This window comes from Brachybacterium zhongshanense, from assembly GCF_055385755.1.
Map to the genome: position 1 here is coordinate 1,354,079 of NZ_AP043790.1, position 113,647 is coordinate 1,467,725.

A 113,647-nucleotide genomic window follows, 5' to 3' on the forward strand; every position below is an offset into this window, starting at 1 on the left:
CACGACCCCGAGCTCGAGGAGGTCGAGGAGTACGACGATGCCGGAGGATACCGCGCGATGCGGCGCATCCTGCATCGCGGAGGCGAGGTCACCGCCGTCGTCTGCTCGGGAGACTCGATGGCCGCGGGCGCGATCAGCGCGCTGCACCAGGCCGGACTGCGGGTGCCGGAGGACGTCTCCGTGATCGGCTACGACGACACCTTCGTCTCGCAGATGACGGTCCCTCACCTGACCACGATCGATCAGCACGTCTCGACGATCGGCGTGAAGGTGGGCGAGAGCCTCATCCGCATGATCGAGGACCCGCAGGCGAGCCCGCCGCAGGAGACGATCGGCGTCGAGCTGGTAACCCGCGACAGCACGGGCATCGCTCCGCAGATCGGCTGACACCTCAGCGAAGCACGGCGTCGTTCAGAGCCGTGTGCGACAGGAGGATGCCCCGGTGCGGACGAACCAGGGAGTCGCCGTCCCCTTGCACATACCCACGGCCTCTGTGGGCGGACGCAGAAGAGTCCGCACGATCCGCCGTCAGGGACGTTCTCGCGGATCGTGCGGACATTCTGCGGACATCAGAGCAGTGAACTAGCTGTTCACCTGCATAAACGGCTCAGATATCGTAGTAGAGCTCGAACTCGTGCGGGTGAGGACGGAAGCGGAACGGATCGATCTCCGTGCTGCGCTTGAGCTCGATCCAGGTCGAGATCAGGTCCTCGGGGAACACGTCGCCCTCGGTGAGGTAGTCGTGGTCCGCCTCGAGCGCGTCGAGCGCTGCACCGAGGGAGTCGGGCAGCTGCTTGATGAGCGCATGCTCCTCCGGGGGGAGCTCGTAGAGGTCCTTGTCGATCGGCTCCGGCGGCTCGATGCGGTTGCGGATGCCGTCGATGCCGGCCATGAGCTGAGCGGCGAAGGACAGGTACGGGTTCGCCGACGGGTCAGGGGCGCGGAACTCGATGCGCTTCGCCTTGGGGGAGGAGCCGGTCACCGGGATGCGGATGGCCGCGGAGCGGTTGCGAGCCGAGTAGACCATGTTCACCGGGGCCTCGAAGCCCGGCACGAGACGCTTGAACGAGTTCACCGTGGGGTTGGTGAACGCCGTGAGCGAGGGAGCATGCTCGATCAGGCCGCCGATGTACCAGCGGGCGATGTCCGAGAGGCCGCCGTAGCCGCGCTCGTCGAAGAACAGCGGCTCGCCGTCCTTCCACAGCGACTGGTGGGTGTGCATGCCCGAGCCGTTGTCGCCGAACAGGGGCTTGGGCATGAAGGTCGCGGTCTTGCCGGCGTCCCACACGGTGTTCTTGACGACGTACTTGAACTTCATGACGTCGTCGGCCGCCTGCAGGAGCGTGTTGAAGCGGTAGTTGATCTCCTGCTGGCCCGCGGTGCCGACCTCGTGATGCGCACGCTCGACCTCGAGGCCGGTGGCCCCGAGGATCGCGCAGATCTCGTCGCGCAGGTCCGCCATCTGGTCATTCGGCGGGACGGGGAAGTAGCCGCCCTTGACCCGGGTCTTGTAGCCCTGGTTGCCGCCGAACTCGGACTCGTCGCGATCCGTGTTCCAGGATGCCTCGTCCGAATCGATCGCGTAGAAGCCGGAGTTGATGCCGGTCTTGAAGCGGACGTCGTCGAAGATGTAGAACTCCGCCTCCGCCGCGAAGAACGCGGTGTCGGCGATGCCCGTGGAGGTCAGGTACTCCTGGGCCTTCGCGGCCACGGTGCGCGGATCGCGCGAGTAGGGCTCGTCCGTGAACGGATCCACGATCGAGAAGTTGATGATGAGCGTCTTGCGCTCACGGAAGGGGTCGATGTAGGCGGTGTCGAGGTCCGCCACGAGCTTCATGTCGGACTCGTGGATCGCCTGGAAGCCACGGATGGACGAGCCGTCGAACAGCTGGCCGGTCGCGATCGCCTCCTCGTCGAACGAGCTGGCAGGCACGTTGAAGTGCTGCATGACGCCGGGCAGATCGCAGAAGCGGATGTCGATGAACTCGACGCCCTCCTCCTCGATGTACTTCACGACCTCGCTGGGATTGCTGAACACATCTCCTCCATCCGCACCGTGCGGTGCGCCTCGTGCTGTCGTACCCCGTGGGGCCATCGGTCCTCCCGCATCGTCCGGGAGTCGGGCACGGAGTGCCGGTGCGGACAAGCTTAGGGGGCCCGCGGATGACCCCCGTCCGATCGATGCCCGGCGCCGAGCGGACCGTGAAGCCCGCTCGCGCCGTCCCTGCGGGCCCTCCACGGGTGAGGTCCAGCACCGGGAGGCATGCGTCCCGGATCGCTCTCGGGGCCGACGGATAGGCTTCAGCCGTGATCGATCGCAAGGACCTGGGCTCGTGGCTGGAGGGCACCCCCGGCGACCCGGAGTACATCCGGGGCGCTGATCTCGGGCTGCCCGCCGAAGGCAGCGGCTCGGTGGCCGGCTTCGGCCGCAGACTCGTCGGCCTGGCCGTCGACTGGGGCCTCGCGGTGGCGGCTTCGATGTTCTTCTTCTCGTACGACTCCGTGGCCACGCTGTCGATCTTCGCGGCACTGAACCTGCTGTTCCAGACGCTTTTCGGGGCGACACCGGGACAGCTCGCCCTGGGGCTGCGAGTGACGCCCGTCCGGGGTCGCGCACCGATGCTGCTGCGCACCGTCATCCGCACCGCGCTCATGCTCCTGGTGATCCCCGCCGTGGTGTGGAACCGCGACCGCCAGCCCCTGCACGACGTCGCCGCGGGCACGGCCGTCGTCCGCGTCTGACGGGCCCGTCGCGCTCCCAGCACGCGACGGGGGACCGTCGCGGCGCGCTCACCTGACGCCAGGCATCAGCACTCCGCCCTGCGCTCCGGCTCGGCGTCCTCCCTCGCTCCGGATCGGCTCTCCTCGGAGCTGGAACAGTGCTTCAGCTCCCTCCAGATGAGCCCTCCACCATCACTCTGACCTGCGAATCCATTTTTTATCACGGTTTGGTAACGCAGATAACGGAATGATAACGCTCCGGGGCGGCAGGTCGATCCGTCCGAAAGCGCGGACCCCCGGGCGATCGTCGTCGCCCGGGGGTCCGGAAGATGCGCTCGGGGTGAGCGCCTCGATCGGCGGAAGCTCAGCGCCCCCGCATTGCGCGCCGGTTGGGACGCGCGCGCATCGGATCGATCCCCTTGGGCACCGACTGCCGGATCGAGCGCTGCAGAGCAGCAAGACGCTTGGTGACCTGAGAGGCCTCCGCCTGCGTCAGGACCTTCTTCATCCGCATCATGTGGGAGGGGAGCTTGTGGAGGGGCACCTCGCCGTCACCATCGCCGACGACGATCTGGTGCACCGGCACGCTCTCCTGCTGAAGCACGCGACGGATCGATCGGCGCTCCTTCTCCAGCAGCTTCATCGAGATGCTGGAGGAGTCCTCGGCGACCACGACGATCCCGGCACGGCCCGAGGCTCGGAAGAGCATCTTCTGGCTGCGGGGATCGACCTGCACGGGCTCCTCGGAGACGTTCCAGCCGCGACGGATCGACTGCATCGCCGCCAGCGGGGCCCCGGGCTGGCCCTTGATGCGGCTGAACGCCGCACGCTCGGCCTTGCGGGCGAGGATCAGCATCGCCACGAGGATGCCGACCAGGATGCCCATGAAGATGCCGTACCAGGGGCTGGAGAAGATCAGCCAGCTGAGCAGGATGCACACAACGATCGACGCGGCGATCGCACCGAGCATCCGCGGCCCTGTGCTGCGGTCGACCTCCTGGGTGTACTTGAAGACATCGATCATCTGCCGGATGCGACCGGTCTTCTTCGGCGCCGCACCTTCCGTGGTGCTCTTGTCGCGATTGCGGGCCATGGGGTGGATGGTTCCTCTCAGGGAATGGCGGTCAGCGGCTCGGGGATGCTCCGCGGCGGGCGACGACAGCGGCCGCCTCCTGCCGCGCGGGCTGATCCTGGTCGAGGTGCCGCAGGTTCTCGGGGATCTCGCGTCCGAGCTTCCGCATCGCCTGCGCCCAGAGCTTGCCGGCGCGATAGGACGAGCGGACCATCGGCCCAGCCATGACGGCCAGGAAGCCGAGCTCCTCGGCCGCGCGGGAGAGCTCGACGAACTCCTCGGGCTTGACCCATCGGTCGATGGGATGGTGGAGCTTGGACGGACGCAGGTACTGGGTGATCGTGATGATGTCGCAGCCGGAGGCCCTCAGACGCTCGAGGGAGTCGAGGATCTCGTCCGTCGTCTCGCCCATGCCGAGGATGAGGTTCGACTTCGTGATCATGCCCTGCGACTTCGCGAGGGCGATGACATCGAGCGACCGCTCGTAGCGGAAGGCCGGACGGATCTGCTTGAAGATGCGCGGCACAGTCTCCAGGTTGTGCGCGAAGACCTCAGGGCGAGCGTCGAACACCTGCTGGAGAGCCTCGCCGTCGCCCTTGACGTCGTCGATGAGGAGCTCGACCCCGGTGCCCGGGTTCATGGAGTGGATCTGCTCGCAGGTTCGCGCGAACAGGCCCGCAGCACCGTCGGGCAGGTCGTCCCGAGCGACGCCGGTGATGGTGGAGTAGCGCAGTCCCATCTCCTTGACGGACTGCGCGACCTTGAACGGCTCCAGAGGGTCGACGGGCAGCGGCTTGCCAGTGGCGATGTCACAGAAGTCGCAGCGACGGGTGCAGCGGTCGCCGCCGATGAGGAAGGTCGCCTCACGATCCTCCCAGCACTCGAAGATGTTGGGACAGCCCGCCTCCTCGCAGACGGTGTGCAGGCCACGGCCGTGCACCCGCTGCTTCATCGCGGAGTATTCAGAGCCCATCACCGCCCGGGTCTTGATCCAATCGGGCTTGCGCTCGATCGGGACCTCGGCATTGCGTGCTTCCACGCGCAGCATGCGCCGACCTTCGGGAGCGATCGTCACGCTCATGCCTCCTAGCAATCGACTGTCCGGGCAGTCTATCCAGCCAGGCCTCAGGCGCGGGACCTCAGAGCACGCGCTCGGAGGTGCGCTGCGCCACGAGCGCGTCGAGCGCCTCCTCGACCGGTGCGAGCACCTCTGCGACGGGGACCCGGCGCCCGAGCTCGCGGCTGAGGCTGGTGACACCGGCGTCGTCGATGCCGCACGGGATCACGTTGTCCGCCCAGGAGAGATCGTTCGCGCAGTTGAGCGCGAAGCCGTGCATCGTCGTGCGCTTCGACACACGCAGGCCGATGGCGCAGACCTTGCGCTCCTGGCCGGCCTCCCCGACGCCTGGGACGACCCAGACCCCGCTGCGCCCCTCGACGGGGACCGTCGCGACGCCGAGCCCGGTGCACACCTCGATGATCGAGCGCTCCAGCGCTCGCACGAAGCCGACCACGTCGATGGGGGCCGGCAGCCTCACGATCGGGTAGCCCACCAGCTGCTGCGGTCCGTGCCAGGTGATCTTCCCTCCCCGATCGATGTCCACGACCGGGGCGCCGTCGCGCGGGCGCTCGTGATCCTCGGTGAGCCTCCCGGCGGTGTACACAGGACGATGCTCGAGGAGCAGAAGGGTGTCGGGTCGCTCGCCGGCGACGACCTCCGCATGTATGCGTCGCTGGATGTCCCAGGCCGCGTGGTACTCCACAGGGCCCGGAGGGAGGTCGAACTCCTCGTGGCGGTCACCGCCGGGGAGGGGGTCGCTGAAGCCGAGGCGAATCACGTCGAGCACTCCTCCACAGTACGCCGACCTCGCGGTCAGGACCGCTGGTCCTCACGTTGTGGATACTGATGGCGCAGTGCGCCGCAGTGGTGTTCACTGCCTCCATGGACGGGATGGACCGGGAAGGCTTCGAGCTGAGCATGCCGCTTCGCGGCACCCCGCTCCGAGGGCGGCGCTCGGGGGCGACCCGGGAGCGCATCGTGCGGCATGATGCCCGCCGCGAGGAGCGCGAGGTCATCAGCGGCGCCGAGCGCATCCTCCGCGTGCGCGCGCTCTCGGACCAGGGGCTGGAGGAGATCCGTGAGGAGATGCAGCTCCTCGCGGCGCTGGAGATCGATGGTGTGCTCGCCGCACCCACGGTGCTCTCCGTGGAGCAGGACGGCTACGACCGGGAGTCCGCGCCGCCCTTCGAAGCGCTCGGTATGGGGGCCTCGGGCGGACGTCGACGGGCCCTGGGTGCTTCGCCGGGGACGCTGGAGCGCAAGGCGCTGGCCGGGTTCCGGCAGCAGATCGAGGAGTTCCTGGACTCGCTCCACGAGAGGGGCTGGGTGCTCGGTGCACCCAACGGCTCGGGTCTCGGGGTGCGGCGCGACGGCGGAGTCGTCGTCATCGACCTCTCGGGACTGACGCCGTCGACGTCCGCCATAGAGGCGCACGCCGATCATCGATGGACGGACTCCGTCCTGCATGACTCGGACCGCACGCTGCGACGGCGGATGATCGCTCCCGCAGCCCCTCCATCGGCCGCGTCGTCCGGGCCGCCCGCGGGATCCGACGCTGTCGCCGCCGAGGAGCGACCCGTCGTCGGCGCTCCGCCGACGGCCTCCGCCATGCCCATCGTGATGACGGAGGACCCGCCGGCGATGATCTCGCCGCATCCGGATGCGGCCGCGCGCCTGGACCCATGGCTGTCGCCGCCCGAGGCGGAGGATGCGACGAATCCTGCGACGGCTTCGCCGTCCGCACAGACCTCGACGGAGAAGCACACGGTGCCCGGCACCGCGCCGGAGCCAGCCGCCTCGGCGATCGTCGCGCGGATGCCTGGCCCCGCACCAGCGGCGCTGCCCCGAGCCGATACGCGGGCGCAGGGGACGTCGACGAGCTCCGCGCGCCCTGCCGCGTCCCGGATCCAGTCCTCTCCGACGGCACGCACGCCGACGTTCCGCTCGATCGCAGGAGAGGGGGACGAGATGCTCAAGCGGGCAGCTGCTCTGGACCGGCTCGGCGCACGGGAAGGGCTCGGCCGCTCCAAGCGTCGTCGCCGAGCCAGGCTGTTCGGGCTGTGGGCGACAGCGGTCCTCTTCACCGGCGGAACCTTCGGCCTCGGCACCTGGTATGCGACGAGCTCGACGGGGGCTGAGGCGGAGGCCCCGGCGGCGACGGGCTCCTCACGCCCTGACGAGTCCCGGACCGGAGCCGTGGATGATGCCGCTGAGCAGCGCGCTGAGGAGAGTGCCGTCGCGGCCGCTCCTGATCGGGTGGAGGACCCCGTGGCACTCGCGACCCAGCTGGTCGCAGCCCGTTACGACTACATCACCGGCACATCCGACGAGCCTGTCAGCGATGAGGGATCGGCCAGCCGGGACGAGGACGACGCCATCCGCGACGCCTACGCCGACCTCGAGGTGATCGGAGGGATGCCCGTCGTGCACGAGGCGGAGGTGGTCGAGGGTCCGGAGGATGGCGCTCTCCTCCTTCATGTGGTCACCTCGACGCCCGCGCATGAGGTGGTCCTCCAGGACGGTGACGTCCAGCATGTCGAGGCGACCGGTCCCGTCGGCATCGACATCCAGCTTGCCTGGACCGGCACCGACTGGGCCATCGTGCGGACGGATCCCGCCGACCCCGACGACGGCTGAGAGCCGCAGCCGAGCATCGGAGCGTCCGGCCCGATGCGGTGGAGCACAGCAGGAGCCCGGCACCGAGACGGTGCCGGGCTCCGCGATGCTGATCGGCGGGACGTTCAGAGGGTCATGAGCTCACGCGGTCACAGACCGAGCTCTGCCTCGAACGCACCCTCCTCGAGCCGCTTCTTCATGAAGGTGAGGAAGCGGGCGGCGTCACCGCCGTCGACGAGACGGTGATCGTAGGAGAGGAAAAGGTACATCATCGAGCGGATGGCGATGACATCGTCGCCCTCGGCGTTCTGGATGACCGCCGGGCGCTTGACGATGGTGCCGCAGCCGAGGATGCCGACCTGCGGGCTCGGGACGATGGGGGTGTCCCAGAGAGCCCCGCCGGAGCCCGTGTTCGTGATGGTGAACGTCGCCCCCTGCAGATCGTCCGGGGTGAGCTTGTTGCCCTTGGCGCGGCTCCCCAGGTCACCGATCTGACGTGCCAGGCCCGCCAGGTTCAGATCGCCGGCGTTCTTGATCACGGGGACGACGAGCCCGCGCTCGGTGTCCGCGGCCATGCCGATGTTCTCGCTGGCCGCGTACTTGATGATGTCGCCGTCGATGGACGCGTTGATCTTCGGGTAGGTCTTCAGACCCTCCACGGCGGCCTGCATGATGAACGGGAGGAAGGTCAGCTTCGCACCCTCCCGCTGGGCGAAGGCGTCCTTCGCCCTCCCGCGCAGCTTCGCAACGCGCGTCATGTCGACCTCGACGGCGGTGGTGAGCTGAGCCTGCGAGTGCAGGGACTCCATCATGCGCTGAGCCGTGACCTTGCGGATCCGGGTCATCTTCTCCTCGGTACCGCGCAGAGGCGAGACCTCGACAGCAGCAGGTGCCTTCGACGCGGACGGCGCAGGAGCAGATGCTGCAGCGGCAGGGGCCGGAGCCTCGGCAGCGGCCTTCTGCGCGTCGATGACCTGCTGGACGTCCTGCTTGCGGATGCGGCCGCCCAGGCCGGTTCCCTTGACGGAGGACAGATCCACGCCGGACTCTGCAGCGAGCTTGCGGACGAGCGGTGTCACATAGCCGGAGGACTCGGCGCCGGAGACGGAGTCGTCCGCCTTCGGTGCCGGTGCGGCAGCGGAGGCCGATGCTGACGGCGCGGCGGCCTCCGCCTTCGGAGCCTCCTCCTTCGGAGCTTCAGCCTTCGGAGCCTCAGCCTTGGGCGCCTCCTCCTTCGGGGCGGCAGACGGAGCCGGTGCCGACGGCGCCTCGGCTGAGGAGGGAGCCGCATCGCCGGAGCCGATGACGGCGAGGACCGAACCGACCTCGGCATCCTCGTCCTCCTGGACGCGGATCTCCAGGAGGGTTCCGGCGGCGGGCGAGGGGATCTCGGTGTCGACCTTGTCGGTCGAGACCTCGAGCAGCGGCTCGTCGACCTCGACGGTGTCGCCCACGGCCTTCAGCCATCGCGTGATGGTGCCCTCGGTGACGGACTCACCCAGCGCGGGCATGGTGATCTCCTCGCCGGAGGCGGCGCCCGAGGCAGATGCTGCCTCAGCAGCGGGAGCCTCATCGGAGGAAGCGGAGGACTCCTCCTGAGCGGGCTCGGGCGCGGGGGCCTCCTCCTCGGCGGGCTCTGCACCGGAGTCATCGGAGTCGGAGCCGTCGGAGCCGGACCCGTCGCCGATGATCACGAGATCGGCGCCGACCTCGGCGTCCTCGTCCTCCTCGACCAGGATCCTCTCGATCGTGCCGGCCACGGGGGAGGGGATCTCGGTGTCGACCTTGTCGGTCGAGACCTCGAGCAGCGGCTCGTCGACCTCGACGGTGTCGCCCACGGACTTCAGCCACCGGGTGACGGTGCCCTCGGTGACGGACTCACCCAGAGCGGGCATCTTCACGGTTTCGGACATGGGGTTCTCTCCTCCTGGATCAGGCGTGGGCGTGCAGCGGCTTGCCGGCGAGAGCGAGAGCCGCCTCGCCCATGGCCTCATGCTGCGAGGGGTGGCCGTGGATCAGCGAGGCGACATCCTCCGGGTACGCCTCCCAGTTGACGATGAGCTGCGCTTCGCCCATGAGCTCGGAGACGCGCGCACCGATCATGTGCACCCCGACGATCGGACCGTTCTTCTCTCGCACCATCTTGATGAAGCCGGTGGTGCCCAGGATCTGGGACTTGGCATTGCCACCGAGGTTGTACTCGTAGGCCTCCACACCGTCATCGCCGAACTGCTCCTTGGCCTGCTTCTCGGTCAGGCCGACGGAGCCGAGCTGCGGATCGCAGTAGGTGATGCGCGGGATCCCGGACTCGATGATCGGTGCGGGCTTCTGCCCCGCGATCCGCTCAGCGACGAAGATGCCCTGCTGGAAGCCACGGTGGGCGAGCTGGAGGCCGGGGACGATGTCGCCGACGGCGTACACGCCGGGCACGTTCGTCTCGAGGGTCTCCTTGTCCGCGAGCACGAAGCCGCGGTCCATCTCGATGCCCTGCTCCTCGAAGCCGAGACCCTGGGTCACCGGTCCTCGGCCGACGGCGACCAGCAGGTAGTCACCCTCGTAGACCGTGCCGTCGGCGAGGGTGACGGTCACGCCGGAGTCGCTCTGGACGGCCTTCTCGAAGAAGGTCCCGAGGGAGAAGGCGATGCCGCGCTTCCGGTATGCGCGCTCGAGGGCCTTGGACAGGGCCTCGTCCTCGTTGGCAGCGAGGTGCGGCAGGCCCTCGACGATCGTCACGGACTCCGCACCCAGGGACTTCCACACCGAGGCGAACTCGACGCCGATGACTCCGCCGCCGAGGATGATCGGGTTCTTCGGGAGCTCGGGAAGCTGCAGAGCGGCCTCGGAGTCGATGATGCGGTCCCCGAGCTCGAGCCCGGGGAGCGTCTTGGAGAAGGAGCCGGTCGCGAGGATGATGCTCCGGCCCTGGAGCTCGCGGACGCCATCTGATGTCTCCACGCTGATGGTGTTCGGGCCGGTGAGACGGCCGAAGCCCTCGACGTACTCCACCTTGCGGGACTTGACCAGTCCCTGGACGCCCTTGTGGAGGCGCGAGATGATCTTGTCCTTGAACGCGAGCACCTTGGTGGCGTCCACGGAGTTCAGCGAGATGTCCAGGCCGAGCTCGGAGCCCTCGGAGGGCGCGTCGGCGACCTCACCCACGTGGAGCAGGGCCTTGGTGGGGACGCAGCCGCGGTGCAGGCAGGTGCCACCGAGCTTGTCCTTCTCGACGAGGGCGATCTTCTGTCCGAGCTGGGCTCCGCGCAGCGCGGCCGCGTAGCCGCCGCTGCCACCGCCCAGGATCACGACGTCGTACTGGTCAGTGGTTGTATCCGCCACCTGTGTGCTCCTCGGTGAGTGCGATTGGTCGTGCAGCGCGCGCGACCGGAGCCGCGGGCACCACCTGCGCGCCCCATGCTAGGCCACGCACGGGCCCCGACGTCGTCCAGACCCCGGAAGACGCCTCCCGGACGCCGCGCACATCACGCCGGAGGGCGGTGCGGCCCGGGATCCCCGGGGCGCACCGCCCTCCGCACGCCATCCCAGGAGGTCCTCTCTGCGACCTCCTGCGCAGGTGTCTGCACGACCGGAGACGTCAGCCCGCTCGGTTCTCCAGCACCTGGAGGACGGTGCGCACGCTCATCCCGGTCGCCCCCCTGCCCATGTATCCGAGGGGGGAGTCCGTGAAGGCAGGGCCCGCGATGTCCAGGTGCGCCCACTCGGCGTCGCCGACGAACTCGCGCAGGAAGATCCCCGCGGTGAGGGCTCCGCCCCAGCGGCCGGAGCCGATGTTGCGGAGGTCGGCCACACGACCGGTGATGTCCGCCCGCAGCTCGGCGGGGAAGGGGAGCGGCCAGAAGGGCTCCCCAGCCTGCTCGGCGGCCTCCAGGACGATCTCGCGCGCCGACTCTGTGCCCAGGACGGCGGCGGTTCGCTTGCCCAGCGCCACCATCGCGGCGCCGGTGAGGGTCGCTACGTCGAGCACCAGGTCCGGCTCCCCGGCGACCGCATCGACGAGAGCATCGGCCATGACCATGCGCCCCTCCGCGTCGGTGTTGAGCACCTCGACGGTCTTCCCGTCGCGCATGGTCACCACATCGCCGGGGCGCTGGGCCCCGCCGCCGGGCATGTTCTCGGCGATCGCGAGGTAGGCGGTCACGCGGAGCTCGAGGCCGAGTCGCGCAGCTCCGAGGGTCGCCGAGAGGACGGTGGCCGCACCTGTCATGTCGGAGGTCATCTCGTCCATGCCCGCACCGGGCTTGAGGGAGATGCCGCCGGTGTCGAAGGTGATGCCCTTGCCGACGAGAGCCACGGAAGCGGTCGCACCCTCGGGTGCGTACTCGACGCGGACCAGGCGCGGCGGCCGGGAGGAGCCCTGGCCGACGCCGACGATCCCGCCGTACCCGCCGTCGGCGAGGTCCTTCTCGTCGAGCACGGTGACGGTCACCGGGAGCCCCTCGGCGGCCTCCTCGGCTCGGCGCGCGAACTCAGCCGGGTACAGCAGGTTCGGCGGGGTGTTGACGAGGTCGCGGGTGAGGTTCACGACGTCGGCGAGGATCCCCGCGCGCTCGACGGCGGCGGAGACATCGGCATCGGTCAGGACGGTGAGCGTCTCGACGACGACGTCCGGCTCGGACTTCAGCCCGGAGTAGGCGTAGGCGCCGAGGGCCGCGCCCTCTACCGCGGCGGCGAGCTGCTCGGGGGTGCCGCCGGGAAGGGCCACGGCGGCCGAGCGGACCTTCAGCGAGCGGGTCGCGGCGCCGAACGCCAGGCGCAGGTCCTCGTCGGAGATCTCGGAGAGCTCCGTCCCGCCGAGGCCGACCAGGGCCACGGAGCCCGCGGAGGTCAGGTCCCCGGAGGGAAGTCGCAGGAGCTCGCCGCGGCCGGCCGACAGGTCGAGACCGGCGAGCGAGGCGCTGAGGTCAGCCTGTCCGGGCACGGCCGCGGGGGCGTCGTCGGCGCCGGACAGGAGAGGAAGGATGAGGACGTCGGTCGAGACATCGCTCACGGGTGCATCGGAAACGGTGATCAGGGGCATGGTTCTATCGTAGGCACCGGCCGGGAGGACATCCGACGGCCGCGCTCGCCCCTGCCGTCGGGGCCGGCGAGAACCCGGGACCGACGGCTCCGGAGGTCGGATCCTACGATGCTGGTGCTGAGCATCCTGGTCTACGCGGTGAGCTCCCTCGCCGCCGCACTGGCGATCTACTACACGCTCAGGGACTACAGCGCGGATCTGGTGCTGCTGGGCGCCTGCGCGCTGGTCGTCCTGGTCTGGCTGGTGCAGGGCCTCGTCCTGATGGCGAAGGACCTCGGCGGGGGAGTCGTCGACGATCCCGTCACGCTGTACGGCTATCTGCTCACCGCGCTCCTGATGCCTGTCGCCGCCGGCTGGGTGTCCCTGTGGGAGCGCACACGATGGGGGAGCCTGACCATCGCCGTGGCGACGCTCACCTCGCTGGTGCTGCAGATGCGCATCCATGAGATCTGGCCCGGCGGGTTCGCATGATCGACGGACCCCATCATCACCACCACGAGGAGGACTCCGCCGTGACGGACACCATGACCGATGAGAGCAGGCGCAGAGGCGGGGGGAGAGCCTCACGGGGGTTCACCGCCGTCCTGCTCATGGTCTACGGCCTCTTCGCCCTCGCGTCCACGGCGCGCAGCGCGGTGCAGATCCTGCGGGACTTCGACAGGGCGCCGGTGGCGTATCTGCTCTCGCTGGTCTCCGCGATCACCTACATCGCCGTCACGGTCGTCCTCGCACGTCGGGGCCGTGACTCCGTCGCCGCCCTCGTGCTCGTGATCGTGGAGCTGGCGGGAGTGCTCGTCGTGGGGACGCTGACGATCGTCGATCCGCAGCTGTTCCCCGAGGCGACGGTCTGGTCGCAGTTCGGCAGCGGCTACGGCTACGTCCCGCTCGCCCTGCCCGTGATCGCCCTCACCTACATCCTGCTGGGCCGCCGCCGCTCCGTCGTCTGATGCTCGTCCGCTCCCGTGAGGGGAGGCTCGGCCGCCCCTCACGCCCGGTCCGAGCTCCCGACCACATGGACGCCGGTCCCGGCGGAACGCCGCTGCGACCGCGTACGGTAGGCGCGTGAGCACGAACGACACCCCCTCGAGCCGGCTGTACGCGGCACTGTTCCACCACGTCCTGCGGCGTACGGACCCGGAGGTCGCGCATCGTCTGACGGTGCGCGCCCTCGGTGCCGCCCACCGCCTGCCCGGCGGGCCTGCTCTCCTGCGCACCATGTTCGGCGTCCCGCACCCCATGGGCTCCGGTCCGGCGACGTTCTCCGCTCTCGGGCATCAGCACCGCAGCCCGCTGGGGCTCGCAGCAGGCTTCGACAAGGACGGAGAGGTGCCGCTGGCCCTCCTCGACCTCGGCTTCGGGCATGTCGAGGTCGGCACCGTCACCGCACGGCCGCAGCCGGGCAATCCCAAGCCGCGCAGCTTCCGTCTGGTCGAGGACCGGGCTCTCATCAACCGCATGGGCTTCAACAACCATGGTGCCGCGGCCCTCGCGAAGTCGCTCGCGGCCGCCCGCCGCACTGAGCGCGGACAGCGGGCCGTGATCGGTGTCAACATCGGCAAGACGAAGGCGACCGCCCTCGAGGATGCCGCCGACGACTACCGCTTCTCCGCGCAGCTGCTCGCTCCCTATGCGAGCTACCTCGCGATCAACGTCTCGAGCCCCAACACCCCCGGACTCCGCGACCTGCAGTCCACGGAGTCGCTGCGACCCGTGCTCGAGGCGGTGATGGAGGAGGCGGCATCCGCCGAGCGTCGTCTGCGTCGGGACGTCCCGGTGCTCGTCAAGATCGCCCCCGACCTCCATGACGAGGACGTGGTCGAGATCGCGCACCTGGCTGCGGAGGTCGGGCTGGCGGGAGTGATCGCGACGAACACCACGATCGCGCGGCCGTCGTCACTGCGCACGGACCGTTCTCGCATCGAGCAGATCGGTGCCGGAGGGCTCTCGGGCCCGGTCCTCGCCGACCGCTCCCTCGAGGTGCTGAGGCTGCTGCGCGCCGAGCTGCCCGCGGGCTCGGTGATCATCAGCTGCGGCGGTGTGACCACGGCCGAGGACGTGCGTGAGCGCATCGCCGCCGGTGCGGATCTGGTCCAGGGATTCACGGCCATGATCTATGAGGGCCCGTCATGGCCGGGCCGGATCGCGCGAGAGCTCGCGCGCGGCTGACCCGTCGCTCGCCCCGCCGCAGATCTGGGCTGGGGCTGCGGCGGGGCGATCCGTGCTGTCGTGCCCGCCCTCCGTCGCGGCGCCTACCCTGGATGCATGGACGAGGACCTCTTCTCGCTGGGCGGCGATGCGCCCGCCCCGCGCACGCTCAGCGAGGGCAACCGGGACCACCGGGCCCCGCTCGCGGTGCGGATGCGCCCGCGCGGGCTCGAGGAGGTCGTCGGCCAGCATGCGGCGCTCGAGCCCGGAAGCCCGCTGCGGCGTCTGGTCTCGGCCGACGACTCCCGGACCGCACCGGCCTCGGTGATCATGTGGGGCCCGCCCGGGACGGGGAAGACCACCCTCGCCTACGTGGTCGCGCAGTCGGGGGACCGCGAGTTCGTCGAGGTGTCGGCCGTGCTCGCCGGGGTGAAGGACATCCGCGACGTGGTCGATCGGGCACGCTCGCGCCTGCGCACCACAGGTCGTGAGACCGTGCTGTTCGTCGACGAGGTCCACCGCTTCTCGAAGTCGCAGCAGGACGCCCTCCTGCCGAGCGTCGAGAACCGCTGGGTGACGCTGATCGCCGCCACCACCGAGAACCCGCACTTCTCGGTGATCTCCCCGCTGCTGTCGCGATCGATCGTGCTGACCCTGGAGCCGCTCTCGCGCCGCGATCTGGACACGCTCGTGGACAGGGCGCTCACCTCCGAGGTCGGACTCGCAGGGGCTGTCTCCCTGGCGGACGACGCCCGCGAGGCCCTGCTGCGGCTGGGCGGCGGCGACGCCCGGAAGATCCTCACCTCCCTGGAGGCCGCGGCTGCCGCCGCGCTCATGAAGGGCTCCCAGGAGATCGATGCCGCGACCCTCGCCCAGGCGGTCAACCGAGCCGCGATCCGCTACGACCGTGCCGGGGACCAGCACTACGACGTCACCAGCGCCTTCATCAAGTCCATGCGAGGCAGCGACGTCGATGCCGCGCTGCACTACCTCGCACGCATGATCGAGGCGGGGGAGGATCCGCGCTTCATCGCACGCAGAGTCGTCATCGCGGCGAGCGAGGAGGTCGGCATGGCGGATCCGTCCGCTCTGCAGGTCGCCGTGGCCGCGATGCAGGCGGTGCAGATGCTCGGCATGCCCGAGGGGCGGATCCCGCTCGCGCAGGCGGTCGTCCACATCGCGACCGCGCCCAAGTCGAACGCCTCCTACAGGGCGCTCGATGCCGCGATCGCCGATGTGCGGGCGGGGCGCGGACAGGGGGTGCCCGCGCATCTGCGCGATGCGCACTACTCGGGGGCGGAGTCCCTCGGGCATGGCGCCGACTACGTCTATGCGCACGACGCGCCGCACGGGGTCGCCGCCCAGCAGTACCCTCCCGATGATCTCGTCGGCGTCGACTACTACCGCCCGGGCCAGCACGGTGCGGAGGCTGAGACCTCACGTCGGGTGGAGGCCCTGCGCCGCATCGTGCGCTCGCACCCGCGCGACGACGACGGTGCCCGCGGCGGGACGGACCGCTCCTGACCCGGCGCGCGATCTACGGCGTGGGGACCCGCATCGCTGGTGATCGCCCCGGACCGGGGTGAGCGACTCCACAGGACATCCGCGACGACCTGCGCTGTCGGGCGTTGAGCGGGATGGGTGGCTGCGGTAGAGTCGGACGCTGAATCCGCGGCTGCTTCATTGGATTCACACCCCCGTCGAAACACAGAGGTAGACCTCGTGACCAACGTCACCCGTGCGCGCCGTCAGGCGCGACTCTCCCGAGCCCTCGGGCTCCCGCTGACCCCGAAGTCGGTCAAGTACTTCGAGAAGCGTCCGTACCCCCCGGGCGAGCACGGCCGCGCCCGCCGCCGGACCGAGTCGGACTACGCCGTCCGTCTGCGCGAGAAGCAGCGCCTGCGCGCCCAGTACGCGCTGCGCGAGAAGCAGCTGCACCGCATCTACCTGGATGCCCGCAAGGAGTCCGGCCTGACCGGCGAGAGCATGGTCGAGCTGCTGGAGATGCGCCTGGACGCGCTCGTCCTGCGCTCCGGCTTCGCCCGCACGATCCTGCAGGCCCGCCAGGCTGTCGTGCACCGTCACGTCCTGGTCGACGGCAAGCTTGTGGACCGTCCCTCCTTCCGCGTGAAGCCGGGCCAGACCATCCAGATCAAGCCCAAGTCCCAGGCCATGGAGCCCTTCCAGGTCGCAGCCGAGGGCGGCAACGCCGATGTGCTCGCTGCCACCCCCGGCTACCTGTCGGTCGAGCTGTCCGATCTGAAGGCCAAGCTCGTCTCGCGCCCGAAGCGCGCCGAGGTCCCCGTGACCTGCGACGTCCAGATGGTCGTCGAGTACTACGCGCGCTGAGCCTCCTGCTCACGACGCTCGAAGGCCCCGGCAGGAGTACTCCGGTACTCTGACCGGGGCCTTCGCGTCCCCACACCTCCGCACGCGGCGCGACCGCGCCGCCCGCGCCCCAGGAAGGACCCTCCCGACCATGCGCACCTCCGAGATCCATCGCCGCTGGCTCGACTACTTCGGTTCGAAGCAGCACGAGATCGTGCCCAGCGCCTCGCTGGTCTCCTCCGACCCGTCGATCCTCTTCACGGTCGCCGGCATGGTCCCCTTCATCCCGTACATCGTGGGGACCGAGAAGGCTCCGTATCCGCGTGCGGCCAGCGTGCAGAAGTGCATCCGCACCAATGACATCGAGAACGTCGGTCGCACCACCCGCCATGGCACGTTCTTCCAGATGGCCGGGAACTTCTCCTTCGGCGACTACTTCAAGGAGGGGGCGATCGACCTCGCGTGGGAGCTGATCACCTCCTCGCAGGACCAGGGCGGCTTCGGCCTCGAGGGCGACCGGCTGTGGGTCACGCTCTGGGAGGAGGACGCGGAGTCCTTCGACGTGCTCACCCGCAAGATCGGGATGGACCCGAAGCACATCGTCCGTCTGCCCAAGGAGGAGAACTTCTGGTCCACCGGCCAGCCCGGGCCGGCCGGGCCCTGTGCCGAGTGGCACTACGACCGCGGGCCCGAGTTCGGGCCCGAGGCGGTCGGTGGGAACGTCGATCCCGGCGGAGATCGCTACCTCGAGTTCTGGAACCTCGTGTTCGACCAGTTCCTGCGGGGCGAGAGCGACAACGGCGACTACCCGCTGCTGGGCGAGCTCGATCAGAAGGCGATCGACACCGGACTGGGCGTGGAGCGCGTCGCCTACCTGCTGCAGGGCAAGGCGAACATGTACGAGACGGACCAGGTCTTCCCTGTCATCGAACGGGCCCAGGAGCTCACCGGACGCGTATACGGGGCGGACGAGGAGGACGACGTCCGTCTTCGCGTCATCGCCGACCATGTGCGCAGCGCCATGATGCTCGTGGGCGACGGCGTGCGGCCGGGCAACGAGGGGCGAGGCTATGTCCTGCGCCGGCTGATCCGTCGCGCGGTGCGCTCCGTCCGGCTCCTGGGGTACGACAAGCCGGCCATGCCGGAGCTGCTGCCGGTCTCTCAGTCGGTCATGAAGGAGTCCTACGCGAATCTCGAGAGCGACTTCGAGCGCATCAGCGACGTCGTCTACTCCGAGGAGGACGCGTTCCGGCGCACCCTCGTCACCGGAACGGCGATCTTCGACCAGGTCGTCGGCGAGGTGAAGAAGCAGGGCGGTGCGAAGCTCGCCGGAGGAGACGCCTTCCGCCTCCACGACACCTACGGCTTCCCGATCGACCTGACCCTCGAGATGGCGCAGGAGGTGGGCCTGTCCGTCGACGAGGAGGGCTTCCGCACCGCCATGTCCGAGCAGCGAGAGCGCGCCCGGGCCGACGCCGCCTCCAAGAAGACCGGTCACACCGACACCGCGCTGTACAACCGCCTCCTGGGCGAGCGCGGCGAGGCGGTTCCGTTCCTCGGATACACCGACTCCACTGCGGCGACCACCGTCGAGTCCGTGCTCGTGGACGGGCAGCTGGTCGACTCCGTGCAGGCCCCGGCCGACGTCGAGGTCATCCTGTCCTCGACGCCCTTCTACGCGGAGATGGGCGGCCAGCTGGCGGATCAGGGCCGCATCGCCCTCGCCAGCGGCGGCATCATCGAGGTCGACGATGTCCAGGCCCCGGTCAAGGGTCTGCCCGTCCACCGCGGTCGCCTCGTCGAGGGCGAGCTCCGGCCCGGCTCCGCCGCGGTCGCCACGATCGACGTCGAGCGCCGAGGTGCGATCGCCCGCGCCCACACCGCCACCCACATGGTCCACCAGGCGCTGCACGAGGAGCTGGGGGAGAACGCCACCCAGGCAGGATCGGAGAACTCTCCCGGCCGGATGCGCTTCGACTTCCGCTATGGCCAGGCCGTCCCGCGCTCGGCGCTCGAGCAGATCGAAGGTCGCGTGAACTCGATGCTCCAGCAGGAGCTCGAGGTGACCGATCGTCAGATGCCGATCGACGAGGCCCGGGCGATGGGCGCGATGGCGCTGTTCGGCGAGAAGTACGGCGACATCGTCCGAGTCGTCTCCATCGGCGGCGACTGGTCGAGGGAGCTGTGCGCCGGCACCCATGTGGCCTCGACGGGTGCCATCGGTTCCGTCCAGCTCATGGGGGAGTCCTCCATCGGCTCGGGTGTGCGCCGCGTGGATGCGCTGGTGGGCTTGTCCGCCTACCGGCACCAGGCCAAGGAGCGGGCCCTGGTCTCGCAGCTGACCGATCTGCTCAAGGTGGGATCCACCGAGGAGATCCCGGAGCGGGTCAGGGCGATGGCCCAGCGCCTGAAGGACATGGAGAAGCAGCTGGCGTCCCTGCGGGGCCAGCAGCTGCAGGCTCAGGCAGGCCGCCTGGTCGAGCAGACCGACGACATCTCGGGCGTCCGTGTGCTGACGCATGACGCAGGGGAGGGGATCTCCGCGGGCGATCTCCGCACGCTGGTCCAGGACCTGCGCGCCCGCCTCGGCGAGGATGTGCCCGCAGTGGTCGCTGTCGCCGGGCACGATGGCGGACGCGCGGCGCTCGTCGTCGCCACCAACGGCTCCGCCCGTGATCGGGGCCTCGCCGCCGGCGCCCTGCTGCGCACCGGCGCCGAGGTCATGGGCGGCCGCGGCGGCGGCAAGGACGACATGGCGCAGGGCGGAGGCGGGGAGCCCGCCCGCATCGGGGAGGCTCTCGCAGCCGTCCGCAGCTCGGTCGAGGCGATCGTCCCGGCATGAGCGATGGCGAGATGGGTCTGCCTCGTGGCGTCAGGCTCGGCGTGGATGTCGGCGACGTCCGCGTCGGCCTGGCGCGAAGCGACATGGACGGTCTGATCGCCACACCGGTCGAGACCGTCCCACGGGACGGGGCCGTGGCCCGCATCGCCGGCGAGGTCCGCGAGAGCGGAGCCGCGGTCGTGATGGTGGGCCTGCCCCGGTCCCTCAGCGGGGTCGAGGGACCTGCGGCGGCGAAGGCTCGCGACGTCGCCGAGCAGCTCGCCGCAGCGCTCGCCTCCGACGCGGAGCCCGCAGAGGTCCGTATGATCGACGAGCGGCTGACGACCGTGTCCGCCCACAAGGCCCTGCACAGCTCGGGCCGCAAAGGCCGGAAGCATCGCCAGGTCGTCGACCAGGTCGCCGCCGTCATGATCCTCCAGCAGGCGCTGGACATGGAACGTGCCACCGGGCGTCGCGCCGGAGAGCTCGTCGAGTCCTCCGACCTCGTGCCCGACGCCGACGACGCCGCAGAACCGCAGGAGAACTGTTGAACGACGAGGACGTCAGCTTCGAGGAGATCGCAGCGGACCAGACCGACGCGAAGGGCGAGGGGCGGGGCCCCCGCTCCGTCGGCGACCGTCGGCATGGTCGGCGCCGCTCCACGCGCCGCCGATCGCCGCTGAGGGGACTGCTCCCGATCCTGCTCGTCCTCCTCGTCGTCGGAGGTCTCGGCGTCGGCGGCGTCTACGGCTACCAGTGGCTCACCTCCAACGTGAGCGTCGAGGCCGAGGAGAGGGACTATCCGGGCCCCGGCAGCGGCGAGGTCGTGGTGGAGGTCTCCTCCGGCGACACCGGCACCGACATCGCCGCCACGCTCGTCGAGTCCGGAGTCATCAAGTCGCCCGGCCCGTTCATCACCGCGTTCTCCAACTCGCCCGACGCCTCCGGGATCGAACCCGGGCTCTACCGGCTCAAGAAGGAGATGAAGTCCAGCGACGCCCTCTCGCTCCTGCTCGACCCCTCCAGCCTCGCCGCCCATCGCGTGATCGTCCCCGAAGGGCTGCGTGCCTCGCAGATCTGGACCGTGCTGTCGGAGGCCACCGGAGTCCCTGAGGAGGACTTCGAGGCCGCGGCGGAGGACTACACCGCACTCGGGATCCCCGAGAACCCGGCGGAGAGCCTCGAGGGATACCTGTGGCCGGGCCGCTACGACTTCGCGGAGGACGCCACCGCATCCGACATGATCACCCAGATGTGGGAGCGCATGGAGGGACAGCTCCAGGACCTGGGAGTCGAACCGGATGACTACCACGAGGTCCTCACGATCGCCTCGATCGTCGAGAAGGAGGCGAGCAGCTCCGAGGACTACGGCAAGGTCGCCCGGGTGATCGAGAACCGTCTCGCCGGCGTCGGGGAGGCCGACGGAACCCCGATGAAGCTCCAGCTCGACTCGACGATCACCTACTTCACCGGCAGCGAGACCGTCTCCACCACCGATGAGGAGCGGGCCACGGACAGCCCGTACAACACCTATCTTCACCAGGGCCTGCCGATCGGGCCGATCTCCAATCCGGGCCTGGCCACCCTCCAGGCCGCCCTCGATCCTCCGGAGGGCGACTGGCTGTACTGGGTGACCGTCAACACGGAGACCGGCGAGACGAAGTTCGCGACCACCTACGCGGAGCATCAGGAGTACGTCAAGGAGTGGCAGGACTGGGCTGCGGCCAGGGACGAGGAGGGATGATCCGATGAGCGCTCCGTCCGAGTCCGAGGACCAGCGATCGGTGCGGCGCCGCTTCGCGGTCGTCGGGTCTCCCATCGCCCATTCCCTGTCCCCGCTCCTGCACGCCACGGCCTACCGCGCGCTGGGAGTCGAGGACGCCGAGTACGAGCGCTACGAGGTGCCCGCCGGAGAGCTCGCCTCGTTCCTGGCCGACGGACCCGGTGCAGCGCTCGACGGTCTCAGCGTGACCATGCCCGGCAAGCGCGAGGCCTTCGAGGTCGCCTCGCTGCGGGATGCGACGGCACAGCGCCTCGGCATCGCGAACACGCTCGTCCGGCTGCCCGACGGCACCTGGCGCGCCGAGAACCACGACGTCCACGGCATCGCAGCCGCACTGCGCGATCACGGCGCGGAAGGCGTCCGCCGCACAGGGGTCCTCGGCTCCGGTGCCACGGCGATGAGCGCCGTCGCCGCACTCGCCGAGCTCGGTGCGGAGGAGGTGCTCCTGAGCGCGCGGAGCACCGAGAAGCTCGATCCCTTGGCCGAGCTCGCGCGCTCCTGCGGTCTTCAGCCCCGAGCGGTCGACTGGGAGCGATCGGAGGAGCTCCTCGGGACGGAGGTGCTCGTGAGCGCCCTCGCCCTTCCCGGCGCCGGCGCCCTTGCCGAGGACTGGCGAACCCGGCGTCTCGCCGAGCATCCGCAGACGTTCCTGGACGTCCTCTACCACCCCTGGCCGGCTCCGCTCGCCGAGGTCGTCGGGCAGCTCGGGTCCGAGGTCGCCGATGGGCTGGAGATGCTTGCCCACCAAGCGGATATGCAGGTCAGATCGATGCTCGGAGTGCCCAGCGCCCCTGTCGGGACGATGCTCTCAGCCGCGAGGTCCCATCTCGAGAGGCATGGCTGACAACCGTCCGGAAGTCCTTGTCGTCGTCGGTAAAGCGGATGTAAAGTCGCTTCAGGCGCGGACGCCTCCGCGCTCAGCTGCGACCACGAGGACGTGACCCATGGATCTGGATCGAGCGCACGAGTCGAAGCCCTTAGGCATCGTCGGCCGCCGACCCGACCATCCGCTGCTCTCCGCTCCCGGCCTGTCCGCACCGCCCGGCACCGATGCCGGGCCCCTGGTGCCCGAGACCACCACACCGCTGCTGCGCCGCTGCACGGCACTCGCGGCCAAGGCCCGGGTCGAGCTGCTCTCGCACTCCCGCCACGCCGCTGCGGACGAGCTCGTCGAGGTGCTCGAGCAGATCGGAGACTGGTCGCCCGAGCGGCTCGTCGATCCCGATCCGACGATGCTCGTGCTGTGCGCAGCATCGCTCCAGGACCTCGCCGAGCGGCTGCCGGGCGCCGTCACCGCCTCGCTCGGGGAGCAGGTCGGGACGGTCCTGGATCTCCTGCATCGGGTGATGGCAGGGGAGCGCGCTCGCGCCTCGGCGTGATCGTCCCCACTTCCGGCCCATTCCCCCCGATTCCGGTTGGGACCAGCGCTGATGCCGTGCTACTGTTCTTTCTGTCGCCGCGAGCGATCACCTGTCCGGGTGGCGGAATTGGTAGACGCGCTAGCTTGAGGTGCTAGTGGCCGTATTAGGTCGTGGGGGTTCAAGTCCCCCCTCGGACACCATGGGACGAGGCCGGATCCCTCCTTCGGGAGGGACCCGGCCTCTTCTGTTTCCCCGTCATTCCTTCTCCTCCCTGCCGCGCTCTCCCCGTCACGTTCGCCCTGCCGCGAGGGGGTCCGGCCTGGCAGCATCGGAGGCCATCGTCGCGGAGCAGTGTCCGTCTACCGCCGTTCAAAGGGCGTTCAAGCGGCGGTAGACGGACACTTCTCGTTGGCGGGGCTGGCGGGGCTGGCGGCTGCCGCCTGTGAGCTGAGCAGGGATACCATCAGTCAGGCCCCGGTGCGTGACTGAGCACAGCCGCGCACGGCGCGTGTCGTCGTCACTAGGGGCGAAGTCGCAGCGGGGCACCGAGCAGGGCCCCAGAGCAGGGCCCCAGAGCATGTTCGCGGCCACATCACCCCAGCTCAGAGCCTGAAATCATGCGCCTCAGCACACACTGTCCCGCCTGGAGCCCATGGCGCTGGGCGTCATGCCATGATCAGCCGTATGGTCCATGTCTTCTTCCACGAGCCGGCGATCGCCGGCAACACGGGCAACGCGATCCGGCTCGCAGCCGTCACCGGGGCCCGCCTCCATCTCATCGAGCCGCTCGGCTTCGACTTCGAGGATGCCAAGCTGCGGCGCGCCGGCCTCGACTACCACGACCTGGCGGACCTCAGCATCCACCCCGACCTGGAGCACGGCTTCGCCGCGGTGCCGTCGTCGCGGGTGTTCGCGTTCACCGCACACACCGATGTGACCTTCGAGAGCATCGACTACCGCGAGGATGACGTGCTGCTGTTCGGCACGGAGCCGACGGGGCTGCCGGAGGACGTCATGGGCCATCCCCGGATCACCGAGAGGGTGCGGATCCCGATGCTTCCCGCGCGTCGCTCCCTGAACCTCGCCAACGCCGCATCGATCGCGGTGTACGAGGCGTGGCGCCAGCTCGGCTATGCCGGTGCGGGGGAGGGATCTCCGGAATGAGTCGCCTGCCCACCCGGATCGATCGCCGCAACGCCCGCTTCCAGCAGTGGGAGGCCCTGCTGCGCAGCCGCACCAAGCGCACCCGCAGCGGCGAGATGATCATCCAGGGGGTCCGACCGATCACGCAGGCCGTGGCGCATGGCATCGACATCCGCACGTTCCTGGTCGACCGGCGAGAGAAGCGCTCCCGGTGGGCGGAGGAACTGCTCTCCTCAGCGTCCGTCCCTGTGGTCGAGCTCGCAGCAGAGCTCATGGCGGAGCTCGGCGAGCGGGAGGAAGGAGCCCCGGAGCTCCTCGCGGTCGCAGGCATCCCGTCGGACGGGCTGGAACGGCTGCCGACAGCTCAGGGGACCGTGATCGTCGCCTTCGACCGGCCTTCGAGCCCCGGCAACATCGGGTCCCTCGTCCGCACGGCCGACGCCTTGGGCGCCGATGCTCTCGTGACCACCGGTCACAGCGCCGACGTGTGGGATCCCGCGGCGATCCGGGCCAGCACCGGCTCGATCTTCTCGCTTCCGGTGCTGCGCCTGCCCTCGCATCGTGAGCTGGTCGAGCACATCGACGGACTGCGCGCGTCCGGTCAGCAGTGGAGCATCATCGGCCTGGACGAGGCCGGTGGGCGCCTCCTCTCGAGCAGCGATCTCACGGGATCGGTCGTGATCGTCGTGGGCAACGAGACTGTCGGGATGAGCGCGGGATGGCGGGAGTCCTGCGACGAGGTCGCGGAGATCCCGATGGGCGGCAGCGCAAGCTCCCTGAACGCATCCGTCGCCGGCTCCATCGCGCTGTACGAGATGCGTCGGCAGCGCGGAGTCTGATCTCCGCTTCCGCCGATGCTGCCGGAGACCGCGGGGGCCTTCGGGGGCCTTCGGGGGCCTTCGGGGGCGAGAGGCTCATGTCCCGAGGGCGGTCGAGACGAGAGGCGCACCGAGGAGGCCCAGGAACGGACCTGCCAGCAGGATCGGTCCCACGGCGAAGCGGGTCGTGGCACTTCGGCTGAGCGCCATCACGACGGTGCCGACGAGTCCGGCCAGCAGCGCCATGCCCAGCGCGGCCGCGATCAGCGCCGGACCCCCGAGCGCCGCGGAGGCCAGGACGACGACCGGCACGGTCTTCGCATCGCCCATTCCCAGGAGCCGAGGCGCGGCGAGCGCGATCAGGACCGCCCCGGTCCCCGCGACGACCGCGAGCACCAGCGCGGAGCGCAGGCCGGGTCGTGCGGCGGGCTGCACGAGGGCGATGATGCCGAGCCCCAGGCAGGTCGAGGCGGTGAGTGCGAGCACCCAGCGGTTGGGCAGGCGGTGCTCGAGCACATCGGTGCGGGAGAGCACCACCGCGGGCGGGAGGTATGCGAGAGCCAGGACGGTGAGGAGCTGGAGGTCGTTGTCGGGCACGGGCTCATCTGAGCAGAGTCGGGAGCCTCTCCGCTGGGGGAGGAGCACGATTGTGGATGACCGCGCCGTCGGCCTCCGCGCCCCCGACCTCCCCGGGGTCACGCGTCGGGCATGCCGACCTGCCCGAGCGTGGAGCGGACGCGGATGATGCGACGACGCATCCACACCTTCTTGCCTCCGCCGATGTACTTGCGGGTGCGCGCAAGCTCCCAGCGGCCGTACTCCGCCTCATCGGTCAGGGACGCGCGCACCGCCGAGAGCGAGGTCCGGGGTGGGACGGTGATGATCTGGAACTCGTAGTCCTCAGGACGTCGGCCCGACTCGAGCGGCAGGTCGGGGATCCCCCGCGGATCGCGCACGTGGACGATGCGACCGATGGGCGGACGGACTCCGGGGCGTCGGGCTGCTGGCACGGGATGGGCCCTCCTCCTGGCATCCATCGCTCCGGATCGGTCTCCGCTGGGACGATGGCATCGAACCTTGCTCCTGCGCTGTCCATTGTGCCCATTCAGGTAGTACCGTCCAAGCATGAACACGGATCCTCGCTCAGCTCTCGCTGCGCTGATCGCTGCCCTGGAACGTCACTACGAGGCCGCCTCCGCTTCGCGAGGGGACGACGATCCCGCCCTGGAAGCCGCGACCGAGCAGCTCACCACGGCCTTCGACACCTACGACGACGCCCTCTTCGATGCCTACGACGTGGCCACCCCGCTGATCGTCTTCGACGGGGACGACGAAGACGACGACTTCGACGATCTGGACGACCTCGACGACTTCGACGACGAGGACGAGGACGACGACTTCGACGACTTCGACGATGAGGAGGGCGAGGAGAGCGAGGACGACCGCTGAGGCGGAGCGCCCCGGCGCGCTGTCCTCACCGGATCTTCACCATCATCACCCACGCGGCGTCGGGCCAGGAGCCCGGCGCCGCGTACTCTGTCTGAGGCCGCAGAGCCCTGCGACCTGCATGACGGCGCGTCCGCCCGCCGTCTCTCGTCCCGCCCGCCGCCGGTTCCGAGCACCCGGCGCCGACAAGGAGTGCCTGTGTCCTTCCTCGACGCGATCATCCTGGGCATCGTCCAGGGTCTGACCGAGTTCCTGCCGATCTCCTCGAGCGCCCATCTGCGGGTCGTCGGCGAGCTCCTCGAGCCCGGCAGCGATCCGGGTGCGGCGTTCACCGCGATCGTCCAGCTCGGCACGGAGACCGCGGTGCTGATCTACTTCTGGAAGGACATCACACGCATCATCGGTCGATGGTTCCGCGCGATCGCCGGGAAGCTCCCTCATTCGGACCCCGACGTCAGGATGGGCTGGCTGGTGATCATCGGATCGATCCCGATCGGTGTGCTCGGCCTGCTGTTCGAGGACCAGATCGACTTCACCCTGCGGAACCTCTACATCACCGCGACGATGCTCATCGTCTTCGGCGTGCTGCTGGGGCTGGCCGATCGGTTCGCGCCCCAGTACAAGGAGCTCGACGAGCTCAGCGTCAAGGACGGCATCACCTTCGGCTTCGCACAGGCGCTGGCGCTGATCCCCGGCGTCTCCCGCTCCGGCGGCACCATCACAGCCGGCCTCCTGATGGGGTACACCCGCAAGGCGGCGGCACGGTACGCCTTCCTCCTGGCCGTGCCGGCGGTGTTCGCCTCAGGATTGTACAAGGCCGTCCAGGAGGTGCCTCCGCTGTTCACCGCCGAGGGCAGCGCCGCCGCAGCCGCTGCGGGCGCGCCGAGCCTCGCGGCGATCATCGTCGCGACTCTGGTCTCCTTCGGGGTGGGCTATGCGGTGATCGTCTGGTTCATGCGCCTGATCGAGACCCGCTCCTACATGCCTTTCGTGATCTATCGCATCGTCGCGGGCGTCGTCCTGCTGGGTCTGCTGGTCAGCGGCGTGGTCGATCCCCTGGGTGGTGCCTGAGAGCAGCCCGTCGGCGCCCGTGGCCAGACCGTATGATCGTCGGGTGCGCTCCTGGACCTCCCCTTCTCTGACTCCGCTTCCCCCGTCGTCGCACCCGCTGCGGCTGCACGACACGAGGACGGGCCGCATCACCCCGGTGCTCCCCATCACTCCCGGGACCGCACGTCTGTACGTCTGCGGCATCACCCCGTACGACTCGACGCACCTGGGCCATGCCGCGACCTACCATGCCGCTGATCTGATGCGCCGAGTGCTGATCGACACCGGACTCGAGGTCGAGACCGCGCAGAACGTCACCGATGTCGACGATCCCCTCCTCGAGCGCGCCGAGCGCGACGGCGTCGACTGGCGCGATCTCGCCGCCGAGCAGACGGATCTGTTCTCCGAGGACATGGAGGCTCTGCGCATCCTCGCGCCGAGCACCTATCTCTCGGTCAGCGAGGCGATGGATCGCATCATCGCGACCGTGGACGCGCTGCGACGGCGCGGCCGCGCCTACCAGGTGCCCACGCCTGATGCCCAGGGCGAGGACTGGTACCTCGATCTCGCGATCGACGGCGCCCTGGGCGACGTCTCCGGCTGGACGCCGGAGCAGATGCTCGAGGTGTTCGCCGAGCGCGGGGGAGACCCCGACCGATCCGGGAAGCGGGGCCGCTTCGATCCGCTCCTGTGGCGAGCCGAGCGCGCTGGGGAGCCCGCCTGGGATGCCGGTGAGCTCGGTCGCGGTCGGCCGGGCTGGCATGTCGAGTGCGTCTGCATCGCCTCCGACGGTCTGGGGCTGCCCTTCGACATCCAGACCGGTGGGAGCGATCTGATCTTCCCCCATCACGATCTGAGCGCCGCCCACGCGGTCGCGCTGGGTCGAGGCTTCGCGAGCGTCTACCCGCATGTGGGCATGGTCGCGCACGAGGGGGAGAAGATGAGCAAGTCGCTGGGGAACCTCGTGTTCGTCCACCGGCTCGTGCGCCAGGGCGTGGACCCCGCAGCGATCCGTCTGGTGCTCGCCGCCCACCACTACCGCACGGACTGGGAGTGGTCGGACGCCGAGCTCGATCGGGCAGTGGAGCGTCTGGCCGCCTACCGGGCCGCCGCGGCTCGCGGCGGCTCCAGCCCGGCCGTCGTCTCGGCGGTGCGATCGGCGCTTCGCGAGGACCTCGACACACCGACGGCGCTCGAGGTGCTGGACGCCTGGGCCGACGGGCGGGAGCTCCGCCCGGAGGAGGCCGGGCTCCGCTCGGAGGCCGACGACGCGCAGGGCTTCGATGATGTGCCTCGCACGGTGGACGCCCTGCTGGGCATCGATCTGACCGCCTGACCGCCTGCTGGCTCGCACGCCCGAGCCGCTGGGCGCCAGCACGCCCGACGAGCCGAGCACGTGCGCCCAGAGCTCGCTCTCAGCCCTCCTCGCGACGGCGGCGCAGGAACTTCTCGAACTCCCGGGCGATCGCGTCGCCGCTCGCCTCGGGAAGATCTGCGGCGTCCTGGGCACGCTCGAGGCGACGCACGTAGTCGGCGATGTCCTCGTCGGTCCGGGCGAGGTCGTCCACGCCGCGCTCCCATGCCTCGGCGTCCTCGGTCAGCTCCTCGAGCGGGATCCGTGCGCTGACCGAGTCCTGCACCTCGCGCAGCAGCGCGAGAACGGCCTTCGGGGAGGCGTTCTGCGAGACGTAGTGGGGCACCTGCACCCAGATGCTGATGGTGCGCATCCCGGCGCTCGTGGTGCGCCGGGCCAGGATCGTGGGAACCCCGATCGGGCCCTCGTACAGCGAAGCGTCCAGCACGACCTCCGCCGCGCCCGGTTCGACCTGCGCGGTCACCGGCAGCGGGCGCGTGTGCGGGGCGTCGGCGAGCAGCGCGCCGAGCGAGATGACGGCATGGACGTCCAGCAGCTGGAGCTGCTCGAGGACCTCGTCGCAGAAGCGCTTCCAGTGGAGCGACGGCTCCGGTCCCAGGACGACGACTAGCTCGGGCCCCTGCGGTGGAGTGACGATGCGCAGCTCGGTGTCCGGCCAGTCGACCACCCGCAGCCCCTCGTCCGTGGTGCGGATCTCGGGGCGATTGACCTGGAAGTCGATGAAGTCCTCAGCATCGACCGCACCGGCGGGGCGGGACGGCCACACCTCCAGCAGGTGCTCGACGGCCCCGGTCGCGGCCTCTCCCGCGTCGTTCCATCCGCCGAAGGCGGTGATGGCGATGCGACTCATGCATCGATCATAGGTCCGATGGATGCTCGGGGGTGCTCCGCCGAGGGCAGGCAGGCGCTCGGCGGAGTGGTCCGCAGGCGAGGTGCAGGCTCGGCGGCTATCCTCCCCGGGACCCCGCGCGCACCGGACGGTGCGCGCCCATGCACATCACAGGGCATGCCGCCCGCGTGCCACGACGCATCGATCGGGCGCCGCTCCGGGCCGCCCCGGGAGGAGCCAGCGGATGAAGAGCCCCGAGCTGAGGCTGGGCGGCCTGCCCCCGGTGCGGATCAGTCCCGGAACGGTGCTGACCGTGCTGGTGCTCGCGCTGGTCGTCCATCCGGTGCTCGCACGATCCGGTGTCGGTGCGGGCACGGCGGTTCTGCTGTCCCTGGGCATCGCTCTGTTCATGATCCTGTCCGTCCTCCTCCATGAGCTCGCCCATGCGCTCGCGGCCCGTGCCTTCGGAGGGACCGTCGACCACATAGCGCTGACCCTCTGGGGAGGTCACACGCAGTACCGCGGGGATCGGGTCGGGGCAGCCGGCTCCGTGGCGATCTCCCTCGCCGGGCCGTTCGCGAACCTCCTCCTGGCGGGGGCATCGGCTCTCGCCGCCCAGCTCTCGCACGCCGAGGGTGGGGGAGCAGCCCTCCTGTTCTGGACCTTCTGCGCCTATCTGAACACCGCCCTGGCCGCCTTCAACCTCCTCCCGGGCCTGCCGATGGACGGCGGTCGAGCGGTCGAGTCGCTGCTCGGCGCCGTGCTGCGGAACCGTCCTCTGGGCACGCGCATCACCGCCTGGGCGGGTCGCGGGATCGCCGCGCTGGTGATCCTCGTGCCGCTGTGGCAGATCGCCCGCTCCGACTCCATCGGCAGCACGGGGATGCTCACCGTCGTCTGGGCGGCCGTGATCGCGATGATGCTGTGGCAGGGCGCCACCCAGGCGCTGCACGGTGCCGCTGTCGCGCAGCGCGTGGCCGGACTGGATGCGCGGGCCCTCGCACGACGTCCGCCCCTGCTGGACGCTCGCCAACCGGTCTCGACGATCGTCGGATTTCCCGACGCCGAGCAGACCCTCGTGATCCTGCCCCCCGCCGGTGCCGGTCAGCCCTCGATCGCGCAGAGCGTGGACGGCCCGGCCCTCGCCGCGGTGCCGGCGCCCGAGCGCGAGCACACCCCTCTGAGCGCCGTCTCCAGGCCGCTGGGGCCGGTCGGGGAGCTCTCCGCGGACCTTCGGGGGGATGCTCTGATCAGCGCCATGCTGGACGCTCCGCGGGCCGTGTACCTCGTGCGCGAGGAGAACGGCGCCATCACCGGTGTGATCCTGTCCTCGCAGGTGAACTCGCTGCTGCGCGGACGGTGAACCGCCCGGTCATGGCACCCGCGATCCGCCTATGCTGGCGGGCATGACCGACGCGCCCGAGCACACCGACGTCCCTGCCCCCGGGCAGGATCCTGCCCCGCGCGCCCCGCGCCGCGGGCTGGATCGCACCGGCCCCTTCGAGCTGGGCGACAAGGTGCAGCTGGCGGACTCCAAGAACCGGCTGCACACCATCACGCTCAAGCCGGGCGGCGAGTTCCACACCCACCGGGGCGTGCTGCGCCACGACTCCCTGATCGGCTCCGAGGACGGGACCGTCGTGGAGGACTCGGCGGGCAACCGCTATCAGGCGCTGCGTCCGCTCTACGCGGACTACATGCTCTCGATGCCGCGCGGCGCCGCGATCATCTATCCCAAGGACTCCGCCCAGATCCTCATGTGGGGCGACATCTTCCCGGGCGCCCGCGTGCTCGAGGCGGGGGTGGGGTCCGGTGGACTGACCACTGCTCTGCTGCGCGCCGTCGGCCCTGAGGGCTCCGTGCACTCGATCGAGCGGCGCGAGGACTTCGCCGGAGTCGCCCGCGAGAACGTGGAGACCTACTTCGGCGGCCCGCATCCGGCATGGCAGCTCTCCGTCGGCGACTTCCAGGACGTCGCTCCGACCCTCGCCCCCGAGGGGCCGGCCGTCGACCGCGTCGTGCTGGACATGCTCGCTCCCTGGGAGTGCGTGGACGCCGCCGCCGAGGTGCTCGTCTCCGGCGGGGTGTTCCTGGCCTACGTGGCCACCGTCACCCAGCTGTCGCGCACGGCGGAGGCACTGCGCGATCACGGACAGTTCACCGAGCCCTACGCCTGGGAGTCCTTCGTGCGGCCGTGGCACCTGGAGGGCCTGGCCGTGCGGCCGGAGCACAGGATGAACGCCCACACCGGCTTCCTGCTCACCGCGCGCCGGACCGCGCACGGCACCGCGGCCCTGCGTCGCGTGACCCGCCCCGCCCCGGGATCCCGCGACGAGGCCGAGCTGAACCACCCGGACAACGACGGCTTCGGGGGCAGCGAGAGCGAGTGGAGCGCCCAGGACCTCGGGGAGCGGGGCGTCGCTCCGCGCAAGATCAAGCGCGCCCTGCGGGACATCCGCCAGGGCCGCGACCGCTGAGGACGGTCCCAGGGCGGACGCCCGACCCGTCGGCGGCCCGGACGGCCGCCGCACCGTGCAGGAGGAGGACAGGCGCGATCATGAAGACCTACGCCGAGATGAGCGCCGAGCTCGAGCGCTTCGCCGCGCAGAACGACCGGCTGACTGCGAGCCTGCGCTCCGCCCGTGCCCAGATCGTCGAGCTCAAGGCAGATCTGGAGCGTGTGGGCGAGCCGCCGAACTCGTACGCCACCTTCCTGCGGCGCGCCGAGGGTACCACCGTCGACGTCCTGCACAACGGGCGGCGGCTGCGGGTGGCGACAGCCGCGTCCCTGGACCTGGACGCGCTGGCACCCGGGACCGAGCTGCGGCTGAACGAGTCGCTGGCCGCCGTCGAGGCGGTCCCTCCGGCGGATGCGGGCAACGTGGTCACGGTCCTCGAGGCGCTCCCGGACTCCCGCGTGCTCGTCGCCGTCGCCCCCGACGACAACCGGGTCCTGCGCCGCTCCGGCGCTCTGGGCGATACGGTCCTGCATCATGGCGACCACGTGCTCGTGGACCTCAAGGCGCAGCTGGTGATCGAGCAGATCGACCGCGCCGAGATCACCGATCTCGTCCTCGAGCAGGTCCCCGACGTCTCCTTCGACCAGATCGGCGGCCTGTCCGAGCAGATCGAGACCATCCGCGACGCCGTCGAGCTGCCGTTCCTCCAGCAGGATCTCTACCGCACCTACGGTCTGCGCCCGCCCAAGGGAGTGCTGCTCTACGGCCCGCCCGGCTGCGGCAAGACGATGATCGCCAAGGCCGTCGCCCATGAGCTCGTGCTGCGCAGCGCCGAGGTGCGCGGGGTGTCCGTCGCCGAGGCGCTCGCGAACTCGGCCTTCCTGAACGTGAAGGGACCGGAGCTGCTGAACAAGTACGTCGGCGAGACGGAGCGCTCCATCCGCCTGGTCTTCGAACGGGCACGGGAGAAGGCGGCGGCCGATCATCCCGTCGTCGTCTTCTTCGACGAGATGGAGGCGCTGTTCCGGACCCGCGGCAGCGGTCTGTCCAGCGATGTGGAGACCACGATCGTGCCTCAGCTGCTTGCGGAGATCGACGGGGTGGAGGGCCTGGACAACGTCATCGTCATCGGTGCGTCCAACCGTGAGGACATGATCGATCCCGCGATCCTGCGGCCGGGCCGGCTGGACGTCAAGATCCGGGTGCGCCGGCCCGACGAGCGATCCGGCCGCGAGATCCTCGGGCTGTACCTGGGCGGGGACGTCCCCCTGAGGGACGACCGCGAGACGCTGCTGGATGCCGCCGTCAACCGCATCTACGACTCCGGCCCCGCCTCGGCGTTCGTGCGGGTCGAGTACGCCGACGGAGGCGCGGAGACCCTGCACTTCCGCGATCTCGTGTCCGGGGCGACGCTGCGCAACATCGTCGACCGGGCCAAGAAGAACGCCGTCAAGCAGCAGATCTCGAGCGGCGAGGTCGGCATCTCCCTCGACCATCTGCGCGAGGCGATCACGACCGAGTTCGCGGAGAACGAGGACATGCCGTCGGCCGAGAACCCCGACCAGTGGTCGCGGGTCTCCGGCCGCCGGGGGCGGAAGGTCGAGGCGATCATCCCGCTGCGCCGTCACGAGGAGGACAGAGCATGACGAGCAGGAGAGCACGGCTCACCACCGAGCGCCCGATGGGCATCGAGACCGAGTTCGGCGTCCTGCACGCCGATCTCGACGACCGCGCGAAGGCGGGGGCCGGCAGCGCCATCCTCCTCTCCCATCTGGTCGTCGGCGCCTACGCCCTGCTCGCCGAGGAGGAGGGGGAGCGGGGCCGACGCGTGCGCTGGGACTACGGCGACGAGTCCCCGCTCCGGGATGCCCGCGGCTTCGAGATCGAGCGCGCTGCCGCGCACCCCACCCAGCTGACCGACGAGGTGCACGACGCGCACCTGCCGTCGGTCGAGCTCGACGGGCCCGTCCTCGGCTCCGACGTCGCTCCGGAAGGGCCCGACGACGAGGTGCTCTCCTGGGCCGTGCACCGCTCCGTCGGCAACGCGGTGCTGGTCAACGGCGCTCGCTGGTACGTGGACCACGCCCATCCGGAGTACTCCGCACCCGAGGTGATGCGCGCCCGGGAGGCGGTGGTCGCGGACCGCGCCGGCGAGCTCGTCGCCCGCCGCGCGATGGAGATCCTCCAGGGCGCCGACGGCATCCCCGACGTGGCCCTGTACAAGAACAACACCGACGGCAAGGGCGCCTCCTACGGCACCCACGAGAACTATCTGCTGGACCGCTCCGTCCCCTTCGAGGAGGTCTGCGCCGCGCTCCTGCCCTTCCTCGCCACACGCCAGGTGCTGGTGGGAGCCGGCCGCGTGGGTCTCGGCACCCGCGGGACCGAGCCGGGCTTCCAGATCTCCTCCCGGGCCGACTTCATGGAGGCCGAGATCGGCCTCGAGACCACGCTGAACCGGCCGATCGTGAACACCCGCGACGAGCCGCATGCGGACGCCTCCCGGTTTCGCCGGCTGCACGTGATCATCGGCGACGCGAACCTCCTGGAGGAGTCCACCTTCCTCAAGCTCGGCATCACCTCCCTCGTGCTCGCCGCGCTGGAGGCCGGTCACCGGGAGGGCGATCCGATCCTGCCGGACCTGACGCTCGCCGATCCGGTCTCCGCGGTGCATGCGATCAGCCACGATCCGAGCCTGCGCACGAGCGTGCCTCTGAAGGACGGCCGCGAGATGACCGCCCTCCAGATCCAGCGCGCGCACCTCGAGGCCGTCGCCGCCCGCGCCGACCTCTCCGATCCGGAGACCGCTCAGGTCGTCACGGCGTGGCAGGAGATCCTCGACCTGCTGGAGCGGGACCCGATGCTCGCCTCCTCCCGCGTCGAATGGGTCGCCAAGCTCCAGCTGCTCGAGCGCTATCGCGCCCGCCACGGGCTGGACTGGTCGGATCCTCGCCTGCACGCGATCGACCTGCAGTACTCGGATCTCCGCCCTGCCCACGGGCTCTTCGGCAAGCTGCGGGCCGCCGGCGCCGTGCCCTCGCTGGTCGACGAGCAGGAGGTCCTCTCCGCCGTCACGACCCCGCCCGCCTCGACGCGCGCCCATCTGCGCGGCCGGCTCATCGGTGCCCACCGCGAGTCCGTGCCGTCGGCCGGCTGGGACGTCATCACCCTGGCCGGTTCCGAGGGCGGGATGAGACTGCGGCTCGCAGATCCGCGTCTGGGATCCGCCCGCTGGTGCGAGGACAATGGCATCGACCCCGCGGCCGACGTCGAGACCCTCGCCGCCGCCCTGCGCGGGGCCGTGAACCGCACCTGACGCCGCCACCCCGGCGACAGCAGACCGACCGCCAGACAGCCAGACGACCGACGACGAACGGAGCATCATGTCCCAGCAGTCCCTGAACGCACCCGGAGCCGGTGACGGCGACGAGACCCTCGACGACGCCCTGACCGGCGGGCAGACCTTCACCTCCGCCCAGGCCGCCGAGGACGTCCTCGACGAGATCGACGCCGTCCTCGAGTCCAATGCCGAGTCCTTCGTCCGTTCCTTCGTCCAGAAGGGCGGCCAGTGACCACGGCGCCCGCGGCCATCGGGCTCTCCGGGGGCGCCGGGGCCGTCGACACCGCGCGGACGCGCACCGTGGACGCGGGAGTCCGCTGATGCGGCGCCGCGTCGGTGGTCTGGAGACCGAGTACGGGCTCGTCTGCGTGGGCTCGGACGGCACCCGCGCCCTGGAGCCGGAGGCGGCCGCCCGCGAGCTGTTCCGTCCGGTGGTGGCGCTGGGCCGCTCCTCCAACGTGTTCCTCCGCAACGCTGCGCGCCTCTACCTCGACGTCGGCTCGCATCCGGAGTACGCGACCGCGGAGTGCGACGACTGGTGGGACCTGGTCGCGCAGGACCGCGCCGGCGAGCGCATCCTCGCGGACCTCGCCGCGGGTGCCAACGCCCGCCTCGCCGAGGCCGGCGAGGACGCCACGATCCACCTGCTGAAGAACAACGTCGACTCCGCGGGGAACGCCTTCGGATCGCATGAGAACTATCTGGTGGACCGGCGCGGGGAGTTCACGCGCCTGCCGGCGTTCCTGCTGCCGTTCCTGGTGACCCGCCAGATCGTCACGGGCGCGGGCGGCGTGGTGCGGGAGGCCGACGGCACGGGGACCTTCGTGTTCTCGCGCCGGAGCGACCACATGTGGGAGGCCGTGTCCTCGGCGACCACCCGCACCCGCCCGATCATCAACACCCGTGACGAGCCGCACGGCGATCCGACCCGCTTCCGGCGGCTGCACGTGATCGTCGGCGACTCGACCATGAGCGAGGTGTCCACCCGCCTGCGCTTCGCCACCACGGATCTGGTGCTGCGGCTGATCGAGTCCGGCAGGACCCTGCCGGACCTCGCACTGGCCGACGACATCTCCGCGATCCGCAGCGTGGCGCGGGACCTGACCGGCTCGGCACCGCTCCCCACCGCGGCCGGCGGCACCGTCACCGCCCTGGAGATCCAGCAGCGATGGCTCGACCTCGCCGCGACCGTCGCCGAGGAGGCTGAGGCGCCGGTGCTCGAGGACTGGCAGCGGGCGCTGGACGCAGTGCGCACAGGAGATCGCTCCTGGGCGGAGCGCACCCTGGACTGGGCGATCAAGGAGAAGCTGATCGGCCAGGTTCGCGAGCGCCGCGGCGTGGACCTGGCCGATGCGTCGATCGAGCGCCTGGATCTCGCCTACCACGACATCTCTCCTGACCAGAGCGTCTTCCAGGCGCTTCAGCGGCGCGGACTCGCACCTCGCGTGCTCGACGACGCGCGGATCGAGAGGGCTCGCACCGTCGCACCGGCCACCACTCGTGCGCATCTGCGGGGGCAGGTCGTCACGCTCGCGCAGGAGCTCGGCGTCGACCACGTCGTCGATTGGACGACGCTGCGGATGACGAGGCCGGGCGCCATGCCGGTGCAGGTGCTGGATCCCTTCGCCACGAGCGCGCCGGAGGTGGATGCCCTGCTCGCGGAGATCCGCGAGGCGGGGAGGGCGCGCGCCGACGGAGCACCCCCTGCATGATGCCGGCGGCAGCACGCCTGCGAGCTCATCGGGCCGCTCGATCCTCGCGGGCCATCGTGCCCTCCCAGCTGGGCCCGAGGCTGCTCACGGCTCCAGCCCGTACCCTTGACCCCGCCTCCCCGCCCGGGACCCCCTGATCCGAAAGGCTCGCCCTTGATCCGCCGCCGCACCCTGCTGACCACCGCCCTCGCCGCCACCGCCGCCATCGGGCTCGCCGCCTGCAGCGACGACACCGACGGCACCGGGTCCACCGCCTCCGACGGGGGCACCGGCCTCACCGGCACCTCGCTGGACGGCGTCACCGTCAGCGATGACCTCGGGGCCGAGCCGACGGTGGAGTTCACCCCGCCGCTGACCGTCGACGCGGCCGACGCGGCAGTGATCGTCGCGGGCGACGGGGCGGCCCTCGCCGCGGGCGACGTGGCGGTCCTGCGCAGCATGTACGTCGACGCCTCCACCGGGGAGACCCTGCAGTCGTGGTGGCAGGGCGCCTCGGCGAACACGCTCACGATGAACGCCGACTCGATCGGCGACTCCGCGCTGGAGTTCTTCCAGACGGTGACGGTGGGCTCGCGCTTCGCCATGGCGGGCTGGCAGACGGACACCTCCGGCACCACCTACTCGCTGGTCCAGGTGGCGGACGTCGACCACGTCATCCCGTCCCTGCGCGCGGAGGGGGAAGCGCAGGAGGTCTCCGGCGACTTCCCGACCGTGACCCTCGCGGAGGACGGCGCGCCGTCGCTGGACTCGACGCCGACCGGCGACGCCCCGACCGAGACCGTCCGCGAGGTCCTCATCCAGGGCACCGGCGACATGACCCAGGCCGGCGACTACCTGACGATGGCGTACACCGGCTGGCAGTGGTCCGACGGCTCCCAGTTCGACTCCTCGTGGGACGCCGGCACCACCTTCTCGTTCACGCAGGGTCTCGGCCAGGTCATCCCCGGCTGGGACGATCACCTGCTGGACCTCTCCGTCGGCAGCCAGGTCATGCTCGTGATCCCGCCGGCCGACGCCTACGGCACCACGGAGGAGGGCAGCACCAGCGCACTCGCCGACCAGACCCTCATCTTCGTGATCGACGTCCTCGACGCCACGCGCCCCTACAGCGCGTGACACGGAGCCGGCGCCTCCCGGCGCCGACTCCATCGGCCGCACAGGCCCCGCTGATCCGTCCGCTCCCATCCCGACCCCAGGAGGACACATGACCCGCAGCAAGCCCGAGATCGACTTCCCCGAGGGCGAGGCGCCCACCGAGCTGATCGTCACCGACGAGATCGTCGGCGAGGGCGAGGAGGCCGGACGCGGCGATGTCGTGGACGTCCACTACGTCGGCGTCTCCCACTCCAGCGGCGAGCAGTTCGACGCGTCGTGGGACCGCGGTGAGCCGCTGCGCTTCCAGCTCGGCGTCGGCCAGGTCATCAGCGGCTGGGACCAGGGCGTCCAGGGCATGAGGGTCGGTGGCCGTCGGCGCCTGGACATCCCTGCTCACCTGGCCTACGGCGAGCACGGCGCCCCGCCGGTCATCGGTGCGAACGAGACCCTGATCTTCGTGTGCGACCTGGTGGCGGTGCACAAGCGCTGAACGCCCAGACCACCGGCGCGGCGGGGGAGCAGGAGGGACTCTTCGAGGCCCCCGCCCCCGCCGCGGTCGTCCCCGATGCTCCCGACCCGGCTCGCACCGATGCGAGCCGGGCCGTCGGGCTGCGCACCACGGCGGGCTTCGAGGTCGTCGACGAGCTGCCGGTCGCCAGCGTGCGACTGATCGGGGTGCTGCCCCACCTCGACAGGCCCTTCGAGTACGCGGTCACTCCCGCGACGGCCGACGCCGGCCCCGGGATGCGGGTGCGCGTCCGCTTCTCGGGGCGCGACACCGAGGGGATCGTCCTGGAGCGGCGCGAGCATCCCACGACGGACCGTCCGCTCGCGGCGCTGGGCCGTCTGGTGTCCGACGACGTGGTGATGCCGCCTTCGCTGATGCGAGTCTGCGAGGAGGTCGCCGATAGCTGTGCCGGCTCTGTCGGCGATGTGCTGCGCCTCGCGCTGCCACCGCGCCATGCGCGCGCCGAGCGAGCGGACCGCGCCGCCGCCGAGAAGGAGGCGGCGGAGGGGGCCGCGTCAGTGGGACCGGAGGAGACGGAGGGACCGGAGGAGACGGAGGCGGGCGCTCCGCGCGCGCCCCGCCCCGGGGACCGCTACACGGGCCTCTCGGCGCTCGTCGCCCGTGCGGGCGGAGCCGAGGGGCCCGTGCCGCGCGCCGCTCTGACCCTGGACGCCGCCGACCCCTGGACGACGGTGGTCGCCGACGCGATCGCCGATGTAGCTCCGGGTGTCGGCGTCCTCGTCGTCGCCCCCGATCAGCGCGACGTCTCCCGGCTCTCCCGAGAGCTCGACGAACGGGCACTCCACCATGAGGTCCTCGCCGGCACGGAGGGGCCGGAGAAGCGCTATCGGACCTACCGACGGATCCTGCGCGGCGCGACGCGGATCGTGCTGGGCAACCGCTCGGCCGCGTTCGCCCCCGTGCAGGATCTCGGGCTGATCGTCTGCCTGGACGAGTCCGACGACCTCCTGATCGAGCCGCGCGCCCCGTACCCGCGCACGCGCATGATCCTGCAGCGGCGCTCGCACGAGGAGCGTGCGGCGCTGCTGCTGGTCTCGAGCTCCGAGTCGGTGGCCGTGCGTTCGCTGGTGGATGCCGGGCACCTGGTGGACCTTCGACCGGTGCCCGCTCCCATGCCTCTGGTGCGTCCGAGGATCGTCGCCATGGACCGCTATCTGCGTGACCGTGAGGGCCCGGGAGGTCGCACGCGCCTGCCCGGAGAGGCGCTGCGGGTGATCCGACGAGGCATGACGAGGGGTCCCGTCCTGGTCCAGGTGCCGCGCTCCGGATACGCTCCGGCGATCGCGTGCACCTTCTGCGGCACAAGGGCCCGCTGCCCCGAGTGCTCGGCACCGCTGTCGATGCGCGGCCGCTCCGGCCCCCTGCACTGCGGAGTGTGCGGTCGGCGGGAGGACGCGTACCGATGCCCGGAGTGCGACCGCACCGGCATGCGCGCGATGGTCGTCGGCTCCGCCCGCACCGCCGAGGAGCTGGGACGCACCTTCCCCGATGCCGTCCTCCAGATCGCCGGGGGAGCGCACGGCCCCCTCGAGGACGATGCCGTCGAGGACGGCGCGATCGTCGTGTCCACCCCCGGCGCGGAGCCGGCCCCACCCGGACGCTATGCGGCCGCCGTGCTGCTGGACGCCGACGCCATGCTGGGCCGGGCGGCCTACGACGCCGACGTCGAGGCTGTCAGGCGCTGGCGCAGCGCCATCGCGCTCGTCAGGCCCGGTGCCGAGGACGGCGAGGTGCTCGTGGTGGGCACCGAGACCCTCCCAGCCATCCGCGATCTGGTCGCCCACCGCTCCGCGCTGTTCCTGGACCGGGTGCTCGAGGACCGCCGAGAGCTCGACCTGCCACCGTTCTCCCGGGTCGCTGAGATCGTCGGCGACCGTGAGGCCTGTCGGCTCTTCCTCGAGACCGTCGATCTCCCCGACGGCGTCTCCGTGTTCGGCCCCGTCGGCCTCGAGGACGGGGACGACCGCGGGCGCGCCCGCGCTGTTCTGCGCATCGACCCGCGACGTTCCCAGGAGCTCGCCGATGCGCTGCGCGCCGGCGTCGCCGCGCGCTCCGCCCGCAAGCAGCGCGGATCCCTGCGGGTGCGGATGGACCCGTCGGACGTCTTCTGACCTGGCCCTGGCCCGTAGACTGAGGGCATCATGCGTCTGCTCTTCGCCGGCACCCCCGAGGCCGCCCTCCCGTCCCTGCGCGCGCTGCTGGACTCCGACCACGAGGTGGTCGGGGTGCTCACCCGCGCCGATGCCCCTTCCGGCCGCGGCCGGAAGCTCCGACCCAGCCCCGTGCGCTCCCTCGCCGACGAGGCGGGAGTGCCGGTGCTGACACCGCGCACCCTGCGCGACGCCGATGTCCAGCGGACCCTGCGCGATCTCGCCCCGGATGCCGCGCCCGTGGTCGCCTACGGGAACCTGATCCCCTGGCCTGCGCTCGACATCCCCGCCCATGGCTGGATCAATCTGCACTTCTCCCTCCTGCCTGCATGGCGAGGCGCCGCGCCCGCCCAGCGGGCCGTGCTCTCCGGAGCCGACGCGACCGGCCTCAGCATCTTCCGGATCGAGGAGGGGCTGGACACCGGCGACGTCCTCGCCACCGCCCCCACTCCGATCGGTGCGCTCGAGACGGCGGGCGAGCTTCTCGAGAGGATGGCGGACCAGGGAGCACATCTGCTGCTGGAGACGCTCGATGCGATCGACGCCGGCACCGCGGTCGCCGTACCGCAGGATCACGCGCTCGCCACCCACGCCGCCAAGCTCACACCTGCTGAGGCCCGCATCGACTGGACGCTGCCTGCGGAACAGGTCAGCGCCCATATCCGGGGCATGAGTCCCGAGCCCGGAGCCTGGACCGAGCTCGACGGCTCCCGGTTCAAGATCCTCGGCCTGGAGCAGGTCCCGCCGGACGCGCCGTCTCCGGCTCCCGGCGTCCTCGTCGCAGGCAAGCGGCATCTCATGGTCGGCACCGGGACCTCGCCCCTGGCCCTCGGGACCGTGGCTCCCGCCGGGAAGCGGGCCATGCGCGGCGCCGACTGGGCCCGGGGGGCCTCCCTCGCCGCCGGCGCGTCATTCGACGCGGCCCAGGACGATGATCGACACTCCGCGCAGCACAGCGGTCAGGATTCCGAGCAGAACCCCGAGGAGCGCGCATGAGCCGCGACGACGATCGGCATGGCGGCCAGCGCCGCTCCGGGCGCGGCGAGCGCGATGACCGACGGGGCGGTGAGCGCCGTCGGGACGCGAAGGGCCGCGAGCGCTCCGGCTCGCGCGGCCAGGGAGGGCCGCGTCGCGGCTGGTCCGAGAAGCGTCCCTCCGAGCGCGGACGCCGCACGACGCCTGCTCGTCAGGTGGCCTACGAGGGGCTGCGGGCCGTGCGGGAGGACGACGCGTATGCGAACCTCGTGCTGCCTCGCCTGCTCCGCCGCCACCGCGTCTCGGGACGCGATGCAGCCTTCACCACCGAGCTCTTCTACGGCTCGCTGCGCGCCCAGGGCCGCCTGGATGCGGTGATCGCCGCCTGCACCGACCGTCCGCTGGACCAGATCGACCCGGGCCTCCTCGACGTGCTCCGCCTGGGCGTCTACCAGCTGCTCGACATGTCCGTCGCACCGCACGCCGCCACCTCCGAGACGGTCGCCCTCGCGCGCCAGGAGGTGGGAGCGGGTGCCGCCGGCTTCACCAACGCGATCCTGCGACGCGCGGGCGAGAGGACGCTCGAGGAGTGGATCGAGGAGGTCGCACCGGATCGCACGACCGACCCCGCAGGCCATCTCGCTGTCGTCCATTCCCATCCGCGCTGGGTCGTGCGAGCGCTGACCGAGGCGCTGGCAGCGCACGGCCGCGACCCCGCGGAGATCGACGACCTGCTCGCCGCGCAGAACGCCGCGCCTGCGGTCTCACTCGTCATGCGACCGGGCCTGACCGATCTCGACGAGCTGATCGACTCCGGTGCGAGCCGGGGGCGTCTGTCCATCTTCGCGGCCTCCTGGCCCTCGGGGGATCCCGGCGGCATGGAGGCCGTGCGCGAGGGCCGTGCGGCGGTCCAGGACGAGGGGAGCCAGCTGATGGCCCTCGCACTCGCCGTCGGAGCCGACGACGACGTCCTCGCCGAGGACGCGCACTGGTTGGACCTGTGCTCCGGTCCCGGCGGCAAGACCGCGCTGCTGGGCGGGCTCACGATCGACCATGATGCCGACCTGCTGGCCGTCGAGCTGCAGGAGCATCGCACCGAGCTGGTCGACCGGGCTGTCGCCACGCTGCGCGAAGCCGGCTGCGAGATCGAGACGCGGACCGCCGACGGGACGACGATCGGCGAAGAGCTGCCCGAACGCTTCTCCCGCGTCCTCGCCGACGTGCCGTGCTCGGGCCTGGGCGCTCTGCGCCGCCGGCCCGAGTCCCGCTGGCGCCGGACCCCCGGAGACATCGGGCATCTCGGGGTCATCCAGCGCGATCTCCTGCGCTCGGCCCTGGATGCGACTGCGCCCGGCGGCGTGGTCGCCTATGTGACCTGCTCCCCGCATGCGGCCGAGACCCGTCTCGTGGTCTCGGACGTGCTGCGTCGGCGCGACGACGTCGAGCAGCTGGACGCGCGGTCCGCGGTGCGCGCCGGGATCCTCCCCGACGTCCGCGACGACGTCGAGCTGGGGGAGGGACCATCCGTCCAGCTGTGGCCGCACGTCCATGGCACCGATGCGATGTTCATCGCCCTGCTGCGCCGCCTGCCCGAGGCGCCGAGCGCCCCCACCGAGGAAGGACCCCGTCCCTGATGAGCCCCGCCTACTCCACCGACGGCCTCTACATCCACCCCAGCATCCTCAACGCCGACTTCATGCGCATCGGCGAGGAGCTCGATCGGATCTCCGCCGCCGACAGCGTCCATGTGGATGTGATGGACAACCGCTTCGTCCCCAACCTCACCTTCGGGACGTCGATGGTCGAGCAGATCGTCGAGCGCAGCCCCATCCCGGTCGATGCGCATCTGATGATCGCCGACGCCGATCGCGAGGCTCCGGCGTTCGCAGAGGCCGGGGCCTCCTCGGTGACCTTCCACCTGGAGGCCGCAGCCGCACCGATCCGCCTGGCCCGGGAGCTGCGCCGGAAGAACGCCGCGGTCGGCGTCGCGCTCCGACCGGCCACGCCGGTCGAGCCCCTGCTGGACGTCATCGGCGAGTTCGACATGCTGCTGATCATGACGGTCGAGCCCGGATTCGGCGGGCAGAGCTTCCTGGAGACGATGCTTCCGAAGATCCGTCGGGCGCGCCGCGCGATCTCGGAGGCGAACCTGGAGGTGTCGGTCCAGGTCGACGGCGGCGTGAGCCGCGAGACCATCGAGCGCTGCGCGGAAGCCGGGGCGAACGTCTTCGTCGCAGGATCGGCGATCTACCGGGCGCAGGACGCCACCGAGGAGATCGCCGCGCTGCGAGCGCTCGCCTCGACCCACGCCGCGCACTGACAGGGCGGGACGGCGGGGCGGGACGGCGCCGCGCCGCGCCGCACGGTTCTGCCATCTGTCGTCACCGTCACGGCGGAGCCGCTCCGACCAGGTATATCGTGGGGCGGTCACATCCTGTGACGTGCTCCGGGGTCGGTGAGAATCCGAGCCGGCGGTGACAGTCCGCGACCCGCGCCAGCGGTGGAGCCGGTGGAACTCCGGCACCGACAGTGAAAGCCTGGATGAGAGGCGCACGTCCTGCATGCCCTCGAGCACGTTCCGTGCGCGCTGCGAGCAGCATGCTGGATCCCTTTTCCCCCGGAGCCACTGCATCCGACGGGAGAGAGGACCCTCATGGATCTGCTGCAGTGGCTCTTCGACGCGAAGCTCGAGCTCGCGGGCGGACAGTTCATCCTCTGGCGCGAGGTGCTCGGCAACGTCTTCGGCCTGCTGAGCGCGCTGGGAGGCATGCGGCGCAAGGTGTGGGCGTGGCCCATCGGGATCGTGGGCAACCTCCTGCTGCTCACCGTGTTCCTCGGCACCGTCTTCGGCAGCCCCGCCAGCATCGACCTCTACGGCCAGGCCGGGCGGCAGGTGATGTTCATCGCCACCAGCGTGTACGGATGGGTGCGCTGGAAGCAGGCGAAGGATGCCGGCGGCACCGCCGTCGAGCCGCAATGGGCCTCCTGGGGAACCCGGGCTCTGCTGGTCGTGGTCATGGTGGGCGGCACCGCCCTGCTCACGCCCCTCTTCCGTGCGCTCGGCTCCTATGAGCCGGTCTGGGCCGACGCCTGGATCTTCATGGGCTCGCTGCTGGCGACCTTCGGCATGGCCAAGGGCTGGGTGGAGTTCTGGCTGATCTGGGTGGCGGTCGACATCGTCGGCGTCCCGCTCCTGATCAGTGCCGGGTACTACGCCAGTGCGCTCATGTACGTCTTCTACGGCTGCTTCACGCTCACGGGCTTCTTCGTCTGGTGGAGGGTCCGTCGAGGAGAGGACCGCCACCGGTCGGTCGAGGTCGAGACGGCGCACCTGGATCCGACGGTCCGCCGCCGCTGAGGCCGTGGCAGCCGCTGGGCCCGACGGATCCGCTGCGGTCGACGGATCCTCTGAGGTCGACGGATCCGAGGAGCGGTCCGTGGCGCGGTCCGACCGTCGGGACCAGTACCCTGGCACGGTGAAGGATTTCGAAGCGCTGTTCGCCGAGCTGACCGAGAAGGCCCGCACCCGCCCCGAGGGATCGGGGACCGTGCGGGAGCTGGACGGCGGCGTCCATCAGATCGGCAAGAAGATCGTCGAGGAGGCTGCGGAGGTCTGGATGGCCTGCGAGCACGAGACTCTCGACGACGCCGCCCTGGAGATCAGCCAGCTCCTCTACCACGTGCAGGTCATGATGGTGGCCAAAGGGCTCTCCCTCGAGGACGTCTACCGCAGGCTCTGAGCGTCCCGTCGGCCGCTCGCCAGATGCTCGGCGCGACGCGTCGCAGCCCCGCCCCGACCCATCAGCTCTGCCATCAGCTCTGAGCGCCGCCGCTGCGGCGAAGGAGGAAACCGTGCTGCGCATCGCAGTCCCCAACAAGGGCGCTCTGTCCGAGCCCGCCGCCGCGCTGCTGCAGGAGGCGGGATACCGCCGCCGCGGTATGGCCAAGGAGCTCGTCGTCGTCGACCATGAGAACGACGTGGAGTTCTTCTACCTGCGTCCGCGCGACATCGCCGTGTACGTCGGCTCCGGCACCGTGGACGTCGGCATCACCGGCCAGGACATGCTGATCGACTCCCGCACTCCGGCCGAGGAGATCCTCGCCCTGGGATTCGCCCGCTCCACCTTCCGCTTCGCGGCGCCCGTCGGCGAGCACGAGGACGTCTCGGAGCTCGGCGGCGCCCGCATCGCCACGAGCTACGAGAACCTCGTCCAGGACCACCTGGCCGAGCACGGCGTCAGCGCCGAGGTCGTGCACCTCGACGGCGCGGTGGAGTCCTCCATCCGCCTCGGCGTCGCCGACGTCATCGCCGACGTCGTCGAGACCGGCACGACGCTGCGCCAGGCTGGGCTGGAGCCCTTCGGCGAGGCGATCATGACGTCGGAGGCCGTGCTGTTCTCACGTCCGGGCCTCGAGCTCGACGACGCCGCCCAGCATTCTCTCGAGGTCCTCGAGCGGCGCATCCGCGGCGTGCTCGTGGCTCGCGAGTACGTGATGCTCGACTACGACATCCCGAGCGAGCTCCTCGAGCGCGCCGTCGCGATCTCGCCCGGATACCAGTCGCCCACGGTCTCGCCCCTGCGCGACGGGGAATGGTCCGCGGTGCGGGTGATGGTCGAGCGCCGCCAGTCCCACCGCATGATGGACGAGCTGTACGACGTGGGCGCCCGCGCCATCCTCGTCACCGCGATCCAGGCCTGCCGGATCTGAGGCTCCGGCGCGATCCCATGCCCCTGCGCGGAGGTTCCTCCGTCCCGTCGGTCCCCTCAGGGCCGACGGCTGGGGAGGGGCCGGCCGAGGTGGTCGTCCTCCGGCCGCTCATGGTCCGTCTGGTCGGCTACCCGACGGGCGCGGTGATGCTCTCCGGCACGGTCTGGTGGGCTCTGAATATCCCCGGGTTCTCCGTCGGCGGCCGCATCGCCCTGATGCTCCTGGGACTCCTGGGGCTGCTGGTGTGCCATCTCGAGGGCCGGGTGAGGATCGTCGCCCGCGAGCGCACCCTCGAGGTGCGCAACCATCTCTCCTCCCGCACCCTCGAGTGGGCCGAGATCATCGGAGTGGGGTATCCGATGGGAGACCCCTGGGCGCACCTGGATCTGGCCGACGGAACGACGCTCGCGACCATGGCGATCTCCAGCGCCGACGGCCGGAGGGCCGTGTCCGCCGCCCATCGCCTCCAGCGTCTCATCCAGGAGCGCGGGGAGGCGTCCCCCGAGACGTTCAGCGGGCGGGGATGAGGTCGGCGGCGAGCCGCCCGGCGAGGGCCGGATAGAGGAACGGGGACTCGTCCTCCTCGATGCCTCGGCCCATGCTCGCCAGGCGCACCGGCAGCGCCTCGAGCGCCGCGCGCAGACCCCCCGCGGGCATCTCATGGATCCTGTGCTCGAGTCCGCGAGCACGTCCGGGGTCGATGATCGTCGATCGCACCTGTTCCGTCACTGACGCATGGAAGCGGCTGTAGTCAGGATCGGCAGCGGAGAGCACCGGCAGGTGCAGGGGAGTCAGAGCGGCACGGCCGCAGACCGTCGAGGTGTGGTGGGACAGCCCCTGATGGCGATCGCGCGCATCAGCTCCCGACACGCGCAGCACGGCGATCGGCACCCCGCCCAGCACGCTCGCCGCATGGAGCGCCTCGACGGCCTGCACGCCGGAGAATCCCCAGGCGGTGCCGGTGCCGAGATTGCCCGGCCCCTGGACGACCACGGCGACGTCGGCACCGAGCACGATCCTCGCACCCAGCAGCGCGGAATGGACGGTCACGGCCTCATGGTCGCCGCCGAAGGCCTGCCCGGCGCTGATCGTCGCCGAGATCAGCCCCTCCTCCCGCAGCGCCGCAGCGGTGCGGGAGTACGCGGCGGGAAGCGCCGCGCCATCGGTGTGCACGTGCACGATCCGGGCCGACGGCGCGAAGGCCCGGATGCCCGCGACGACCGCCGGGAGCGCGGAATGGAGGTCCGCGACCACTACCGGCATGCCCGAGAGGTCATCGGCCTCCCGGAGCGCGTCATGGTGCTCGCCGGAGGGGTCGTCGATCGCATCGACCATGGTCTGCATGGGCGTGTACCGCGCCTTGACCATGTGCCCCTTCGGCTCGACCGGAGCGGGAAGAGCATCGGGCCGGGCGACGACGAGCGCCTCACCGCCGGTGCCCAGACCCCTGCGCAGGGCGTTCGTGTTCAGAAGCACCCGCTCGCCGATCCGCGGGCTGCCGGTGAGCTCCGGGTAAGCCAGCGCCCGGACGACCTCCCCTGCGGGGCCGTCGGCCGCCCCGGCGGGATCGTCCGCGTCCTCGGTTCGACGGGTCCGCTCGAGCTCGACCAGCAGCCGGACCGCACCGGACCATGACGTGCGCTCCCCGACGACGGTCCCTCGTTCCCAACGCAGCATGAGTATCAGGGTAGGCGCAGCCGGGCAGGTGGGGCGCCGCCGGACATCGGCCGGGCGCCGGCCGGGCGTCGGTCGCAGGTCAGCCGTGCCGAACCGCCCTCCGCGCCCTCATCACGGCCGGTACCCTGGTCGGGTGGCTGCCAAGAGCACGGAGAGACTCCTCAACGTCATCATGACGATCGGCTCGCGCCGGCGCATCGACCGCGCCCGCCTGTTCGCCGCGATCCCCGAGTACCGCGAGGGGAACGCGGCCGCAGAGCGCATGTTCGAGCGCGACAAGGCCCAGATCCTCGATCTCGGCCTCCCGCTGAGCACCGAGACGGACATGTTCGACGAGAACACCGTCTACTACCGCATCGACACTGCCGCCGGCGACGCCGTCCTCGATCTCAGCCAGGAGGAGTACACGGTCCTCCTGGCGGCGAGCCGCGCCTGGGACGACGCCGCCGCCGGGGGAGCTGCACGTCGGGTCCGGGCGAAGCTGCTGAGCCTCGGGCACGACGCCGACCCCGACCTGCTGCGCCGCACTCCGCGCGGGGCGGTCGAGTCCCTGCCCGTCCTGACACCGCTGCTCGAGGCGGTCACCACCGGACGGCGCGTGCGCTTCGACTACCGGGGCACCGACAACCGCCGCGCCGCCCGCCGGGTCGAGCCGTGGGTCGTCGGAGTCCACGACGGGCACTGGTACGTGCACGGCTGGGATCTGGACCGGGAGGCCACCCGCATCTTCCGCGCCTCGCGCATCGAGTCGTACCCCGAGGTCTCCACACTTGCGACCCGTCCGCGGCCGAAGGACGTCTCCCTGGCCAGCGCCCTCGAAGCGGCGCTGGGAGGCATGCACGGCGGACCGGAGAGCGCTCGTCCCATGCGCCTGCGCGCCGCGCCGTACAAGGCGCTCGCCCTGCGCGACCTCGCCGGCGCCGATCTCGACCAGGAGGAGTTCACGCTCCCGCCGATGCCCCGGTCGGCGGCGCGGCGCCTGGCTCTTGCGGAGACCCGCTGGATCGAGGTCCTCGACCCGACCGAATGGCGCGACGAGATCGCTGCGGTCCTCGAGGACATCGCCGAGGCGCACCAGGGGCCTGCGGATGCCAGCGCGCTCGAGCAGGCGCTCCCGCGAGATGCTCGACGCATCCGCACCCCCATGGGCAACGGCGACCATCTGTCCCGTCTGATCAGCGAGGCCTCCTATGTCATGAGCCGTGGCGAGGTGGCCACCTCCGATCTCGCCGCCGCCCTCGGCATCACCGAGAAGCAGCTCATCGACGATCTCCAGGTGCTGTTCCTGTGCGGGGACCTCGGGACCGGCTGGGAGCAGGACCTCATCGAGGCCGAGTGGGAGCACGGGGTGGTGCGCGTGCGCAATGCGGAGCCCCTCCACCGTCCGCTGCGGCTGAGCCGGGTGGAGATCACGGCGCTCCTCGCGGGGCTCTCCGTCCTCGAACCCTCCGCCGGAGCGACCGCGGACCTGGTCGCGAGCGCCACCGCGAAGCTCCGCGCCGAGCTCGGCGACGCCGATGCCGACACCGACGACGGCATGGACGGCTCCTCGGGCGCCTCGCGCACCGAGGGGGCCGACGGTGCCGCGGATGCGACGCAGAGGGCGAGCTCGCGCACCGCGACGCGTGCCGAGGCTGTGCTCGACGCCGTCGGCGAGGCGCTGCGCACAGAGGACGGGGCCCTCACGATCCGCTACTCGGCCCCTGACACCCCGGGCACCAGCGTGCGGCGGATCCGTCCGCTCGCCATCGAGACCGACGGATCCCGGTCGTACCTGCGTGCGCACTGCGAGCTCAAGGGCGACGAGCGCCAGTTCCGTCTGGACCGGATCGTCGAGGTGCTCTCCGACGATGCGCTCCCGCATCCGGCGGAGGAGAGCTCCGGCCCGGACCTCTCGGGCACCATCGAAGGGGACGTCTGGCTGAAGCTCGATGCACCAGGTCGCTGGGTGGCCGAGTCCTTCGGAGCCGACGAGCTCCGCGACGGCGAGGGGCCGATCGTCTTCGCACGCCTGAGCTCGCCCGTGCGGGCCGCGCTGGTCGATGCGGTCCTGGAGTCCGCTGGAGCCGCGGAGGTGCTCTCACCGAGTGATCTGAGAGACACGATCGTGATGGTGGCGCAGGACTCGTCCCGTCCGCCGTACAGGAACTAGGCGCTACGCTTATATGGCCCATCACACGGTGGGACGACATCACACGGTGGGACGAGTCGCCGTCTCCACGGCACGGCGATGCACGGGTCCGCTGTGGGACCATGGACTGAGCCGTGCTCGATGACGGCGCTGTTGAAAGGTACTTCCATGAATCTGTTCCGCAACCCTGCGGCTCTCATCATCCTGCTCCTGGTCGTGGTCCTGCTCTTCGGCGCCGGGAAGCTCCCGGGGCTCGCCCGCAACCTCGGCAAGTCGATGCGCATCTTCAAGAGCGAGGTCGAGGAGCTGCGCGGGGACGAGCGCCCCAGCGATGGCGAGGACGACGAGGACGACGAGGACGACCGCCGCGAGCGCCGCTCCTCCTCCAGCTCGAGCTCCCGCGATCGCGATCGTGACCGCGATGCCGACTCCGCCCGCGACCGCGAGTACGATCCGCGCGATGAGGAGACCCCCAGGCCGGTTCGCTCTCGCGACGACGACGACAACACCTACCGTCGCGACTGAGACGCATCCCGCCTCCGGGCGGGCATGACGGGTCCGGGCCGTCGACGGTCCGGACCCACAACTCTTGAGGAGCACATCCGTGGCGAGCACAACGGACGCGAAGGGTGAGGCCGGGAAGAAGCGGCCGAAGAAGGATCCCGAGGGGAGGATGTCCCTCGGGTCGCATCTGGTCGAGCTGCGCAACCGACTGGTGATCAGCGCTGTCACGGTCGTGCTGCTCTCGGTCGTCGGCTGGTTCCTCTTCGACTGGGTGTACGACACGATCGCCGCACCCATCCTGGCCGCCAACGGGGACTCCGACCTGCAGGCGATGATCAACTTCCAGGGCGTGGCCAAGGGCTTCAACGTCCGGCTCCAGATGGCCGCGTACGTCGGCCTGATCCTGGCGTCGCCGATGATCATCCTGCAGACCTGGCTGTTCATCATGCCGGGCCTGCACAAGAACGAGCGCCGATACGCGCTGGGCTTCTTCGGCGCGGCGATCCCGCTGTTCTTCATCGGCTGCTTCGCCGGCTACTGGGCGGTCTCCAACCTGGTCCCGGTCCTCATGAGCTTCACGCCCTCCGCTGAAGGCACCTCGCAGATCATCCCCTACGACGAGTACCTGTCCCTCGTCGTCAAGACCATGCTCGCCTTCGGCATCGCCTTCGTCATGCCGGTCGTCCTGGTCCTGCTGAACTTCATGGGCCTGATCCGCGGCAAGTCCATGCTGAAGGCCTGGCGCTGGGTCATCTTCCTGTGCTTCGGCTTCACCGCGGTCATGGTCCCGACGCCGGACCCGGTCACGCTGATCGGCATGTCCTCGGCGATCTCCTCGCTGTTCTTCGCCGCCGTCGTGATCTCGATCATCCACGACAAGCGGCATCCGCGACCTGGCGAGGACGATGACCTCGACGACGAGACGGCGAGCAGCATCGACGACGATGTCGAGCCGATCGACGCCCCCGACCGGCTGGACGATCCGGAGGACCGGTGAGCAGACTGCGCGTCGGGTTGCTGTCGAACCCGACCGCCGCCCTGGGAGCGGCGCACCGTGTCGGTCGCCAGGTGAGCCAGCTCCTGCGCCTCGCCGGCATCTCCGTCGTCGACCTCTCGGCCCCCACGGCGAGCACCGCCCGTGCCCGTGCTCACGAGATCCGTGACACGCTGACTGCGCTCGTCGTGGTCGGGGGCGACGGCACCGTGGCGCTCGGTGCGGACATCGTCGCGGGGACGCCGGTCCGTCTCGGGGTCATCCCCGCCGGCAGCGGCAACGACCTCGCGCGCACCCTCGGCCTGCCGCTCGACGATCCCGAGGCCGCCACCCGGGTCCTCCTGAGCGCGCTCTCCCGTCCCGTCGTCACCATCGACGCCATCGAGATCACCTCGGCGGGGGATTCGGGGCCCGCACATCGCTCGCTCGCTCTCGGCAACGTCAACCTGGGCTTCGACGCGCTGGTCAATGCTCGGGCGAACCGTGCAGGCCGCGGCCATGCGGTGCGGTACACGGCCGCGATGCTCAGGGAGCTCGCCTCCTTCCGCCCGCTGCCCTACTGGATCGAGATCGACGGGGGAGAGCGCGTCGACATCGACGCGACCCTCGTGTCGGTCTGCAGCTCCGGGGTCTACGGGGGAGGCATGCGCGTCTCGCCGGACTCCCGCGTCGACGACGGCACGCTCGAGCTCGTGACCCTCACGGGTCTCGGGCGAGCTGGTCTGATGCGCTTCTTCCCGAAGGTCTTCTCCGGCGCCCACCTCGGCGTCGACGGCTTCGAGGTGACCCCGGTCCACGAGGTGACCGTGGGCCTGCGCGAGGGCCGCGCGCTGCGCGCCTACGCCGACGGGGAGGCCTCCGCGCTGCTTCCGCTGACCGCACGCATCCTTCCCGGTGCCGTCCGCCTGCTCGCCGACATCGGGGAGCCCGCCGCTGCCGAGCCGGGGGCCGCATGAGCTCCCCGTCCGAGCAGTACGCAGCCTGGCGCGCCCAGCAGCGGCTCGAGAGGTCCGAGCTCGGCCGGTTCACCGGCCGCTACGACTTCGCCCTGGACGACTTCCAGCTGGAGGGGTGCCGCGCGCTCGAATCGGGCCGGTCGGTGCTGGTGGCCGCGCCCACCGGCGCAGGCAAGACGGTCGTGGGGGAGTTCGCCGTCCATCTCGCGCTCGCTCAGGGCCGGAAGGTCTTCTACACCGCGCCCATCAAGGCGCTGTCCAACCAGAAGCACGGCGAGCTGGCAGAGTGGCTCGGTCATGACCGGGTCGGGCTGCTGACCGGGGACACCTCCATCCGTCCCGAGGCCGACGTGGTCGTCATGACCACCGAGGTGCTCCGCAACATGCTCTACGCCGACTCGGAGCTCCTGGACGGCCTCGGCTACGTGGTCATGGACGAGGTCCACTACCTCGCCGACCGTCTGCGCGGCCCGGTGTGGGAAGAGGTCATCATCCACCTCGACGCCGACGTGCAGCTGGTGTCGCTCTCGGCGACGGTCTCCAATGCCGAGGAGTTCGGCGCGTGGCTCCAGGAGGTCCGCGGCGACACCGAGGTGGTGCTCTCCGAGACGCGCCCCGTCCCGCTGTGGCAGCACGTCGTGGTCGGGGATCAGCTGCTGGACCTGTTCGTCGACGACGACGGCCTGCCTGTGGTCTCCCATGGGCCGGGCGCGCGCGCCGATCGGGAGGTCAATCCCGAGCTCGAGCGCATGACCTCGCACAGCATGCTGATCGACGACTCCCGTCGGCGGGGCGGAGGCTCCCGCAGCGGCGATCGCGGAGGACGGGGCCGCGGAGGCCGCGGCCGACGGGGGACGCGGGGGCGCCACCGGCCGCGGCACGATCCTTACCGGCGTGACCACCGTGATCAGCGGGAGGCGGGCCGGTCCGATCGGGGCCCGCGCGGCGACGACTCTCCGCGCGGACGCGGCGTCCCTCGCGCCGCACGACGCACCGATCTCGTCGAGATGCTCGACCAGGCCGCCCTGCTGCCTGCCATCGTCTTCATCTTCTCCCGCGCGGGCTGCGAGGCCGCGGTGCGGCAGTGCTCCCAGGCCCGGCTGCATCTGACGGATGAGGAGGAGCGTCGGAGGATCCGTCGCGTCCTCGACGAGCGCCTGGCACCGATCGGCGTCGAGGACGAGGAGGTGCTCGGGATCGCCGGCTTCCGCCGTGCGATGCTGGACGGCTATGCGGCTCATCACGCGGGCATCCTGCCGCTGCTGAAGTCCGTCGTGGAGGAGCTCTTCGCCCTCGGACTGGTGAAGGTCGTGTTCGCCACCGAGACCCTCGCGCTCGGCATCAACATGCCTGCCCGCTCGGTCGTCCTCGAGAAGCTCGTCAAGTTCAACGGGGTCGAGCACGCCGATCTGACCCCGGGGGAGTACACGCAGCTCACCGGCCGCGCCGGTCGGCGGGGCATCGACACCGAGGGCCATGCCGTGGTCGTCGCCGGCCACGGCTTCGACGCCGAGGCGGTCGCCTCGCTCGCCTCCCGGCGCACCTATCCTCTGCGCTCGGCCTTCCGCCCCACGGCGAACATGGCCGTGAACCTCTTGGAGCGCTTCGATCTCTCGCGTGCCCGGGAGACGCTCGAGACGAGCTTCGCGCAGTTCCAGGCGGACCGGTCCGTCGTCGGCCTCGCCCGCCGAGCGCGCGAGCTCGAGGATGCCGCCGCCTCCTATCGGGACGCCGTGAGCTGCGAGCGCGGTGACATGCTCGAGTACGCCGCGATCGCCGACCGGATCACCGACCGCGAGCGCGTCCTCTCCCGGGAGCGCGCCGCGAAGGACCGGGATCGCACCCGGTCCTCGCTCTCCTCCCTGCAGCGAGGGGAGATCCTCGCCCTCCCCGGAGGGAAGCGCCGCGGATACGCAGTCGTCCTCGGCGTCGACCGGCAGGTGCTCGGCGGGCCCCAGGTCGATCTGCTGGACTCCGAGGGGCGCCGACGGACCCTGCGCCCCGGAGACGTCCCCTCACCGCCGGCGGTCATCGACTCGATGAAGCTCCCGCGGCAGGACCGCATGGGAACCGCGAAGGTGCGGCGAGACACCGCCGCGGCGCTGCGGCAGCGCCTCTCGGGGCACGACGACGGCGCCCGAGCCGAGGTCAGGCGCCGTGCTCAGCGGACCCCGTCCACCGCCGCGAACGACCCGCAGCTGCGGAGCCTGCGCGACGAGCTGGCCGCGCATCCCTGCGCGGAGTGCCCCGACCTCGCATCCCACCTCCGGTGGGTGGGTCGATGGCGGGGAGCCCGCAAGGAGCTCGCCGGCGTCCAGCGTCGCATCGAGGGCCGCACCAGCTCTCTCGCCCGCGAGTTCGACCGCCTGGCCGACCTGCTCGTCGAGCTCGGCTATCTCCAGCGCGAGGACTCCTCGGAGCTGCGGCCGACGGAGCGGGGACTGCGGCTGCGGCGCATCTTCAGCGACCGCGATCTGCTGATCGCCGAGTGCATCGAGCACGGCGCCTGGTCGGGCCTGGATCCGGCAGGTCTCGCCGCTGTGGTCTCCGCCGCCGTCCACGAGTCCCGTCGCGATGAGGGCCGCGCCCCCGAGATGGTCGATGATCTCGCCGCGATGGCCGCGATCGATGCCTCGACCCGCCTCGCGACGCGGCTGCAGGCCGCCCAGACCCGGCACGGAGTGGATCCGACACCGCCGCCGGACCCGTCGGTCGCCGCGATCGTGCACCGGTGGGCGCGCGGCGCCCATCTGGCAGCGGCCCTCGGAGACGCAGACCTGCCTCCCGGCGACTTCGTGCGCCACTGCCGTCAGGTGATCGACCTGCTGGACCAGCTGACCGCCGACGAGGACCTCGGACCGACCGCCCGCGCGGCCATCGCGGGCGTGCGCCGCGGACTGGTCGCCCAGGAGATGGACCGATGACCCCGATATCGACCCAGGAGATCCGACGATGACGACGTCCCAGCCCCCGGTGCTCTACACCGGGGTCGTCCTGTACAGCACCGCAGACCCGGAGGCGGACGCAGTGCTGGTGGCCGACGGCATGATCGCCTGGATCGGACGTGAGGACACCGCCGCGGTGATCCATGCCGATGCCGAGCGCATCGAGGCCACCGGCTGCCTTATGGCACCGGGGTTCGTCGATGCGGCCGCCACTCCCGACGGCACGCTCCCGGATCCCTCCGGGGACGCCGCGGCCGCCGCGCTCGGCATCGTCCGCCGCCTTCCCGGGCCGACGGGCCTGCGGGAGGGCGTGCAGGTGGTCGCTCCCGTCACCGAGACCGCCCCGTACCTCGACCTGCTCGGTGAGGGGACTCCGCTCGCCTTCGCCTCCGCAGGCTCCGCGGAGGCCGCGGACCCCTGGAGCTGGGTGCGCCACGCCGCTCACCTGGGCGATGAGGACCAGCGCATCAGCGATCGTGCAGCCTTCCTGGCCGCCACCCGAGGTGGCCAGCGCGTCGCCGGCCATCGCCATCCCGGTGATCTCCGCACCGGCATCGAGGCGACGTTCGTCCTGTGGGAGCCCTGGGATCTGACTGTCCGCGGGCACGGCGACCGCATCGAGACCTGGTCCACCGATCCGCGTTCGCGCACCCCGCTGCTGCCTGATCTCGACCAGGGCGCCCCCCGTGCACTGCGAACCGTCGTGGAGGGGCGCATCGTCCACGACGCCGACGGTCCTCACCCGGACGGCCCTCACCGGGACGGCCCTCACCGGGGAGCCTCCGCATGAGGGCACTCGACCGAGCATCGGAGGAGGACCAGTTCGATCCGACGCCCTGGCCGCTGGCTCTGCTGTGCGCGGCGCTGGGCGGCCTCGCGTTCCTCGCGGCGTTCCCGCCCTACGACCTGTGGATGCTGCTGCCGGTGGCGCTCGCACTGCTCGGTGCAGGACTCCTGGTGCGCTCCTTCTGGATGTCGGTGCTAGTCGCCCTGGTCTGGGGACTCGCGTTCTTCGTCCCGTTGACGACCTGGGCGAACACCTATGCCGGCACCGCCCCCTGGCTGGCGCTCGGGATCTTCGAGGCCCTGTACATCGTGCTGTTCGGGATCCTCGCCCGCACGGTCATGGTCCGACGCGGACTGCGGTGGACGACCGCCATCGTCGTCTCCGCCCTGTGGGTGGGGGTGGAGACGCTGCGCGGCACCTATCCGTGGGGCGGACTGTCGTGGGGATCGACAGCCTTCGCCCTGTCCGACTCGCCCCTGCTTAACCTGGGTCCCTGGATCGGCATCGCGGGACTGTCCTTCGTCGTCGCCATGATCGGCCAGCTCCTGCTGCACGGGATGATGTCGCTCCTGAACCGTCGTCGTCGCGGGCTGGTGGGCATCGCCGGCGTGTGGCCGCTGGCCCTCGCGGTCGGCCTCGTGCTCTCGACCGTCGTGGTCCCGCTCCCCGTCAACCGGGCGCCCGAGGACCGTCCGAGCATGACCGTCGCGGCGATCCAGGGGAACATGGATCCCGTCGATCCGGCGACGATGATCATGCCCGACGGCGTGTTCGACAATCACATGGAGGAGACCTGGCGGGTGATCGACGCGGCCGTCGAGGACGGCACGGACATCGACCTGGTGGCCTGGCCGGAGGACTCCACAGAGTACGACCCTCGGGAGGACCTCTACCGGTCGTCGGCCCTCGCCCAGGCCGCTGAGGCTGTCGACGCACCGGTGCTGGTGGGCACGCAGTACGCGGTCGGCGAGGACCAGCGCATCAATGCCTCGATGCTGTTCACCGAGGACGGCGAGGCGGTCTACGAGTACGCCAAGCGCCATCCGGTGCCCTTCGGCGAGTACGTCCCCTACCGCGACTTCTTCCGCCAGTTCAGCGACAAGGTCGACCTGGTCGGCCGTGACATGATCGCCGGCGACGAGATCGGTCTCATGGATCTCGGGGAGCTCGGTCTCGGCGAGGCGAAGGTCGGCGTGCTGATCTGCTTCGAGATCGCCTACGACTCCCTGGTCTACGACACGGTGCGCGAGGGCGCCGAGGTCCTCGTCGTGCAGTCGAACAACGCTCTGTTCGGCGACTCCGACGAGGCTGTCCAGCAGATGGCCGAGGCGAAGGTCTTCGCCGTGGTCTCCGGACGCAGCGTCGTGCACCTGTCCACCGTCGGCGACTCCGCGATCTTCGCCCCCGACGGCCGCCAGCTCTCCTCCGTGGGGCATTGGGAGCAGGGATCGATGGTGGCGGATGTTCCGCTGCGCACCGGCATCACGCCGGCCGTCGCCGCGGGTTCATGGATCGCCATCGGCCTGAGTGCTCTCGGAGTCGTCGGATGGATCGGTGCACTGACCGGTCGCCGCCGCGCCCTGCGCACCGTCTCCGCCGTCCGAGCGGAGCAGTCAGGTCGGGACGCCCGCTCGAGGAGGACCCGCTGATGCCGGAGCAGAATCGACCCCATGCTCTCGACGGACGGCTGCCGCTCTCGCGTCCGTCGACGGCGCCCGCCCCGGCGACTCTCGTCGTGATCCCCACCTATGACGAGCGCGACGCTCTCCCGGGAACCCTGGCCCGGCTGCGCGCGGCCGTCCCGCACGCGCACGTCCTCGTCGCCGACGACGCCTCGCCCGATGGCACGGGCGAGTGGGCGGATGAGCGAGCTGCCGAGGACGACCACGTGCACGTCCTGCATCGCAGCGGCAAGCAGGGCCTCGGACCCGCCTATCTCGCCGGGTTCGCCTGGGGTCTCGAGCACGGCTATGAGGTGCTCGTGGAGATGGATGCCGATGCCTCCCATCGTCCTGAGCAGCTGCCCGCGCTGCTCGAGGCCGTCCGCCGCGGGGCCGACCTCGCGATCGGATCGCGCTGGATCCCCGGCGGCCGCGTCCACGACTGGCCCCTGGGCCGTCAGGTGCTCTCCCGCGGCGCGAACCTGTATGTCCGAGGGATGCTCGGCCTCGGCGTCTCCGACGCGACCGCCGGGTTCCGCGCCTTCCGGGCGGATCTTCTGCGCACGCTCACCGCTGGCGCCGTCGCGTCGCAGGGCTACTGCTTCCAGGTCGACATGACACGACGCGCTCGCGAGGCCGGGGCCGTCATCGCCGAGGTCCCCATCGACTTCGACGAGCGGGTCGAAGGCGTGAGCAAGATGAGCTCCGAGATCGTCCGGGAGGCCCTCGTGATGGTGACCCTGTGGGGTCTCGAGCATCGCGCCCAGCAGATCCTCGGACTGCTGGGCTACGCTGGAGGACGCTGACGAAGGGGGATCACCCATGAGCACCGCATCCCGGTCGTCCTCGACCGGATCCACGTCGTCCCCGTCCGGATCCGAGAAGCGCGCCTCGGGCGGCTCCCGCTGGGGGTCGCTGGTGCCTGCCGGCATCGTCGTGCTCGGGGTCCTCGAGATCGCGTTGCTGATCATCATCGGCGTGCGCTGGAGCCTGTGGTGGTCGGTGCTGATCGTCGTCCTCGGCTGGGTGGTCGGCGTGGCGCTGATCGTCGCCGCCGGCCAGCAGTCGTTCGTGCGCCTGCGCTCGGTGATGAGGGCGGTCAGCGGGCGCGGTGACGTGCAGGAGCACCTGTCCCGGCCGGCGTTCACGATGCTCGCCGCCGTGTTCTTCTTCTTCCCCGGCCTGCTCACCGACATCATCGGCGTCATCCTGCTGATCGTCCCCGTGCAGCGCCGCACCGTGAAGGCCATGGGCCTCGGCGGCGATGCGGAGCGGACGCGCAGCGTCCTGTACCGGCGCAGCGGCGGGGGAGTGATCGACGGCGAGATCATCGTCGAGTCGAGCACTTCGCGGCGCCCTGCCTCGGGTCGCGATGGGGCCGGCGGGCCCGATGGATCCGGCGGTTCCGCAGACAGTCCGCCCACGATCACCCAGGGCTGACTGCGAGGACCGCGTCATCGGCCTCGCTCTCGTCGTCTCCTGTCCCGCGACCGCCTGCACTGCGCAGCAGCATGACGCGACCGTCTGAGCATGTGACTGCGCCCCCGCACTTCGCCTGGCGGCGGTGCGGGGGCGCAGTGTCGGGGCCATGAGCGATGGCCCACCGGCGGGATGGGCCGACGGCGACGTGCTGGTCGCCGACGCGACTCCCGTAATCCTCAGAAGTGACGGCGCTGGTGGAGCTTTCCTGCACGCAGCAGCTCCAGGCGCTGGTCCAGGAGGACCTGGAGGTCCTCCTCGCTGCGACGCTCCAGGAGCATGTCCCAGTGGGTGCGCTGGGGCTTGCCGGGCTTCTCCTCCGGCTTCTCGCGATCGCGCTGCACCGCGGTGGCGCCGCAGCGGCACTCCCAGACGGCGGGGACCTCGGCCTCGACCGAGAACGGCAGGACGATGGTGTGGCCGTTGGGGCAGTCGTACACGGCCTCCTGGCGCGGGGCCGCCAGGACGCCCTCGTCGGTCTCCATGGAGAGGGAGCCCAGTCGGGTTCCTCGCAGGCTTCGGCTGTTCATGCGGTTCTCGCTTCCTGCCGGTGATTCGGGTGGGGCGGCGGCACGCCCGCAGAGGTCTGCCCGGTTCCAACGCCCCTGGACCAGGAGCTATTCCCCTCGGGGCACAGCGAGGGCGCGGCGCGCAGCACCGCTGGGTCAGTTGGCGTCCACGAGCTCGGAGAGCAGATCGACGCGGTTGGTGATGATACCATCCGCGCCTGCTGCCAGCAGCTCCAGCATCTCTGTCGGCTCGTCGATCGTCCACACATGGACCTCGCAGCCCGCCCGATGGGCGGCGGCGATGTTCGCGGGGGTGACGACGGGCACGCCCTGGTGCTGGACCGGCACCTGGAGCGCTCCGTAGGGGGCGAGGAAGCGATCGATCATCCGCTGAGGCGCCTCGATCGCACGGGCGGCGACGAAGGCGGCCATCGCTCCGCGGGAGGGGCTGCGCATCGGCACGACCCCCGTGACGCGCTTGACCTCGTTCGCAGCCCGTCGTGCGATCCCTCCGTCGAAGCTCGTCAGGCAGACCCGTCGGGCGCTCATGGTGCGCACGATCGCCGCGACGGCGGGTCCGATCGCATCGGTGCTCTTGACATCGATGTTCACGGGCACGTCGGTGAATGTGCCCAGCACGTCCTCCAGAAGGGCGAGGGGCTCCCCGCCGGCCAGTCGCACGGCACCGGCATCGGCGCCTCCGAGCTGGTCGATCCGCCGGGAGTCGTCGGCGATGCGCGTGAGGGTGGCGTCGTGCACGGCGAGCGCGAGCCCGTCCCGGGTGGCCCGGGTGTCGGTCTCGAGCATCGTCGCGCCGGCGGAGAGGGCGTCCTGGAAGGCGCGCATCGTGTTCTCGGCCCCGTCCAGCGCGAGACCGCGGTGGGCGATCCGGCGCGGGCGCCGACCGGGCAGGAACCGCGAGCTGGTGCCTGCGGGCCTCTCACCGCTGAGTCTGGTCGATGATGGCATCCTCTTCCTCCTCGTCGATGCCGCGCGCACGCGCGGCGGGGCGTCGGCGCGGGCGTCCGCTGCGGTCATGGCGGGGGCGGGGTCCCGGAGCTGCGCCCTCAGCGGTGCCCGTTCCCCTGGACGGGTCTCCGCCGTCGGTGCGGGCGTTCTCCTGCGACGGCTCCTCCGTCCCCTCCGATCGCTCTGCCCCATCCGGGCCCTGCGGCATGCCGCTCGCGACGGGGCCGCTCCGGGCGGTGCGGTCCCGTGCTCCGCCGTCTCCGGGGCTGTTCCCGAGATCGCCTGATGCTCCGCGATCGCGGGCGGCCGCGTCCAGCGCATCCTCCTGCGCATCCTGGATCGCCCGGCGGGTGCGATAGATCAGAGCACCGGGGAAGAATAGGGCGAAGATCCACCACTGGAAGGTGTAGGAGAGGTGGTTGCCCAGTGATGTGTCGGGAGCGGACAGAGGAGTGGGACGTTCTCCGGCCGGGTCCTCCGTCGCGAGCTCGCCGTAGGCGTTCGTCACCAGCTGGTCCCCGAGCCCCGGGACCAGGTCCGCGACCTCGGTCGGGGTGATCGTCTGCACCTGGCCGTCCGGATTGGATCGCTGGGAGAGGACCGCCTCCGCCGGACGCATCCGCACGGTCACGGTGATCTCCCCGTCCGGAACGGCTGGAGGATCGGTGGGCACCCCGCCCGCCTCGTCGGAGGCGACCCAGCCGCGCACTACCAGGATCTGAGCGCTGTCGTCGGCGGTGAACGGAACCAGCTGGAGGAACCCGACGGTGCTGTTGTACGTGCGGTTGCGCACGTACAGCACGCAGGAAGGATCGGAGCAGTAGCTGCCGTGCAGCTCGACGACCTTCCACTCGTCGTCCGCGGAGAGAGGAGCGTCGCTGCTGGAGAGCACGTCACCGAGGGCGACGGGATCGGCGTCATAGTTCGCCTGGACGATCGCTGCCGTCTCGCGCTTCTCCTCGAAGCGGCCGTACTGCCACCTGCCGAGGCCCACGCAGACCGCTGCGCACACCAGGACGGCGACGAGGCCGATCGCCGTCTCTCGGCTGAGGATGATGCGTCGGCGGATCTCTCGGCGGGTCTCCTCCGGAAGCGCAGACGCCGGGTCGGCCGCGGAGGTGCTCTCGGTTCGATGCGGGTCGTGCTGCTGCGTCATGACCGGCTCGCAGCGCCCCCGGCGCCTGCGAGATGGGAACCGGCCCCGGTGACCATGCCTGGCAGGTCCTCGACGGCGAAGTCTGTCAGCTGCACGAAGCCGAAGGCGACCGCACCGGCCACGGCGAAGCCGAGGACGGTCGCGGTGATGGTCATGGCGAGGCGGAGACGCGGTCGATCGCGCCTCGGGATCGCGGGACCGAACCCGTAGTCCTCGTCCTCGAGATGGTTCTGGGACCACATTCCGGGGTTGATCACCGAGACAGGGTACGTCTCGATCCTCTGACGGGGCCGAGCGCCGCTGGCAGGGACGTCCTCGGATCTCTGCAGCGGTGCTCCGGGGGTGCCCGCCGGCTCATCGCCGCTCTCATCCTCGACCCACAGCCGCCATCCGGACGGGACCGGCCCCCAGGTGTACGGGGGACGGAACCCTTCCGGCGGAACCCACTCGTCAGAAGGGGGCTCCGGCCAGTTCGGCGGGGGGTTGAAGCGAGCGCTCACGATGCCGCGATGTCCCAGGAGTAGACGTCGGAGTAGCTGTCGAACTCCAGCACCATGCCTCCTGCCTTGGAGGGGTCGAAGAGGATCTGGATCGTGTACTCGTCGCCTGCCGCGAAGGAGCTCGGCGCGTCGTAGTCCAGTCCGGAGCCCTCGAGCTCGTAGGTGGAGGTGGCCGGCGACAGGGTGCCGCCATAGGGCGTGACCACCTCGAACTGGTACGAGTTCAGGTCGATCGTGCCGTCCTCGACGATGAGCCGGGCCGTGACCACCAGGAACTCGTCGCCGTTGTCGGACGGCGTGACCGTGCCGCCGTAGGTGCTCGGAAGATCCTCGTCGGCGACCCACGCCATGGAGACCGTCATGGTGCCCGAGCCGTCGGTGCTGACGATGTCCACAGGCTCGGCGGCGGCGTCGACGGTGGCGAGGTTCGTCGGCGTGACGACCTCCATGGACTCCTCGTCGACGGTCTCCTCGGCGGAGCCCGACTCCTCGGCGGACTGCTCCTGAGTGGTGGCTCCCTCGGCCCGTTCCTCACCGGAGTCCCGGTTGAGCAGGAGGACGCCGCCGCCGATGACGGCGATCAGCAGGACGATCAGCACCAGCACGATGCAGCCGACCCACCAGAACCTCGCGATCACGCCCTTCTTCGGCGCGTCCCCGGGCGCCGTGCTGGCGGTCCAGGTGGCGCTGTCGGCCGAAGGGGATCCCGTGTAGCTCGGCGGCTGAGCGGCGGGTGATCCCGGACCGTACGAGGGCGCCTGGCCATACGGCTGGGCAGGTGACGCCTGCCCGTACTGCTGAGCGGGTGACGCCTGCCCGTACTGCTGGGCGGAAGCGGCCTGGTCGTGGGAGGGCGCCTGGCCATAGCCCGGGGCGGTCGGCGGAGCAGCCTGTCCGTATCCCTGCTCGGGGGAGGGATGGCCCTGCTGGTCCGCCGGAGTCGGCTGGTCTTCGGCCGCTGGCTGCTGTCCGGGGCCGATCGGCTGGCTCTGGAACGGCTCCTGCGTCCCCGGCGCCTCTGCGGCGGGGTCCGCAGCGGATGACTCATAGGGCGTGCGCTGGGCGAGATCGGCGTCGAGTTCCGGACCTGCGTACTCTGCGGTCTCCGCCGAGGTGCTCGCCGGCTGCGTCGGTTCGGGCTCCTCCACCTCGAAGCGCTCGCCCGGTGCAGCGTTCTCGCCTGGCGTGAGCTCCTCTCCTGCCGTGGACCCGTCGGCGGCGGCGACCGGCGCCTCGGCGACGACCGGCGCCTCGGCGTCGGTGGAGGCGGGAGCGGGCTCGGGAGCATCGGTCCCGAGCTCCTGGGGCCCGGAGCCGGCAGGCTCCGGCGAGCTCGGTTCCGAGCCGACGTGCACGGCGTCAGCTCCGGAGACATGGGTGGGATCCTCGTCCGGAGCAGGCGACTCCGGCTGGCCGGAATCCGCGACCCGGGTGGCGTCGTCGTCGACGCGATCCGCAGGAGGCTGCTCCTCCGGCGCCACAGCGGTGGGCTCCGGCTCTGCAGCGGTGGGCTCCGGCTCTGCAGCGGTGGGCTCCGGCTCTGCAGCGGGCTCCGGCTCGACGGCAGCATCGGCATCGATCCAGAAGTTCCAGCCGTCGGGAGCAGGACCCCAGGCCGGATCAGGCTGCCATCCCGGGGGCGGGGACCACTGCGGATCCTCGATCGGCCAGTTCGGCGGCGGGTTGAAGCGATAGGCCATGAACATGCCCTTTCCGAAGGGAAGACGCTGTGCGGACGGGATCCCCCCTAGGCTCCCGACACGGTGATGCCACGTATCGTAGAGCACAGAGCTTTTCCCGCCCCGTACAGAGACGAGGAGTCCCGATGACCGAGACCACCACCGAATCCCGCAGCGTGCTCATCACCGGCGGAAACCGCGGCATCGGCCGCGCCATCGCCGAGGAGTTCCTGCGCCGCGGCGACAAGGTGGCCGTGACCAGCCGGTCGGGCCAGGGCGGGCCGGAGGGTGCTCTCACGCTCGCCGCCGATGTCACCGACGGCGGGAGCCTCGACGAGGCGATCGCGGCGGCGGAGGCGGCGCACGGTCCGATCGAGGTGCTCGTCGCCAATGCCGGCATCACCGACGATCAGCTGCTGCTGCGCATGAGCGACGACTCCTTCGAGACGGTCCTGGATACGAACCTCACCGGCTCGTTCCGCACGGTCAAGCGCGTGATCAGGAGCATGATCCGCAAGAAGAAGGGCCGCATCATCCTGATCTCCTCGGTGGTGGGCCTGTACGGCTCGCCCGGTCAGGTGAACTATGCGGCCTCGAAGTCCGGTCTGATCGGCATCGCCCGTGCCCTCACCCGTGAGCTGGGGTCCCGAGGCATCACCGCGAACGTCGTCGCCCCCGGGTACATCGACACGGAGATGACCCAGGCGCTGGCCGAGGACGTGCAGGCGACCTACCGGAAGTCGATCCCCGCCGGGCGCTTCGCCGATCCGACGGAGGTCGCCAAGGTGGTCACGTTCCTCTCGAGCGACGATGCGTCCTACATCTCCGGCGCCGTCATCCCGGTCGACGGCGGCCTGGGCATGGGACACTGAACCGACCTCGGAGACCGCACGGACTCTCCGCCCCACCACGGAACGAAGGTGTGATCGCACCACCATGTCCTCCCAAGACCCCGACAGTCGTCTTCTCCTGCTGATGCGCCACGGCAAGGCCGAGGGAGGCGGTGGACAGCTCGACCAGGAGCGCCGTCTCGCCGATCGCGGCGAGACGCAGGCCCGTCTGATCGGGGAGTACCTCGAGTCCCAGGGCGTGCATCCCACGCGGGTCCTCGTCTCGGAGTCGGTCCGCACCCGTGAGACCTGGGAGGCGCTGCGGTCGGTGATGCCCGGCTTCGACGGCAAGGTCACCTTCCACGAGGACATCTATGCCGGTGGACCTCTCGAGGTGCTTCACCGCCTCCAGGGCGTCAAGGACTCCCACGGTGTCGTGATGGTGATCGGGCATGAGCCGACCATGGCGACCCTGGTCTCCCACCTCGCCGACGACGACTCGGACCCCGGAGCCATGGCGCAGGCCCGCATCGGGATGCCCACGGGCGCCCTCGGAGTGCTCTCCGGCGCTCTGCCGCATTGGGGCGACCTGGGGGACGGCAGCCTCACGCTGCACACCATCGTGCGCCCCTGAGCAGCGACGATCGATGAGGCGGCCCGGTCCCGGAGGGATCGGGCCGCCTCATCGCATGCGCTGCCCGAGCCCGACCCAAGCGCGGGCTCAGCGACGAGCGGCGGCCTCCAGATAGGGCCAGGCCTCCATCTGGGAAGGCCCTTCGAGGATCACATCGGCGATCTCTCGCAGCGCGGGCTTGGCCCTCCAGGCGATGCCCGTGCCGGCGGCCTCGATCATCGCGCGGTCGTTGGCGCCGTCGCCCAGGGCGACGATCCGCTCGGCCGGCACGCCATGGCTCGCTGACAGCTCGCGCAGCGCGGCGAGCTTCGCGGTGCCGTCGACGATCGGCCCCTCGACCTCGCCCGTGAAGCGTCCCTCGCTCATCCCGAAGCGGTTGGCGATGACGTGATCGATGCCGACCTCGGCGGCGAGCTCGTCGATGACCTCGTGGAAGCCGCCTGAGACCAGAGCTGTCACCCATCCGGCGGCCTTCGCGCGGCGCATCAGCTCAACGGCTCCGTCGGTCGGCACCAGCACGGAGCGCACCTGGGCGAGGACCGACTCGTCCAGCCCCTCGAGGAGCTTCACACGAGCCCTCAGGGACTGCGAGAAGTCCAGCTCCCCACGCATCGCGGCGGTGGTGATCCGTTCGACCTCGTCGCGGACGCCGGCGTGCTCGGCGACGAGCTCGATCACCTCCTGGGTGAGGAACGTCGAGTCGACGTCGGAGATCAGCAGTCCGGTGGCGGTGCTCGTGGGGGTGCTGAGGTTGCTGGGGGTGCTCATGCTGGGTTCGGCGCTCGCGTTCGTCCTCGAGCCGGCGCGGTCTGCGCCGACGATCATCCTGGTGGATCCGATCATGCCGGACCTCGTCCCCTCCGTGCCGCCGCATCTCGCAGCGAGGGCATCAGAGGGTCAGTGCTCGATGACCGTGCCCTTGCCGATCACGGTGATGCCCGACTCCGTGACGACCCAGCCGCGCTCGCGATCCTCATCCGGGTCCAGGCCGATCTGGGTGCGCGGCGGGATCACCACGCCCTTGTCGATGATCGCCCGATGGATCTGGCAGTGACGGCCGACGGTGACGTCGTCCATCAGCACCGAGTCCGACACGCTGGACCACGAGTTGATGCGGACCCCGGGAGAGAGCACCGAGCTGGAGACCTGGGCCCCCGAGACGACCACGCCGGGAGAGATCACGGAGTCGACGGCGGAGCCGACGCGACCGGGACCTGCGTGGACGAACTTGGCCGGGGGAGCGTTGCGGTGGCCGGTGAAGGTCGGCCACTGGTCGTTGTAGAGGTTGAAGACGGGATGCACGGAGATGAGGTCCATGTGCGCCTCGTAGAAGGCGTCCAGGGTGCCGACGTCGCGCCAGTAGTCCCGGTCGCGGTCCGTGGATCCGGGGACGTCGTTGCGGATGAAGTCGTACACGGCGGCGTCGCCCGCGGCCACGAACGAGGGGACGATGTCCCCGCCCATGTCATGCGCGGAGCCGTCATCCCCGGCATCGCGGGTGACGGACTCGACGAGGGCGTCGGCGGTGAAGATGTAGTTGCCCATAGAGGCGAGGATCGAGGATGGGTCGTCGGCGAGCCCCTCCGTCGTCGTCGGCTTCTCGACGAAGGCGGTGATCGTCGTGGGATCCGAAGGATCCGTCTCGATCACGCCGAACTGGTCGGACAGCTCGATCGGCTGGCGGATCGCCGCGACGGTGCAGGACTTCCCGGACTCGATGTGGGCCTCGAGCATCTGCGAGAAGTCCATGCGGTAGATGTTGTCGGCGCCGACGACGACGACGTAGTCGGGCTTCTCGTCGTGGATGAGGTTCAGGGACTGGGCGATCGCGTCGGCCGAGCCGCGGAACCAGTGCTTCCCCGTGCGCTGCTGGGCGGGCACCGGTGCCACATAGTTGCCGAGCAGGGAGCTCATCCGCCAGGTCTGCGCGATGTGCCGGTCCAGGGAATGGGACTTGTACTGGGTCAGCACGACGATCCGCAGATAGCCGGAGTTGACGATGTTCGACAGGGCGAAGTCGATCAGGCGGTAGATGCCGCCGAACGGGACGGCGGGCTTGGCGCGGTCGAGGGTCAGGGGCATCAGCCGCTTCCCCTCGCCTCCGGCGAGGACGATGGCGAGGACCTTCTTGGACATGCATCGAGGATAATGCAGACGTGGCCCCGATCACGCCGCGTCCGGCGTCGATCATCGACCGATCGAAGGAGTCCGACGAATGCGCGTCGACCTGCTGACCAAGGAGTACCCGCCGGAGATCTACGGCGGGGCCGGAGTGCACGTCGCGGAGCTCACCCGAGTGCTGCGTCCCCGCCTCGACGTGCAGGTGCGGGCGTTCGGGGCCGATCGCGACGAGGAGGGCACCCATGCCTATCGCGCCCCGGCGGAGCTCGAGGGAGCCAACGCCGCCCTCGCCACCCTCGGCACCGACCTCCTGATCGCCCAGGACTGCGCCGGGGCCGACCTGATCCATTCGCACACCTGGTACGCGAACTTCGCCGGCCACATCGCCTCCCTCCTCCACGGCATCCCGCACGTGCTCTCGGCCCACTCGCTGGAGCCGCTCCGTCCCTGGAAGGCCGAGCAGCTCGGCGGCGGCTACCGCCTCAGCTCCTTCGCCGAGCGCAGCGCCTACGAGGGAGCTGCGGGGATCATCGCCGTCTCCGCGGGCATGCGCGATGACATCCTGCGCGCCTACCCGAGCGTGGATCCGCGCAAGGTGCACGTGGTCCACAACGGCATCGACATCGACGTGTGGCAGCCCAATCCGGAGACCGAGGCGCTGACCTCGCGCGGCATCGATCCCGAGGCGCCGACGATCGTGTTCGTCGGCCGCATCACCCGCCAGAAGGGACTGCCCTACTTCCTGCGCGCCGTGCGCGAGCTGCCCGAGGAGGTGCAGGTCGTGCTGTGCGCCGGGGCGCCGGACACCCCGGAGATCGCCGCCGAGGTCGACGGCCTGGTGGCAGAGCTGCAGCAGACCCGCCAGGGCGTGCACCTGATCACTGAGATGCTGCCCCGGGGCGAGCTCACCCAGCTGCTCTCCCATGCGACGACCTTCGTGTGCCCGAGCATCTACGAGCCGCTGGGGATCGTGAACCTCGAGGCCATGGCCTGCGGGATCCCCGTGGTGGCCTCGGCGACGGGAGGGATCCCCGAGGTCGTCGTCGACGGCGAGACCGGATACCTCGTGCAGCTCGAGCAGGTCTCCGACGGCACCGGCACGCCGGTGGATCCTGCGGCCTTCGTCTCCGACCTCGCCGCCGCCCTCACCCGCATGGTCTCCGATCCGCAGAGGGCGAAGCAGATGGGGGCGGCCTCACGTCGCCGCGCAGCCGAGCACTTCTCCTGGACGTCGATCGCGGATCGCACGCTGGAGGTCTATCGGACCGTGCTCGAGCAGCAGCGGCGCTGAGCAGCCCGCGGCTGCTCAGCGCCGAGCCGGGTGAGCACAGACCAGCTCAGACCAGCTCAGACCAGCTCAGCATGGACGATCCGCTCCACGACCTCGATCAGCGCCGTGCGGGAGGCGTCCCGCAGCTCGCCCAGCAGGCTGCGCCGGGCCGTCTCGTCGCCGAGGGAGACGGTACGGGCGGAGTCGTCGGAGAGCTCGTCCTGGACGAGCAGCAGCGTGCGGGCGGCGAGCACCAGGAGGTGGGAGTCCGCGGGATCGAGGTGCCTGGGCAGCCCCGTGGCCGCCCAGTGCTCGGGGACGCGGGCGAGCTCGACGGGCTCCTCTGGGACCAGGTCGAGGTCGATGCTGGAGGTCGCTGCGCGGCGCAGGGCGTGCAGGAGCTCCTCGCGGGCGGAGCCCGACGTGGCGGGCGGCGGCACCTGCGCCCCGACCGGGGCGTCGAACCGCAGCCAGGAGACCTTCTGCACCCTCCCGTGATCGGTGGGAGCGGGCGTGATCTCGGGGACGAGGGTGTGGTCGGCGATGCCTGCCGCAGTCACGACGATCGCCTGCTCCGCCTCGAGCGCTGCCGGCAGCGCCGCAGGCGGGCCGACGAGCCCCGCGATCCGCCCGGGCACGGGAAGCACCAGGCGCAGCTGTGCGAGCGGCAGGCGGCGCAGCGCGGTCAGCCAGTCGAACAGGTCGACGCCGCTCCCGCCGTCCTCGGTGCGGTCGGCCCCGCGGGAGAGCTCCGCGGCATCGTCGGGGCCGACGTCGCCGCGGAGATATGCGGCCGCCCACAGCATGAGCACGGCGGCACGCGGGAGAGCCAGCAGATCGCGGCCGGGATCGCGGGTCATGGAGCCACCTCCGAAGCCTGAGCGGACGCCGAGCCGCTGGTGGCTGGGCCGCTGGCAGCTGGGCCACCAGGGGGAGGGCCGGCAGGGACCGGGCCAGCAGGAGCCGGGCTCTCAGGCAGCGGTCCGGCGGGGACGAGCGCGACGCTGCGGTCAGCCGGGTCAGCCGGGTCAGCCGGGTCGATGCGGATCCTCACCGTCTGCCCGGGGCGGGCGTCCATCGGAACCCATGCGGTCACCGGCGGATCGATCATCTGCACCTCGACGCGGGTGGGGGCGTTCCGGGTGCCGTCCTCGCTCACCGACTCCTCCCGACGGTCGATGACGGTCGCCTCCACGACCTGTCCGGTCCATGATGCGAGAGCGGCGATCTCGACCAGGTCGATCGCCCGACGCTCGAGGTCGCCGCCGCGGCCTGCGGCCCTGCGCATCAGCTCGGGCAGCACCCCGATCGCCTCCAGCAGAGCCGGATCAGGGGCCATACCGCGAGAGTGCGCATGGCAGACCAGCAGCACGAAGCGGTCCACGAGCCGCCGCAGGGGAGCGGTGGTGTGCGCATAGGGTGCGGCGATCGCGGCCTGGACGGGATCGCCGGGGATCTCGTCGATGCTCGTGAACGCCGCGTACGAGGCTCCGCGGAAGAGGGACCCGGCCTGGTTCAGCAGCGCCAGGTGCGTCGGCTCGCGCCAGTCCAGCGTCCGCAGGAAGCGCCCATAGGGAAGATCCGTCGGCCAGGAGACGCCGAGCGCGTCGGCCTGATGGCGGAAGCGCCGCATGGCTGCGTCGTCGGCCGGAGGCATGGTCCGCAGGATCCCCGCCCCGTGCTCGACCATGAGGCCGGCTGCCGCCATCCCGGTCATCAGCGAGATCTGGGCGTTGGCGTCCTCGATGGGGGCAGGGCGCCGCCAGCTCAGGCGGACACGATCGCCGTCGGCCTCGACCTCCTGCTCGGGGATGCTCAGGCTCGCACCGCCCCTCTCGGCCTCCAGGACCGTGCGCAGGCCGCCGATCTCCTGCAGCAGGAGCATCTGGGGATGCCCCCTGCCGGCGTCGAGATCGATCTGCACGCCCTCGTAGTCGAGCTTCTCCTGCGAGCGCACGAGCGCCCTGTCGAGGGCGACGTCCGTGACCTCCCCGCGCCCGTCCAGCTCCAGGGTCCACACGAAGGCGGGAGCAGCCTGACCGGGCAGCAGCGAGGCGACGCCCTCGGAGAGGACCTCGGGATGCAGGGGGATGCGCCGGTCTGGGAGGTACACCGTCGCGCCCCGTCGACGCGCCTCATGATCGATGGCTCCGTCCAGCACGACGAAACAGGGCACGTCCGCGATCGCGTACCGCACCCGGTACCCGTCGCCATCACGCTCGAGATGCATCGCCTGGTCGAGGTCCGTCGACCCTGCCGGGTCGAGGGTGACGAAGGGGATGGAGGTGAGATCCCGGCGACCGGCGGATGAGTCGGCGATGCCGGTCGCCTCCGACGTCAGCGCACGCTCGGCGGCGGCCTCCGCCTCGGCGAGGACCTCGGCAGGGAACTCCACCGGGAGGTCCTCTCCGGCGGCGGCGAGCAGCTCGTCGACACCGCGGCGGATGTCATCGAGCGCGACGGATCCGCGCTCGGCGTGAAGGGACACAGGACGATGCGGCACAGCGGCCTCCTCGACGCTCGACGGTCGGCTGCTCCGGACCCGACGGCCAGCGGATCCGGGCCGCGCCAGTCTACGGCGGGGCGGCTCGGGCGATAGGCTTCCTGCCATGGCCTTCGCTGCAGCTTCCTTCACCGACGTCGTGGTCCGCCGCAACGGGCGCAACATCCTCGATTCCGTGTCCCTGGAGATCGCCGAGGGCGAGCGATGGGCGGTGCTCGGCCCCAACGGCGCCGGCAAGTCGACGATGATCCGCCTGCTGTCCACCCGCATGCATCCGACCTCCGGGACGGTCTCCGTGCTCGGCGAGCAGCTGGGGAAGGTCGACGTGTTCGAGCTGCGTCCGCTGATCGGCCTGGCCTCCCAGGAGCTCGCCGAGACGATCCCCGTCGAGGAGAAGGCGCTGGACGTCGTCGTCACCGCCGGATACAGCGTCGTCGGCCGCTGGCAGGAGCAGTACGAGGACCTCGACCTCGACCGCGCCCGCACCCTGCTGGAGGCCTTCGGCATGGGCGCCCATCTCGACCGCATGTTCGGCACCCTGTCCACCGGCGAGCGCAAGCGCGTCCTCGCCGCCCGCGCCCTGATGACCGATCCCGAGCTGCTGCTGCTGGACGAGCCCGCCGCGGGCCTCGACCTCGGCGGGCGCGAGTCCCTCGTGCGCACCCTCGGTCGCCTCGCCAAGGATCCGGCCACCCCGGTGACGGTTCTGGTCACCCACCATGTCGAGGAGATCCCTCCGGGCTACACCCATGTGGCGCTGCTGCGCCAGGGCGCGCTGGTGGCCGCCGGCCCGATCGACGAGACCCTCACCTCACAGAACCTCACCCGCACCTTCGGCCTGCCGCTCGTGGCCGAGAAGCGCGGCCAGCGCTTCACCGCCCGCTCCCTCTCCCTGGACTGACCGGTGGGGCAGAGCACCGACAGCCCGGCCGACGACACCGCCGACGGCTCCGTCCGGGAGGCCGACGCGCAGATCCGCCGCATCGCCGACGCCTCCGATCCCGCGCTCGACGACTACCTGCGGATGACGGACGTGCGCCTGCGCTCCCGCGTGGAGGTCGAGCGCGGACTGTTCATGGCCGAGAGCTACGAGGTCATCTCCCGCGCGATCGACGCGGGCATGGCGCCGCGGTCCTTCCTCATGTCCGAGAAGTGGCTCGAGAGGTTCGCACCGCTGTATGCACGCTTCCCCGAGGTGCCCGTGCTGGTCGGCGAGGAGCCCCTGCTCGAACGCATCACCGGATTCCACCTCCACCGCGGGGCGCTCGCCGCGATGCACCGGCCCGTCCTGCCGGACGCCGCCGAGCTCCTGGAGCTGCTGGAGAGCGCACGGACCGTGGTGGTGCTCGAGGACATCGTCGACCACACCAACGTGGGCGCCATGTTCCGCTCCGCCGCCGCGCTCGGCGTGGACGCGGTGCTGGTGACCCCGCGCTGCGCGGATCCTCTGTACCGTCGGTCGATCCGGGTGTCGATGGGCACCGTGTTCCAGGTCCCGTGGACCCGCCTCGGGGCATGGCCCCACGCCCCGCATCCGCCGGGGGAGCCCGCCCCGACGGACGGTGTCGATCTGCTGCACGAGGCCGGCTTCGACGTCCTCGCCCTCGCGCTCACCGAGCAGGCGGCGCCGCTGGACCGCGTGGACCTGGGCCCGGACCGCAAGGTCGCCTTCGTGCTCGGCACCGAGGGGCACGGCCTGCAGCCCTCGACCCTCGCCGCCGCGGACGAGCACGTGATCATCCCGATGGCCGGGGGAGTGGACTCGCTGAACGTGGCGGCGGCGAGCGCCGTGGTGCTCTGGCAGCGCCGGGCGAAGCTCACGTAGGGCCCGGACCGACCACGTCCGCAGCCCAGCGAGCGCGTCCGCATGCGCTCTCTCCCGAGTCCTGTCCGATGCTCAGCCCAGCTGGTCCGCGGGCCGCAGCAGGACCTCGTTGATGACCAGGTGGCGGGGGCGGGCCAGCACGAAGGCGATGATCTCCGCGACCTCGTCCGGGGAGACGGTCGCCGTGTCGTATCCCTTCTGCACGGCCTCGCGGGTCGCCGCGTGGGTGATGTGCGTGGGCAGCTCGGTGTCCACCACCCCGGGTTCGATCAGGGTCACGCGCACGTCCGGCAGCAGCTCCTGGCGGAGCGACTCGGACCAGCCGTCGATGCCCCACTTGGTGGCCGCGTAGACGCCGTTGCCCGCACGAGCGGTGCGCCCGGCCACCGAGGAGATGTTCACGATGTCACCGCCGCCCGCCGTGAGCTGGTCGAGAACACCTCGGTGGCGGTGATGGCGCCGAGCAGGTTCGCCTCGATCATCGTGCGGTAGTCCCGGTGCTGCTCCGAGGAGAAGGGGCCCAGCAGCATCGTGCCGGCGTTGTTGACCAGCACGTCGGCGCCGCCCAGCTCCTCCTGCACCCGCGCTGCGGCGGCCAGCAGGGCGTCACGGTCGGTGACGTCGGCCCGGATGGCGAGGGCCCCGTCGCCGAGCTCGGCGGCGAGGGCCTCGATGCGGTCGAGGCGCCGTGCGAGCAGCACCACCCGGCAGCCGTCGGCGGAGAGGGCGCGCGCGGTGGCGGCACCGATGCCGGAGGAGGCCCCGGTCGGCCGGTGCTCTGTTCGTCGTCCATATGCATCTCCTGAGCGATCGGTGCGGCAGGCCCGACGGCGTCGGGCCGCCCGTCGGCGGACCTGTCGGCCCGTCCGTCGGCACCATGCGACACCCGCCGGGCCGGACCGAGGAAGGAACGGCCAGTTCCTCCCTGCCGGGTGGCCTCCATCCCTGCGGTGGGACCGCTCACCGACCACGGAGGGAAGGACAGGCTCATGGAGACTTGCCTTCCGGGACCGCTCGGGGTCTCCGCCATCGGACGGGGATGCATGGGGCTGACGCCTCTCCCGGCTCCGGCTCCGGCTCCGGCCCTTCGTCCGTCGGACCATCCTGCGAAACTTCGTGCAGTTGTTCGAAGCATCACCCTTCACATCTTGAGGAGACACCCGTACACGCGTATTGTTCGAACGTCAGTTCGATTCATGTCGTGGTCGGGACCCGAGAGGAGGAGGGAGGACGGAGATGGTCATGTCCCTGCTCGCTCCGTGGGCGGCCTCAACCGGGGAGACAGCGGCCGACACGTCGGCGCAGTCGTCGCCGCATGCGTCAGCACATGCGGTGGAGCATGCGGAGAAGCTCGCCCGCGCGCGGGCCGCCCTCGGCGCAGCAGAGCGCAGCGCCGCCCGCTGGGGCGGACGGATCGACCGCACCGCGCTGCGCCATATCCCCGGCGGGGGCCATCCGTCCGACGAGGGATCGGGCCGGACCGCTCCCGTCGCCCCTGCGTCGGCGCCGGGCTCGGAGTCGGGCTCAGCATCGCTGCCCTCGGCCGACGGCACCCGGTTGGAGGTGCCGGCGCCGTTGGCCGCCCTGTTCCCCCGCACCGGTCTGCGCGCCGGCAGCTCCGTCGCGATCACGGGGACGGCGACCACCTCGCTGCTGATGTCCCTGGCCGTGGCCGCGACGGGGGATGACGGCTGGTGCGCGGTCGCCGGCATGCCCGATCTCGGGCTGCGCTCCGCGCTGGACACCGGACTGGACCCGCACCGCCTCGCGATCGTCCCGATGCTCGGGGAGCAGGCCCCGCAGGTGCTCTCCGCCCTCGCCGACGGGGTGGGCGTGCTCGTGCTGGGTCCGGACCTGGAGCTGGCACCGGCGCTGTGGCGGAGCCTGCTGGGTCGGGCCCGAGCCGCCGACACCCTGGTCCTCGCCGCAGCGCCCCCCGGTCGTGCGGATATCGCTCTGACCTCCGCCTCTCTCGAATGGCAGGGGCTCGGTGCCGGCAGCGGACGGATCCGCCGTCGGCGCCTGGAGGTCGTCTCCCGCGGTCGTGGCATCGCAGGGGAGAGCAGCGTCGAGGTGCTCCTCCCGCAGGCCATGGGCCTGATCGAGACCGTCGGCGGGTCCCGCCTCGAGCATCCCGAGAGCGCCTGGAGCGCTCAGGGCACACGGAGTGCATGGGCGTCCGGCGCGGAGGAGCGGGAGCGTCCCGCTCTGCACATGATGAGGCAGGCCGTGTGATGGCCGCGGGCCCTGCTGCGCGGACCGCCGCCGTGATCGTCCCGGAATGGCCGCTGCTGGCCGCACTGGACCGCCATCAGCGCCAGGCCGAGGCGGCGCAGTCGGCCGAGGCCGAGCGCCCCGTCCTGCTGATCGACCGCCATCGCGTCACCCATGCCGATGCCGCAGCCCGAGCGGCCGGGGCGCTGCCGGGGATGAGGCGCCGTGCCGCGCGCGCCGCCTGTCCGGAGGCACTCGTCCTGGAGGCCGACCGGGAGCACGAATCAGGCCTGTTCGAGCTGGTCGCCGCGGCCGTGGACACGGTCGCGGCCGGCGTCGACGTCCTGCGCCCGGGAGTTCTGCTGATGGCCGCCCGCGGCCCCGCCCGGCACCACGGCGGCGAGGAGGCCCTGGCCGAGCGGATCATCGACGCGGTCGCCGAGCTCACCGGATGGCACTGCGGCGTCGGCATCGCCGACGGTCCCTTCGCCGCGCTGCTCGCCGCGATCCCCGGCCGCATCGTCCGCCCCGGACGCAGCGCCGACTATCTCGCGCCGCATGCGGTCTCCGCACTGCACCAGGCGCCCGTCGGCCCCGGCTGGGGGCATCGCGGGCAGCCGTCGGCCGTGCGGGCGGAGCGTCCGCTGGACCTCGCCGAGACCGTCGGCCTGCTGCAGCGCCTGGGGATCGCGACCCTCGGAGACCTGGCCGCCCTGCCCGCAGCCTCCGTCGCCGACCGCTTCGGCCCCGACGTCGCCCTGCTGCATCTGCTCGCGCGAGGAGGGGAGCCCGCACCGCCGGCCGCCCATCACCCCGAGCAGCCCGTGCACGCGGAGATCGTGCTGGAGACCCCGCTGGTGCGCACCGACCAGGCCGCCTTCGTCGCCCGCCCGCTCGCCGAGCAGCTGCATGAGCAGCTCATCTCGCGAGGGCTGGTGTGCACGAGGCTGCGGATCCTCGCCCGCACCGAGGACGGGGAGGAGATGGAGCGCACCTGGCGGCATGACGGAGCCCTGTCCGTCACCGACATCGTGGACCGCATCCGCTGGCAGTGCGACGGATGGATCACCCGCGCGCGTCTGGGAGGACCGGCGACCGGCGCGATCACCCGGATCGCGCTCGAGCCCGTGCAGCTCGCCCCGGCGGGGGAGAGCGCGCCGGCGCTGTGGGGCGGTGCCGGCGAGGCGGCGCAGCGGGCCGAGCGCGCCTTCGCCCGTGCACAGGGACTCGCGGGGGAGGAGGCCGTGCAGGTCCCCGCCCTCGTCGGCGGACGCCTGCTGAGCGACGAGGTGCGTCTGGTGCCGTGGCGCAGCGAGCGGCCTGCCCGGAAGGACGGGCCATGGCCGGGCGCGCTGCCGCGGCCCGTTCCCGCGACCGTCTTCCGGGACCGTCCGGGCGTGCACCTGCTGGACGCGGACGGCACCCCCGTCGTCGTCACCGCCCGCGGTCTGCTCAGCGCATCCCCAGCGCTGCTGCGGATCGACGCTCCCGGCGCACCGGCCCTCGAGCGGGCTGGCCTGCGCACCGTCACGACGCACACGGTGCTCTCCCATGGGGCGCCCGTCGTCATCGACGAGCGCTGGTGGTCACCGGAGGGGACGCGCGGCGCCCGCATGCAGCTGCTGGTGCGCGCCCCGGACGGCGAGGACGTCGGCCTGCTGGCGCTCTCGCACACAGGAGCCTGGACGATCGAGGGCCTCTATGACTGAGCACATGATGCCTGAGCGCACGTCGGCCGGAAGCACGTCGGCCGGACATCGTGATTTACACACAGATACACACGCGGCATGCGCGGAGAGTGAGTCACAGCGCCATTCAGCAGTATCCATATCAACACTCGACCCAGACGATGCGTTCGTGAGTGCAGCTGTGGACGGAGGACGACCATGAGCAGCTGGTTCCTCGGACCGCCCGCATGGAAGGACATCGAGGCGATCCTCTCGGACCGACCCGCGGAGCTCGTCTCCCCGCCGATCGTCGTCGAGCGCACCGGCCGGGCAGAGGACCCCTATCGTCCCGTCCGCACGGTCGACTACGCCGAGCTGCATGCGCACTCCCACTTCAGCTTCCTCGACGGGGCCTCGAGCCCCGAGGACATGGTCGACCAGGCCGCCCGACTGGGCCTGCACGCCCTCGCCCTCGTGGACCATGACGGCCTGCCCGGCGCCGTGCGCTTCTCCCGCGCCGCCGCCGACCAGGAGATCGCGACCGTCTTCGGGGCGGAGCTGACCCTCGGCCTCGAGCCCGGCGCGATCACCGCCGGTACCACCCCGGTGCTCACCTCGCCCCGCACCGGAGTCCCCGACCCCGATGGCGAGCACCTGCTCGTCCTCGTGCGCGACGAGGAGGGCTACCGATCCCTGTCCGCGGCGATCGCCCGCGCCCACCTGGACGGCCGCACCAAGGGCGCCCCCCGCTACCGCCTGACCGAGCTCTCCCGCCTCGCCCACGAGGGCCGCTGGCAGATCCTCACCGGATGCCGCAAGGGGGCCGTCTCCCGGTCCGCCGCCGCACGCCTGGCCGACGGGGACCTCGAAGGCGCCGCCCATGCCGCGGCCGAGGCGATCGCGCGCCTGCTGGACCTGTTCGGCGAGGGCAACGTCGCCGTCGAGCTGATCGTCGGCGGGGGCGCAGAGGCCGACGATCTGCACGACGCCCTCGTCCAGGGAGCGCGTCTGGTGCGGGAGGAGCGGGACCTGGACGCGGTCTCCCTGCCGATCGTCGCGACCTCGAACGCGCACTGCGCACGCCCGGCCGACAAGCGCCTGGCCGACGTCCACGCAGCGCTGCGCGCAGGCGCTCCGCTCGCGGAGGCCGACCCCCATCTCTCCTCCCGCCCCTGTCACCTGCGCAGCGGCGAGGAGATGCTGCAGCTGCTGCCGCGCTATCCGCAGGCCGTCGCCGGAGCCGCTCGGATCGGCGCCGAATGCGCCCTCGACCTGCGCCTTCTCGCCCCCGATCTGCCGCCCTTCCCGGTGCCCGCGGGACATGACGAGGCCAGCTGGCTGCGGGAGCTCGTCGAGGTCGAGGGCCGCGAGCGGTACGGTCCGCGGCCGACGGAGTCCGCAGAGGAGGCGGAGAAGGCGGAGAAGGCGGAGAAGGCGGAGGAGGCGGAGGCGCCGGGCGAGCGCGTCCCCGGCGCCTGGGCGCAGATCGACCACGAGCTGCGGGTCATCTGCGACCTCCACTTCCCCGGATACTTCCTGATCGTCCACGAGATCATGGACTTCTGCCGCCGCGAAGGGATCCTCGCGCAGGGCCGCGGATCGGCAGCCAACAGCGCCGTCTGCTACGCGCTGGGGATCACCGCCGTGGAGCCCGTCGGCCATCATCTGCTGTTCGAGCGCTTCCTCGCCCCGGAGCGGGACGGCCCGCCGGACATCGACGTGGACATCGCCTCCGATCGCCGCGAGGAGGTCATCCAGCACGTCTACGCCCGCTACGGACGGGAGAACGCCGCCCAGGTCGCCAACGTCATCACCTATCGCGCGAAGCTCGCCGTGCGCGACGCCGCCCGCGCGCTCGGCTACGACACCGGCTCCCAGGACGCCTTCTCCAAGCGGATCGAGCGCTCCTTCTCCTCGCTCGAGAAGGCCGACATCCCGGCGGACGTCGTCGACCTCGCCCGGCGCCTCCGGGACGCACCCCGGCACCTGGGCATCCACTCCGGCGGCATGGTGCTGTGCGATCGGCCCGTGATCGAGGTGTGCCCCGTGCAGTGGGCGGCGATGGAGGATCGCACCGTCCTGCAGTGGGACAAGGACGACTGCGCCGACGCCGGACTCGTCAAGTTCGATCTGCTGGGGCTGGGGATGCTGACGGCGCTGGACCATGCGCTGCGGATCGTCGCCGAGCACCACGGCCAGACGTTCGAGCTGCGCACCCTGCCGCAGGAGGATCCTGCCGTCTACGACATGCTCTGCGAGGGCGACAGCGTGGGCGTGTTCCAGGTCGAGTCGCGCGCCCAGATCTCCACCCTCCCGCGGCTGCGGCCCCGCGAGTTCTACGACCTCGTGGTCGAGGTCGCGCTCATCCGCCCCGGCCCCATCCAGGGCGGCTCCGTGCACCCCTACATCCGACGCCGCGCCGGGGAGGAGGAGGTCACCTTCCTCCACCCGCGGCTGGAGAAGTCCCTCGGACGCACGCTCGGGATCCCGCTGTTCCAGGAGCAGCTGATGCAGATGGTCGTCGACGTCGCCGACTTCACCCCCGCCCAGGCGGACCGGCTGCGCCGCGCCATGGGCTCCAAGCGCTCCACCCAGAAGATGCTCGAGCTGTCCGACGCCCTCTTCACCGGGATGGCGGAGCACGGCATCGTCGGCGAGGACGCCGAGGCGATCCATCGCAAGCTGCTGGCCTTCGCCAACTACGGCTTCCCCGAATCCCACGCCTACTCCTTCGCCTACCTCGTGTACGCGAGCTCGTACCTGAAGTGCCACTACCCGGCGGCGTTCACGGCGGCGCTGCTGCGATCCCAGCCGATGGGCTTCTACTCGCCGCAGTCCCTGGTCGCCGACGCCCGCCGTCATGGGGTGGTCACCCGCGGTCCCGACGTCCTGGTCAGCCGCGCCCGCACGGATCTGGAGACCGACGCCGAGCATCGCCCCTATCGTGTCGACGAGGACGCGCCGGGGGAGCAGGTGCAGGGGCGGACGGCCGCACGCGGACCCGCGATCCGGCTCGGCCTGGACCAGGTGCGGGGGATCGGCACCGCGCTCGCCGAGGAGATCGTCGCCGAGCGCGAGCGCGGAGGCCCCTTCGCCGACGTCCCCGACCTCGCCCGACGGGTGCGCCTCAGCGCCCGTCAGCTGGAGGCTCTCGCGACGGCCGGCGCCCTGGACGCCCTCGCCTCCACCAGGCGCCAGGCGCTGTGGGCCGCGGGCGCCGCCGCCCAGGAATCGCCCGAGACCCTGCCGCACCTGAGCGTCGGCGCCCGCGCACCGATGCTGCCGGGCATGAGCGACGCCGAGCTCGCCTCCGCCGACGCCTGGGCCACCGGCATCACCCTGGCCGATCATCCGATGGCGCTGCTGCGGGAGGACCTCGCGGCCGACGGCGTGCTCGCGATCCGTGCGCTGCGGGAGGTGGAGGACTCCTCGCGGGTGCGGGCCGCCGGGGTGATCACCCACCGGCAGCGACCCATGACCGCCGGGAACGTCACCTTCCTCGGCGTCGAGGACGAGACCGGGATCCTCAACGTGGTCTGCTCGGAAGGCTTCTGGACCCGCCACCGGGCTCTGCTGCGCACCTCCCGCGCGGTCGTACTGCGGGGGATCGTCGAGAACGCCTCCGGCGCGGTGAGCCTGGTGGCCGACGACGTCGCCGCTCTCGACCTGGCCGCCGCCGGGCCCTCGCGCGACTTCCGCTGAGCGGTGAGCGGTCTCCGGGGCGGCCCCAGAGGCGGTTCCAGAGGCGGTCCCAGAGGCGGTTCCACCGAGCAGTGTCCGTCTACCACCGCTTGAACGCCGTTCAAACGGTGGTAGACGGACACTGCTCGCCCGCGTGACCCGCCCGTACCCGCATGACCAGGAGGAGCGTGCCAGCCCAGCCCAGCCCGGGTCAGGCGGCGACGGGCTCCTTGCGGGTGTCGGCCGGGAGCCTCCCGTGGGAGGGACGCAGGACCCGTGCGCCGCGGGAGGCGGTCAGCGCCACCACCAGGGCGACGGCGAACCAGGCGAGGATCGCCAGCAGCGTGGTCGAGGTCGAGGTGAGGGTGCCGCCCAGGGAGGCGTGGACGAGACCCTGGCTGACGATCGAGATCGGCATGAAGCCGCTGATCGACTGCAGCAGCGCCGGGGCGGTGGCCGTGGGCAGGATCCCGGTGAGGATCACCACCTGCAGCACCAGCAGCAGGATCGACAGCACGCGGCCGGTCCGCTCCCCGAAGACGGTCAGCAGAGCCTGGTGGACGGCCACGAACATGGCGCCTCCGACGAGACTGATCAGACCCACCGCGAGCGGGGAGACCGGATCGATGCCGATGGCGGTCAGCAGCGCCAGCACCGCCACTGCCTGGATGCCGGCGATCGCCAGGCCCGGCAGCATCGAGCGCAGCACCACCTGCCACATCGGCAGAGCCGACGACAGCAGGCGCGGTGAGAGCGCCGGCATCAGCAGGAACACCGCGAAGGCGCCCAGCCAGAGCGCGAGGGCGACCACGAAGGGGAAGGTCGCGGTCGCGGCACCGGAGGCCTCGTTGTCGCGGGTGGTGGTCGACGTGACCGGAGCGGCGCCCTGGGCGGACATCGTCTCGCGCTCGGACTCGGTGTATGTGGGGATCTGATCGGCGCCGTCGGAGAGGCCGTCGGCCAGCTCCGTGGTGCCGTCGGACAGCTGGGAGGAGCCGTCGGCCAGCTCCGAGGTCCCGTCGGCGAGCTCAGAGGTGCCGTCGGCCAGGTCCCGGGTGCCCGAGGCGAGCTGGTCCGCGCCGTCGGCCAGCTGCGTGGTGCCGTCGGCGAGCTGGGTCGCGCCGTCGGAGAGCTCGCCCGCGCCGTCGGCGCTCTGGCGGGTCCCATCGGCGAGCTGGGTCGCGCCGTCGGAGAGCTGGGAGGCGCCGTCGGCGCTCTGGCGGGCACCGTCGGACAGCTGGGTGGCGCCGTCCGACAGTTGGGAGGCTCCGTCGCCGAGCTGGCCGAGGCCGTCGGAGAGCTGCGCGACGCCGTCGACGACGGCGGGCAGGGAGTCCGCGAGACCGCGGGCGCCGTCGGCGAGGTCGTCCGATCCGGAGGACAGCTGCCCGGCGCCGTCGGAGAGCGACTCGGCGCCGCCGATCAGGCCGGGGTTCGACGCGGTGCCATCGCCCTCGAAGGCCTCGGCGAGACCGTCGGAGAAGGCAGTGGCTCCCTCGGACAGGGTGCTCGCCCCGGTGGAGAGCTGCTCGGCACCGCCGACGAGACCGGGGTCGGCCTCGGTGCCGTCGCCGTTGAGGCCCTCGGCGATGCCCTGCGTCCCCGTGACCAGTCCCGGGTTCGACTCCGTGCCGTCGCCGTTGAGGCCCTGGTCCACGGCGCTCGAGTAGCCGGCGAGGATCTGGGCGGCCTGCATGCATGCCGTCGCATCGCCCTCGGCGGTGCATTCGGTCTGCACCACGGCCGCGGCGTCGGACATCGAGGAGATCTCCGCCGGCTGCTCGGCGCTCAGCGGCCCGTCGAGCGCTCCGCTGAGCTGTGCGGCGCCGTCGGCGACCTGCTGCGCGCCGGTCCCGAGCTGCGAGGCGCCGCTCGAGAGCTCGGAGGCGCCGTCGGCGAGGCTGCTCGCCCCGCCGGCCAGGCCCGGGTTCTCGGCGGTGCCATCGCCCTCCAGGCCCTGCGCGAGGCCGTCGTAGGCGGACTGTGCGCCGTCGGCGTAGGTGCTCGCTCCGTCGGCGAGGTCGGACGCGCCCGAGGCCAGCTCGTCGGTGCCGTCGGCGAGGGACTCGGCGCCGTCCGCGAGTCCGGGGTTCTCGGCGCTGCCATCGCCGGAGAGGCCGTCGGAGAGCTGCTGGGCGCCCCCGACGAGACCGGGGTTCTCTGCGCTGCCGTCGCCGTTCAGCGCGGTGTCGATGCCGCTGACACCGGTGGCGAGGTCGTCCGTGCCGTCCGCGAGGTCGTACAGCCCGGAGGCGAGCCCGACGGTGCCGGTGCCGAGGTCGTCGGCGCCGTCGGCGAGCTGGCCGAGGCCGTCCGCGAGGGAGCCGGAGCCGTCGGCGAGCTCGGTGGTGCCGTCAGCCAGCTCGCCGGTCCCGCTGGAGAGGTCGTCCGCGCCGTCGGCCACCTGGCCTGCGCCATCGGCGAGCTCGGACGTGCCATCGGCGAGCTCGTCGGTGCCGTCGGACAGGTCGGAGGCGCCGTCGGCGAGGTCCTGCGCGCCGTCGGCGGCGTCGGAGAAGCTCGACTGCAGGTCGTTGAAGCCGACGTAGAGGCCGTCGAGGTACTGCTCGGTGAAGGTCGTGCCCATCGAGGAGGCCGCGGCGGAGCCCACGGCGCTGCCGATGGCTCCCTCCAGCGCTCCGGAGGCGTCGTTGGTCCGCACCTCGATGCGTGCCTGCACGGCATCGGTCGAGCCGATAGAGGCGAGGTTGTCGGAGAAGTCCTCGGGGATGATCACGACGGCGGCATAGGTGCCGTCCTTCAGCCCGGCCTCGGCGTCGTCCTCGGTCGTCAGCTGCCAGTCGAAGCCTGCTCCGTCGAGCACCGAGGACGCGTCGTCCGAGGTCGCGTCGTCGTCGGAGGACGCGGTGTCGGGCTGGGTGAGCGCACCGGCGAGGGAGCGGCCCAGGGGAACCGTCTGCTCCTCGCCGTCGACCTCCATCACGGTGCCCTCGTCGAGGTTGACGACAGCGGCGGGCACCTGGTCGAGGTTGTCCAGCCGCCCGGTCAGGGCCCACATGCCCACGCCCACCACGAGCAGCGGGAGCAGCAGGATGACGGCGAGGGAGCGGGGGTGGTTCAGGGTCTTCGGTCCGATGGTCTTCATGCCAGGGCTCCTTCGGAGGCGGCGTCGGAGGCGTCGGTGCGGTGATCGGGTTCGGCACCCGGACGGGCGCGCGCGACACGCAGGGCGATGCAGCGGGAGGGGTCCTCGAGGCGACCGATGATCGTCTGCTCGATCTCGGTGGTCTCCGCATCGTCGTCGGCGGGGGAGCCGACGACGACGACGGCGCCCTCGCGCATGAGCTCCTCGAGACGGCCGACGGTCCCGGCGGCGAGGACTGCGGGCCTGGCGAGGTCCGCGGCGTCGTCGATCACGATGATCGACGTGCCCGCTCTCGCCTCATCGATCCGGGCGGCGCGCGCGGCGACGTCCTCGCCCTCGCCGATGCGGTGGACCTGCGCCTGCATGGCCCCCAGGTCGTCGGGGGCGAGCCGGTCGTGCAGGGCGAGCAGTCCGGAGGTCGGCTCGAGGCGCCCGGAGGCGAGCTCGAGGAAGGTCCGACGGGCCGCGTCGTCACTGCTGCGCACGAGGAGCAGGGTGCCGGGGGAGACGGCACCGGTGAGCGGGCCGAGCGTGCCGTCGGCCCCGATCAGCGGCGCCACCATGTCCTCGAGGCGCAGCGCCGTCTCGCCGTGGACCTCGGTCCACCGGCGATGCTCGAGAACGGCGGCGAGGCCCTCGCCCTCGACGTCGACCTTGGGCAGCAGACGGTCGAGCCAGCGCGGCAGCCACCAGGCGTGCCGTCCCAGCAGCGCCAGGACGGCGGGGACCAGGGTCATGCGCACGACGAACGCGTCCACCAGCACGCCCACCGCGAGGGCGACGGCGATCGGCTGCAGCATGAACCAGCCGGAGGTGACGAACCCGGCGAAGACGCTGGTCATGATGAGCGCAGCCGCGATGACCACCGGCGCGCTGCCGGTGAAGCCGCGCTCGATGGCGCCGCGGGCGTCTCCCGAGTGGACGTACTCCTCGCGCATGCGCGAGACGAGGAAGACCTCGTAGTCCATGGCCAGGCCGAACAGGACGCCCATGACCATGATGGGCATGAAGGCGACCACCGGCCCGTTGACGCTCACGTTCAGGAGAGCGTTGAACCAGCCGTACTCGAAGACCATCGCCGTGACACCGAAGGCGGCGCCGACGGAGAGCAGGTAGCCCAGGGACGCCTTGATCGGCACCCACACGGAGCGGAAGACGAGAGCCAGCAGGATCAGGGACAGGCCGACGACGAAGATGCCGAACGGCAGCAGCGCGGAGGAGAGCTTGTCGGTGGTGTCGATGCCGACGGCGGTCGACCCGGTGACGGTGACGTCGGAGATGCCGAACTCGGCCTCCCAGTCGGCCGCGTGGTCGCGCAGCTCCTGGACGAGGTCCTTGGTGGACTGCTCGGTGGGACCGCCCTCGGGGATCACGGAGATGACGGCCAGGTCGGCGCCGGTGTTGGGAGTCGCGATCTGGATCTCCTTGACATCGTCCAGATCCGAGATGCGCGTCTCGAGGTCCTCGACGACCTGGAGCGGGTCATCGGTGTTGATGATGTCGGCGGTGACCAGCAGAGGGCCGTTGTAGCCGGCGCCGAACTCCTCGGCGATGAGGTCATAGGTGTCGCGGGCGGAGGTGCCGGGCTCCTCGGTGCCCTGGTCGGGCAGGGCGAGCTCGAGGTTCTTGAGGGGGATGGCGAGAGCGCCGAGCCCGATCACGACGAGGAGGATCGTCAGCGCCGGCACCTTGGTCGCGAGCCGCACCCAGCCGGTGCCGAAGGGGCGCTTGCGGCGGCCCTTCCCGTCCTGCTCCGCGGGATCGGAGATCTCGGCCTCGTCTGGCAGGACGCCGCCGTTCTCCTCCATCAGCCGACGCACGCGGCGAGGGCGCAGCCGCTCTCCGACGATGCCCATGATCGCCGGCAGGAGCGTCAGCGCGACGAGCACCGCGAGGGCGACGGTCCCGGCGGCGGCGACGCCCATGATGGTCAGGAACGGGATGCCGGTGACGAAGAGGCCGATGAGGGCGATGATCACGGTCAGGCCCGCGAAGATCACGGCGCTGCCGGAGGTGGCGAGCGCCTCGCCGACGGACTCGCGCACGTCGGCGCCGCGGGCGAGCTGGTCGCGGTGGCGGGAGAGGATGAACAGCGCGTAGTCGATGCCGACGGCGAGTCCCAGCATCGCCCCGAGCGAGGTGGTGACCGAGGGGATCTCCATGCCCGCCGCGAGCGCCATGACGGCCATCATCGAGGTGCCCACGCCGACGATGGCCGTAATGATCGGGATGACCGCGGGAATCAGGGAGCGGAAGACGATCGCCAGGATGATCAGCGCCAGGACGATGCCGACGATCTCTCCGATGCCGAAGGGGATCTCGGCGCTCTGCAGCACGGTGCCGCCCAGATGCGCCTCGAGCCCCGGATGCTCCGAGGCGACGTCGTCGACGATCTCCTGGATCTCGTCGACTGAGGTGTCGGGGAACTCGCCGATCTGCCCGTCCATCTGGAACTGGGCGATGATCGCGGTGTCGTCGTCGCTGCGCGTGCCCTCGGAGTACTCGTCGAAGGGCGAGGGGGAGGCCTCGACCCCGTCGACATCGCCGATCTCCTCCATGACGGACTCGATCGCCGCCTGCTGGTCGTCGACATCCGTCTCGTCGGAGGTGACGAAGACGACCTGGCCGCTGGCGCCGCCCATCTCGGGGAAGCGGGTGGCGAGGCTGTCGATGCCGCTCTGCGCCTCGGTGCCCGGGATCTCGAAGGCTGTCGAGAAGGAGCCTCCGAGTCCGACCGCGAGACCTCCCACGGCGACCAGCAGGACGGTCCAGACGGCGACGATCTTCCAGCGTGCTGCGGCCATAGCGCGGCCGAGCCGGTGCAGGGACGAGGACACACGGCCTCCAGAGGCGGTATCGGGGCGGGGAGGAGCAGTGAGGGACGGGCCCAGCCGGCCCCGGAGCGCTCGCAGGTGATGCGGGGCCGCGGGGACGCCGCGAACGTCACCTTCGAGACACTCATGCACTGGATACAGGAATGTATCGGTGAGATAGTATCGACAAGCACGCCGCCGCGTCTCCCAGGAAGCGGAGCGGCCTGGATCACATCCCGTCAGCCCCTCGAGGAGCCATGTCCGATCTGTTCGATCCGCTGCCCGCGAAGCCGGGCACGAGGCGCAAGGAGAACACCCGCAACCGCCTGGTGCGCGCTTCGCTGGAGGTCTTCGTCGAGAAGGGGCTGGACGGCGCGACCGTCGACGACCTGGCGCGGGCGGCGGGCTTCACGCGCGGCGCCTTCTACTCGAGCTTCTCGAGCAAGGAGGAGGTCTTCACCGAGCTGTTCTCCTCGGTCACCGCGGAGCTCCGCGAGAAGGTGCGGGCCGCCGCGGAGATGGCGATGCCGCTGGCCGACCCCTGCCGCGCCTCCGACAGCACCGAGGATGCGGTCGTGATGGTCGCGGTGTTCGAGGCGATCCGACCCTTCGGCCGGCAGTGGTACCTGCTGTACTCCGATGCGGTGGCCCGCTCGCTCCGCGATGAGCAGGTGCGTGCGGAGCTGGTCACCCAGCGCGGACGCATGCGCGACGAGATCGGGAACCTGCTGGAGATGGGGATGGAAATCTCCGGCGACCGGCTGCTGCTACCGACGGAGGACCTCGCGCAGCTGATCGTCGGCATCTTCACCGATCTCCTGCTGCGCGAGCAGCTCGACGGACGCGACATCACCGAGCTCGCCACGGTGACGATCCTGCGCACGGTGCACGCCTTCATCGAGTCCCGGCCCTCCGACACCTGAGAGCGGACGCACCGCCCGGGAGCGGACTCTTCCGGCGCACGGGATGCATCGGACAGGGCGCGATCGCGATGCGACACGCCGACGACCTCGAGATCTCCGTCTGCGGGGGAGCGGGCCGTACGTTTGGCGACGGTGGCGACGGCTGTGACGGCCGTCGCACCTGCTTCCCTCTGCTTTCCTCTTCCCCAGGAGCATCCGATGTCCCCGTACCGCCCCCGTCATGCGTCCGAGATGACAGCGAAGCCCACGAAGCCGGCGAAGGCTGCGAAGGCCGTGATCGACCCAGGGCGGCGAGCCGTCCTGCGGCGCGGAGTCATGGGTGCGGCCGCCGTGACAGTCGCAGGGGCCGTCGTCCCTGCCGCCGCCAGCGCCGCCGGGGAGATCCGCGGCCAGGACGTCTCCGGCTGGCAGGGGACTGTCGACTGGGCCTCCCAGATCTCCCTGGGCTCCCGGTTCGCCTGGATCAAGGCGACCGAGGGCCGCACATATCGCAGCTCGGACTTCGACCGCAACTACATCAACGCCACCGACGCCGGCCTGATCCGCGGCGGATACCACTTCGCCCGCCCCGACTCCGGGGGCCCCGAGGAGCAGGTCGACTTCTTCCTGAACAACGGCGGCGCCTGGTCCGACGACGGGATCACGCTGCCCGGCATGGTGGACCTCGAGGCGTACTCGGGACTCCCGCAGGACTACGGCCTCTCGCAGCAGGAGATGCGGGAGTGGATCTCCGCCTTCCTGATCCGCTACCGCGACCAGGCCGGGCGTCGCCCCGCCCTGTACACCAACGCCCATTGGTGGGACGACGTGGTGGGGGACTGGGCGCCGACGAACACCCCGCTCGTGCTCGCGGCCTACCAGTCCTCGGCGCCGACGAACCTGCCCGGCCGGTGGTGGGCATGGGACCTGTGGCAGTACTCGGACTCCGGCCCGTTCGCCGGGGACTCGATCCTCTGGCACGGCAGCGAGTCGCAGTTCGAGAGCTTCGTCTCGAGCGCGGACTACGACGCGCACGGCATCTGATCGGTCATCGCCTCTGATCGCACTGGGGCACGCATCGCTCACGGCCCCTGATCGCGCACGTCACGCACGCTCGGCAGCGATGTCGGGCGCTGTGTAGCCTGCCCCGGTGAGCACTGCAGATCAGACCAGCACCAGGACCCTCCCGCCGACATCTGGACGCCCGGTCGGCGCCGTCTACGCCGACCGGGGGTCATCGCACTTCGACATCCTCCTCGCCGCCATGGTCGTGGTGGTGATCCTCTCCGGCATCGGCGCCGCCAAGGGCGTCAGCTTCGGAGAAGTGCCCGGCACGGGCTTCGAGATCATCACCGACGGCGGCTTCTTCCTCTTCCCCCTGGCCTATGTGCTCGGCGACATCGTCACCGAGCTGTACGGGCCGCGCACGGCCCGCCGCGCCATCCTGACCACCTTCGCGGCCTCCATCCTCGCCTCCGTCGCCTACTGGGTGATCATCGCGCTGCCGCCCTTCCCGGACGAGTACGGGCTGGCCAAGCAGGAGGCCCTCGAGATCGCGCTCGGACCGGTATGGATCGTGGTGGTCGCCGGACTCGTCGGCTTCCTCGCCGGTCAGTCGCTGAACTCCTTCGTCGTCGGCCGCATGAAGAACCGCAGCGGCGAGCCCGGCCTGATCGGTCGGCTGTTCGCCTCGAGCGGCCTCGGCGAGCTCGTCGACACCATCCTCTTCTGCACGATCGCCTCCGCAGCGATCGGCATCACGACGATCGAGCAGTGGGCCGAGTACACGGTCCTCGGCTTCCTGTACAAGGTGCTCGTGCAGTACGCGATGATCCCGGTGACCTCGAGGGTCATCCGCTGGCTCAAGCGCACCGATCCCACCTACCAGCAGCGCCTGCTCGAGGCCTCTGCTGCCGAGCCCTCCCGATCCGCCGCCTGATCGCGAGGAGGCATCCTCTCCTCCTCACCGCCGTCACAGCGCGGAAGCGCCCCGCCGTCCAGGACGGCGGGGCGCTTCCGCGCTGTGATCTGCGGGCGGGGCAGACGCCTCGGGCCGAAGGCCCTCGCGCAGGTCAGAGCTTGGGCTCGACCTCCTTGGCGTAGATGCCCTCGAGGGTCTCCTGCAGGGTGTTCAGGGCCTCGGCGACATCGCCCTGCGCGGTGGCGAAGGAGGCCACGGAGTTCGCCATCTCCTGGTCGGCGCCGGGCAGGAACACGCGCGCGTAGTCCTGGGTGCGGGTGACCTCGAGCTGGTCGATGGCCGTCTGGATCTGGGGAGTGGTCTCGAGCAGCTCGGAGATGTCAGCACTCTTGCGCAGCGGCATGTAGCCGGTCGCTCCGGAGAAGGCGACCGTGGACTCGGGTCGGCCCATGAACTCGATGAGCATCGCCCCGGCGATCTGCTCCGCGGGGGTGACCGCCGAGGGGATGCCCAGGCCGGCACCGCCCGTCGGGCAGACCGGCCCGTCGACCGGTCCGGCCGGGAGGAACCCGACGCCGACGTCGAAGCTGGCCGCCTCGAGCACGCCGACGAGGGATCCGGTGGAGGCGATGGTCGTCGAGCACACGCCCGCGGCGAAGGTGTCGGCCGAGTCGGAGGAGGCGACCTGTGCCCAGCCGGCGTCGTAGATCGAGTCCTGCACCCACTGCATCGCGTCGATGGTCTCCTGCGTGCTGCAGGTCAGCGTCCACTCGTCGGACCAGGCGCTGCCTCGGCCCCACAGCAGGTTCTGCAGCGTCCACCCGGCATATCCGGCGAGGTCGGGGTACATGTAGGCGGTCTGCGCCTGCGTGAGACGAGGAGCCCACTCCTCGAACTCCTCCCAGCTCTCGGGGGCGCGGTCCTCGAGGCCGGCATCGGAGAAGTGCTGCCTGTTGTAGTAGAACAGCGGCGTCGAACGGCCGTAGGGGAGCGCCCACTGCTGGCCCTCGTACTGGTAGTCCGCGACGAGGGTCTCGCGGTAGTCGTCGACGTCGATGCCGACCAGGTCGATCAGCCCGTCGAGGGGCTTGATGCTGCCGTTGATGTAGTAGCGGAACCACCACACATCGCTGAGGACCACCGCCGCGGGAAGACCGGAGTCGGCCGCCTGCGCGGTCTGGAAGCGCTGGGCGATCTCCTCGTAGGTGGAGCCGGCGGTCACGTGGTTGACGGCGATGCCGGTCTCCTCGGTGAACTGCGCGATGAGCTCGGCCTCCACGTCCTTCGAGCCGCCGGGGTGATTGCTCCAGAAGTCGATCTCGGTGGCGGGCTCGACGCTGGAGTAGTCGAGCTCCTCGGTGCCCGCGTCGGAGGCGTCGGAGGAGCCGGAGTCGCCGACGGACGGTCCTCCGCAGGCGGCGAGCGCGCCGGCGCCCGCGACGAGACCGCCCAGGCCCAGCACACCGCGGCGCGAAGGGAGCTGCGGACGGGCGGAGCGGGAGCCGCGGGAGGGGAGGTGGATGGTCATGGGGGATCCTTCCGGAAGGGGTGGTGGGGTGTGCGGCGACCAGTGCGGAGGCCGCTGTCGGGGGTTCTCGGGGGAGATGTCGGGCAGAGCAGGACAGGGGGAGGGACGAGCGCGGGTCAGCCGGTGACGCTGCCCTGCGTCAGGCCCGAGACGATGTATCGCTGCAGGAGCGCGAAGACGATCAGCACGGGGACGATGACGACGACGGTGCCGGCCATGAGGATCCCCCAGCCGGATCCGGTGTTGCCCTCGGAGTTCTGGAGGGTCGTCAGCCCCACGGGGAGCGTCATCATCGAGGACTCGGTGGTGATGATCAACGGCCAGATGTAGTCGTTCCACTCGGTCACGATGGTCACCAGCGCGACCGTCGCGATCGACGGGAGGGAGATCGGGGCGACCACGCGCCACAGTGTGCGCCAGTGGCCGGCTCCGTCGATCGAGGCGGCCTCGAGGATCGACGGAGGGATCGTGAGGAGGTGCTGGCGCAGCAGGAAGGTGCCGAAGGCGGTGCCCAGCCCAGGCAGGATGATGCCCCAGTAGGTGTTCACCCCGCCCCAGCCGGCGATCAGGACGTAGTTGGGCAGGATCGCCACCTGCGGCGGCACCATGAGCGCGACGAGGATCGCCAGGAAGATCACGCGCTTGAACGGGAAGCGGACGAACACGAGAGCGTAGGCGGTCAGCATCGCGAGCAGCAGCTTGATGCTCGCGGAGACCACGGTGACGATCAGCGAGTTCAGGAAGAACCGCGGGATCGGCACGCTGGTCATAGCCACGCGGTAGTTCTCGAGCGTGGGCGCGGACGGGAGGATCCGCAGATCCTGGGAGAGGATCTCCTGCGGGGGCTTGAAGGAGCTGACGATCATCCACAGCAGCGGCAGAACGACGATCGCAGTGGCCACGAGCAGCGGCAGGTACCCGGTCGTGATCGTCGCGACCAGGTTCCGCCTCGAGAAGGGACCATGGCGCCGTGAGCGCATCGGGGCCGACGGCGTGGTCGCCGGGCGTGCGAGGGTGCTCATGCGTAGTGCACCTTCCTCTCGACATAGCGGATCTGGACGACGGTGATGACGATGAGCATCACGAACAGCACCACGGAGATCGCCGCCGAGTAGCCGGCGCGGGAGTAGCCGCCGAAGGCCTGCAGATAGGACTCGAAGATCAGGGCGTTGGTGCCGCGTCCGGCGGGGGTCATCACCCGCAGGATGTCGAAGGCCTGGAGGCTCGACAGCATCGTGGTGATGAGCAGGAAGAACGTGGTGGGGGAGAGCAGCGGCAGCGAGATCGACCAGAAGCGGCGGAGCCTCCCCGCGCCGTCGAGCTCGGCCGCCTGCAGGACCTCGGCGGGCAGCGACTGCAGTCCTCCGAGATAGACGATCGCGCAGTAGCCGAGGTTCTTCCAGACGTACACGATCATCACCATGACCAGCGCCATGTCGGGATCCAGCACCCATTGCGGGCTCGACAGACCCACCTGGCGCAGGATCCAGGCGAGGACCCCGAAGTTCGGGTCGAAGATGAACAGCCACACGAGGCCGACGCCGACGCCGGAGAGGACGTACGGGGCGAAGGCGGCGGCTCGGGCGAGCGTCGTGCCCGGCAGCTTCGCGTTCAGTGCGAGGGACAGCAGGAGACCCAGGAGCATGGCGCCGCCGACGGTGACGACCGTGAACACGAGGGTGATGCGCAGGCTCTCGCGACCGGCGTCGGAGGTGAGGAACTCCTGGTAGTTGCCGAGGCCGATGAAGGTCGCAGCATCGGATCCGAGCGTCCAGTCGAGCATCGAGTAGTACACGTTGGTCAGCAGCGGCCGGTAGGTGAACAGCGCGATCAGGATGATGTTCGGGGCGGCGAGGGCCAGGAACCACAGCGCATCGCGCCGGGCACGTGCCGTCATGCCGCGTCGGCGCCGAACCGGCGCAGACGCACGGGGGCCGACGGGCGGCGAGGGCGCAGCGCTGGGTGCAGCGGTGCTGTCGGGAGCAGTCGTCGTCATCCGTACCTCGGTTCCTGTGAAGCGCCCCGGCACTGCTCCGGGGCCGCATCATCACAGGTCACGGCGATGTCGTCGCGGCGGCTCGAGCATGGACGCCAGAGGTCGGACGGATGAGCACCGCGTGAACCGGTGGCCGCCCACGCACGAGATGTGGCTCAGCTCATAGGATGTTCGGCGCCTTCCGCACCCTTCCGGCGGAACGCCGATAATGTACGTTATGTAAAGTCCATCGGAAGCGACGCCTCCTTCGGCTCTCGCCCCGGCGCAGCGCTCCCCATCCGGGCATCCGGACCATCCGGACCATCCAGGCATCCGGGCATCCGGAGCCCTTGACGTGGACCGCGGCGCCGACGAGGCTCTCCGGAACGATGCTGCGCGGTGAGAGGACCGACGATGACGACGTACTCGAACACCGACGAGTTCGCGGGCGCGACCTTCATCCGCACGAGCTTCCACGGCGCATCGCTGCGATTCACCGATGTCAGCGGGGTCACGATGCGCGCCGTCGACCTCGATGGCCTCGACATCGACAGTCATGATCTCGCCTTCGGGTCGCTCATCGTCAACGGGGTGGATGTGGTGCCGCTGGTCGAGGCAGAGCTCGACCGCCGGTTCCCCGGTCGCGAGCTCCAGCGCGCACGGACGCTCGAGGGACTGCGCGAGGGCTGGGCGGCAGTGCAGGCGGCCTGGGCGGAGACCATGGAGTCGACTCCCCCGGACCTCGTCCACGCCCATGTCGAGGACGAATGGTCGCTCGTACAGACGCTTCGCCACCTGATCCTCGCGACCGACGCCTGGCTGCGGGGCGGCATCCTCCACGAGGAGCAGCCGTTCCATGAGATCGGACTGATCTTCACCGGCGCGGCCCAGGCAGGATTCGACATGTCGATCTTCCGCCCCGATCCTCCGGAGCTCGACGAGGTGATGACGGTGCGCGCCGAGCGCCAGCAGATGGTCACCTGCTTCCTCTCCGAGACGACCCCGGAGGCGCTCGAGGAGGAGCGCGATGATCCCTGGGGATCCGAGGAGTGGAGGCCGTCCGTCGGAGACTGCATCCGCGTGATCCTGGAGGAGGAATGGGCGCACCTGCGCTATGTCCGGCGGGACCTGGCACTCCTGGAGGGCCGGTGAGGGTCAGAGGGCGGCGACGACGCCGTCTCCCCCGTCCCAGATGGCTCTCAGCCTGACGACTCCGTCGAGTCCGCCGACAGTCCGGGAGATCGTGAACTCCCCACCATCGAGCAGCTCCTGCTCGCTGGGGGTCTCGACCCCCTCGTCGACCTCGCGGCGCAGCAGGACGGACTGCTCGCGCACACCGACCTTCCTCTCACCGTCATGGATCTCGAGCTCAGCCTGCCGCTGCGTCCCGCACAGGGCGCGGAGGAAGCATCCCAGGGCGACCTCGTCGCCCAGACCGTCATAGACGAACCTCTCTCCGAGCACGGAGTGCCGCATCGTCGTGATAAACGAGTCCTCACCCCCCTCGAGCGGAGAACCTCGGTAGGTCAGCGGGAGATGGAACACCTCTTCGCCGGTGCGCACGAGGTGGCACTCGACGCCCACCTCCCCCTCGGGGTCGTCGAACCGGTAGGCGCCGAGGATGGAGATCCCCGCGCTCGCCTCACTGCTCCCCCACGTCCTCGCCGCCAGGAGCTCGCGCAGGACCTCGTCCTTGCCGGGTTCGAGCTGCGCCCTGTGGATGATCGCCATCCGTCGACGATACCGCTCGCCGAGGCGCCGCTCAGCACCCCGGCGACGACCTGTTCAGAACAGTGCGGAGCACCGGGGTGAGCACCGGGGTGAGCGAGAGGTCACCGCCGCCCGAGGGGCGCCGGACGCGAGCGAGGGGTAGCCTGACCAGCGCCGCCCTGCTCGGTCCCTGACCGCTGCGGCACTCGTCCTCGTCCTCCGCACGGAGGCCGCCGCCCCCGGAGTCCCCCTGAAGGAAGTCCCATGGGAGAACTGCACCTCGGTTTCGAGATCGCGGCGCTCGTCGTGCTCTGCGCCATCCTCCTCGCCGACCTCCTGCTGGTCGTCAAGCGCCCGCACCTGCCCTCCATGCGGGAGTGCGCCGCCTGGATCGTCTTCTATGTCGGCCTGGCCCTGGTGTTCGCCGTGGTGCTCTACTTCGTGGGGGGCACCGAGCCCGCCTCGGAGTTCGTCACCGGCTGGCTGCTCGAGTACTCGCTCAGCATCGACAACCTCTTCGTCTTCATCATCATCATGACGAAGTTCGCCGTGCCCAGGAGGTATCAGCAGGAAGCACTGATGGTGGGCATCGTCATCGCCCTCATCGCGCGCGGACTGTTCATCCTCGCGGGTGCGGTGATCATCGAGCACTTCACCGCCATCTTCTACCTCTTCGGTCTGTTCCTGCTGTTCACCGCATGGAAGCAGGCCTTCGGGGAGGACGACGAGGGCTCCGACTCGTTCATCATGCGCAAGGTGCAGAAGGTGCTTCCCGTCTCCGAGGAGTTCGACGGGAACAAGCTGCGCACCGTGGTGGACGGCAAGAAGCTCTTCACTCCCATGCTGCTGGTGTTCCTGACCCTCGGCATCACCGACGTCATGTTCGCGCTGGATTCCATCCCCGCGATCTTCGGCATCACCCGGAACCCGTTCCTGGTGTTCACCGCCAACATCTTCGCGCTGATGGGGCTGCGGCAGCTGTACTTCCTGCTGGGGCACATGCTGGATCGACTTGCCTACCTGCAGTACGGGATCGCTGCCGTCCTCGCCTTCATCGGCGTGAAGCTGCTGATCCACGCCATCCACGAGGCCCCGCTGGACTTCGTGCCCGGTTTCGAGGTCCTGCAGCGGATCCCGGAGGTGCCGATCTGGCTCTCCCTGGTCTTCATCCTGGTCGCCATCGGGGTGTCCGTCCTGGTCTCGGTCGCGGTCAACGCGCGGAGGAACCGCAGGAACAGGACCGCCTGAGCCGTCCGGCTCAGGCCGCGGCCGCTCCCGGCAGCAGCCTCCCGTCGACCAGCCTCAGCACCCGATCCGCGCGAGCAGCCACCTCCGCTTCGTGCGTGACCAGCACGATGGTCATGCCCTCAGTGCGCAGCCGGTCGAGGGCGTCGAGCACCCATCCGGTCGCTGCAGCATCCAGCGTCCCGGTGGGCTCGTCGGCGAGGAGGATGCTCGGTCGATTGATCAGCGCCCGGCAGATCCCGGCCCGCTGCAGCTGACCGCCGGAGACCTCCCCGACGCGGCGTGCGGCCAGGCGGTCGATCTCCATCTCCTGCATCAGCGTGCGGGCACGGTCCTGGATGCTGGTGCGCGGCTCGCGCCCTGCGACGACACCCGGCAGCACGACGTTCTCGAACAGGGTCAGCGCCGGGAGCAGGCGGATCTGCTGGAAGACGAACCCGATGCGCTCCAGCCGGAACCGCGCGAGACGGCGCTCCGAGAGGCCCTGGAGGTGCTCTCCCCCGATCTCCACGCTTCCTCGCTCGGGGTGCTCGAGCCCTCCGATGATCTCCAGGAGGGAGGGCTTCCCGCTGCCGGATGCGCCGGTGAGCGCGAGCATCTCGCCGCGCCGCACCACCAGATCGACGCCTCGAAGCACATCGACATCGCCGAAGCGCCGCTCGATCCCTGCGGCGCGCAGCTGGGCCCCCTCCCCGGTCGCCGAGCCCCGGTCGTTCCTGTCCGTGCGTGCCATGGGTTCCGCTCCTCGTCCCGCGTCCGTCCTCGTCCTCGCCGTGCTCGTGCGCCTGCGCCGCCTCATCCCTCTGCTCCCTCCGCACGGCTGACCCCGTCCGCTGCGCGCAGCGCCGACCGCGCGGTCAGCGCCGAGGTCCCGCCGACGACGCCGGCCATCAGCACGGGCATCAGCAGGAGCGTCGTCGCAGAGACGCTCTCGAGTCGGATGCGGCTCGCGCCCTGGAGCATCCCCGCCGGTCCGACGAGAGTCGCCTCGAGGGCGAGGTTCAGCAGGCCCTGGCCCATCAGAGCTCCGCCGACGGCTCCCCCGGTGATGCCGAGCACGAGGACCATCAGCATCTGCAGCGTGATGCGACGCAGCATCAGGGCATCCCCGAGGCCCAGATCCCGGTGGACGGAGATCGAGTCCCGCTGGCTCGCGAGGTCGAGTCGCAGCACCATGGCGCTCATCAGCGCGGCGAGCGCCATCGCCGCGAGGGTCGCGCCCTGCGCCGCCCCGCCCATCTGACGCGCAAGGGGCCCCAGCAGCTGGTCGCGATGCTCCTCCGCCTCAGCGATCTCGAAGCCCGGATGGGCATGGGCGAGCTCTTCCGCGAATGCCGGGACGTCGATGCCAGGGGCGATCGTGATCCCGACCGCATACCTCTCGACGGGGGCATCACGGCCCGCGCCGCCCCCACCTGCTGCGTCCTCAGCGGCCTGCTCGTCCTCGGGCTGCGGAGCCTGCACGCGCCCGGTGATCCCGCCGTGGGTGAGGTCCTGGTAGGAGCCGACGATCACGAGCTCGGACCGTCCGCCGGCCCCCTCTGCCCGGACCATCTCGAGGGTGTCTCCGACGGAAGCGCCCGCTTCCACCAGGGCGAGCAGTGAGAGCGCAATCTCCCCCTCGCCCGTCGGCGGGCGTCCCTGCGCGTACTCCGGATCCAGCACTCCCCTCTCCCCCTCCGCTACCGGCACCGCGATGCGCTCGCCGGATCCCGTCACCATCTGGCGGCGCACGACGGCATCGCTGCTCAGCGCCTGCACCCGCGGATCCGCTGCAAGCTCCTCCTCGAGCTCGGCGATCCGACGCGGAGCGTCCTCAGCGGCCGGCGCCTGGACGAGGACGTCCACGGCCCCGACGCCGAGCGAGGTCAGCATCCGCGGAGAGGAGAGCGTCGCAGCGATGCCGCTCGGGATCACGACGAGCATCATGCACAGCCCGAGGACGCTCGCCAGCAGCACAGAGCGCCCTCCGCTGCGGCGTATGCCGCGCACGGCCAGGGCCGCGCTCACCGGCACACCGCGCCGCAGGAGCAGAGGCCGTCGTCGGTCCCGTCGACTCCAGCGGCCCCAGCGGCTCTGCCGCGCGCCCGCAGCGTCCGCCCGCAGCGCTGCAGCGGGGCTGGCCCGGCGCAGCCGTCGCAGCAGCAGGGACGTGAACGCGAGAGTCGCTGCCACCAGAGCCAGAGCAGTCACCGATGCCGCGAGCCTCGAGGGCGCCGACCCGCTCTCCCCCGTGAATCGCGTCAGGCGCTCGCCGACCGCAGGCTCGAGCACGAGCGCCCCCAGGAGGCCGATCAGACCGGCGGGCACGCCCACCAGTGCGATGCGCAGGAGGTGCATCCGGGCGATCACCCCGTCAGGTACGCCGATCGCCCGCATCACCCCGATCTCCCGACGGTCCCGCTCGAGCGTCGTGAGCACGCCCAGGCGCAGGCAGAGGGCCCCGATCGCTGCCACCAGGAGGGAGATCAGGATCAGGGAGCCGGCCACGAGCCCCTCGCCGATCATCATGAACAGTCGGAATGCTCCGCGGTCGAGCATGGGACCGTTCGCCGGCAGCCCGGCCTCCGCATAGTCGGCGGACAGCGTTCCTGCGGTCAGGTCGCCCCCGCGATCCAGCCAGAAGCTGATGAGGTGCTCGGGCGTCCCCGTGTGCGCGGCCACGGCACGCATGTCCTCCGCGCTCACCGCAAGGCGCTTGGAGCTGGCGAAGGCGGTGCTCATGAGGGAGTCGCGGACGAACCCGGCCACCTCCAGCTCCTGGCGGAACCCGTCAGGGGCCATGATGGCCACCGTGTCACCGACCTCCAGCCCGTCCTCCACGGCATAGAGGACGGGCATCCAGACGGTCCCCGGTTCGACCTCTGCGAGCACCTCGCCGTCGGCGGAGATCAGTCGGTCCCGCTCGGGCACCGGGACCGTCAAGGAGTTCTGCTGAAGGCTGGAGGACTGCGAGACGCCGGCGAAGGAGAGCTCGGACCCCTCGAGCGTCAGGAGATCGGTGACCTGGTGGACGGCCAACGCAGGGCGCTCCTCGGCGAAGGCGAGGATCTCCGTCCGCTCCTCGGCGGTGAGCTCGCCCGTGTGCATCTGGACGAGGTCGGGGGCATCGGCGCGGTCCAGCAGGTTCTCCGACGCGCCGGAGAGCCGGGCCAGCAGTCCGACCCCGGTCGCGGCGAGCAGCACCGACATCGCCATGAGGATCCCGAGGACGGCGGTGGCGGTCAGGTCGCGGCGCAGACCGGCGACGGCGAGACGGGCGAGCATCGTCGGATCCTCCTGCCCGGTCGGGCACCGCGCGGTGCGCGGACCGGAGCCGATCCCCGGTGGACCTCGGGCACCTGCCAGCCTCGCCCCGTCGGGTTCCGACGTCGATCCGGCCAGCCCCCTGCGTTCGGGGAGGATCGCCCCCCGGTCGTCAGCTCGGGATCGCCTCCGCGCGCCGTGTCCTCTCGGTCTCCGCGCTCCCCCCGAGTGCGACGTCGCGACCGAGGCTCAGGGCGCCGCGGCGAGGACCCCGCGGGGCCCGAGCAGCTCCCGCAGCGAGCCGATCATCTCGGTGCCCGGCGCCTCGAGAGGGATGCCGGGCGTGACGAGCATGAGCGCCCGCACGCCCGCGGCCTCGGCGGACTCGACGTCGGCGGGCCTGTCGCCGACGGCGAGGCATCCGGTCGGCCGCAGACCGTGCCGGTCGAGCAGGGCGAGCGTCATCGCTGGATCGGGCTTGCGGGGGAACCCGTCCGGTGCGCACACCATGTCGTCGATCCGCAGCCCCAGGCCTTCCACGAGCTGCTCGGCGCTCTCCCGGTCCCGATGGGTCGCCACCAGGTTCAGTCCGCCGGCGGCGCGCACCGCGGCGAGAGCCTCGACGGCACCGTCCATGACGGGCGGTGGAGCGTGCCTCCAGCGCTCCTTGACGTCGTCGTAGGCGCGCCGCAGAGCCTCCTCCTCGAGATCGCCGCGGGCGGCCAGGACTGTGATCGCATGGCCGCTGGAGACGCGGGTCAGAGCGGCGACCTCCTCGAGCGGGGCGCCGGAGGCCTCCGCGAGGGCGCGATCCACGTCCGGATAGGTGTCCACGAGAGTCCCGCCGAGGTCCCAGATCATCGCGCGCATGCCCCCATCGTGCCAGGACGGCGGGTCGGGACGCTCGGACGCGGCCGCCCGGAGGGTCGAGGGCGGAATCCCGGGGCGTCCCGCACGGTGTTCACTATGACCATGCCCCTGCTCGACCAGATCGCCCAGCTCGGTGCGCTGACCCTGCTTCTGCTCGTCGGTGCCGCCTTCATCGCCGGCTGGGTCGATGCGGTCGTCGGCGGAGGCGGCCTGATCCAGCTGCCGGCGCTCCTGACCGGGCTGCCGGCGGACACGTCGACGGCGACGGTGCTGGGGACGAACAAGGTCGCCAGCGCCGCCGGCACCGCGGTATCCGCCGCGACATATGTGCGGCGGGTGATGCCCGTCGCCGCGACGGTCGTGCCGCTCGTGGTCTGCGCCGCGCTGGGGAGCGCCGCGGGCGCGGTGGCGGCCAGCGCGATCCCCAAGGAGTGGATGTCCCCGATCGTGCTGGCGGCGCTGCTGGGCGTCGGCGCCTACACGCTCGCGCGGCCCACCATGGGCCTCGACCACACCCCGCGCCACCGCGGTCGCGGCCATGTCCTGCGCACCGCCGCGATCGGGATCGGCGTCGGACTCTACGACGGGCTCCTCGGGCCGGGCACCGGGAGCTTCTTCATCATCCTCATGGTCGCCGTCCTCGGGTACGGGTTCCTCGAGGCGAGCGTCCATGCGAAGCTCGCGAACCTCACCACCAATCTCGGCGCCCTGCTGGTCTTCGGGGTGCAGGGCCAGGTGTGGTGGCTGCTCGGGGCGGTGATGGCGCTCGCCAACGTCGCGGGAGGGTATCTCGGGGCCCGACTGGCGATCCGCCACGGATCCGGCTTCGTGCGCGTCGTGTTCCTGATCGTGACCGCGGCGCTCGCCGTCCGGCTGGCGGTCGACTCCGCGCAGCTCCTCCGGTGAGACGGGCCTCCGCAGGTCGACGCGGGGAAGGCCACATCGATCGTCGGGCAACGGGGAATACGGTCCCGTCGGGCGTCGTTGACGGGGATGCCACCCACCACGACGTCCGGAGGTCACCATGGATCCGACGACCCTGTTCAGCTACGAGCGCCATGTGGACTCGCGCGCGCTGCGCGGTCGCACGCTGATCGTGACCCTCGGGGCCTTCAGCGATGCCGGCGCCGCTCAGGGCATCGTCGACGACCACCTCCTGAACACGCTGCCCAGCCGAGTGGTCGGCCGGGTCGACATGGATCAGGTGTACGACTATGCGGGCCGACGCCCCGAGGTCACCCTGGCGCTGGACCACTTCGACGAGTACGAGCGCCCCGAGATCCTCCTGCACGAGGTCACAGATCCCGACGGCGAGCCCTTCTTCCTGCTGACCGGACCCGAGCCGTCGTTCCAGTGGGAGCGTATGGCCACCGCACTGCGGATCGTCGTCGACCAGCTGGGCGTCGAGCGGACCCTGCTCCTGCAGAGCTTCCCCGCTCCGGTCCCCCACACCCGAGAGCTGGCGGTGACGCGCTTCGCCGGAGATCCGGAGTCCATCGAGATCCGCCGCACGATGCCGGGCACGTTCCGTCTGAGGGCGCCGTTCACGGCGCTGCTGACGCTGCGCCTGGCGGAGTCCGGCCATGAGGTCGTGGGCCTGGTCGCGCACGTGCCTCAGTACCTCCACGAGATCCCCTATCCGGATGCGGCGATCGCCCTGCTGCGCGCCGTCGACCAGGAGAAGGGTCCGCGAGTGCCCTTCGACGCCCTGGAGACTCAGGCGGTCCCCGTGCGCGAGTCCATCGCCTCCCAGGTCCGCGACGCGCCCCAGCTGCAGGAGATGGTCTCCGGTCTCGAGCAGCGCTTCGACCGCATGCAGATCGAGGGCGCTGGCGCCGAGGTCCCCCGCGCCGAGGACATCGCGGCCGAGGTCGAGCAGTTCCTCGCCGGACTCGACGGGGAGCAGAAGGACGCCGACCAGGAGGACTCCGGGCAGACGGGCACCGACAGCACCGATCGCGGAGACGGGGACGACGGCTCCCCGGAGGATGGCCCCGGCCTCGTCTGAGGCGCCGATGCGGCGGAGCCCACCGGTCCCCCGGCGCCGCTCCCCCGGGGCGCTGCCGACGACCGGCCCGACGTGTCCGGCCCCTGATGGACGGAACGTGCGCTGCGACATAGTGTGTCTCGCGAACAAAACGATCGCAGGAGGACCACGTGACCGCATCCCCCGACCGACCGCTCGGTGTCGCCCTGATCGGATACGCCTTCATGGGCCGTGCCCACTCGCAGGCCTGGCGCACCGTCTCCGCCGCCTTCGACGTCCCTGACATCGCCCGTCGGGTGATCGTCGGCCGGGACGAGTCCGCCGTCGCGGACGCCGCCCGACGTCTGGACTGGCAGGAGCACGCCACGGACTGGCGCGAGGTGATCGCCCGCGAGGACATCGACATCGTCGACGTGTGCACGCCCGGCTTCCTGCACGCCGACATCGCGATCGCGGCGCTCGAGGCCGGCAAGCATGTGCTGTGCGAGAAGCCGCTCGCCAACGACGCGGCCGAGGCGGAGCGCATGGTGGCCGCCGCCGAGGCGGCCCGGGAGCGCGGGCAGATCGCCGCCCTGGGACACACCTATCGCCGCGTCGCCGCGCTGCGTCTGGCGCGGAGCTTCGTCGAGGACGGACGTCTGGGCGAGATCCGCCAGGTCCGCGCCTCCTACCTCCAGGACTGGCTCGTCGACGAGAGCGCCCCCATGACCTGGAGGCTGCGCCGGGACACCGCCGGTTCGGGGGCGCTCGGAGACATCGGCTCCCATGCGATCGACCAGGTCCAGTATCTGACAGGGCAGCGGGTCACCGCCGTCCGGGGTCGGCTGGCCACGATGGTCCCCGAACGTCCGGGTCCGGACGGTCCGGAGCACGTCACCGTCGACGACGCCGCCTGGGCGACGCTCGAGCTCTCCGGCGGGGCGATCGCCTCCGTCGAGGCCAGCCGCATGGCCACCGGCAGGAAGAACCAGCTGATCATCGAGGTCTACGGGACCCGCGGAGCCCTGAGCTTCGACCTGGAGAACCTCAACGAGCTCTGGTTCCTCGACAGCACCGCACCGATCGCGGAGCAGGGCTTCACCCGCGTGCTGGTCACCGAGCCCGAGCAGCCCTATGTCGAGGCCTGGTGGCCGCAGGGCCATGTCCTCGGCTGGGAGAACTCCTTCACCAACCAGGCCCGCGACCTTCTGGTCGCGATCGACGGCGGCGAGCCGTTCTCCCCGGACTTCGCCGACGGGCTCCAGCTCCAGCGGGTGCTGGATGCCGTCATCGCCTCCGATGGGGCCGACGGCGCGACCGTCCGCCTCTGATCTCCGCTATCCCGCACATCCGACAGTCACCGACGACAGCAAGGAGCTGCACCATGGCGCATCCGCACACCCTGTTCACCGGCCAGTGGGCCGACCTGACCCTCGATGAGGTGGCCGAGCTCGCCGCCGGCTGGGGCTATGACGGCCTGGAGATCGCGGTCTCCGGCGAGCACCTGGACGCGAGCCGGTGGGACGACGACGCCTACGTCGCCGAGCGCCTCGGCATCCTCGAGAAGCACGGACTGAAGTGCTGGGCCATCTCCAACCACCTCAAAGGGCAGGCGATCTGCGACGACCCGATCGACTTCCGCCATCAGGCGATCGTCGGCTCTGCGGTCTGGGGCGACGGGGATCCCGAGGGCGTGAGGCAGCGCGCCGCCGAGGACATGAAGAACACAGCCCGGCTGGCGAAGAAGATGGGCGTGGACACCGTCATCGGCTTCACGGGCTCGAAGATCTGGAAGTACGTGGCGATGTTCCCGCCCGTCCCCCAGGAGGTCATCGACGACGGCTACCGCGACTTCGCCGAGCGCTGGAACCCGATCCTCGATGTCTTCGAGGAGTGCGGGGTTCGCTTCGCCCACGAGGTGCATCCCTCGGAGATCGCCTACGACTACTGGACCACCCAGCGCACCCTCGAGGCGATCGGCCATCGCGAGTCCTTCGGCCTGAACTGGGACCCCTCGCACTTCATGTGGCAGCAGATCGACCCGGTCTCCTTCATCACCGACTTCGCCGACCGCATCTACCACGTCGACTGCAAGGACATCCGGGTCCGCATCACCGGACGCAACACGCGCCTCGGATCGCACCTGGCCTGGGGCGACCCGCGTCGCGGTTGGGACTTCGTCTCGTTCGGACGAGGCGACGTGCCCTGGGACGCCGCCTTCCGCGCACTGCGCTCGATCGGTTACGACGGACCGATCTCCGTGGAGTGGGAGGACGCGGGCATGGACCGTCTGCACGGAGCGAAGGAGGCGCTCGAGTTCCTGCGCACGCTGGACTACCCGACGTCGGAGGTCTCCTTCGATGCCGCCTTCTCGAGCCAGGACTGATCCTCGGCGCTCCCCCACCGTCGGCCGTCGGCCCTCGGGAATCCTGCGGACGCATCACCGGGTCGTGCGTCGGCCGCCTCTCGCCCTCGCGCGAGGGGCGGCCGACCCGTACCCGGGCCAGGCACGTGATGCCGGACACACAGCAGGCCGGTTCCGGTGCTCGACAGGATGCACATAGACTGCCGGGCACGAGGATTCTTCCAATGGAAGAATCTTGACGGGGACGGCCCCGGCGCCCTGACGCGTCGTGCCGTCCCCGCCGCCCGTCCAGGACGAGACCAGAGCCGAAGGAGCTTCCGTGTCCGCACCCTCCGTCCAGCTGTACTCCGTGCGGGAGGCGATCGAGTCCGACCTGCCGGGCACCATCGCCCGGCTCGCGGAGATCGGCTTCACGCGCGTCGAGCCGTACGCCTTCCACCTGCGCAAGGACGAGTACGCCGCCGCACTCTCCGCCACCGGGCTGGCCGCCTACTCCGGCCACGCCCCCGTGATCGACGCCGAGGACCCGGTCGCGACCCTCGACGCAGCGGTCGAGCTCGGCATGCAGGTCGTCATCGATCCGTTCGTGCCTGCGGAGCGCTGGGCCGACGCCCAGCAGATCTCGGCGACCGCCGCCCGCATCGGCGAGCTCACTGCGCTCGCCGACGAGCGAGGTCTGCGCTTCGGGTACCACAACCATGCCTGGGAGCTGTCCACGCTGATCGACGGGCGGCATGCCCTCGAGGTCCTCGCCGATCTCCTGGACCCGCGCACCGTGCTCGAGCTCGACACCTACTGGGCCGCCGTCGGCGGCGCGGACGTCCCCGCGCTGCTGGAGCGACTGGGCGAGCGCGTGCAGCTGATCCACGTCAAGGACGGCACGCTCGACGGAGACACCGCCCGTCAGCAGCCGGCCGGATCGGGCGAGATCGACGTCCGCTCGATCCTGTCGGCCGCCCCGTCCGCCCTGCGCGTCGTCGAGTTCGACGCCTACGGCGGAGACATCTTCGAAGGAATCACCACATCGCTCGCATGGCTGAAGGAGAACGACCGATGAGCACCACCCCCGCCGGCATCGGGATCATCGGGGCCGGGAACATCTCGACCCAATACCTCGACAACCTCACCCGCTTCCCCGACGTCGAGGTCCGCTTCATCGCCGACATCGACGACGAGCGCGCCGCATCCCAGGCCGACAGGTACGGCATCGCCGGGCACGGCAGCGTCGAGCAGCTCCTCGCCCGTGAGGACATCGAGGTGGTCGTCAACCTGACCATCCCCGCCGTGCATGCAGAGGTCGGTCGCCAGATCGTCGCCGCCGGCAAGCACGTGTGGAGCGAGAAGCCCCTTGCGCTGGACCACGCCTCCGCGCGCGAGCTGCTCGAGGCCGCCGACGCCGCCGGTGTCCGCGTCGCCTGCGCCCCCGACACCGTCCTCGGACCCGGCATCCAGAACGCGCTGCGGGCGATCGCCCGCGGAGACATCGGCACGCCGCTGACCGCCACCACCATGTTCCACGTCCCCGGCCCCGAGTCCTGGCATCCCGGCCCGGACTTCCTGTACGCCAAGGGCGCCGGCCCGCTGTTCGACATGGGCCCGTACTACGTGACCACCCTGGTGCACGTCTTCGGCTCCGCGACCCGCGTGCATGCGGTCTCCTCGAAGTCCCACGAGACCAGGGTCATCGGTTCCGGCCCCCGCCAGGGCGAGGAGTTCCCCGTCGAGGTGCCGACCCACCACGCCGCACTCATCGAGTTCGGGCAGGGCCGCTCCGCGCAGACCACGCTGTCCTTCCAGCACGCCCTCCCCCGTGCTGGCTTCGTCGAGATCAACGGCACCGAGGGAACCATCGTCCTTCCGGATCCGAACAACTTCGACGGCGACTCGACCCTCTACCGCGCAGGCTCCGACGAGCCCGAGACCCTGGCCGCGCCCGAGGGCGACTACGGTCGCGGCACCGGCGTCGTGGATCTCGTCCGCTCGATCCGCTCCGGAGGTGTCGAGCGCGCCTCCGGGACCGTCGCCTCCCACGTCCTGGACGTCCTGCTGGGGATCGACGAGGCCGCCCGCACCGGCGAGCCCGTGCGGATCTCCTCCGAGGTCGAGCCCGTCTCCCCGCTGCCCGACGGCTGGGATCCGCGCAACCCAGCCCTCTGAGCACTCTCTGAGCCTGCACTGAGCCTGAGGCTCGCGGGCAGCACCTCGCGCCGACGGGCGCGGTCCGCATGGACGGACCGCGCCCTTCGGCGCTCGGCATGCCCTGCTCTCAGTCCGCTCCGCCCTCGGTCCGCTCGGGGCCCTCAGTCCGCTCGGGGCCGACCTGCGAGGGCAGGATCCGCTCGAGCAGATGCAGCGCGCTGCGCATGTCGACGTCCTCAGGATCCAGCAGCCACTGCAGCTGCAGTCCGTCGGATGCGGCGATCACGAGAGCCGCCGCAGAGGCGGGATCGATGTCGGAGGCGACAGCTCCCGCAGCCTGCCCCGCTCGGATCTCCTCGGCGATGCCCGCGCGTATGCGTCGGAATCGCTCGGTGATGAACTGCTGCGCATGAGGATGCAGGTCGCCCCGCAGCGCATCGGTGGTCAGCGTCGCATACAGCTCCACCAGCCCGGGGATCGCGCGGTTGCGCTCCGCGCTGGCCTCCATCGAAGCCACCGGTTCGGACGTCGGGCCCTCGCTGCCCTCCGCGCCGCTGTCCGCCTCGGCGGCGGCATCATTGCGCGCCTCGTGCTCCCTGTACACCTCGACCAGCAGCTCGTCCCGGGAGGAGAAGTAGTAGCGCAGCGCCGCGTGGGAGACGCCGATCGACTCGCCGATCGCCCGCAGCGAAGCGCCGGCCCCCTGCTCCGCGATGACCTCGATGGCGCGATCCAGGATCTCCGCCCGACGCTCCTCCCCCTTCAGATAGGTGCGCGGGACCGGACGATCGTTCATGCGCATCAGAGTACGGCCCCTGCATCCGGTCCCGAGGGATCTCGGCCCTCGTACCGGCTCATCCGATCCCATCCGGTGCCGTCAGGACTCGCCCGGTGCCGTCAGCCTGCTGCGACGCGCTGCGGGTGTCGTCCGCGCTCCCCCAGCCGTACTGTGGGTGGCATGAGCTCCGACACTCCCAGCACACCCTCCACGGGCACCGTCGATGCGACGTCCGACGACTCTCCCCACGCACGGGGGGACGAGCGGGCGGCGCTCGCCGACGACTTCGAGCGCCTGGGTCCGACAGCGCCGACCATCCTCCCCGGGTGGGACGCCCTCGAGCTGCTCGACCATCTGCTGCACCGTGAGCGCTTCCCTCATCTGATGCTCGGCAGCCGCCTGCCCGGTGCGCTGGGCGAGAAGGCCCGTGCGGCCGACGACCGCTTCCTCGCCCTGTCCTGGGGCCGCAAGGTCGACCTCCTGCGCGAGGGCCCATCGCTCGCCTCCCCGGTACGACACGCCGACAGGCTCTCCGGCGGAGGAGAGCTGATCATCCACCATGAGGATCTCCTGCGTGCGCAGGACGACTGGTCGCCGCGCGATCTCGATGCCCGGACCATGGACGATGCGTGGCGTTCGCTGCAGCTGATGTCGCGAGCGATGCTGAGGGTCCCCGTCGACGTCACCCTGGTCTCGCCGCGGGGCGGCCTGCACCGGCCATCCCGAGGTCCCCATGACTCCCGGGGCGCCCTGCGCGTGCACGGGGATCCGCTCGAGCTGCTGCTGTGGGTCAGCGGCCGCGACGACGTGGCGCGGGTGAGGATCGACGGGGACGAGGGTGCGCTGCAGGCTCTCGCCGAGGGCCGACGAGGCTTCTGAGGCTGATCACCCGCGCTCGAGGATGAACAGCCGTGGATGATGCCCCTTCTGGAAGAAGCGATGCTCGAGCACGGGCCGCCAACCGCTCGCATCCGCCTCCAGGACGGCATGCATGCGCCGGATCTCATGGGTGAGCACGCCGAGTCGTGCTGAGGGGCCGCCGAGCTCGTCGGCCCGGGCGAGCAGGTCCGTCAGCAGCTGCTGGTTGGAGCCGTGCTCGCCGTGCAGCGTGCCCCAGGGAGGATTGGTCAGGATCCGGGTGAAGCCGCCCTCGACGTCGACCTCCCGCACGTCACCGACCGTCCAGTCCACCCGGCCCCGTCTCCGTGCGGCGCGCTGGTGCTCACGGGCGGCATCGATCGCGGCAGGATCCAGGTCCACGCCGATCGCTCGACGAGGAGCCGTGCGGTGCAGCTGCTCGATCAGGAAGGTGCCCGAGCCGCAGGTCATGTCGAGCACGTCGTCCTCAGGCCCGACGTCGAGCAGGTCCAGCGCGCTCGCGGCGATCGTCGCGTTGACCGCACCGGGATAGTTCACCGTGCGCCATGCACGGGTGGCCAGCGGGCGCGGGGTGGTGCGCAGCAGCGCCTGCCAGGCGGGTTCCGGCGTCTCGGCGCGGCGCACCCTCACCAGCAGCTCTCCGTCGGTGTCGTCCACGTCGAGCCCGGCCAGAGCGGCGAGCTCCTCGGCGATGCGACGCATCTCCGGGGTGCCGTCTCCGGCGGCCGCCAGACGCAGACCTCGGAACCGCTGTCGAGGGCGCTGCCGGCGGATGTCCGCGATCGCGCCGGCGATCCGCTGCATCACCGAGGTCTCGAGCAGCTCCCGAGGACGACGCGCGGGCGCGGTCACCGCGATGTAGGCGGCGACCGCGCAGCGCAGGGACCGGACCGCGTCGAGGTCGCCGCAGCGCAGCTCGAGCTCCGTCGGTCCGACGATGCGAGCGGACCCGAGAGCCGAGGCCTCTGCCAGGGCGCTCTCCGCGCAGCCCTCGAGAACTTCGAGGACGATGTCGTGCTCCGTATCCATACCGTCCTGTCCTGGAGGTCCTCGATCCTGGTCGCCCCGCGGACCTGGTCCTCGCGGCCCCGGGGCGCCCGCGGGGCGATATCGAGCCCGTGCGATGCGCTGCTGTCGTGCTCGGAGAAGGCTACCGCCCGCCCCCGGTCGGTGCGGCGCTCGTCCCGTCGGTGCGCGACGTCCGTCCCACGTGCTGTCCGGCTGACGCGTCGCTCAGCCGACGGTCGTCTCGCATCGGTAGACTGCCTCCGTGTTCATCGTGAGTGTGTGTTCCCTGAAGGGCGGCGTCGGCAAGACGTCCGTGACCCTGGGCCTGGCGTCCGCCGCTCTGCATCAGGGGGTGAACACCCTCGTGATCGACCTCGACCCCCAGGGCGACTCGACCCTCGGCCTGACGGGAGTCCCGGCGACAGGTCTCGACATCGCCGAGGTGATCTCCTCCCCTCGCACCGACACGGTCGATCGCGCGATCGTGCCGACCCCTTGGGCGGAGGATGCGCCCTCTCATCTCGACATCATCCCGGGCACCAACCGTTCTGCGCTCATGGACGCGCCGACCGCGACCACCCGCGAGGTCCGCCGCCTTCGAGAGGCGCTGGACAAGCGGACCCACCAGTACGATCTGGTGCTCATAGACTGCCCTCCGTCACTGAACGGGCTCACCCAGATGGCTCTGGCGGCCTCCGATCGTTCCCTGGTGGTCTCGGAGCCGGGGTTCTTCGCCGTCACCGCCGCCGACCGGGCGCTGAAGCTCGCCACCGAGATGCATCAGGATGGCCTCGCACCCCGTCTGATGCCGTTGGGTCTGGTGGTCAACCGCTACCGACCGCGCTCCGTGGAGCATCAGTACCGTCTGGCCGAGCTCCGGGAGCTGTTCGGCGATCTCGTCCTCGAGCCCGTGATCGAGGAGCGCGTCGGTCTCCAGCAGGCGCAGGGAGGCGCCGTCCCCCTCCATCGCTATGAAGGGGCATCCGGGAAGCGCCTCACCGCGGACTTCGATGCTCTGCTCAGGACTGTCCTCGACTCCCGACAGCACTCCTGAGCCTGTCCGGCGGCTCTGCCTGGCCGCGGCCCGGAGGAGACGCCGTGGCCCGACGGAGCCACAGCCGCGCGAAGAGGTTCTCGAACTGACGACGGGCGGCGAGCCCCTGAGGGGCTCGCCGCCCGTCGTCCGCTGAACGTGCTAGGGCGCGCTGAACGTGCAAGGGCGTGCTGGCGCATGTCCCCGCCGGCCATCGGGCGCTTTCCCGCGCCAAGTCACCTGCTGCATGCGCGAGGCAGCTCGGAGGATCTCAGAAGATGTCGAAGGGAGCTGACGGAAAGAGCGGTGCCGTCGTCAGCCGGCCTGGCGGGAACGGCGACGTGCTGCGAGCTCATCGTGCAGGGCGACCTCGGCATCATCCGCAGGATCGACACCGGGCAGCACTGCCAGGTCGTTCTCGACCTCGCGCCACACGCGGCCGACGGCGATCCCGAACACACCCTGGCCCCCCTGGACCAGATCGAAGACGTCCTGGGCGGAGGTGCACTCGTACACGCTGGCGCCGTCGCTCATGAGGGTGATCTGGGCGAGATCGTCGATCCCCCGCTCTCGCAGGGCGGCCACGGCCACGCGGATCTGCTGGAGGGAGACACCGGTGTCGAGGAGCCGCTTGACGACCTTGAGGACCAGCACGTCACGGAAGCCGTAGAGGCGCTGCGTCCCTGATCCCTTGGCGGCACGGACGCCGGGCTCGACCAGGCCGGTCCGGGCCCAGTAGTCCAGCTGGCGATACGTGATGCCGGCCGCCTTGCACGCGGCGGGACCGCGGTACCCGAGCTCGCCGGGGGTGTCCACGACCTCGTCGAAGAGCACGCCCTGCTGGGGCTCCGCGGGCACCGTGGACTGCGCCGTACGATCATCGCCATGCGTGGCGTTCACAGCAACCTCCGATATCCGGCTCTCCAGGGGGAAGGATGAGAGCTCCCCGTCAGGGTAGCGTGCGGGCACCGGCCACCGACAGCAACGCGCCGGACGAAGGTCACGGCATGATGACGGATGACGACAGAAACGATGCCGTCCCGGCGGTTCCCTCTCAGCCTCGGAGCTTGGTGCGCAGCAGGGCGCTGTGCAGAGCGATCATCGACTCCCCCAGGTCCCGGGCGAAATCCTCGGCCTCGCCCCGCGCGGCAGCGTTGCTGGAGCGAGCGCGCGGCGTGACCACGGAGCGGATCATGTGCGCCTCGCGCTCGGCGGACGTGCGCAGCATCACCAGATGCCGAGGATGCAGTCCGACGTCCGCGAGGTCCCGGGCGGCGGTGGTGATCTCGAGCTCCGTCGAACCGTACTGGAGCAGTCCTTCGGGCAGCATGCCGTACTGCTCGAGCTCGCCCAGGAACTCCTCGTCGACGCGGGCCTTCTCCGCGAGCTCGGCGCGGGACATGCGCACGGGGCGCACTGTCTTCGAGGGGCCCGGGCGAGAGGCGATCGACGTCACCTCGGAGTCCACCCCATGCTCGAGCAGGTGCTCCTTGATGACCTTCAGCGGCCAGAAGCGGTCACGCTGTGCGCGCAGGACGAACAGGAGCCGTTCGACGTCGGCCGAGGAGTACTTGCGGTACCCGGCGGGCGTGCGCTGAGGGCTGATGAGCCCTTCCGCCTCGAGGTAGTGCAGCTTGGAGTGGGAGAGGTCCGGGAACTCGTCCCGCACGCTCTCGAGCACCTGACCGATGCTGAGCCGCGCCGAGGGCGAAGCACCCGGCCTGCGCGATGCGGAGGCCGGCATCAGATCACTCCGTCCCGCGGAACGGATGGTAGGTCAGACGGTACTTGCCGATCTGCACATCCTGGCCCGGATCCAGACGGACCTCGTCGACCCGATCACGACCGACATAGGTGCCGTTGAGCGAACCGAGGTCGCGCACCAGGAAGCCGTCGCCATCGCGCACGAACGCCGCGTGCTTGCGGGAGACCGTGACGTCGTCCAGGAAGATCTCGCAGTTGGGGTGACGGCCTGCGACCGTCGTGTCCGCGTCCAGGAGGAAGCGGGCGCCGAGGTTCGGCCCCTTGCGCACGATCAGCAGGGCGGAGCGCGGGGGGAGGTTCTCGATCGCCTTGCGGTCCTGCGAGGTGAGGCCGGGGTCCGTGTCCTCGACCGGGTCGCTGGGCGAGATCGCGCTCAGCTTCGACGTGTGATCGAGATTGTCGTCGTTCCACTCGGCATTCATCGACACCGTGCACCCCTTCCCTGACCTGCAGCCGCCTCCGATTCTCGGATGCTCAAGGTTACAGCGGATCCATCCTCGCACGCGAGAGGCGTGTTCAGGGCTCCTGGGAGCCCATGCGGCGAGGATTTGACGATCACTTGACCACCGAGGTGCCCTCCGTGCCGCTCAGCTCGACCACCGCCTCGATCCGCACGTCCTCCGACACCGAGACCGTGAACGTCCCGCCGTCGGCCCCGACGTCGTCGGATGCTCCGCCGGGTATCTTCAGGGCCGGCTCCATGACCGTCGGATCCCCGATGGCGAGGATCTCGTAGGGCGCGCTCAGCTCGGTGCCGTCGACCATCAGAACCCCGGAGTCCGACGTCGTGACGGAGGTCGAGGCGACCACGCGCACGTCGTCGATCTGGATCGCCTCGGCGCCCGCGTTGCGGAGCTCCTGGATCACTCCCAGCAGCGTGCTGGCGCGGACGGTCCGCTCCGGATCACCGATGCGGATCTGGACGCCCCGTCCGTAGGCGGGCGAGGTCCCCGCCAGGATCTCGAGATCCTCGAGCCTCTCCTGGGCGGCGTTCTGCGCGGCCACGCCGTCCTCCTGATCGGAGCGGAGCGCATCCAGGGTGCGATCCAGGTCCTCGTTCTCCGACTCGAGATCCGAGACATGACGATCGGACTCGTCCAGGAGGCGCACCAGCTCCTGCTGGGAGGCGCCGTC

General features: G+C 70.8%; 99 protein-coding genes, 1 tRNA gene, 1 pseudogene and 1 riboswitch (2 of these 102 cut by a window edge). Of the genes and pseudogenes, 65 read left to right on the forward strand and 36 right to left on the reverse strand.

The genetic code is table 11. The annotated features are described in order from the left end of the window. Positions 1 to 387: the 3' portion of a LacI family DNA-binding transcriptional regulator gene (locus tag ACZ5AJ_RS06175; protein ID WP_464138049.1), read on the forward strand. The gene continues 624 nt to the left of window position 1, outside the view; 387 of the gene's 1,011 nt are visible here — the last part of the coding sequence; its start codon lies off the left edge, out of view; the stop codon is at positions 385 to 387. Between the two features lie 220 nt (positions 388 to 607). Here ACZ5AJ_RS06175 and glnA read toward each other — a convergent pair whose 3' ends face one another. After that, entirely contained in the window at positions 608 to 2,038 is a 1,431-nt protein-coding gene (glnA, locus tag ACZ5AJ_RS06180) for a type I glutamate--ammonia ligase (RefSeq protein WP_464138054.1), read from the reverse strand. Between the two features lie 269 nt (positions 2,039 to 2,307). Between glnA and ACZ5AJ_RS06185 the strand changes: the two genes are divergently transcribed. Continuing rightward, a complete protein-coding gene (locus ACZ5AJ_RS06185) occupies positions 2,308 to 2,742 on the forward strand; it encodes an RDD family protein (protein WP_464138057.1) in 435 nt (144 codons plus the stop codon). A gap of 343 nt (positions 2,743 to 3,085) precedes the next feature. On the opposite strand, the gene ACZ5AJ_RS06190 is transcribed toward ACZ5AJ_RS06185, so the two are convergent. The 3 genes from ACZ5AJ_RS06190 to lipB form a co-directional block, all read right to left on the reverse strand. Continuing rightward, positions 3,086 to 3,814 (reverse strand): DUF4191 domain-containing protein, encoded by a 729-nt coding sequence (locus ACZ5AJ_RS06190; protein ID WP_464138062.1) that lies wholly within the window; start codon positions 3,812 to 3,814, stop codon positions 3,086 to 3,088. A 31-nt stretch (positions 3,815 to 3,845) separates the two neighbouring features. Beyond that, the gene (lipA, locus tag ACZ5AJ_RS06195) at positions 3,846 to 4,868 is read right to left on the reverse strand and encodes a lipoyl synthase (RefSeq protein WP_464138704.1); all 1,023 of its coding nucleotides are present in this window, start codon (positions 4,866 to 4,868) and stop codon (positions 3,846 to 3,848) included. A 64-nt stretch (positions 4,869 to 4,932) separates the two neighbouring features. Continuing rightward, positions 4,933 to 5,640, reverse strand: coding sequence for a lipoyl(octanoyl) transferase LipB (gene lipB, locus ACZ5AJ_RS06200; RefSeq protein WP_464138064.1), 708 nt, complete (start codon positions 5,638 to 5,640; stop codon positions 4,933 to 4,935). Between the two features lie 95 nt (positions 5,641 to 5,735). On the opposite strand from lipB, the gene ACZ5AJ_RS06205 reads away from it, so the two are divergent. Continuing rightward, positions 5,736 to 7,490 carry a hypothetical protein gene (locus ACZ5AJ_RS06205; RefSeq protein ID WP_464138066.1) on the forward strand — a complete coding sequence of 585 codons (1,755 nt, stop codon included), beginning with the start codon at positions 5,736 to 5,738 and terminating at the stop codon, positions 7,488 to 7,490. 128 nt (positions 7,491 to 7,618) lie between these two features. Here the strand turns inward: ACZ5AJ_RS06205 and sucB are convergent, their stop codons facing one another. The 3 genes from sucB to ACZ5AJ_RS06220 form a co-directional block, all read right to left on the reverse strand. Continuing rightward, positions 7,619 to 9,382: a 2-oxoglutarate dehydrogenase, E2 component, dihydrolipoamide succinyltransferase gene (sucB, locus tag ACZ5AJ_RS06210; protein WP_464138067.1), complete on the reverse strand. Its 1,764-nt coding sequence runs from the start codon at positions 9,380 to 9,382 to the stop codon at positions 7,619 to 7,621. A gap of 19 nt (positions 9,383 to 9,401) precedes the next feature. Beyond that, positions 9,402 to 10,805, reverse strand: a complete 1,404-nt coding sequence (gene lpdA / locus ACZ5AJ_RS06215; RefSeq protein ID WP_464138068.1) for a dihydrolipoyl dehydrogenase — start codon at positions 10,803 to 10,805, stop codon at positions 9,402 to 9,404. A gap of 256 nt (positions 10,806 to 11,061) precedes the next feature. Next, the gene (locus ACZ5AJ_RS06220; RefSeq protein ID WP_464138070.1) at positions 11,062 to 12,504 is read right to left on the reverse strand and encodes a leucyl aminopeptidase; all 1,443 of its coding nucleotides are present in this window, start codon (positions 12,502 to 12,504) and stop codon (positions 11,062 to 11,064) included. A gap of 108 nt (positions 12,505 to 12,612) precedes the next feature. Here ACZ5AJ_RS06220 and ACZ5AJ_RS06225 point away from each other — a divergent pair, with 108 nt between their 5' ends. The 13 genes from ACZ5AJ_RS06225 (at position 12,613) to ACZ5AJ_RS06285 (ending at position 24,924) form a co-directional block, all read left to right on the forward strand. Continuing rightward, entirely contained in the window at positions 12,613 to 12,975 is a 363-nt protein-coding gene (locus ACZ5AJ_RS06225; RefSeq protein WP_464138071.1) for a hypothetical protein, read from the forward strand. Further along, positions 12,972 to 13,451 (forward strand): hypothetical protein, encoded by a 480-nt coding sequence (locus ACZ5AJ_RS06230; protein ID WP_464138074.1) that lies wholly within the window; start codon positions 12,972 to 12,974, stop codon positions 13,449 to 13,451. The genes ACZ5AJ_RS06225 and ACZ5AJ_RS06230 overlap by 4 nt, the downstream gene beginning before the upstream one ends. Positions 13,452 to 13,566: 115 nt before the next feature. Continuing rightward, complete coding sequence (locus ACZ5AJ_RS06235) at positions 13,567 to 14,670, forward strand: quinone-dependent dihydroorotate dehydrogenase (protein WP_464138077.1); 1,104 nt, start codon at positions 13,567 to 13,569, stop codon at positions 14,668 to 14,670. Positions 14,671 to 14,766: 96 nt separating this feature from the next. Then, positions 14,767 to 16,173, forward strand: a complete 1,407-nt coding sequence (locus ACZ5AJ_RS06240; RefSeq protein WP_464138080.1) for a replication-associated recombination protein A — start codon at positions 14,767 to 14,769, stop codon at positions 16,171 to 16,173. Between the two features lie 198 nt (positions 16,174 to 16,371). After that, positions 16,372 to 16,998, forward strand: a complete 627-nt coding sequence (gene rpsD / locus ACZ5AJ_RS06245; RefSeq protein WP_464138081.1) for a 30S ribosomal protein S4 — start codon at positions 16,372 to 16,374, stop codon at positions 16,996 to 16,998. A 130-nt stretch (positions 16,999 to 17,128) separates the two neighbouring features. After that, on the forward strand, positions 17,129 to 19,819 hold the full coding sequence (alaS, locus tag ACZ5AJ_RS06250) for an alanine--tRNA ligase (RefSeq protein ID WP_464138083.1): 2,691 nt from the start codon (positions 17,129 to 17,131) through the stop codon (positions 19,817 to 19,819). Then, the gene (ruvX, locus tag ACZ5AJ_RS06255) at positions 19,816 to 20,349 is read left to right on the forward strand and encodes a Holliday junction resolvase RuvX (RefSeq protein ID WP_464138084.1); all 534 of its coding nucleotides are present in this window, start codon (positions 19,816 to 19,818) and stop codon (positions 20,347 to 20,349) included. The genes alaS and ruvX overlap by 4 nt, the downstream gene beginning before the upstream one ends. Further along, positions 20,346 to 21,542, forward strand: coding sequence for an endolytic transglycosylase MltG (gene mltG, locus ACZ5AJ_RS06260; protein ID WP_464138086.1), 1,197 nt, complete (start codon positions 20,346 to 20,348; stop codon positions 21,540 to 21,542). Before ruvX ends, mltG begins: the two co-directional genes overlap by 4 nt. Positions 21,543 to 21,546: 4 nt before the next feature. Beyond that, complete coding sequence (locus tag ACZ5AJ_RS06265) at positions 21,547 to 22,425, forward strand: shikimate dehydrogenase (RefSeq protein WP_464138088.1); 879 nt, start codon at positions 21,547 to 21,549, stop codon at positions 22,423 to 22,425. A gap of 100 nt (positions 22,426 to 22,525) precedes the next feature. Beyond that, positions 22,526 to 22,960 carry a hypothetical protein gene (locus ACZ5AJ_RS06270; protein ID WP_464138089.1) on the forward strand — a complete coding sequence of 145 codons (435 nt, stop codon included), beginning with the start codon at positions 22,526 to 22,528 and terminating at the stop codon, positions 22,958 to 22,960. Between the two features lie 93 nt (positions 22,961 to 23,053). Further along, positions 23,054 to 23,142, forward strand: a tRNA-Leu gene (locus tag ACZ5AJ_RS06275). Between the two features lie 484 nt (positions 23,143 to 23,626). Then, the gene (locus ACZ5AJ_RS06280) at positions 23,627 to 24,106 is read left to right on the forward strand and encodes a tRNA (cytidine(34)-2'-O)-methyltransferase (protein ID WP_464138091.1); all 480 of its coding nucleotides are present in this window, start codon (positions 23,627 to 23,629) and stop codon (positions 24,104 to 24,106) included. Continuing rightward, positions 24,103 to 24,924: a TrmH family RNA methyltransferase gene (locus tag ACZ5AJ_RS06285; protein ID WP_464138092.1), complete on the forward strand. Its 822-nt coding sequence runs from the start codon at positions 24,103 to 24,105 to the stop codon at positions 24,922 to 24,924. The genes ACZ5AJ_RS06280 and ACZ5AJ_RS06285 overlap by 4 nt, the downstream gene beginning before the upstream one ends. A gap of 75 nt (positions 24,925 to 24,999) precedes the next feature. Here the strand turns inward: ACZ5AJ_RS06285 and ACZ5AJ_RS06290 are convergent, their stop codons facing one another. Then, a complete protein-coding gene (locus tag ACZ5AJ_RS06290) occupies positions 25,000 to 25,500 on the reverse strand; it encodes a hypothetical protein (RefSeq protein ID WP_464138094.1) in 501 nt (166 codons plus the stop codon). A gap of 98 nt (positions 25,501 to 25,598) precedes the next feature. Beyond that, positions 25,599 to 25,913 carry a DUF5703 family protein gene (locus ACZ5AJ_RS06295; protein ID WP_464138096.1) on the reverse strand — a complete coding sequence of 105 codons (315 nt, stop codon included), beginning with the start codon at positions 25,911 to 25,913 and terminating at the stop codon, positions 25,599 to 25,601. 115 nt (positions 25,914 to 26,028) lie between these two features. On the opposite strand from ACZ5AJ_RS06295, the gene ACZ5AJ_RS06300 reads away from it, so the two are divergent. The 3 genes from ACZ5AJ_RS06300 (at position 26,029) to mshC (ending at position 28,735) form a co-directional block, all read left to right on the forward strand. Further along, a complete protein-coding gene (locus ACZ5AJ_RS06300) occupies positions 26,029 to 26,352 on the forward strand; it encodes a DNA primase (RefSeq protein WP_464138097.1) in 324 nt (107 codons plus the stop codon). A gap of 195 nt (positions 26,353 to 26,547) precedes the next feature. Next, positions 26,548 to 27,420: an undecaprenyl-diphosphate phosphatase gene (locus tag ACZ5AJ_RS06305; RefSeq protein WP_464138098.1), complete on the forward strand. Its 873-nt coding sequence runs from the start codon at positions 26,548 to 26,550 to the stop codon at positions 27,418 to 27,420. 43 nt (positions 27,421 to 27,463) lie between these two features. Then, positions 27,464 to 28,735: a cysteine--1-D-myo-inosityl 2-amino-2-deoxy-alpha-D-glucopyranoside ligase gene (gene mshC, locus ACZ5AJ_RS06310; protein ID WP_464138100.1), complete on the forward strand. Its 1,272-nt coding sequence runs from the start codon at positions 27,464 to 27,466 to the stop codon at positions 28,733 to 28,735. A 79-nt stretch (positions 28,736 to 28,814) separates the two neighbouring features. Here mshC and ACZ5AJ_RS06315 read toward each other — a convergent pair whose 3' ends face one another. Further along, entirely contained in the window at positions 28,815 to 29,624 is an 810-nt protein-coding gene (locus ACZ5AJ_RS06315; protein WP_464138102.1) for a PAC2 family protein, read from the reverse strand. 223 nt (positions 29,625 to 29,847) lie between these two features. Between ACZ5AJ_RS06315 and ACZ5AJ_RS06320 the strand changes: the two genes are divergently transcribed. From ACZ5AJ_RS06320 to ACZ5AJ_RS06395, 16 genes are all read left to right on the forward strand, one after another. Beyond that, the gene (locus tag ACZ5AJ_RS06320; protein ID WP_464138104.1) at positions 29,848 to 30,966 is read left to right on the forward strand and encodes a M50 family metallopeptidase; all 1,119 of its coding nucleotides are present in this window, start codon (positions 29,848 to 29,850) and stop codon (positions 30,964 to 30,966) included. 43 nt (positions 30,967 to 31,009) lie between these two features. Continuing rightward, the gene (locus ACZ5AJ_RS06325) at positions 31,010 to 32,080 is read left to right on the forward strand and encodes a tRNA (adenine-N1)-methyltransferase (protein WP_464138106.1); all 1,071 of its coding nucleotides are present in this window, start codon (positions 31,010 to 31,012) and stop codon (positions 32,078 to 32,080) included. 80 nt (positions 32,081 to 32,160) lie between these two features. After that, a complete protein-coding gene (gene arc / locus ACZ5AJ_RS06330; RefSeq protein ID WP_464138107.1) occupies positions 32,161 to 33,708 on the forward strand; it encodes a proteasome ATPase in 1,548 nt (515 codons plus the stop codon). Then, a complete protein-coding gene (dop, locus tag ACZ5AJ_RS06335) occupies positions 33,705 to 35,378 on the forward strand; it encodes a depupylase/deamidase Dop (protein ID WP_464138108.1) in 1,674 nt (557 codons plus the stop codon). The genes arc and dop overlap by 4 nt, the downstream gene beginning before the upstream one ends. A 67-nt stretch (positions 35,379 to 35,445) precedes the next feature. Continuing rightward, a complete protein-coding gene (locus tag ACZ5AJ_RS06340) occupies positions 35,446 to 35,634 on the forward strand; it encodes a ubiquitin-like protein Pup (protein WP_464138110.1) in 189 nt (62 codons plus the stop codon). Between the two features lie 88 nt (positions 35,635 to 35,722). After that, entirely contained in the window at positions 35,723 to 37,114 is a 1,392-nt protein-coding gene (gene pafA, locus ACZ5AJ_RS06345) for a Pup--protein ligase (protein ID WP_464138112.1), read from the forward strand. Between the two features lie 153 nt (positions 37,115 to 37,267). Beyond that, complete coding sequence (locus tag ACZ5AJ_RS06350; protein WP_464138114.1) at positions 37,268 to 38,230, forward strand: FKBP-type peptidyl-prolyl cis-trans isomerase; 963 nt, start codon at positions 37,268 to 37,270, stop codon at positions 38,228 to 38,230. 88 nt (positions 38,231 to 38,318) lie between these two features. Further along, positions 38,319 to 38,699, forward strand: a complete 381-nt coding sequence (locus ACZ5AJ_RS06355) for an FKBP-type peptidyl-prolyl cis-trans isomerase (protein WP_464138115.1) — start codon at positions 38,319 to 38,321, stop codon at positions 38,697 to 38,699. Then, a complete protein-coding gene (locus ACZ5AJ_RS06360) occupies positions 38,669 to 40,849 on the forward strand; it encodes a primosomal protein N' family DNA-binding protein (RefSeq protein ID WP_464138117.1) in 2,181 nt (726 codons plus the stop codon). The genes ACZ5AJ_RS06355 and ACZ5AJ_RS06360 overlap by 31 nt, the downstream gene beginning before the upstream one ends. 30 nt (positions 40,850 to 40,879) lie before the next feature. Further along, positions 40,880 to 41,884, forward strand: coding sequence for a methionyl-tRNA formyltransferase (gene fmt / locus ACZ5AJ_RS06365; RefSeq protein ID WP_464138119.1), 1,005 nt, complete (start codon positions 40,880 to 40,882; stop codon positions 41,882 to 41,884). Continuing rightward, positions 41,881 to 43,497: an RsmB/NOP family class I SAM-dependent RNA methyltransferase gene (locus tag ACZ5AJ_RS06370; protein WP_464138120.1), complete on the forward strand. Its 1,617-nt coding sequence runs from the start codon at positions 41,881 to 41,883 to the stop codon at positions 43,495 to 43,497. The genes fmt and ACZ5AJ_RS06370 overlap by 4 nt, the downstream gene beginning before the upstream one ends. Then, positions 43,497 to 44,183 (forward strand): ribulose-phosphate 3-epimerase, encoded by a 687-nt coding sequence (rpe, locus tag ACZ5AJ_RS06375; RefSeq protein WP_464138122.1) that lies wholly within the window; start codon positions 43,497 to 43,499, stop codon positions 44,181 to 44,183. Before ACZ5AJ_RS06370 ends, rpe begins: the two co-directional genes overlap by 1 nt. Before the next feature lie 118 nt (positions 44,184 to 44,301). Beyond that, positions 44,302 to 44,420, forward strand: a riboswitch (FMN riboswitch). 96 nt (positions 44,421 to 44,516) lie between these two features. Beyond that, positions 44,517 to 45,221: a nicotinamide riboside transporter PnuC gene (gene pnuC / locus ACZ5AJ_RS06380; protein WP_464138124.1), complete on the forward strand. Its 705-nt coding sequence runs from the start codon at positions 44,517 to 44,519 to the stop codon at positions 45,219 to 45,221. A 118-nt stretch (positions 45,222 to 45,339) separates the two neighbouring features. Next, the gene (locus ACZ5AJ_RS06385) at positions 45,340 to 45,603 is read left to right on the forward strand and encodes a phosphoribosyl-ATP diphosphatase (RefSeq protein ID WP_464138126.1); all 264 of its coding nucleotides are present in this window, start codon (positions 45,340 to 45,342) and stop codon (positions 45,601 to 45,603) included. A 112-nt stretch (positions 45,604 to 45,715) separates the two neighbouring features. Next, on the forward strand, positions 45,716 to 46,573 hold the full coding sequence (gene hisG, locus ACZ5AJ_RS06390; protein WP_464138128.1) for an ATP phosphoribosyltransferase: 858 nt from the start codon (positions 45,716 to 45,718) through the stop codon (positions 46,571 to 46,573). A gap of 89 nt (positions 46,574 to 46,662) precedes the next feature. Then, positions 46,663 to 47,100, forward strand: a complete 438-nt coding sequence (locus ACZ5AJ_RS06395; RefSeq protein ID WP_464138131.1) for a PH domain-containing protein — start codon at positions 46,663 to 46,665, stop codon at positions 47,098 to 47,100. Here the strand turns inward: ACZ5AJ_RS06395 and ACZ5AJ_RS06400 are convergent. Beyond that, a complete protein-coding gene (locus ACZ5AJ_RS06400; RefSeq protein WP_464138133.1) occupies positions 47,084 to 48,250 on the reverse strand; it encodes a DUF3866 family protein in 1,167 nt (388 codons plus the stop codon). The two genes, ACZ5AJ_RS06395 and ACZ5AJ_RS06400, sit on opposite strands and share 17 nt — an antisense overlap. 133 nt (positions 48,251 to 48,383) lie before the next feature. On the opposite strand from ACZ5AJ_RS06400, the gene ACZ5AJ_RS06405 reads away from it, so the two are divergent. The 9 genes from ACZ5AJ_RS06405 (at position 48,384) to ACZ5AJ_RS06445 (ending at position 59,668) form a co-directional block, all read left to right on the forward strand. Beyond that, a complete protein-coding gene (locus ACZ5AJ_RS06405; protein WP_464138136.1) occupies positions 48,384 to 50,402 on the forward strand; it encodes a WYL domain-containing transcriptional regulator in 2,019 nt (672 codons plus the stop codon). Positions 50,403 to 50,549: 147 nt separating this feature from the next. After that, the gene (gene tatA / locus ACZ5AJ_RS06410; protein ID WP_464138138.1) at positions 50,550 to 50,906 is read left to right on the forward strand and encodes a Sec-independent protein translocase subunit TatA; all 357 of its coding nucleotides are present in this window, start codon (positions 50,550 to 50,552) and stop codon (positions 50,904 to 50,906) included. Between the two features lie 79 nt (positions 50,907 to 50,985). After that, complete coding sequence (tatC, locus tag ACZ5AJ_RS06415; RefSeq protein WP_464138139.1) at positions 50,986 to 51,882, forward strand: twin-arginine translocase subunit TatC; 897 nt, start codon at positions 50,986 to 50,988, stop codon at positions 51,880 to 51,882. Then, complete coding sequence (locus ACZ5AJ_RS06420) at positions 51,879 to 52,835, forward strand: diacylglycerol/lipid kinase family protein (protein ID WP_464138141.1); 957 nt, start codon at positions 51,879 to 51,881, stop codon at positions 52,833 to 52,835. Before tatC ends, ACZ5AJ_RS06420 begins: the two co-directional genes overlap by 4 nt. Then, positions 52,832 to 55,759, forward strand: coding sequence for a DEAD/DEAH box helicase (locus ACZ5AJ_RS06425; RefSeq protein WP_464138143.1), 2,928 nt, complete (start codon positions 52,832 to 52,834; stop codon positions 55,757 to 55,759). Before ACZ5AJ_RS06420 ends, ACZ5AJ_RS06425 begins: the two co-directional genes overlap by 4 nt. Positions 55,760 to 55,787: 28 nt before the next feature. Further along, positions 55,788 to 56,570 carry a hypothetical protein gene (locus ACZ5AJ_RS06430; RefSeq protein ID WP_464138145.1) on the forward strand — a complete coding sequence of 261 codons (783 nt, stop codon included), beginning with the start codon at positions 55,788 to 55,790 and terminating at the stop codon, positions 56,568 to 56,570. Continuing rightward, positions 56,567 to 58,216, forward strand: a complete 1,650-nt coding sequence (gene lnt, locus ACZ5AJ_RS06435) for an apolipoprotein N-acyltransferase (protein WP_464138147.1) — start codon at positions 56,567 to 56,569, stop codon at positions 58,214 to 58,216. The genes ACZ5AJ_RS06430 and lnt overlap by 4 nt, the downstream gene beginning before the upstream one ends. Further along, the gene (locus tag ACZ5AJ_RS06440) at positions 58,216 to 59,034 is read left to right on the forward strand and encodes a polyprenol monophosphomannose synthase (protein ID WP_464138148.1); all 819 of its coding nucleotides are present in this window, start codon (positions 58,216 to 58,218) and stop codon (positions 59,032 to 59,034) included. The genes lnt and ACZ5AJ_RS06440 overlap by 1 nt, the downstream gene beginning before the upstream one ends. Before the next feature lie 16 nt (positions 59,035 to 59,050). Continuing rightward, positions 59,051 to 59,668 (forward strand): FxsA family protein, encoded by a 618-nt coding sequence (locus tag ACZ5AJ_RS06445; RefSeq protein ID WP_464138151.1) that lies wholly within the window; start codon positions 59,051 to 59,053, stop codon positions 59,666 to 59,668. Between the two features lie 218 nt (positions 59,669 to 59,886). Here the strand turns inward: ACZ5AJ_RS06445 and ACZ5AJ_RS06450 are convergent, their stop codons facing one another. The 5 genes from ACZ5AJ_RS06450 to ACZ5AJ_RS06470 all read right to left on the reverse strand — a co-directional run bounded on the left by ACZ5AJ_RS06450 (position 59,887) and on the right by ACZ5AJ_RS06470 (position 64,541). After that, the gene (locus ACZ5AJ_RS06450) at positions 59,887 to 60,237 is read right to left on the reverse strand and encodes an RNA polymerase-binding protein RbpA (RefSeq protein WP_464138153.1); all 351 of its coding nucleotides are present in this window, start codon (positions 60,235 to 60,237) and stop codon (positions 59,887 to 59,889) included. A gap of 135 nt (positions 60,238 to 60,372) precedes the next feature. Further along, a complete protein-coding gene (locus ACZ5AJ_RS06455) occupies positions 60,373 to 61,185 on the reverse strand; it encodes a glycerophosphodiester phosphodiesterase family protein (RefSeq protein WP_464138155.1) in 813 nt (270 codons plus the stop codon). Further along, the gene (locus tag ACZ5AJ_RS06460) at positions 61,157 to 62,341 is read right to left on the reverse strand and encodes an SURF1 family cytochrome oxidase biogenesis protein (RefSeq protein WP_464138157.1); all 1,185 of its coding nucleotides are present in this window, start codon (positions 62,339 to 62,341) and stop codon (positions 61,157 to 61,159) included. Before ACZ5AJ_RS06460 ends, ACZ5AJ_RS06455 begins: the two co-directional genes overlap by 29 nt. Next, positions 62,338 to 62,598, reverse strand: coding sequence for a hypothetical protein (locus ACZ5AJ_RS06465; protein WP_464138159.1), 261 nt, complete (start codon positions 62,596 to 62,598; stop codon positions 62,338 to 62,340). The genes ACZ5AJ_RS06460 and ACZ5AJ_RS06465 overlap by 4 nt, the downstream gene beginning before the upstream one ends. 239 nt (positions 62,599 to 62,837) lie before the next feature. Next, positions 62,838 to 64,541, reverse strand: a complete 1,704-nt coding sequence (locus ACZ5AJ_RS06470; protein WP_464138160.1) for a hypothetical protein — start codon at positions 64,539 to 64,541, stop codon at positions 62,838 to 62,840. A gap of 125 nt (positions 64,542 to 64,666) precedes the next feature. Here ACZ5AJ_RS06470 and fabG point away from each other — a divergent pair, with 125 nt between their 5' ends. Further along, positions 64,667 to 65,392 carry a 3-oxoacyl-ACP reductase FabG gene (gene fabG, locus ACZ5AJ_RS06475; protein ID WP_464138162.1) on the forward strand — a complete coding sequence of 242 codons (726 nt, stop codon included), beginning with the start codon at positions 64,667 to 64,669 and terminating at the stop codon, positions 65,390 to 65,392. A 64-nt stretch (positions 65,393 to 65,456) separates the two neighbouring features. Next, positions 65,457 to 65,984 carry a SixA phosphatase family protein gene (locus tag ACZ5AJ_RS06480; protein WP_464138164.1) on the forward strand — a complete coding sequence of 176 codons (528 nt, stop codon included), beginning with the start codon at positions 65,457 to 65,459 and terminating at the stop codon, positions 65,982 to 65,984. A gap of 87 nt (positions 65,985 to 66,071) precedes the next feature. On the opposite strand, the gene serB is transcribed toward ACZ5AJ_RS06480, so the two are convergent. Both serB and glgC read right to left on the reverse strand, forming a co-directional pair. Then, positions 66,072 to 66,827 carry a phosphoserine phosphatase SerB gene (serB, locus tag ACZ5AJ_RS06485; protein WP_464138165.1) on the reverse strand — a complete coding sequence of 252 codons (756 nt, stop codon included), beginning with the start codon at positions 66,825 to 66,827 and terminating at the stop codon, positions 66,072 to 66,074. 54 nt (positions 66,828 to 66,881) lie between these two features. Next, positions 66,882 to 68,120, reverse strand: a complete 1,239-nt coding sequence (gene glgC, locus ACZ5AJ_RS06490) for a glucose-1-phosphate adenylyltransferase (protein ID WP_464138167.1) — start codon at positions 68,118 to 68,120, stop codon at positions 66,882 to 66,884. A gap of 79 nt (positions 68,121 to 68,199) precedes the next feature. Between glgC and glgA the strand changes: the two genes are divergently transcribed. Beyond that, positions 68,200 to 69,396: a glycogen synthase gene (gene glgA, locus ACZ5AJ_RS06495; RefSeq protein ID WP_464138168.1), complete on the forward strand. Its 1,197-nt coding sequence runs from the start codon at positions 68,200 to 68,202 to the stop codon at positions 69,394 to 69,396. Positions 69,397 to 69,452: 56 nt separating this feature from the next. Here glgA and ACZ5AJ_RS06500 read toward each other — a convergent pair whose 3' ends face one another. Both ACZ5AJ_RS06500 and ACZ5AJ_RS06505 read right to left on the reverse strand, forming a co-directional pair. After that, the gene (locus ACZ5AJ_RS06500) at positions 69,453 to 70,235 is read right to left on the reverse strand and encodes a hypothetical protein (protein WP_464138170.1); all 783 of its coding nucleotides are present in this window, start codon (positions 70,233 to 70,235) and stop codon (positions 69,453 to 69,455) included. After that, a complete protein-coding gene (locus tag ACZ5AJ_RS06505; RefSeq protein WP_464138171.1) occupies positions 70,232 to 71,878 on the reverse strand; it encodes an RNB domain-containing ribonuclease in 1,647 nt (548 codons plus the stop codon). The genes ACZ5AJ_RS06500 and ACZ5AJ_RS06505 overlap by 4 nt, the downstream gene beginning before the upstream one ends. 106 nt (positions 71,879 to 71,984) lie before the next feature. On the opposite strand from ACZ5AJ_RS06505, the gene ACZ5AJ_RS06510 reads away from it, so the two are divergent. Together ACZ5AJ_RS06510 and ACZ5AJ_RS06515 are read left to right on the forward strand one after the other, a co-directional pair. Beyond that, the gene (locus ACZ5AJ_RS06510; protein ID WP_464138173.1) at positions 71,985 to 72,779 is read left to right on the forward strand and encodes an ABC transporter ATP-binding protein; all 795 of its coding nucleotides are present in this window, start codon (positions 71,985 to 71,987) and stop codon (positions 72,777 to 72,779) included. A 123-nt stretch (positions 72,780 to 72,902) separates the two neighbouring features. Then, positions 72,903 to 73,703: a TrmH family RNA methyltransferase gene (locus ACZ5AJ_RS06515; RefSeq protein ID WP_464138706.1), complete on the forward strand. Its 801-nt coding sequence runs from the start codon at positions 72,903 to 72,905 to the stop codon at positions 73,701 to 73,703. Positions 73,704 to 73,775: 72 nt separating this feature from the next. On the opposite strand, the pseudogene ACZ5AJ_RS06520 reads toward ACZ5AJ_RS06515, so the two are convergent. After that, positions 73,776 to 74,806: pseudogene (locus tag ACZ5AJ_RS06520) on the reverse strand (SDR family oxidoreductase). Positions 74,807 to 74,945: 139 nt separating this feature from the next. Here ACZ5AJ_RS06520 and ACZ5AJ_RS06525 point away from each other — a divergent pair. The 3 genes from ACZ5AJ_RS06525 to ACZ5AJ_RS06535 all read left to right on the forward strand — a co-directional run bounded on the left by ACZ5AJ_RS06525 (position 74,946) and on the right by ACZ5AJ_RS06535 (position 81,286). Next, positions 74,946 to 75,938, forward strand: a complete 993-nt coding sequence (locus ACZ5AJ_RS06525) for a hypothetical protein (RefSeq protein ID WP_464138175.1) — start codon at positions 74,946 to 74,948, stop codon at positions 75,936 to 75,938. Then, complete coding sequence (locus tag ACZ5AJ_RS06530) at positions 75,938 to 77,626, forward strand: DNA polymerase Y family protein (protein WP_464138176.1); 1,689 nt, start codon at positions 75,938 to 75,940, stop codon at positions 77,624 to 77,626. Before ACZ5AJ_RS06525 ends, ACZ5AJ_RS06530 begins: the two co-directional genes overlap by 1 nt. Before the next feature lie 177 nt (positions 77,627 to 77,803). After that, entirely contained in the window at positions 77,804 to 81,286 is a 3,483-nt protein-coding gene (locus ACZ5AJ_RS06535) for an error-prone DNA polymerase (RefSeq protein WP_464138178.1), read from the forward strand. 190 nt (positions 81,287 to 81,476) lie between these two features. Here ACZ5AJ_RS06535 and ACZ5AJ_RS06540 read toward each other — a convergent pair whose 3' ends face one another. Both ACZ5AJ_RS06540 and ACZ5AJ_RS06545 read right to left on the reverse strand, forming a co-directional pair. Then, positions 81,477 to 84,371, reverse strand: coding sequence for a YhgE/Pip family protein (locus tag ACZ5AJ_RS06540; RefSeq protein WP_464138179.1), 2,895 nt, complete (start codon positions 84,369 to 84,371; stop codon positions 81,477 to 81,479). Continuing rightward, positions 84,368 to 87,208, reverse strand: coding sequence for an MMPL family transporter (locus ACZ5AJ_RS06545; protein ID WP_464138181.1), 2,841 nt, complete (start codon positions 87,206 to 87,208; stop codon positions 84,368 to 84,370). Before ACZ5AJ_RS06545 ends, ACZ5AJ_RS06540 begins: the two co-directional genes overlap by 4 nt. Positions 87,209 to 87,441: 233 nt before the next feature. Here ACZ5AJ_RS06545 and ACZ5AJ_RS06550 point away from each other — a divergent pair, with 233 nt between their 5' ends. The 3 genes from ACZ5AJ_RS06550 (at position 87,442) to ACZ5AJ_RS06560 (ending at position 90,025) form a co-directional block, all read left to right on the forward strand. After that, complete coding sequence (locus ACZ5AJ_RS06550; RefSeq protein ID WP_464138182.1) at positions 87,442 to 88,107, forward strand: TetR/AcrR family transcriptional regulator; 666 nt, start codon at positions 87,442 to 87,444, stop codon at positions 88,105 to 88,107. 198 nt (positions 88,108 to 88,305) lie between these two features. Beyond that, entirely contained in the window at positions 88,306 to 89,130 is an 825-nt protein-coding gene (locus ACZ5AJ_RS06555) for a GH25 family lysozyme (RefSeq protein WP_464138184.1), read from the forward strand. 106 nt (positions 89,131 to 89,236) lie between these two features. Continuing rightward, positions 89,237 to 90,025 (forward strand): queuosine precursor transporter, encoded by a 789-nt coding sequence (locus ACZ5AJ_RS06560; RefSeq protein ID WP_464138185.1) that lies wholly within the window; start codon positions 89,237 to 89,239, stop codon positions 90,023 to 90,025. A gap of 133 nt (positions 90,026 to 90,158) precedes the next feature. Here the strand turns inward: ACZ5AJ_RS06560 and ACZ5AJ_RS06565 are convergent, their stop codons facing one another. The 3 genes from ACZ5AJ_RS06565 to ACZ5AJ_RS06575 all read right to left on the reverse strand — a co-directional run bounded on the left by ACZ5AJ_RS06565 (position 90,159) and on the right by ACZ5AJ_RS06575 (position 93,531). Beyond that, positions 90,159 to 91,535 carry an ABC transporter substrate-binding protein gene (locus ACZ5AJ_RS06565; protein ID WP_464138186.1) on the reverse strand — a complete coding sequence of 459 codons (1,377 nt, stop codon included), beginning with the start codon at positions 91,533 to 91,535 and terminating at the stop codon, positions 90,159 to 90,161. 116 nt (positions 91,536 to 91,651) lie between these two features. Next, the gene (locus tag ACZ5AJ_RS06570) at positions 91,652 to 92,557 is read right to left on the reverse strand and encodes a carbohydrate ABC transporter permease (RefSeq protein WP_464138188.1); all 906 of its coding nucleotides are present in this window, start codon (positions 92,555 to 92,557) and stop codon (positions 91,652 to 91,654) included. Next, positions 92,554 to 93,531: a carbohydrate ABC transporter permease gene (locus ACZ5AJ_RS06575; RefSeq protein WP_464138189.1), complete on the reverse strand. Its 978-nt coding sequence runs from the start codon at positions 93,529 to 93,531 to the stop codon at positions 92,554 to 92,556. Before ACZ5AJ_RS06575 ends, ACZ5AJ_RS06570 begins: the two co-directional genes overlap by 4 nt. A gap of 393 nt (positions 93,532 to 93,924) precedes the next feature. Here ACZ5AJ_RS06575 and ACZ5AJ_RS06580 point away from each other — a divergent pair, with 393 nt between their 5' ends. Continuing rightward, positions 93,925 to 94,662 (forward strand): DinB family protein, encoded by a 738-nt coding sequence (locus tag ACZ5AJ_RS06580; RefSeq protein WP_464138190.1) that lies wholly within the window; start codon positions 93,925 to 93,927, stop codon positions 94,660 to 94,662. A 3-nt stretch (positions 94,663 to 94,665) separates the two neighbouring features. Here ACZ5AJ_RS06580 and ACZ5AJ_RS06585 read toward each other — a convergent pair whose 3' ends face one another. Continuing rightward, positions 94,666 to 95,241, reverse strand: a complete 576-nt coding sequence (locus tag ACZ5AJ_RS06585) for a maltokinase N-terminal cap-like domain-containing protein (protein WP_464138192.1) — start codon at positions 95,239 to 95,241, stop codon at positions 94,666 to 94,668. Positions 95,242 to 95,484: 243 nt separating this feature from the next. Between ACZ5AJ_RS06585 and ACZ5AJ_RS06590 the strand changes: the two genes are divergently transcribed. Beyond that, positions 95,485 to 96,468, forward strand: a complete 984-nt coding sequence (locus ACZ5AJ_RS06590) for a TerC/Alx family metal homeostasis membrane protein (protein WP_464138193.1) — start codon at positions 95,485 to 95,487, stop codon at positions 96,466 to 96,468. A 10-nt stretch (positions 96,469 to 96,478) separates the two neighbouring features. On the opposite strand, the gene ACZ5AJ_RS06595 is transcribed toward ACZ5AJ_RS06590, so the two are convergent. The 3 genes from ACZ5AJ_RS06595 to ACZ5AJ_RS06605 all read right to left on the reverse strand — a co-directional run bounded on the left by ACZ5AJ_RS06595 (position 96,479) and on the right by ACZ5AJ_RS06605 (position 100,581). Further along, complete coding sequence (locus ACZ5AJ_RS06595) at positions 96,479 to 97,198, reverse strand: ABC transporter ATP-binding protein (RefSeq protein ID WP_464138194.1); 720 nt, start codon at positions 97,196 to 97,198, stop codon at positions 96,479 to 96,481. A gap of 62 nt (positions 97,199 to 97,260) precedes the next feature. Then, a complete protein-coding gene (locus ACZ5AJ_RS06600) occupies positions 97,261 to 99,732 on the reverse strand; it encodes an FtsX-like permease family protein (protein WP_464138196.1) in 2,472 nt (823 codons plus the stop codon). Positions 99,733 to 99,960: 228 nt separating this feature from the next. Then, positions 99,961 to 100,581, reverse strand: a complete 621-nt coding sequence (locus ACZ5AJ_RS06605) for an HAD family hydrolase (RefSeq protein ID WP_464138198.1) — start codon at positions 100,579 to 100,581, stop codon at positions 99,961 to 99,963. A 102-nt stretch (positions 100,582 to 100,683) separates the two neighbouring features. Between ACZ5AJ_RS06605 and ACZ5AJ_RS06610 the strand changes: the two genes are divergently transcribed. From ACZ5AJ_RS06610 to ACZ5AJ_RS06635, 6 genes are all read left to right on the forward strand, one after another. After that, positions 100,684 to 101,487, forward strand: coding sequence for a sulfite exporter TauE/SafE family protein (locus ACZ5AJ_RS06610; RefSeq protein WP_464138199.1), 804 nt, complete (start codon positions 100,684 to 100,686; stop codon positions 101,485 to 101,487). A 118-nt stretch (positions 101,488 to 101,605) separates the two neighbouring features. After that, entirely contained in the window at positions 101,606 to 102,589 is a 984-nt protein-coding gene (locus ACZ5AJ_RS06615) for a PAC2 family protein (protein WP_464138201.1), read from the forward strand. 149 nt (positions 102,590 to 102,738) lie between these two features. Next, positions 102,739 to 103,878: a Gfo/Idh/MocA family protein gene (locus tag ACZ5AJ_RS06620; protein ID WP_464138202.1), complete on the forward strand. Its 1,140-nt coding sequence runs from the start codon at positions 102,739 to 102,741 to the stop codon at positions 103,876 to 103,878. A 53-nt stretch (positions 103,879 to 103,931) separates the two neighbouring features. After that, positions 103,932 to 104,933, forward strand: coding sequence for a sugar phosphate isomerase/epimerase family protein (locus ACZ5AJ_RS06625; RefSeq protein ID WP_464138203.1), 1,002 nt, complete (start codon positions 103,932 to 103,934; stop codon positions 104,931 to 104,933). Positions 104,934 to 105,231: 298 nt separating this feature from the next. Then, positions 105,232 to 105,969: a sugar phosphate isomerase/epimerase family protein gene (locus ACZ5AJ_RS06630; RefSeq protein WP_464138205.1), complete on the forward strand. Its 738-nt coding sequence runs from the start codon at positions 105,232 to 105,234 to the stop codon at positions 105,967 to 105,969. Next, positions 105,966 to 107,069: a Gfo/Idh/MocA family protein gene (locus tag ACZ5AJ_RS06635; protein WP_464138206.1), complete on the forward strand. Its 1,104-nt coding sequence runs from the start codon at positions 105,966 to 105,968 to the stop codon at positions 107,067 to 107,069. The genes ACZ5AJ_RS06630 and ACZ5AJ_RS06635 overlap by 4 nt, the downstream gene beginning before the upstream one ends. Positions 107,070 to 107,178: 109 nt before the next feature. On the opposite strand, the gene ACZ5AJ_RS06640 is transcribed toward ACZ5AJ_RS06635, so the two are convergent. Next, on the reverse strand, positions 107,179 to 107,847 hold the full coding sequence (locus ACZ5AJ_RS06640) for a TetR/AcrR family transcriptional regulator (RefSeq protein WP_464138208.1): 669 nt from the start codon (positions 107,845 to 107,847) through the stop codon (positions 107,179 to 107,181). Between the two features lie 162 nt (positions 107,848 to 108,009). Between ACZ5AJ_RS06640 and ACZ5AJ_RS06645 the strand changes: the two genes are divergently transcribed. After that, on the forward strand, positions 108,010 to 108,708 hold the full coding sequence (locus ACZ5AJ_RS06645) for a TIGR03085 family metal-binding protein (RefSeq protein ID WP_464138209.1): 699 nt from the start codon (positions 108,010 to 108,012) through the stop codon (positions 108,706 to 108,708). A gap of 6 nt (positions 108,709 to 108,714) precedes the next feature. Here the strand turns inward: ACZ5AJ_RS06645 and ACZ5AJ_RS06650 are convergent, their stop codons facing one another. Next, positions 108,715 to 109,737: a methyltransferase domain-containing protein gene (locus ACZ5AJ_RS06650; RefSeq protein WP_464138210.1), complete on the reverse strand. Its 1,023-nt coding sequence runs from the start codon at positions 109,735 to 109,737 to the stop codon at positions 108,715 to 108,717. 241 nt (positions 109,738 to 109,978) lie between these two features. Here ACZ5AJ_RS06650 and ACZ5AJ_RS06655 point away from each other — a divergent pair, with 241 nt between their 5' ends. Next, positions 109,979 to 110,770, forward strand: coding sequence for a ParA family protein (locus tag ACZ5AJ_RS06655; protein ID WP_464138211.1), 792 nt, complete (start codon positions 109,979 to 109,981; stop codon positions 110,768 to 110,770). 294 nt (positions 110,771 to 111,064) lie between these two features. Here the strand turns inward: ACZ5AJ_RS06655 and ACZ5AJ_RS06660 are convergent, their stop codons facing one another. The 4 genes from ACZ5AJ_RS06660 to ACZ5AJ_RS06675 form a co-directional block, all read right to left on the reverse strand. Then, on the reverse strand, positions 111,065 to 111,649 hold the full coding sequence (locus tag ACZ5AJ_RS06660; protein ID WP_464138214.1) for a MerR family transcriptional regulator: 585 nt from the start codon (positions 111,647 to 111,649) through the stop codon (positions 111,065 to 111,067). Positions 111,650 to 111,803: 154 nt separating this feature from the next. Continuing rightward, entirely contained in the window at positions 111,804 to 112,493 is a 690-nt protein-coding gene (ftsR, locus tag ACZ5AJ_RS06665; RefSeq protein ID WP_464138215.1) for a transcriptional regulator FtsR, read from the reverse strand. A gap of 4 nt (positions 112,494 to 112,497) precedes the next feature. After that, positions 112,498 to 112,941 (reverse strand): FHA domain-containing protein, encoded by a 444-nt coding sequence (locus ACZ5AJ_RS06670; protein ID WP_464138217.1) that lies wholly within the window; start codon positions 112,939 to 112,941, stop codon positions 112,498 to 112,500. A gap of 127 nt (positions 112,942 to 113,068) precedes the next feature. Beyond that, positions 113,069 to 113,647, reverse strand: the 3' portion of a protein-coding gene (locus ACZ5AJ_RS06675) for a DUF881 domain-containing protein (protein WP_464138218.1). Its footprint extends 177 nt past the window's final position; the window shows 579 of its 756 coding nt (coding positions 178-756); its start codon lies beyond the right edge, outside the window; its stop codon occupies positions 113,069 to 113,071.

Coding starts and splice junctions, on each gene's coding strand:
- ACZ5AJ_RS06625 (WP_464138203.1), top strand. CDS start 103,932: ATGGCGCATCCGCACACCCTGTTCACCGGCCAGTGGGCCGACCTGACC.
- serB (WP_464138165.1), bottom strand. CDS start 66,827: ATGATCGGATCCACCAGGATGATCGTCGGCGCAGACCGCGCCGGCTCG.
- ACZ5AJ_RS06640 (WP_464138208.1), bottom strand. CDS start 107,847: ATGAACGATCGTCCGGTCCCGCGCACCTATCTGAAGGGGGAGGAGCGT.
- fabG (WP_464138162.1), top strand. CDS start 64,667: ATGACCGAGACCACCACCGAATCCCGCAGCGTGCTCATCACCGGCGGA.
- ACZ5AJ_RS06220 (WP_464138070.1), bottom strand. CDS start 12,504: ATGCCCCTGATCACCGTTTCCGATGCACCCGTGAGCGATGTCTCGACC.
- ACZ5AJ_RS06450 (WP_464138153.1), bottom strand. CDS start 60,237: ATGAACAGCCGAAGCCTGCGAGGAACCCGACTGGGCTCCCTCTCCATG.
- ACZ5AJ_RS06370 (WP_464138120.1), top strand. CDS start 41,881: ATGAGCCGCGACGACGATCGGCATGGCGGCCAGCGCCGCTCCGGGCGC.
- pnuC (WP_464138124.1), top strand. CDS start 44,517: ATGGATCTGCTGCAGTGGCTCTTCGACGCGAAGCTCGAGCTCGCGGGC.
- pafA (WP_464138112.1), top strand. CDS start 35,723: ATGCGGCGCCGCGTCGGTGGTCTGGAGACCGAGTACGGGCTCGTCTGC.
- ACZ5AJ_RS06500 (WP_464138170.1), bottom strand. CDS start 70,235: ATGACCCGCGATCCCGGCCGCGATCTGCTGGCTCTCCCGCGTGCCGCC.
- ACZ5AJ_RS06650 (WP_464138210.1), bottom strand. CDS start 109,737: ATGGATACGGAGCACGACATCGTCCTCGAAGTTCTCGAGGGCTGCGCG.
- ACZ5AJ_RS06550 (WP_464138182.1), top strand. CDS start 87,442: ATGTCCGATCTGTTCGATCCGCTGCCCGCGAAGCCGGGCACGAGGCGC.
- ACZ5AJ_RS06470 (WP_464138160.1), bottom strand. CDS start 64,541: ATGGCCTATCGCTTCAACCCGCCGCCGAACTGGCCGATCGAGGATCCG.
- ACZ5AJ_RS06480 (WP_464138164.1), top strand. CDS start 65,457: ATGTCCTCCCAAGACCCCGACAGTCGTCTTCTCCTGCTGATGCGCCAC.
- ACZ5AJ_RS06540 (WP_464138179.1), bottom strand. CDS start 84,371: ATGAAGACCATCGGACCGAAGACCCTGAACCACCCCCGCTCCCTCGCC.
- ACZ5AJ_RS06645 (WP_464138209.1), top strand. CDS start 108,010: ATGAGCTCCGACACTCCCAGCACACCCTCCACGGGCACCGTCGATGCG.
- ACZ5AJ_RS06440 (WP_464138148.1), top strand. CDS start 58,216: ATGCCGGAGCAGAATCGACCCCATGCTCTCGACGGACGGCTGCCGCTC.
- ACZ5AJ_RS06315 (WP_464138102.1), bottom strand. CDS start 29,624: ATGAGTCGCATCGCCATCACCGCCTTCGGCGGATGGAACGACGCGGGA.
- ACZ5AJ_RS06240 (WP_464138080.1), top strand. CDS start 14,767: ATGGACGAGGACCTCTTCTCGCTGGGCGGCGATGCGCCCGCCCCGCGC.
- ACZ5AJ_RS06205 (WP_464138066.1), top strand. CDS start 5,736: ATGGACGGGATGGACCGGGAAGGCTTCGAGCTGAGCATGCCGCTTCGC.
- ACZ5AJ_RS06190 (WP_464138062.1), bottom strand. CDS start 3,814: ATGGCCCGCAATCGCGACAAGAGCACCACGGAAGGTGCGGCGCCGAAG.
- ACZ5AJ_RS06460 (WP_464138157.1), bottom strand. CDS start 62,341: ATGACGCAGCAGCACGACCCGCATCGAACCGAGAGCACCTCCGCGGCC.
- ACZ5AJ_RS06425 (WP_464138143.1), top strand. CDS start 52,832: ATGAGCTCCCCGTCCGAGCAGTACGCAGCCTGGCGCGCCCAGCAGCGG.
- ACZ5AJ_RS06265 (WP_464138088.1), top strand. CDS start 21,547: ATGAGCGCTCCGTCCGAGTCCGAGGACCAGCGATCGGTGCGGCGCCGC.
- ACZ5AJ_RS06525 (WP_464138175.1), top strand. CDS start 74,946: ATGTCCCTGCTCGCTCCGTGGGCGGCCTCAACCGGGGAGACAGCGGCC.
- ACZ5AJ_RS06635 (WP_464138206.1), top strand. CDS start 105,966: ATGAGCACCACCCCCGCCGGCATCGGGATCATCGGGGCCGGGAACATC.
- alaS (WP_464138083.1), top strand. CDS start 17,129: ATGCGCACCTCCGAGATCCATCGCCGCTGGCTCGACTACTTCGGTTCG.
- ACZ5AJ_RS06565 (WP_464138186.1), bottom strand. CDS start 91,535: ATGACCATCCACCTCCCCTCCCGCGGCTCCCGCTCCGCCCGTCCGCAG.
- ACZ5AJ_RS06285 (WP_464138092.1), top strand. CDS start 24,103: ATGAGTCGCCTGCCCACCCGGATCGATCGCCGCAACGCCCGCTTCCAG.
- fmt (WP_464138119.1), top strand. CDS start 40,880: ATGCGTCTGCTCTTCGCCGGCACCCCCGAGGCCGCCCTCCCGTCCCTG.
- ACZ5AJ_RS06555 (WP_464138184.1), top strand. CDS start 88,306: ATGTCCCCGTACCGCCCCCGTCATGCGTCCGAGATGACAGCGAAGCCC.
- ACZ5AJ_RS06595 (WP_464138194.1), bottom strand. CDS start 97,198: ATGGCACGCACGGACAGGAACGACCGGGGCTCGGCGACCGGGGAGGGG.
- glgC (WP_464138167.1), bottom strand. CDS start 68,120: ATGTCCAAGAAGGTCCTCGCCATCGTCCTCGCCGGAGGCGAGGGGAAG.
- ACZ5AJ_RS06580 (WP_464138190.1), top strand. CDS start 93,925: ATGACGACGTACTCGAACACCGACGAGTTCGCGGGCGCGACCTTCATC.
- ACZ5AJ_RS06510 (WP_464138173.1), top strand. CDS start 71,985: ATGGCCTTCGCTGCAGCTTCCTTCACCGACGTCGTGGTCCGCCGCAAC.
- ACZ5AJ_RS06535 (WP_464138178.1), top strand. CDS start 77,804: ATGAGCAGCTGGTTCCTCGGACCGCCCGCATGGAAGGACATCGAGGCG.
- ACZ5AJ_RS06615 (WP_464138201.1), top strand. CDS start 101,606: ATGGATCCGACGACCCTGTTCAGCTACGAGCGCCATGTGGACTCGCGC.
- ACZ5AJ_RS06340 (WP_464138110.1), top strand. CDS start 35,446: ATGTCCCAGCAGTCCCTGAACGCACCCGGAGCCGGTGACGGCGACGAG.
- ACZ5AJ_RS06570 (WP_464138188.1), bottom strand. CDS start 92,557: ATGAGCACCCTCGCACGCCCGGCGACCACGCCGTCGGCCCCGATGCGC.
- ACZ5AJ_RS06230 (WP_464138074.1), top strand. CDS start 12,972: ATGATCGACGGACCCCATCATCACCACCACGAGGAGGACTCCGCCGTG.
- ACZ5AJ_RS06320 (WP_464138104.1), top strand. CDS start 29,848: ATGAAGAGCCCCGAGCTGAGGCTGGGCGGCCTGCCCCCGGTGCGGATC.
- ACZ5AJ_RS06610 (WP_464138199.1), top strand. CDS start 100,684: ATGCCCCTGCTCGACCAGATCGCCCAGCTCGGTGCGCTGACCCTGCTT.
- tatA (WP_464138138.1), top strand. CDS start 50,550: ATGAATCTGTTCCGCAACCCTGCGGCTCTCATCATCCTGCTCCTGGTC.
- ACZ5AJ_RS06270 (WP_464138089.1), top strand. CDS start 22,526: ATGGATCTGGATCGAGCGCACGAGTCGAAGCCCTTAGGCATCGTCGGC.
- ACZ5AJ_RS06585 (WP_464138192.1), bottom strand. CDS start 95,241: ATGGCGATCATCCACAGGGCGCAGCTCGAACCCGGCAAGGACGAGGTC.
- ACZ5AJ_RS06400 (WP_464138133.1), bottom strand. CDS start 48,250: ATGCTGCGTTGGGAACGAGGGACCGTCGTCGGGGAGCGCACGTCATGG.
- ACZ5AJ_RS06605 (WP_464138198.1), bottom strand. CDS start 100,581: ATGCGCGCGATGATCTGGGACCTCGGCGGGACTCTCGTGGACACCTAT.
- ACZ5AJ_RS06575 (WP_464138189.1), bottom strand. CDS start 93,531: ATGACGACGACTGCTCCCGACAGCACCGCTGCACCCAGCGCTGCGCCC.
- ACZ5AJ_RS06515 (WP_464138706.1), top strand. CDS start 72,903: ATGACGGACGTGCGCCTGCGCTCCCGCGTGGAGGTCGAGCGCGGACTG.
- ruvX (WP_464138084.1), top strand. CDS start 19,816: ATGAGCGATGGCGAGATGGGTCTGCCTCGTGGCGTCAGGCTCGGCGTG.
- ACZ5AJ_RS06300 (WP_464138097.1), top strand. CDS start 26,029: ATGAACACGGATCCTCGCTCAGCTCTCGCTGCGCTGATCGCTGCCCTG.
- lnt (WP_464138147.1), top strand. CDS start 56,567: ATGAGGGCACTCGACCGAGCATCGGAGGAGGACCAGTTCGATCCGACG.
- ftsR (WP_464138215.1), bottom strand. CDS start 112,493: ATGCCGGCCTCCGCATCGCGCAGGCCGGGTGCTTCGCCCTCGGCGCGG.
- ACZ5AJ_RS06225 (WP_464138071.1), top strand. CDS start 12,613: ATGCTGGTGCTGAGCATCCTGGTCTACGCGGTGAGCTCCCTCGCCGCC.
- ACZ5AJ_RS06430 (WP_464138145.1), top strand. CDS start 55,788: ATGACGACGTCCCAGCCCCCGGTGCTCTACACCGGGGTCGTCCTGTAC.
- rpe (WP_464138122.1), top strand. CDS start 43,497: ATGAGCCCCGCCTACTCCACCGACGGCCTCTACATCCACCCCAGCATC.
- ACZ5AJ_RS06280 (WP_464138091.1), top strand. CDS start 23,627: ATGGTCCATGTCTTCTTCCACGAGCCGGCGATCGCCGGCAACACGGGC.
- sucB (WP_464138067.1), bottom strand. CDS start 9,382: ATGTCCGAAACCGTGAAGATGCCCGCTCTGGGTGAGTCCGTCACCGAG.
- ACZ5AJ_RS06590 (WP_464138193.1), top strand. CDS start 95,485: ATGGGAGAACTGCACCTCGGTTTCGAGATCGCGGCGCTCGTCGTGCTC.
- ACZ5AJ_RS06530 (WP_464138176.1), top strand. CDS start 75,938: ATGGCCGCGGGCCCTGCTGCGCGGACCGCCGCCGTGATCGTCCCGGAA.
- ACZ5AJ_RS06325 (WP_464138106.1), top strand. CDS start 31,010: ATGACCGACGCGCCCGAGCACACCGACGTCCCTGCCCCCGGGCAGGAT.
- ACZ5AJ_RS06355 (WP_464138115.1), top strand. CDS start 38,319: ATGACCCGCAGCAAGCCCGAGATCGACTTCCCCGAGGGCGAGGCGCCC.
- glgA (WP_464138168.1), top strand. CDS start 68,200: ATGCGCGTCGACCTGCTGACCAAGGAGTACCCGCCGGAGATCTACGGC.
- arc (WP_464138107.1), top strand. CDS start 32,161: ATGAAGACCTACGCCGAGATGAGCGCCGAGCTCGAGCGCTTCGCCGCG.
- ACZ5AJ_RS06600 (WP_464138196.1), bottom strand. CDS start 99,732: ATGCTCGCCCGTCTCGCCGTCGCCGGTCTGCGCCGCGACCTGACCGCC.
- ACZ5AJ_RS06455 (WP_464138155.1), bottom strand. CDS start 61,185: ATGCCATCATCGACCAGACTCAGCGGTGAGAGGCCCGCAGGCACCAGC.
- ACZ5AJ_RS06445 (WP_464138151.1), top strand. CDS start 59,051: ATGAGCACCGCATCCCGGTCGTCCTCGACCGGATCCACGTCGTCCCCG.
- dop (WP_464138108.1), top strand. CDS start 33,705: ATGACGAGCAGGAGAGCACGGCTCACCACCGAGCGCCCGATGGGCATC.